This is a genomic window from Streptomyces sp. NPDC052236, assembly GCF_044548015.1.
GTDB lineage: Bacteria > Actinomycetota > Actinomycetes > Streptomycetales > Streptomycetaceae > Streptomyces.
In genome coordinates this window covers 1-114,381 of the sequence record NZ_JBIUBL010000017.1, presented here as the reverse complement: position 1 = coordinate 114,381, position 114,381 = coordinate 1, and the positions used below count along the sequence as shown (strand labels likewise).

The 114,381-nt window shown below is 70.6% G+C and carries 102 protein-coding genes and 3 pseudogenes (1 of these 105 only partly in view); 68 read left to right on the top strand and 37 right to left on the bottom strand.

Features of this window, described 5'->3' with window-relative positions:
- The 5 genes and pseudogenes from ACIHCQ_RS26600 to ACIHCQ_RS26580 all read left to right on the top strand — a co-directional run.
- On the top strand, nt 1-358 hold the 3' portion of the coding sequence (locus ACIHCQ_RS26600) for an NAD(P)-dependent oxidoreductase (protein ID WP_399667188.1). The gene continues 275 nt to the left of window position 1, outside the view; the window shows 358 of its 633 coding nt (coding positions 276-633); its start codon lies off the left edge, out of view; it ends in the stop codon at nt 356-358.
- Nucleotides 359-503: 145 nt separating this feature from the next.
- Nucleotides 504-1,715 carry a sensor histidine kinase gene (locus tag ACIHCQ_RS26595; protein ID WP_399667185.1) on the top strand — a complete coding sequence of 404 codons (1,212 nt, stop codon included), beginning with the start codon at nt 504-506 and terminating at the stop codon, nt 1,713-1,715.
- A complete protein-coding gene (locus tag ACIHCQ_RS26590; protein ID WP_399667182.1) occupies nt 1,712-2,383 on the top strand; it encodes a response regulator in 672 nt (223 codons plus the stop codon). Before ACIHCQ_RS26595 ends, ACIHCQ_RS26590 begins: the two co-directional genes overlap by 4 nt.
- A 9-nt stretch (nt 2,384-2,392) precedes the next feature.
- Nucleotides 2,393-2,788: pseudogene (locus tag ACIHCQ_RS26585) on the top strand (PaaI family thioesterase); the annotation flags it as partial.
- Between the two features lie 87 nt (nt 2,789-2,875).
- Nucleotides 2,876-4,069 (top strand): cytochrome P450, encoded by a 1,194-nt coding sequence (locus ACIHCQ_RS26580; RefSeq protein ID WP_399667394.1) that lies wholly within the window; start codon nt 2,876-2,878, stop codon nt 4,067-4,069.
- A 126-nt stretch (nt 4,070-4,195) separates the two neighbouring features.
- Here the strand turns inward: ACIHCQ_RS26580 and ACIHCQ_RS26575 are convergent, their stop codons facing one another.
- Nucleotides 4,196-5,200 carry a Gfo/Idh/MocA family oxidoreductase gene (locus tag ACIHCQ_RS26575; protein ID WP_399667180.1) on the bottom strand — a complete coding sequence of 335 codons (1,005 nt, stop codon included), beginning with the start codon at nt 5,198-5,200 and terminating at the stop codon, nt 4,196-4,198.
- Nucleotides 5,201-5,355: 155 nt separating this feature from the next.
- Here ACIHCQ_RS26575 and ACIHCQ_RS26570 point away from each other — a divergent pair, with 155 nt between their 5' ends.
- From ACIHCQ_RS26570 to ACIHCQ_RS26520, 11 genes are all read left to right on the top strand, one after another.
- Entirely contained in the window at nt 5,356-6,075 is a 720-nt protein-coding gene (locus ACIHCQ_RS26570; RefSeq protein WP_399667391.1) for a GntR family transcriptional regulator, read from the top strand.
- Nucleotides 6,076-6,223: 148 nt separating this feature from the next.
- Nucleotides 6,224-7,222 (top strand): sugar ABC transporter substrate-binding protein, encoded by a 999-nt coding sequence (locus tag ACIHCQ_RS26565; protein WP_399667177.1) that lies wholly within the window; start codon nt 6,224-6,226, stop codon nt 7,220-7,222.
- Nucleotides 7,223-7,371: 149 nt separating this feature from the next.
- Nucleotides 7,372-8,385 carry a sugar ABC transporter substrate-binding protein gene (locus ACIHCQ_RS26560; protein WP_399667174.1) on the top strand — a complete coding sequence of 338 codons (1,014 nt, stop codon included), beginning with the start codon at nt 7,372-7,374 and terminating at the stop codon, nt 8,383-8,385.
- A complete protein-coding gene (locus ACIHCQ_RS26555; RefSeq protein ID WP_399667171.1) occupies nt 8,382-9,461 on the top strand; it encodes an ABC transporter permease in 1,080 nt (359 codons plus the stop codon). The genes ACIHCQ_RS26560 and ACIHCQ_RS26555 overlap by 4 nt, the downstream gene beginning before the upstream one ends.
- Nucleotides 9,458-10,255: an ATP-binding cassette domain-containing protein gene (locus ACIHCQ_RS26550; protein WP_399667168.1), complete on the top strand. Its 798-nt coding sequence runs from the start codon at nt 9,458-9,460 to the stop codon at nt 10,253-10,255. The genes ACIHCQ_RS26555 and ACIHCQ_RS26550 overlap by 4 nt, the downstream gene beginning before the upstream one ends.
- Before the next feature lie 241 nt (nt 10,256-10,496).
- Nucleotides 10,497-11,657: an ROK family glucokinase gene (locus ACIHCQ_RS26545; RefSeq protein WP_399667165.1), complete on the top strand. Its 1,161-nt coding sequence runs from the start codon at nt 10,497-10,499 to the stop codon at nt 11,655-11,657.
- A gap of 8 nt (nt 11,658-11,665) precedes the next feature.
- Nucleotides 11,666-12,241 (top strand): hypothetical protein, encoded by a 576-nt coding sequence (locus ACIHCQ_RS26540; RefSeq protein WP_399667388.1) that lies wholly within the window; start codon nt 11,666-11,668, stop codon nt 12,239-12,241.
- Between the two features lie 49 nt (nt 12,242-12,290).
- Nucleotides 12,291-13,607 (top strand): alpha/beta fold hydrolase, encoded by a 1,317-nt coding sequence (locus ACIHCQ_RS26535; RefSeq protein WP_399667162.1) that lies wholly within the window; start codon nt 12,291-12,293, stop codon nt 13,605-13,607.
- A gap of 12 nt (nt 13,608-13,619) precedes the next feature.
- Nucleotides 13,620-14,252, top strand: a complete 633-nt coding sequence (locus ACIHCQ_RS26530) for an MBL fold metallo-hydrolase (RefSeq protein ID WP_399667159.1) — start codon at nt 13,620-13,622, stop codon at nt 14,250-14,252.
- Between the two features lie 69 nt (nt 14,253-14,321).
- Nucleotides 14,322-15,101: an exodeoxyribonuclease III gene (locus tag ACIHCQ_RS26525; protein WP_399667156.1), complete on the top strand. Its 780-nt coding sequence runs from the start codon at nt 14,322-14,324 to the stop codon at nt 15,099-15,101.
- A gap of 58 nt (nt 15,102-15,159) precedes the next feature.
- Nucleotides 15,160-15,612, top strand: a complete 453-nt coding sequence (locus ACIHCQ_RS26520; RefSeq protein WP_399667153.1) for a DUF6278 family protein — start codon at nt 15,160-15,162, stop codon at nt 15,610-15,612.
- Nucleotides 15,613-15,848: 236 nt separating this feature from the next.
- On the opposite strand, the gene ACIHCQ_RS26515 is transcribed toward ACIHCQ_RS26520, so the two are convergent.
- On the bottom strand, nt 15,849-17,048 hold the full coding sequence (locus ACIHCQ_RS26515; protein WP_399667150.1) for an Ig-like domain-containing protein: 1,200 nt from the start codon (nt 17,046-17,048) through the stop codon (nt 15,849-15,851).
- A 235-nt stretch (nt 17,049-17,283) separates the two neighbouring features.
- Between ACIHCQ_RS26515 and ACIHCQ_RS26510 the strand changes: the two genes are divergently transcribed.
- The 5 genes from ACIHCQ_RS26510 to ACIHCQ_RS26490 all read left to right on the top strand — a co-directional run bounded on the left by ACIHCQ_RS26510 (nt 17,284) and on the right by ACIHCQ_RS26490 (nt 22,820).
- Nucleotides 17,284-18,426, top strand: a complete 1,143-nt coding sequence (locus ACIHCQ_RS26510; RefSeq protein WP_399667385.1) for a lipid II:glycine glycyltransferase FemX — start codon at nt 17,284-17,286, stop codon at nt 18,424-18,426.
- Complete coding sequence (gene murJ, locus ACIHCQ_RS26505; RefSeq protein WP_399667147.1) at nt 18,423-20,102, top strand: murein biosynthesis integral membrane protein MurJ; 1,680 nt, start codon at nt 18,423-18,425, stop codon at nt 20,100-20,102. Before ACIHCQ_RS26510 ends, murJ begins: the two co-directional genes overlap by 4 nt.
- 71 nt (nt 20,103-20,173) lie before the next feature.
- Nucleotides 20,174-20,854 (top strand): response regulator, encoded by a 681-nt coding sequence (locus ACIHCQ_RS26500; RefSeq protein WP_399667144.1) that lies wholly within the window; start codon nt 20,174-20,176, stop codon nt 20,852-20,854.
- A complete protein-coding gene (locus ACIHCQ_RS26495) occupies nt 20,851-22,287 on the top strand; it encodes an ATP-binding protein (RefSeq protein WP_399667141.1) in 1,437 nt (478 codons plus the stop codon). The genes ACIHCQ_RS26500 and ACIHCQ_RS26495 overlap by 4 nt, the downstream gene beginning before the upstream one ends.
- Nucleotides 22,284-22,820, top strand: coding sequence for a hypothetical protein (locus ACIHCQ_RS26490; RefSeq protein WP_399667138.1), 537 nt, complete (start codon nt 22,284-22,286; stop codon nt 22,818-22,820). Before ACIHCQ_RS26495 ends, ACIHCQ_RS26490 begins: the two co-directional genes overlap by 4 nt.
- Before the next feature lie 22 nt (nt 22,821-22,842).
- Here the strand turns inward: ACIHCQ_RS26490 and ACIHCQ_RS26485 are convergent, their stop codons facing one another.
- Complete coding sequence (locus ACIHCQ_RS26485) at nt 22,843-23,583, bottom strand: hypothetical protein (protein ID WP_399667135.1); 741 nt, start codon at nt 23,581-23,583, stop codon at nt 22,843-22,845.
- A 131-nt stretch (nt 23,584-23,714) separates the two neighbouring features.
- Between ACIHCQ_RS26485 and ggt the strand changes: the two genes are divergently transcribed.
- Nucleotides 23,715-25,529 (top strand): gamma-glutamyltransferase, encoded by a 1,815-nt coding sequence (gene ggt, locus ACIHCQ_RS26480; protein WP_399667132.1) that lies wholly within the window; start codon nt 23,715-23,717, stop codon nt 25,527-25,529.
- Nucleotides 25,530-25,541: 12 nt separating this feature from the next.
- On the opposite strand, the gene map is transcribed toward ggt, so the two are convergent.
- Nucleotides 25,542-26,309, bottom strand: a complete 768-nt coding sequence (gene map, locus ACIHCQ_RS26475) for a type I methionyl aminopeptidase (RefSeq protein ID WP_399667129.1) — start codon at nt 26,307-26,309, stop codon at nt 25,542-25,544.
- Nucleotides 26,310-26,364: 55 nt separating this feature from the next.
- Here map and ACIHCQ_RS26470 point away from each other — a divergent pair, with 55 nt between their 5' ends.
- Nucleotides 26,365-26,619 (top strand): helix-turn-helix domain-containing protein, encoded by a 255-nt coding sequence (locus tag ACIHCQ_RS26470; protein ID WP_399667126.1) that lies wholly within the window; start codon nt 26,365-26,367, stop codon nt 26,617-26,619.
- Between the two features lie 10 nt (nt 26,620-26,629).
- Here ACIHCQ_RS26470 and ACIHCQ_RS26465 read toward each other — a convergent pair whose 3' ends face one another.
- Nucleotides 26,630-27,007 carry a VOC family protein gene (locus tag ACIHCQ_RS26465; protein ID WP_399667123.1) on the bottom strand — a complete coding sequence of 126 codons (378 nt, stop codon included), beginning with the start codon at nt 27,005-27,007 and terminating at the stop codon, nt 26,630-26,632.
- A complete protein-coding gene (locus tag ACIHCQ_RS26460; protein ID WP_399667120.1) occupies nt 27,004-27,459 on the bottom strand; it encodes an NAD(P)-dependent oxidoreductase in 456 nt (151 codons plus the stop codon). Before ACIHCQ_RS26460 ends, ACIHCQ_RS26465 begins: the two co-directional genes overlap by 4 nt.
- A gap of 83 nt (nt 27,460-27,542) precedes the next feature.
- Here ACIHCQ_RS26460 and ACIHCQ_RS26455 point away from each other — a divergent pair, with 83 nt between their 5' ends.
- From ACIHCQ_RS26455 to ACIHCQ_RS26400, 12 genes and pseudogenes are all read left to right on the top strand, one after another.
- Entirely contained in the window at nt 27,543-27,911 is a 369-nt protein-coding gene (locus tag ACIHCQ_RS26455; protein ID WP_399667117.1) for a winged helix-turn-helix transcriptional regulator, read from the top strand.
- A 103-nt stretch (nt 27,912-28,014) separates the two neighbouring features.
- On the top strand, nt 28,015-29,796 hold the full coding sequence (locus ACIHCQ_RS26450; RefSeq protein WP_399667114.1) for a hypothetical protein: 1,782 nt from the start codon (nt 28,015-28,017) through the stop codon (nt 29,794-29,796).
- Between the two features lie 182 nt (nt 29,797-29,978).
- The gene (locus tag ACIHCQ_RS26445; protein ID WP_399667112.1) at nt 29,979-30,821 is read left to right on the top strand and encodes a nitrilase-related carbon-nitrogen hydrolase; all 843 of its coding nucleotides are present in this window, start codon (nt 29,979-29,981) and stop codon (nt 30,819-30,821) included.
- Nucleotides 30,818-32,098 (top strand): aspartate aminotransferase family protein, encoded by a 1,281-nt coding sequence (locus ACIHCQ_RS26440; RefSeq protein ID WP_399667109.1) that lies wholly within the window; start codon nt 30,818-30,820, stop codon nt 32,096-32,098. Before ACIHCQ_RS26445 ends, ACIHCQ_RS26440 begins: the two co-directional genes overlap by 4 nt.
- Nucleotides 32,099-32,185: 87 nt before the next feature.
- Nucleotides 32,186-33,592 (top strand): dihydropyrimidinase, encoded by a 1,407-nt coding sequence (gene hydA, locus ACIHCQ_RS26435; RefSeq protein ID WP_399667106.1) that lies wholly within the window; start codon nt 32,186-32,188, stop codon nt 33,590-33,592.
- Nucleotides 33,593-33,639: 47 nt separating this feature from the next.
- The gene (locus ACIHCQ_RS26430; protein ID WP_399667103.1) at nt 33,640-34,641 is read left to right on the top strand and encodes a TIGR03842 family LLM class F420-dependent oxidoreductase; all 1,002 of its coding nucleotides are present in this window, start codon (nt 33,640-33,642) and stop codon (nt 34,639-34,641) included.
- A gap of 13 nt (nt 34,642-34,654) precedes the next feature.
- Nucleotides 34,655-36,181: an NCS1 family nucleobase:cation symporter-1 gene (locus tag ACIHCQ_RS26425; RefSeq protein ID WP_399667100.1), complete on the top strand. Its 1,527-nt coding sequence runs from the start codon at nt 34,655-34,657 to the stop codon at nt 36,179-36,181.
- A 286-nt stretch (nt 36,182-36,467) separates the two neighbouring features.
- Nucleotides 36,468-36,560: pseudogene (locus ACIHCQ_RS26420) on the top strand (DNA-binding response regulator); the annotation flags it as partial.
- A 207-nt stretch (nt 36,561-36,767) separates the two neighbouring features.
- Entirely contained in the window at nt 36,768-38,759 is a 1,992-nt protein-coding gene (locus ACIHCQ_RS26415) for a hypothetical protein (protein WP_399667382.1), read from the top strand.
- A gap of 7 nt (nt 38,760-38,766) precedes the next feature.
- Nucleotides 38,767-40,257: an ABC transporter substrate-binding protein gene (locus ACIHCQ_RS26410; protein ID WP_399667097.1), complete on the top strand. Its 1,491-nt coding sequence runs from the start codon at nt 38,767-38,769 to the stop codon at nt 40,255-40,257.
- A gap of 37 nt (nt 40,258-40,294) precedes the next feature.
- A complete protein-coding gene (locus tag ACIHCQ_RS26405) occupies nt 40,295-42,067 on the top strand; it encodes a gamma-glutamyltransferase family protein (protein WP_399667094.1) in 1,773 nt (590 codons plus the stop codon).
- Between the two features lie 60 nt (nt 42,068-42,127).
- Nucleotides 42,128-42,949, top strand: a complete 822-nt coding sequence (locus ACIHCQ_RS26400) for an inositol monophosphatase family protein (protein WP_399667091.1) — start codon at nt 42,128-42,130, stop codon at nt 42,947-42,949.
- Nucleotides 42,950-42,976: 27 nt separating this feature from the next.
- Here ACIHCQ_RS26400 and ACIHCQ_RS26395 read toward each other — a convergent pair whose 3' ends face one another.
- On the bottom strand, nt 42,977-45,037 hold the full coding sequence (locus ACIHCQ_RS26395; RefSeq protein WP_399667088.1) for a GDSL-type esterase/lipase family protein: 2,061 nt from the start codon (nt 45,035-45,037) through the stop codon (nt 42,977-42,979).
- Between the two features lie 222 nt (nt 45,038-45,259).
- On the opposite strand from ACIHCQ_RS26395, the gene ACIHCQ_RS26390 reads away from it, so the two are divergent.
- The 4 genes from ACIHCQ_RS26390 (at nt 45,260) to ACIHCQ_RS26375 (ending at nt 49,380) form a co-directional block, all read left to right on the top strand.
- Nucleotides 45,260-46,678: a phytoene desaturase family protein gene (locus ACIHCQ_RS26390; protein ID WP_399667085.1), complete on the top strand. Its 1,419-nt coding sequence runs from the start codon at nt 45,260-45,262 to the stop codon at nt 46,676-46,678.
- 74 nt (nt 46,679-46,752) lie between these two features.
- Complete coding sequence (locus tag ACIHCQ_RS26385; protein WP_399667082.1) at nt 46,753-47,268, top strand: O-acetyl-ADP-ribose deacetylase; 516 nt, start codon at nt 46,753-46,755, stop codon at nt 47,266-47,268.
- A gap of 87 nt (nt 47,269-47,355) precedes the next feature.
- Nucleotides 47,356-48,831 (top strand): DNA-3-methyladenine glycosylase 2 family protein, encoded by a 1,476-nt coding sequence (locus ACIHCQ_RS26380; RefSeq protein WP_399667079.1) that lies wholly within the window; start codon nt 47,356-47,358, stop codon nt 48,829-48,831.
- A gap of 21 nt (nt 48,832-48,852) precedes the next feature.
- On the top strand, nt 48,853-49,380 hold the full coding sequence (locus ACIHCQ_RS26375) for a methylated-DNA--[protein]-cysteine S-methyltransferase (RefSeq protein WP_399667379.1): 528 nt from the start codon (nt 48,853-48,855) through the stop codon (nt 49,378-49,380).
- Between the two features lie 59 nt (nt 49,381-49,439).
- Here ACIHCQ_RS26375 and ACIHCQ_RS26370 read toward each other — a convergent pair whose 3' ends face one another.
- Together ACIHCQ_RS26370 and ACIHCQ_RS26365 are read right to left on the bottom strand one after the other, a co-directional pair.
- Nucleotides 49,440-50,219 (bottom strand): SIR2 family NAD-dependent protein deacylase, encoded by a 780-nt coding sequence (locus ACIHCQ_RS26370; protein ID WP_399667076.1) that lies wholly within the window; start codon nt 50,217-50,219, stop codon nt 49,440-49,442.
- A gap of 56 nt (nt 50,220-50,275) precedes the next feature.
- Nucleotides 50,276-50,767: an NUDIX domain-containing protein gene (locus ACIHCQ_RS26365; protein WP_399667074.1), complete on the bottom strand. Its 492-nt coding sequence runs from the start codon at nt 50,765-50,767 to the stop codon at nt 50,276-50,278.
- Nucleotides 50,768-50,909: 142 nt separating this feature from the next.
- Here ACIHCQ_RS26365 and ACIHCQ_RS26360 point away from each other — a divergent pair, with 142 nt between their 5' ends.
- Nucleotides 50,910-52,082: a glycerate kinase gene (locus ACIHCQ_RS26360; protein WP_399667071.1), complete on the top strand. Its 1,173-nt coding sequence runs from the start codon at nt 50,910-50,912 to the stop codon at nt 52,080-52,082.
- 316 nt (nt 52,083-52,398) lie between these two features.
- Here ACIHCQ_RS26360 and ACIHCQ_RS26355 read toward each other — a convergent pair whose 3' ends face one another.
- The 5 genes and pseudogenes from ACIHCQ_RS26355 to ACIHCQ_RS26335 all read right to left on the bottom strand — a co-directional run bounded on the left by ACIHCQ_RS26355 (nt 52,399) and on the right by ACIHCQ_RS26335 (nt 57,487).
- Entirely contained in the window at nt 52,399-54,777 is a 2,379-nt protein-coding gene (locus ACIHCQ_RS26355) for an AbfB domain-containing protein (RefSeq protein WP_399667068.1), read from the bottom strand.
- Nucleotides 54,778-54,984: 207 nt separating this feature from the next.
- Nucleotides 54,985-56,010: a LacI family DNA-binding transcriptional regulator gene (locus ACIHCQ_RS26350; protein WP_399667065.1), complete on the bottom strand. Its 1,026-nt coding sequence runs from the start codon at nt 56,008-56,010 to the stop codon at nt 54,985-54,987.
- A 170-nt stretch (nt 56,011-56,180) separates the two neighbouring features.
- Nucleotides 56,181-56,618, bottom strand: a complete 438-nt coding sequence (locus ACIHCQ_RS26345) for an ATP-binding protein (protein WP_399667063.1) — start codon at nt 56,616-56,618, stop codon at nt 56,181-56,183.
- Nucleotides 56,619-56,620: 2 nt separating this feature from the next.
- Nucleotides 56,621-57,128 (bottom strand): annotated as a pseudogene (locus ACIHCQ_RS26340) (transposase family protein); the annotation flags it as partial.
- A gap of 68 nt (nt 57,129-57,196) precedes the next feature.
- A complete protein-coding gene (locus ACIHCQ_RS26335) occupies nt 57,197-57,487 on the bottom strand; it encodes a hypothetical protein (RefSeq protein WP_399667060.1) in 291 nt (96 codons plus the stop codon).
- Nucleotides 57,488-57,794: 307 nt separating this feature from the next.
- On the opposite strand from ACIHCQ_RS26335, the gene ACIHCQ_RS26330 reads away from it, so the two are divergent.
- Nucleotides 57,795-58,298: a hypothetical protein gene (locus ACIHCQ_RS26330; RefSeq protein WP_399667057.1), complete on the top strand. Its 504-nt coding sequence runs from the start codon at nt 57,795-57,797 to the stop codon at nt 58,296-58,298.
- A 30-nt stretch (nt 58,299-58,328) separates the two neighbouring features.
- Here ACIHCQ_RS26330 and ACIHCQ_RS26325 read toward each other — a convergent pair whose 3' ends face one another.
- The 3 genes from ACIHCQ_RS26325 to ACIHCQ_RS26315 form a co-directional block, all read right to left on the bottom strand.
- Complete coding sequence (locus ACIHCQ_RS26325) at nt 58,329-59,651, bottom strand: amylo-alpha-1,6-glucosidase (RefSeq protein ID WP_399667054.1); 1,323 nt, start codon at nt 59,649-59,651, stop codon at nt 58,329-58,331.
- 94 nt (nt 59,652-59,745) lie between these two features.
- Nucleotides 59,746-60,840: a winged helix DNA-binding domain-containing protein gene (locus ACIHCQ_RS26320; RefSeq protein WP_399667051.1), complete on the bottom strand. Its 1,095-nt coding sequence runs from the start codon at nt 60,838-60,840 to the stop codon at nt 59,746-59,748.
- A gap of 46 nt (nt 60,841-60,886) precedes the next feature.
- Nucleotides 60,887-62,086: a PucR family transcriptional regulator gene (locus ACIHCQ_RS26315; protein ID WP_399667049.1), complete on the bottom strand. Its 1,200-nt coding sequence runs from the start codon at nt 62,084-62,086 to the stop codon at nt 60,887-60,889.
- 160 nt (nt 62,087-62,246) lie between these two features.
- On the opposite strand from ACIHCQ_RS26315, the gene ACIHCQ_RS26310 reads away from it, so the two are divergent.
- Genes ACIHCQ_RS26310 through ACIHCQ_RS26290 form a run of 5 tightly spaced genes read left to right on the top strand, consistent with a single transcriptional unit; the run spans nt 62,247 to nt 67,086 of the window.
- Nucleotides 62,247-63,050, top strand: coding sequence for an ABC transporter ATP-binding protein (locus ACIHCQ_RS26310; protein ID WP_399667376.1), 804 nt, complete (start codon nt 62,247-62,249; stop codon nt 63,048-63,050).
- A complete protein-coding gene (locus ACIHCQ_RS26305) occupies nt 63,047-63,859 on the top strand; it encodes an ABC transporter ATP-binding protein (protein ID WP_399667046.1) in 813 nt (270 codons plus the stop codon). The genes ACIHCQ_RS26310 and ACIHCQ_RS26305 overlap by 4 nt, the downstream gene beginning before the upstream one ends.
- Complete coding sequence (locus tag ACIHCQ_RS26300) at nt 63,856-64,746, top strand: branched-chain amino acid ABC transporter permease (RefSeq protein WP_399667043.1); 891 nt, start codon at nt 63,856-63,858, stop codon at nt 64,744-64,746. Before ACIHCQ_RS26305 ends, ACIHCQ_RS26300 begins: the two co-directional genes overlap by 4 nt.
- Nucleotides 64,739-65,806, top strand: a complete 1,068-nt coding sequence (locus tag ACIHCQ_RS26295) for a branched-chain amino acid ABC transporter permease (RefSeq protein WP_399667040.1) — start codon at nt 64,739-64,741, stop codon at nt 65,804-65,806. Before ACIHCQ_RS26300 ends, ACIHCQ_RS26295 begins: the two co-directional genes overlap by 8 nt.
- The gene (locus ACIHCQ_RS26290; RefSeq protein WP_399667037.1) at nt 65,803-67,086 is read left to right on the top strand and encodes an ABC transporter substrate-binding protein; all 1,284 of its coding nucleotides are present in this window, start codon (nt 65,803-65,805) and stop codon (nt 67,084-67,086) included. The genes ACIHCQ_RS26295 and ACIHCQ_RS26290 overlap by 4 nt, the downstream gene beginning before the upstream one ends.
- A gap of 100 nt (nt 67,087-67,186) precedes the next feature.
- Here the strand turns inward: ACIHCQ_RS26290 and pssA are convergent, their stop codons facing one another.
- The 9 genes from pssA to ACIHCQ_RS26245 form a co-directional block, all read right to left on the bottom strand.
- The gene (pssA, locus tag ACIHCQ_RS26285; RefSeq protein WP_399667034.1) at nt 67,187-68,041 is read right to left on the bottom strand and encodes a CDP-diacylglycerol--serine O-phosphatidyltransferase; all 855 of its coding nucleotides are present in this window, start codon (nt 68,039-68,041) and stop codon (nt 67,187-67,189) included.
- Nucleotides 68,034-68,690 carry a phosphatidylserine decarboxylase gene (locus tag ACIHCQ_RS26280; protein ID WP_399667031.1) on the bottom strand — a complete coding sequence of 219 codons (657 nt, stop codon included), beginning with the start codon at nt 68,688-68,690 and terminating at the stop codon, nt 68,034-68,036. Before ACIHCQ_RS26280 ends, pssA begins: the two co-directional genes overlap by 8 nt.
- Nucleotides 68,691-68,870: 180 nt before the next feature.
- Nucleotides 68,871-70,085 (bottom strand): acyl-CoA dehydrogenase family protein, encoded by a 1,215-nt coding sequence (locus ACIHCQ_RS26275; RefSeq protein WP_399667028.1) that lies wholly within the window; start codon nt 70,083-70,085, stop codon nt 68,871-68,873.
- Nucleotides 70,082-70,615, bottom strand: a complete 534-nt coding sequence (locus tag ACIHCQ_RS26270; RefSeq protein ID WP_399667026.1) for a MaoC family dehydratase — start codon at nt 70,613-70,615, stop codon at nt 70,082-70,084. The genes ACIHCQ_RS26275 and ACIHCQ_RS26270 overlap by 4 nt, the downstream gene beginning before the upstream one ends.
- Nucleotides 70,616-70,617: 2 nt before the next feature.
- The gene (locus ACIHCQ_RS26265) at nt 70,618-71,592 is read right to left on the bottom strand and encodes an HpcH/HpaI aldolase/citrate lyase family protein (RefSeq protein ID WP_399667023.1); all 975 of its coding nucleotides are present in this window, start codon (nt 71,590-71,592) and stop codon (nt 70,618-70,620) included.
- Nucleotides 71,589-73,622: a protein meaA gene (locus tag ACIHCQ_RS26260; protein ID WP_399667020.1), complete on the bottom strand. Its 2,034-nt coding sequence runs from the start codon at nt 73,620-73,622 to the stop codon at nt 71,589-71,591. The genes ACIHCQ_RS26265 and ACIHCQ_RS26260 overlap by 4 nt, the downstream gene beginning before the upstream one ends.
- Before the next feature lie 9 nt (nt 73,623-73,631).
- Nucleotides 73,632-74,969 carry a crotonyl-CoA carboxylase/reductase gene (gene ccrA, locus ACIHCQ_RS26255; RefSeq protein ID WP_399667017.1) on the bottom strand — a complete coding sequence of 446 codons (1,338 nt, stop codon included), beginning with the start codon at nt 74,967-74,969 and terminating at the stop codon, nt 73,632-73,634.
- Between the two features lie 374 nt (nt 74,970-75,343).
- Nucleotides 75,344-76,192 carry a TetR family transcriptional regulator gene (locus ACIHCQ_RS26250; RefSeq protein WP_399667014.1) on the bottom strand — a complete coding sequence of 283 codons (849 nt, stop codon included), beginning with the start codon at nt 76,190-76,192 and terminating at the stop codon, nt 75,344-75,346.
- 178 nt (nt 76,193-76,370) lie between these two features.
- Nucleotides 76,371-78,161: a 3-hydroxyacyl-CoA dehydrogenase family protein gene (locus ACIHCQ_RS26245; protein WP_399667011.1), complete on the bottom strand. Its 1,791-nt coding sequence runs from the start codon at nt 78,159-78,161 to the stop codon at nt 76,371-76,373.
- Nucleotides 78,162-78,510: 349 nt separating this feature from the next.
- Between ACIHCQ_RS26245 and ACIHCQ_RS26240 the strand changes: the two genes are divergently transcribed.
- Complete coding sequence (locus ACIHCQ_RS26240) at nt 78,511-79,077, top strand: HEAT repeat domain-containing protein (protein ID WP_399667008.1); 567 nt, start codon at nt 78,511-78,513, stop codon at nt 79,075-79,077.
- Between the two features lie 15 nt (nt 79,078-79,092).
- On the opposite strand, the gene ACIHCQ_RS26235 is transcribed toward ACIHCQ_RS26240, so the two are convergent.
- Nucleotides 79,093-79,530, bottom strand: a complete 438-nt coding sequence (locus ACIHCQ_RS26235; RefSeq protein ID WP_399667004.1) for a RidA family protein — start codon at nt 79,528-79,530, stop codon at nt 79,093-79,095.
- Nucleotides 79,531-79,576: 46 nt separating this feature from the next.
- On the bottom strand, nt 79,577-80,638 hold the full coding sequence (locus tag ACIHCQ_RS26230; RefSeq protein WP_399667001.1) for an Rv2578c family radical SAM protein: 1,062 nt from the start codon (nt 80,636-80,638) through the stop codon (nt 79,577-79,579).
- Nucleotides 80,639-80,821: 183 nt separating this feature from the next.
- On the opposite strand from ACIHCQ_RS26230, the gene ACIHCQ_RS26225 reads away from it, so the two are divergent.
- The 12 genes from ACIHCQ_RS26225 (at nt 80,822) to ACIHCQ_RS26170 (ending at nt 97,057) form a co-directional block, all read left to right on the top strand.
- Nucleotides 80,822-81,211 (top strand): VOC family protein, encoded by a 390-nt coding sequence (locus ACIHCQ_RS26225; RefSeq protein ID WP_399666998.1) that lies wholly within the window; start codon nt 80,822-80,824, stop codon nt 81,209-81,211.
- A 104-nt stretch (nt 81,212-81,315) separates the two neighbouring features.
- A complete protein-coding gene (locus ACIHCQ_RS26220) occupies nt 81,316-81,768 on the top strand; it encodes an SRPBCC family protein (RefSeq protein ID WP_399666996.1) in 453 nt (150 codons plus the stop codon).
- A 266-nt stretch (nt 81,769-82,034) separates the two neighbouring features.
- Nucleotides 82,035-84,434 carry an MFS transporter gene (locus tag ACIHCQ_RS26215; RefSeq protein WP_399666993.1) on the top strand — a complete coding sequence of 800 codons (2,400 nt, stop codon included), beginning with the start codon at nt 82,035-82,037 and terminating at the stop codon, nt 84,432-84,434.
- Between the two features lie 123 nt (nt 84,435-84,557).
- Complete coding sequence (locus ACIHCQ_RS26210; protein ID WP_399666990.1) at nt 84,558-87,023, top strand: SpoIIE family protein phosphatase; 2,466 nt, start codon at nt 84,558-84,560, stop codon at nt 87,021-87,023.
- Between the two features lie 115 nt (nt 87,024-87,138).
- On the top strand, nt 87,139-87,858 hold the full coding sequence (locus ACIHCQ_RS26205) for a class I SAM-dependent methyltransferase (RefSeq protein WP_399666987.1): 720 nt from the start codon (nt 87,139-87,141) through the stop codon (nt 87,856-87,858).
- Nucleotides 87,859-87,960: 102 nt separating this feature from the next.
- Nucleotides 87,961-88,794, top strand: a complete 834-nt coding sequence (locus tag ACIHCQ_RS26200) for a M55 family metallopeptidase (RefSeq protein ID WP_399666984.1) — start codon at nt 87,961-87,963, stop codon at nt 88,792-88,794.
- Nucleotides 88,787-90,121 (top strand): M20/M25/M40 family metallo-hydrolase, encoded by a 1,335-nt coding sequence (locus ACIHCQ_RS26195; protein ID WP_399666981.1) that lies wholly within the window; start codon nt 88,787-88,789, stop codon nt 90,119-90,121. The genes ACIHCQ_RS26200 and ACIHCQ_RS26195 overlap by 8 nt, the downstream gene beginning before the upstream one ends.
- Before the next feature lie 12 nt (nt 90,122-90,133).
- Nucleotides 90,134-92,317, top strand: a complete 2,184-nt coding sequence (locus ACIHCQ_RS26190) for a prolyl oligopeptidase family serine peptidase (protein ID WP_399666978.1) — start codon at nt 90,134-90,136, stop codon at nt 92,315-92,317.
- Between the two features lie 5 nt (nt 92,318-92,322).
- Complete coding sequence (locus tag ACIHCQ_RS26185; RefSeq protein ID WP_399666975.1) at nt 92,323-93,294, top strand: LD-carboxypeptidase; 972 nt, start codon at nt 92,323-92,325, stop codon at nt 93,292-93,294.
- A 143-nt stretch (nt 93,295-93,437) separates the two neighbouring features.
- Complete coding sequence (locus tag ACIHCQ_RS26180; protein WP_399666972.1) at nt 93,438-94,001, top strand: GNAT family N-acetyltransferase; 564 nt, start codon at nt 93,438-93,440, stop codon at nt 93,999-94,001.
- Between the two features lie 55 nt (nt 94,002-94,056).
- Nucleotides 94,057-94,956: an arginase family protein gene (locus ACIHCQ_RS26175; protein WP_399666969.1), complete on the top strand. Its 900-nt coding sequence runs from the start codon at nt 94,057-94,059 to the stop codon at nt 94,954-94,956.
- Nucleotides 94,957-95,086: 130 nt separating this feature from the next.
- The gene (locus ACIHCQ_RS26170; protein ID WP_399666966.1) at nt 95,087-97,057 is read left to right on the top strand and encodes a DUF5107 domain-containing protein; all 1,971 of its coding nucleotides are present in this window, start codon (nt 95,087-95,089) and stop codon (nt 97,055-97,057) included.
- 42 nt (nt 97,058-97,099) lie between these two features.
- On the opposite strand, the gene ACIHCQ_RS26165 is transcribed toward ACIHCQ_RS26170, so the two are convergent.
- The 6 genes from ACIHCQ_RS26165 to ACIHCQ_RS26140 form a co-directional block, all read right to left on the bottom strand.
- On the bottom strand, nt 97,100-97,450 hold the full coding sequence (locus ACIHCQ_RS26165) for a VOC family protein (RefSeq protein ID WP_399666963.1): 351 nt from the start codon (nt 97,448-97,450) through the stop codon (nt 97,100-97,102).
- A gap of 51 nt (nt 97,451-97,501) precedes the next feature.
- Entirely contained in the window at nt 97,502-98,311 is an 810-nt protein-coding gene (locus tag ACIHCQ_RS26160; RefSeq protein ID WP_399667373.1) for a methyltransferase domain-containing protein, read from the bottom strand.
- Nucleotides 98,312-98,439: 128 nt separating this feature from the next.
- Nucleotides 98,440-98,979 (bottom strand): GNAT family N-acetyltransferase, encoded by a 540-nt coding sequence (locus ACIHCQ_RS26155; RefSeq protein WP_399667370.1) that lies wholly within the window; start codon nt 98,977-98,979, stop codon nt 98,440-98,442.
- 41 nt (nt 98,980-99,020) lie between these two features.
- Nucleotides 99,021-99,473: a GNAT family N-acetyltransferase gene (locus ACIHCQ_RS26150; protein WP_399666960.1), complete on the bottom strand. Its 453-nt coding sequence runs from the start codon at nt 99,471-99,473 to the stop codon at nt 99,021-99,023.
- 112 nt (nt 99,474-99,585) lie between these two features.
- On the bottom strand, nt 99,586-101,085 hold the full coding sequence (locus tag ACIHCQ_RS26145; protein ID WP_399666956.1) for a bifunctional phosphatase PAP2/diacylglycerol kinase family protein: 1,500 nt from the start codon (nt 101,083-101,085) through the stop codon (nt 99,586-99,588).
- A 28-nt stretch (nt 101,086-101,113) separates the two neighbouring features.
- The gene (locus tag ACIHCQ_RS26140) at nt 101,114-101,287 is read right to left on the bottom strand and encodes a hypothetical protein (protein ID WP_399666953.1); all 174 of its coding nucleotides are present in this window, start codon (nt 101,285-101,287) and stop codon (nt 101,114-101,116) included.
- A gap of 148 nt (nt 101,288-101,435) precedes the next feature.
- On the opposite strand from ACIHCQ_RS26140, the gene ACIHCQ_RS26135 reads away from it, so the two are divergent.
- Together ACIHCQ_RS26135 and ACIHCQ_RS26130 are read left to right on the top strand one after the other, a co-directional pair.
- Nucleotides 101,436-102,656 carry an aminotransferase class I/II-fold pyridoxal phosphate-dependent enzyme gene (locus ACIHCQ_RS26135; protein ID WP_399666950.1) on the top strand — a complete coding sequence of 407 codons (1,221 nt, stop codon included), beginning with the start codon at nt 101,436-101,438 and terminating at the stop codon, nt 102,654-102,656.
- 18 nt (nt 102,657-102,674) lie between these two features.
- On the top strand, nt 102,675-103,814 hold the full coding sequence (locus ACIHCQ_RS26130) for an MBL fold metallo-hydrolase (protein WP_399666946.1): 1,140 nt from the start codon (nt 102,675-102,677) through the stop codon (nt 103,812-103,814).
- Here the strand turns inward: ACIHCQ_RS26130 and ACIHCQ_RS26125 are convergent.
- Together ACIHCQ_RS26125 and ACIHCQ_RS26120 are read right to left on the bottom strand one after the other, a co-directional pair.
- Nucleotides 103,794-104,525, bottom strand: coding sequence for a DedA family protein (locus tag ACIHCQ_RS26125; RefSeq protein WP_399667367.1), 732 nt, complete (start codon nt 104,523-104,525; stop codon nt 103,794-103,796). The two genes, ACIHCQ_RS26130 and ACIHCQ_RS26125, sit on opposite strands and share 21 nt — an antisense overlap.
- Nucleotides 104,526-104,551: 26 nt before the next feature.
- Complete coding sequence (locus ACIHCQ_RS26120) at nt 104,552-105,334, bottom strand: MBL fold metallo-hydrolase (RefSeq protein ID WP_399666943.1); 783 nt, start codon at nt 105,332-105,334, stop codon at nt 104,552-104,554.
- Nucleotides 105,335-105,430: 96 nt separating this feature from the next.
- On the opposite strand from ACIHCQ_RS26120, the gene ACIHCQ_RS26115 reads away from it, so the two are divergent.
- From ACIHCQ_RS26115 to ACIHCQ_RS26085, 7 genes are all read left to right on the top strand, one after another.
- Nucleotides 105,431-105,835 (top strand): hypothetical protein, encoded by a 405-nt coding sequence (locus ACIHCQ_RS26115; RefSeq protein ID WP_399666941.1) that lies wholly within the window; start codon nt 105,431-105,433, stop codon nt 105,833-105,835.
- Nucleotides 105,836-105,918: 83 nt separating this feature from the next.
- Nucleotides 105,919-108,114 (top strand): phage holin family protein, encoded by a 2,196-nt coding sequence (locus tag ACIHCQ_RS26110; protein ID WP_399666938.1) that lies wholly within the window; start codon nt 105,919-105,921, stop codon nt 108,112-108,114.
- 37 nt (nt 108,115-108,151) lie between these two features.
- Nucleotides 108,152-109,237 carry a zinc-dependent alcohol dehydrogenase family protein gene (locus ACIHCQ_RS26105; protein ID WP_399666935.1) on the top strand — a complete coding sequence of 362 codons (1,086 nt, stop codon included), beginning with the start codon at nt 108,152-108,154 and terminating at the stop codon, nt 109,235-109,237.
- Between the two features lie 91 nt (nt 109,238-109,328).
- Nucleotides 109,329-109,709 carry a hypothetical protein gene (locus ACIHCQ_RS26100; RefSeq protein WP_399666933.1) on the top strand — a complete coding sequence of 127 codons (381 nt, stop codon included), beginning with the start codon at nt 109,329-109,331 and terminating at the stop codon, nt 109,707-109,709.
- Nucleotides 109,710-109,780: 71 nt separating this feature from the next.
- Nucleotides 109,781-109,921, top strand: coding sequence for a hypothetical protein (locus ACIHCQ_RS26095; RefSeq protein ID WP_399666930.1), 141 nt, complete (start codon nt 109,781-109,783; stop codon nt 109,919-109,921).
- Nucleotides 109,922-110,032: 111 nt separating this feature from the next.
- Nucleotides 110,033-110,500, top strand: a complete 468-nt coding sequence (locus tag ACIHCQ_RS26090; RefSeq protein WP_399666927.1) for a MarR family winged helix-turn-helix transcriptional regulator — start codon at nt 110,033-110,035, stop codon at nt 110,498-110,500.
- 2 nt (nt 110,501-110,502) lie between these two features.
- Nucleotides 110,503-110,961: a MarR family winged helix-turn-helix transcriptional regulator gene (locus ACIHCQ_RS26085; RefSeq protein ID WP_399666924.1), complete on the top strand. Its 459-nt coding sequence runs from the start codon at nt 110,503-110,505 to the stop codon at nt 110,959-110,961.
- Between the two features lie 1,268 nt (nt 110,962-112,229).
- Here the strand turns inward: ACIHCQ_RS26085 and ACIHCQ_RS26080 are convergent.
- The gene (locus tag ACIHCQ_RS26080) at nt 112,230-114,101 is read right to left on the bottom strand and encodes a protein kinase (protein ID WP_399666921.1); all 1,872 of its coding nucleotides are present in this window, start codon (nt 114,099-114,101) and stop codon (nt 112,230-112,232) included.
- Between the last annotated feature and the right edge of the window lie 280 nt (nt 114,102-114,381).

Genomic DNA, 114,381 nt, shown 5'->3' with positions numbered 1-114,381 from the left:
CATGCGGGACGCGGGCGTCGACCGACTGATCCTCCTCTCCGCCTTCGGCGTCGGCCCGACCTGTGAACACGCCTCGCTGCCGCAGCGGTTGGCCTACCGCACGGTGCTGAGGAAACTCTTCTCCGACAAGGAGCAGGCGGACCGCAAGCTTCTCGACAGCGGCCTGGATGTGACCCTCGTCTACCCGGTGACACTGACCAACCGGCCCTTCACGGGCCTCTACCGCGCCTATGGCGCCGGTGACCGGATCAACTTCAAGGGCATGCCCAGCATCAGCCGCGCCGACGTCGCCCACTTCATGCTCCGGCAACTGACCGACCCGACCTGGTCCGGCCGTATCGCCATCCTCGCCGACTGACAGACCGAAGGACGAAGGCCGAGAGACGAAGGCCGAGTGACGGAGGCCGAAGAGCGCAAGCCGAAAGTCTCGGGCCGCGCGACTTTGGTAGCTTCCGCCGTTCGCGTGGTCCCATCCGGGCCCCGGCCTGCGTAGCTTTGTCGACGTGACACGAACGGAGTACCCCTGGCTGCTTCCCTCGGCCATGTCCGCAGGCAGCAGAGGCAAGGCGGCCAGGCCGCGCCGTACCGTACGGGACTGGGCCGTCGACACCGTGACGTTCCTCTTCGCGGTCCTCCTCGGACTGACCGCCCTCGATACGAGCGAGAACGCCGGCAACTCCGATCTCGTCGTCTTCGCCGACCTGCTGATCGGCGCGGCGGCCTGCTGCGCGCTGTGGTGGCGGCGGCGCGCGCCGCTCGGGCTCGCGATCACGCTGGTCGTCGTATGCGTGGTGTCACCAGTCTCGGGCGGCACCCTGCTGGTCAGCCTGTTCAGCCTTGCCGTGCACCGCCCCTTCAAGCCCGTCGGGATCGTCGGAACCCTCGCCTTCGCGGCTGCGGCCGTGCAGTACGCCGTCCGACCCGACCCCGGTATGTCCTTCGTGACGGCGGCTGTCACCAGCGTGCTGCTGATCCTGCTGGCACTCGGCTGGGGCATGCTCGTACGCGCCCGCCGCCAGCTCGTCGTCGCGCTGCGCGAACGTGCCGTCCGGGCCGAGTCCGAGGCCGACCTGCGCGCCGAGCACGCGCAGCGCCTCGCCCGCGAGGCGATCGCCCGCGAGATGCACGATGTGCTCGCCCACCGGCTGACCCTGCTCAGCGTCCACGCGGGCGCCCTCGAATTCCGGCCGGACGCGCCCCCGGCCGAGGTCGCCAGGGCCGCCGGAGTGATCCGCGACAGTGCGCACGAGGCGCTGCAGGATCTGCGCGAGATCATCGGCGTACTGCGCACACCCGGCGACGGCGACAGTGCCGACCGGCCGCAGCCCACCCTCGCCACCCTCGACGCGCTGGTCGCCGAGTCGCGGGAGGCGGGCATGAAGGTCACCCTCGACAACCGCATCACGGACCCGGCCGGCGTCCCCGCAGCCACCGGCCGCACCGTCTACCGCATCGCCCAGGAAGCCCTGACCAACGCCCGTAAACACGCGCCGGGCACGGAGGTCACCGTCGCCGTGCGCGGCGGGCCGGGGCCGGGGCTCACCGTCGACGTCGACAACGCGGCGCCGATCGGTGAGTTCGAGAAGGTCCCCGGATCGGGCCAGGGCCTGATCGGGCTGACCGAACGCGCCACGCTCACGGGCGGCCGGCTGGAGCACGGAGCGGCGGACCACGGCGGGTTCCGCGTCCGGGCCTGGCTACCGTGGCCCTCATGACTATCCGGTTGATCGTCGTCGATGACGACCCGCTCGTACGGGCAGGACTCGCGCTCATGCTCGGCGGGGCCGAGGACCTGGAGATCGTGGGGGAGGGGACCGACGGCTCCGAGGCCGAGGCGCTGGTCGACCGGCTCTCGCCCGATGTGGTGCTGATGGACATCCGGATGCCCCACATGGACGGCCTCACCGCCACCGAGCTGCTGCGCCGCCGACCCGACGCGCCCGAGGTGCTGGTCCTCACCACCTTCCACGCCGACGAACAGGTGCTGCGGGCGCTGCGGGTGGGCGCCGCCGGGTTCGTACTGAAGGACACCCCGCCGGCCGAGATCGTCGCGGCGGTACGGCGGGTGGCGTCCGGCGACCCGGTGCTCTCCCCGGCCGTCACCCGCCAGCTGATGTCGCATGTCGCGGACCGGCGGCCCGAAACCCGAAGACGGGCGGCGGCGGAGCGGCTCGCCTCGCTCGCCGAGCGCGAACGGGAGGTGGCGGTCGCGGTCGGCCGTGGCAAATCCAACGCCGATATCGCCGCGATGCTCTATATGAGCGTGCCCACCGTCAAAACGCATGTCTCGCGCATTCTGGCGAAGCTGGACCTCAACAATCGGGTCCAGATCGCACTGTTGGCCCATGACGCGGGTCTGCTGGACGAGAAGGAGCCGTCGTAGGCTGACGCGATGACCGCACTCAGCCTGGACCTGGCCCGGAAGGCCCTCGACAGCCAGCCGTTCAGCCGACTGCTACGGGCGCGGATCACCGCGTTCGGGGACGGGCAGGCCGTGCTCGAAGTGGATATCCGCGAGGAACTGCACCAGCAGAACGGCTATCTGCACGGGGGAGTCCTCGCGTACGCCGCCGACAACGCGATCACCTTCGCCGCCGCGACGACACTCGGGCCCGCCGTGCTGACCGGCGGCATCTCCGTCCAGTACATCCGCCCGGCGACCGGGCACACGCTGGTGGCCCGCGCCGCCGTGGTGCACAGCGGGCGCCGTCAGGCTGTTGTCCGGTGCGACCTGTTGACGACGGTGAGCGGTGCGTTGTCGGACGCCGACGAGACGCTCTGTGCCGTCGCGCAGGGCACCGTACTGTCGCGCCGAAGCCCGCAGAGCAGGTCGCCCAGCAGCCCGCAGAGCCATGACCGTTCCGGAAGGATGACCATGACGACCGAAGCAGCCATCGTCGATCTCGCCGCGCTCGGCGAGGACTTCACCCGCGATCCCTATCCCGTCTACGCCGAGTTACGCGCCCGGGGCCCGGTCCACCGCGTACACATGCCCGAGGGCTACGAGGGATGGCTGGTCGTCGGATACGAGGCGGGGCGTGCCGCACTCGCCGACGCGCGGCTGTCCAAGGACTGGGACAACGTCTCACCCGACGTCGGGGCCACAAGGCTCGCCCCGGGTATCACCATGCTCAGTGCCGACGAGCCGGCGCACACCCGGCTGCGCAAGCTGGTGGCGCGGGAGTTCGCCGTGCGGCGAGTGGAGCGACTCGCCCCGCGCGTCCAGCAGATCACCGACCATCTGCTGGACCGGATGGTGCCCGCAGGGCACGCGGATCTGGTGGAGGCGCTCGCGTTCCCGCTGCCGATCGCCGTGATCGGGGAACTGCTCGGAGTGCCGTTCCTGGACCAGGGCGCCTTCCGGTCCTGGTCCAACATCGCGCTCGCCTCGACCGACCCGAAGGAGCGCGAAGCGGCGGTCGCCGAATTGACGCGCTACCTGATCCAACTGGTCGCGGACAAGCGGGAGCGGCCCGGCGACGACCTGCTGAGCGCGCTGCTCCACACGGCGGACGAGGACGGCGACCGGCTCAGTCCCGAGGAACTGGTCGGCATGGCCTGGCTGTTGCTGGTCGCCGGGCATGAGACCACGGTCAATCTGATTTCCGGGGGCGTGCTCGCTCTCCTCACCCACCCGGATCAACTGGCGGCTCTGCGCGCCGACTTCGGGCTCCTCGACGGGGCGATCGAGGAGATGCTGCGCTACGACGGGCCGGTGGAGACATCGACGTACCGCTTCACCCTGGAGCCAGTGGAGATCGGCGGCACGATCATTCCGGGCGGCGGCCAACTGGTGCTGATCGCGATGGCGGACGCCCACCGCGACCCGGCGCGCTTCCCGGACCCGGACCGCTTCGACATCCGGCGCGACACACGCGGGCACCTGGCTTTCGGGCACGGGATTCACTACTGCCTGGGCGCGCCGCTCGCCCGGCTGGAGGCGCGGATCGTGCTCCGTTCGCTGCTGGAGCGCTGCCCCGACCTGGCGCTGGACGCGCATCCGGCGTCGCTGACCTGGCGGACGGGACTGCTGCTCCGGGGCCCGGAGAGCCTCCCGGTGCGGTGGTGACCACCTGAGCCCCGAGCGTTTTAAGCCCCTCCGGCGATTGAGGAGCTGGGGGTCCCCCCACGCCCGCCAGGGCGTAGGGGGCGGGTTCGGGGGCAGCGCCCCCGACAGGTCTTCTCCCCCGCACGTTCAGTCCGCCGCGATTTCCTCCAGCCGCACCGGCCGCCGCTCCCGCCGTGACAGCTCGCACGCCTCCGCCACCCGCAGCGCCGCCAGCGCCTCCCGCCCGTCGCACGGGTTCTCCGCCTCGCCCCGCACCATCCGTACGAACGCGTCCAGCTCCGCCTCGTACGCCGGGGCGAACCGCTCCAGGAAGCCCGGCCACGGCTTGTCCGCCGGGGGTGGGCCCTTCGCCTCGGTCGAGCTGATCGGCGTACGGTCGTCCAGGCCGACCGCCACCTGGTCGAGCTCGCCCGCCAGCTCCATCCGTACGTCGTAGCCCGCGCCGTTGCAGCGGGTGGCCGTCGCGGTGGCCAGGGTGCCGTCGTCCAGGGTGAGCAGCGCCGCCGCCGTGTCGACGTCGCCCACCTCGCGGAACATCGGGTGCCCGGCGTCCGAACCGGTCGCGTACACCTCAATGACCTCGCGGCCGGTCACCCAGCGCAGGATGTCGAAGTCATGGACCAGGCAGTCCCGGTACAGACCGCCGGAGAGCGGCAGATACGCGGCGGGCGGCGGCGCCGGGTCGGAGGTCATGGCCCGTACGGTGTGCAGCCGGCCGAGGGCGCCGGAGCGTACGAGCTCGCGGGCCGTGGTGTATCCGGCGTCGAACCGGCGCATAAAGCCCAGCTGGAGCAGGGTGCCTGCCCGCTCGACCTCGTGGAGCGCGCCGAGTGTGCCCGGCAGGTCCAGCGCGATCGGCTTCTCGCAGAAGGTGGGGAGCCCGGCGCGGGCGGCGCGGGCGATGAGGTCGGCGTGGGAGGAGGTCGCGGAGGCGATCACGATGGCGTCCATGCCCCAGGCGAAGATCTCGTCCACGCTGGGCGCGGCGGTGGACCCGGTGCGCTCGGCGACCTCGGCCGCCCGCGCCGCGTCGGCGTCCGCCACGACCAGTGAACCCACCTCCCGGTGGCGGCTGAGCACGCCCGCGTGGAAAGTGCCGATACGTCCCGTTCCGATGAGTCCGATGCGCATGGCTCAAAGGTGGTGCCGGGGCTGGTGCCCTGTCAAGACTTTGTCCTGACAACCGGACTTCACGACTTCCCGTCAACATCTCCTGCGACTACGCTCGCCCCGTGCCCAAGCAGCCCAGACACGTGACGGAACAGGCCCCGATCCTCCAGCTGAGCGTGGACCGCACCAGCCCGGTCCCGCTCTACTTCCAGCTGTCGCAGCAACTGGAGTCGGCCATCGAGCGAGGGACCCTCACGCCTGGCAGTCTGCTCGGCAACGAGATAGAGCTGGCCGGCCGCCTCGGTCTGTCCCGTCCCACCGTCCGGCAGGCCATCCAGTCCCTGGTCGACAAGGGGCTGCTGGTGCGCCGCCGTGGCGTCGGAACCCAGGTCGTGCACAGCCAGATCAAGCGCCCACTGGAGCTCAGCAGCCTGTACGACGATCTGGAGGCCGCCGGTCAGCGTCCCGCCACCATCGTCCTGACCAATGCCGTCGAGCCCGCGAGTGCCGAGGTCGCGGCGGCCCTCGGCGTACCGCAGGGCAGCGAGGTCCAGCTGATCGAGCGGCTGCGGTTCGCCCACAGCGAGCCCATGGCCCGGCTGCGCAACCATCTGCCCCGTGGCCTGTTCGAGTGCGACACCGAGCGGCTGGAGGTCACCGGCCTCTACCGCATGATGCGGGCCGCCGGGATCACCCTGCACAGCGCCCGGCAGTCGATCGGCGCGCGAGCCGCCACTGAGTTGGAGGCCGAGCTGCTCACCGAGGCGACCGGCGCTCCCGTACTCACCATGGAGCGCACCACCTTCGACGACACCGGCCGCGCGGTCGAGTTCGGCTCGCACATATACCGCGCCTCGCGCTACGCCTTCGAGTTCCAGCTCCTTGTGCGGCCGTAGCCGATGCCGTAGCCGATGCCGTAGCCGGTGCCCCTCCCGCCGAAGCCCTCGTAAGAATGTTCGGACAATATCTTGACGGGGGTTGTGTGACCGCCGTAAAAACGCTCCCAACCGCAACCGGGCGGCCGGGAGACAAGGCGGATCCACCATGCGTACCACCCGCACGGCAGCAGCTCTGCTCGCAGCAGGTGCCCTGGTCGTCCTCGCCGGATGCAGCAGTTCCGGCGGCAAGGAGGCGAAGGACACCCCGTCCCAGGGCGGCGGTGGTGGCGAGCCCGCCGCCACCGCACGGCTGAAGATCGCGATGGTGACGCACTCCGGCGAGGGCGACACATTCTGGGACATCGTCCAGAGCGGCGCCAAGGTCGCCGCGCGCAAGGACAACGTCGAGTTCCTCTACGCCGCCAACAAGGAAGGCAAGGAACAGTCCCAGCTCATCCAGACCTACATCGACCAGAAGGTCGACGGCATCATCGTGACCCTCGCCAAGCCCGAAGCGGTCAAGGACGTCGTCAAGAAGGCCGTCGCCGCCGGCATACCCGTCGTCACGATCAACTCCGGCGCCGAGTTCTCCAAGGCGTTCGGCGCGCTCAGCCATATCGGCCAGGACGAGTCCGTGGCGGGCGAGGCGGTCGGCGAGGAACTCACCAAGCGCGGCAAGAAGAAGGCGCTCTGCGTCATCCACGAGCAGGGCAACGTCTCGCTCGAAGCCCGCTGCGCGGGTGTGAAGAAGACCTTCAAGGGGACGGTCGAGAACCTCAACGTCGAGGGCACCAATATGCCCGCCTCCACCTCCTCCATCGAGGCGAAGCTGCAGAGCGCCAAGGACATCGACACCGTCGTCACGCTCGGCGCGCCCTTCGCCGCCGCCTCCGTCAAGGCCAAGGAGGGCGCGGGCTCCAGCGCCGAGGTCAACACCTTCGACCTCAACCCCGAGGTGGTCAAGCAGCTCAAGGCCAAGCAGATCGGCTTCGCCGTCGACCAGCAGCCCTACCTCCAGGGCTACCTCGCCATCGACGAACTGTGGCTCAACAAGGTCAACCTCAATGTGATCGGCGGCGGCAAGCCGATCCTCACCGGCCCGGCACTCGTCACTGAGAAGGACGTGCCCACTCTGGAGAAGCTGACCGCCGACGGCACCCGATGACGTACACCGCGCACCGGAGATACCTGACGGTGTGCCCCGCGCCGACCCCCCGACCAGCCGTGACACATACTTGGGCGGCCGGATCGAGTCGACTCGACTCCCGGCCGCACCGAGAAGTGCAGCAAGAACGGCAAGAGGGGCACGGCGTCGTGGCAACGGCAAGGACAGGGGTACGCGCGCTCGGCGCCGTGCTGGCAGCGGTACTCGGAGCCTCCCTCGCGGGATGCAGCGCCACGGGCGGCAAGCGGGCGGAGGACGCCCGTAAAACACAGAACACCGCAGGCAGGGCCGCGGTCACCACCCCCCGCTGGACCGTCGCCATGGTCACGCACTCGGGCGACGGCGACACCTTCTGGGACATCGTCCAGAAGGGCGCCGAGCAGGCGGCCGTCAAGGACAACATCAACTTCCTGTACTCCCACAGCGACGAAGGGCAGCAGCAGGCCCAGCTCGTCCAGACGGCCATAGACAAGAAGGTCAACGGGCTGATCGTCTCGCTCGCCAAGCCCGACGCGATGAAGGACGTCATCGCCAAGGCCCGCAAGGCAGGCATCCCGGTGATCACCGTCAACTCGGGCTCGGAGCAGTCCAAGGCGTACGGCGCGCTCACCCACATCGGCCAGGACGAGGCCATCGCGGGCGAGGCCGTCGGCGACGAGCTCGACAAGCGCGGCAAGAAGAAGGCCCTGTGCGTACTGCACGAGCAGGGCAATGTCGGCCACGAGCAGCGCTGCGCCGGGGCGAAGAAGACCTTCGGCGGCCGGCTCCTGAACCTGTACGTGGACGGCACGAACATGCCTGACGTCAAGGCGTCTATCGAGGCGAAGCTGCAGGCCGACCCCTCCATCGACTCCGTCGTCACGCTCGGCGCGCCCTTCGCGGACGCCGCCGTGCAGGCGAAGAAGACCGCGGGGAGCGACGCCGAGGTCGACACCTTCGACCTCAACGCCAAGGTCGCCACCGCGCTGACGGCGGGCACGCTCGGCTTCGCCGTCGACCAGCAGCCCTACCTCCAGGGCTACCAGGCCGTGGATCTGCTGTGGCTGTACAAGTACAACGCCGATGTCCTCGGCGGCGGGCGGCCCGTTCTCACCGGACCGCAGATCATCACCAGTGACAACGCCGCCGAGCTTCAGGAATACACGGAGCGAGGGACCCGATGAGTGCGACCGCACCACCTGCCGGCACCCGCCAGCCCGGTCAGCCCGGTCAGCCGGCCAAGAGCGACGAACGGCTGCTGCGCGCGTCGCCGCTGCGCAAGCTGATGGGCCGCCCCGAGCTGGGGTCGGTCGTCGGCGCCGTGGCCGTCTTCCTCTTCTTCTCGGTGATCGCGGACTCCTTCCTGCAGGCGTCCAGCTTCTCCACTGTCCTGTACGCGGCCTCGACGCTGGGCATCATGGCCGTACCGGTCGCGCTGCTGATGATCGGCGGCGAGTTCGATCTGTCGGCGGGTGTCATGGTGACCAGCTCCGCGCTGATCTCCTCGATGTTCAGCTACCAGATGACGGCGAACGTGTGGGTCGGCGTGCTGGTCTCGCTGCTGGTCACGCTCGCGTTCGGGGCTTTCAACGGGTTCATGCTGACCCGTACGAAACTGCCCAGCTTCATCGTCACGCTCGGCACGTTCCTGATGCTGACCGGCCTCAATCTCGGCTTCACCAAGCTGATCAGCGGCACGGTCTCGACGAAGTCCATCAGCGACATGCAGGGCTTCGAGTCGGCCAAGAAGCTCTTCGCCTCCCAGCTCACCCTGGGCGATGTCACCCTGAAGGTGACCATCCTGTGGTGGTTCGGCCTGGTCGCCGTGGCCACCTGGATCCTGCTGCGGACCCGCTTCGGCAACTGGATCTTCGCGGTCGGCGGCGGTGCGGAGGCGGCCCGCGCGGTCGGCGTCCCGGTCAACAAGACCAAGATCGGCCTCTATATGGGCGTCGCCTTCGCCGCCTGGGTCTCCGGTCAGCACCTGCTCTTCTCGTTCGACGTCGTGCAGTCGGGCGAGGGCGTCGGCAATGAACTGACGTACATCATCGCGGCGGTCATCGGCGGCTGCCTGATCACCGGCGGCTACGGGTCGGCGATCGGCTCGGCGGTCGGCGCGTTCATCTTCGGTATGACGAGCAAGGGCATCGTGTACGCGGAGTGGAACCCGGACTGGTTCAAGTTCTTCCTCGGAGCGATGCTCCTTCTGGCCACCCTGCTCAACGCATGGGTCCGCAAGCGTGCGGAGGCAAGCAAATGACGGCGACGGCGACCGCGGCAGCGACACCCCTTGTCGAGCTCGACAGCGTCAGTAAGTACTACGGCAACATTCGTGCGCTGGAGGGCGTCTCGCTCGAAGTCCACGCGGGAGAGATCTCCTGTGTGCTCGGCGACAACGGCGCGGGCAAGTCCACCCTCATTAAGATCATCGCGGGTCTGCACCGGCATGACGCGGGCACGTTCCTGATCGAGGGGAAGCCGGCGAGCCTCGCCAACCCGCGCGAGGCGCTGGACCGGGGCATCGCCACGGTCTACCAGGACCTGGCCGTCGTACCGCTGATGCCGGTCTGGCGAAACTTCTTCCTCGGCTCCGAGCCGACGAAGGGCGCCGGGCCCTTCAGGCGCCTCGACGTCGAGAAGATGCGCGAGACGACGCGGTCCGAGCTGCTGCGGATGGGCATCGACCTGCGGGACGTCGACCAGCCGATCGGGACGCTGTCGGGCGGTGAGCGCCAGTGCGTGGCGATCGCGCGGGCCGTCTACTTCGGCGCGAAGGTCCTGGTCCTGGACGAGCCGACGGCGGCGCTCGGCGTCAAGCAGTCGGGCGTGGTCCTGAAGTATGTGGCGGCCGCACGGGACGCGGGTCTGGGTGTGGTGTTGATCACCCACAATCCGCATCACGCGTATCTGGTGGGGGACCGTTTCGTACTGCTCAAGCGCGGGCTGATGTCGGCGAGCCACACGAAGGACTCGGTGACGCTGGACGAGTTGACGCGGCAGATGGCGGGGGGCAGTGAGCTGGAGGACCTCCGCCACGAGCTGGAGCGCGCGTAGGCCGCCCTGGTCGGGGGCGCTGCCCCGAACCCCGCGCCTCAATCGCCGGCGGGGCTGGATTCTCCAGCCCCGCCGGCGATTGAGGACACCGCCCGGAGGGCGGTACGGGGTCTGGGGCGGAGCCCCAGTTACGGGTAGGGGCGGGTAGGGGACAACGCCCCGCGCAGCGGCCCTCACCCGCACCCCGCCCCCCAAGTGGCAGAATCGGCCCCCCACCCGCCCCCAACACCCCCGCAGGGACATGAGCACATACCGCGACTTCGCGAACCGAGGCTCCGCCCGCGCCACCGTCCTCAAGACCGTCGGCACCCGCGAGCGGCGCTCGCACCTCACCGCGCCCCGCGTACCCACCGTCGGTATCGACATCGGCGGTACGAAGGTGATGGCGGGCGTCGTCGACGCCGACGGGATCATCCTGGAGCAGCTGCGCACCGAGACCCCGGACAAGTCCAAGAGCCCCAAGGTCGTCGAGGACACCATCTGCGAGCTGGTCCTCGACCTCTCCGACCGCCACGACGTGCACGCCGTCGGCATCGGCGCGGCCGGCTGGGTCGACGCCGACCGTTCGACCGTGCTCTTCGCGCCCCACCTGGCCTGGCGCAACGAGCCCCTGCGCGACGCCCTCACCGCCCGCCTCGCCGTCCCCGTACTGGTCGACAACGACGCCAACACCGCCGCCTGGGCGGAGTGGCGCTTCGGCGCGGGCCGCGGCGAGGACCATCTGGTGATGATCACCCTCGGCACCGGCATCGGCGGCTCGATCCTGGAGGACGGCCGCGTCAAGCGCGGCAAGTACGGCGTCGCCGGTGAATTCGGCCATATGCAGGTCGTTCCCGGCGGCCACCGCTGCCCCTGCGGCAACCGCGGCTGCTGGGAGCAGTACAGCTCGGGCAACGCCCTCGTCCGCGAGGCCCGCGAGCTCGCCGCCGCCGACTCGCCGGTCGCGCACAGCCTCATCGAGCGCGTCGGCGGCAATATCCACGAGATCACCGGACCGGTCATCACCGAGCTCGCCCGTGAGGGCGACGCCATGTGCATCGAGCTGTTCCAGGACATCGGCCAGTGGCTCGGCGTCGGCATCGCCAATCTCGCCGCCGCCCTCGACCCCTCCTGCTTCGTCATCGGCGGTGGCGTCAGCGCCGCCGACGACCTGCTCATCGGCCCCGCCCGCGACGCCTTCCGCCGCAATCTCACCGGCCGCGGCTACCGCCCCGAGGCCCGCATCGCCAAGGCGCAGCTGGGCCCCGAGGCGGGTATGGTCGGCGCCGCGGACCTCGCGCGGCTGGTGGCTCGCCGCTTCAGACGGACCAACCGGCGGCGCGTCGAGCGCCATGAGCGGTACGAGCGCTATGCGCAGGCCATCCGTAACACCAGCACCGCCCGCCCCAGCCAGGAACCGTGACCGTGACCATGACCGTGCCCCGCCAGTCAGCGAACCCGGACGACAGTGGCCGCCCGCCCGAGGACCGGCGCCATATGATCCGCCGCCGCTGGCTGACAGCGATCATCATCGTGCTGCTCGTCGGCATCCCGGCGGGCTATCTGGTGATCTCCGCCGAGCAGAGCCGCGACAGCGGCCGGGACAAGGAGGCGGAGTCCGCGGCCACCGCCCTCAGGGACACCTGGCCGTCCCAGGCCAAGCGCCGCTTCTTCGAGGTGCCCATCCCGGGCGAGTCCACGGACGTGGCCTATTTCGAGACGAGCAACTGGAAGACCAGCCGGCTGTTCGTGCAGTTCCGCACCACGGCCGCCGGGCTCGACCGGTTCCTCAGGCACGTCGGGACGAACCGCGCCGACCTCGACGAAGGCGCGGTCACCATCAGCACCCGTGACGCCGAGACGGCCGGCTGGGGCTTCGGCCCGGACCGCGACTGGGCGGGGACCACGCACCCGCAGAAGAAGCCGCAGCCCAGCCAGGACATCACCGTCGACCTGACCGATACGTCCAGCCCCATGGTGTATGTCGTATCGACGGCGACCCCCTGACCGGAGGGCCGACCGCCACTCATTACCCGGGGGTCATTACGGTGGGTGGGTGAGTGAGACGCAGACGCCCCCGAAGACCTTGCAGTACCGGATCGACGGTCCGGACGACGCCCCCGTCCTCATCCTCGGTCCCTCCCTGGGCACCACCTGGCACATGTGGGACCGGCAGATCGCCGACCTGGCCGCCCAGTGGCGGGTGTTCCGCTACGACCTGCCGGGCCACGGCGGCGCGCCCGCCCACCCCGCCACCGCCGTCAGTGAGCTCGCCGACCGGCTGCTGGCGACCCTCGACCAGCTCGGTATCCAGCGCTTCGGATACGCGGGCTGCTCCATCGGCGGCGCGATCGGCATCGAACTGGCGCTGCGCCACCCGCACCGGATGGCCTCCCTGGCCCTGGTCGCCGCCTCGCCCCGGTTCGGCACCCCCGACGGGTTCCGCCAGCGCGGCGTGATCGTGCGTACGAACGGAATGGACCCGATGGCCCGGGCCGCGCCCGAGCGCTGGTTCACGCAGGGCTTCGCCTCCGCGCAGCCCGCGATCGTCGAATGGGCCGTCCAGATGGTCCGCACCACCGACCCCGGCTGCTACATCGCCGCCTGCGAGGCGCTGGCCGCCTTCGACGCCCGCAGTGACCTCGGCCTCATCGGCGTCCCCACGCTGGTCCTGGTCGGCTCCGAGGACCAGGTCACCGGGCCCGCCGAGGCCCGCACCCTGGTCGCGGGCATACGGGACGCCCGCCTCGCGCTGGTGCCCGGCGCGTCCCACCTCGCCCCCGTGGAGCAGCCCGCCGCCGTCACCGACCTGCTTGTACGACACTTCTCCACGGCCTGGCAGGACACGCTCCCCGCGATTCCGGCGCCGACGACCGCGCACACGGGCACGCACATGGTCGGGCCCGCGGTCTCGGCCATGGTGACGCCGGTGGCCGAGCTCGCGCCCGCCTCCCCGGAACAGCCGCAGGCGGTCGCCGCCGGCCGCCCCGACCCGTACCACGCGGGCATGAAGGCACGCCGCGAGATTCTCGGCGACGCCCATGTGGACCGGGTGACGGCCGACGCGGACGCCGACGACTTCACCGGCGACTTCCAGGAGCTGATCACCCGCTACGTCTGGGGCGAGGTCTGGACCCGCGAGAGCCTGGACAGGCGCACCCGCAGCGTGGTGACGCTGACCGCGCTGGTCGCGGGCGGACACCTGGAGGAGCTGGCCCTCCACACCCGCGCCGCCCTGCGCAACGGGCTGACCCCCGCCGAGATCAGGGAGGTCCTGATCCACGTGGCCGTGTACTGCGGCGTTCCGGCGGCCAGTTCCGCCTTCAGAGTGGCCCAGGCAGTGATCCAGGAGGAGACCACGCCCCCGGCGTAGCAGGATGGGGGCATGAGGCTCACGAAGAAGACGCATGCCTGCATCCGGCTGGAGAAGGACGGGCAGACGCTCGTCATCGACCCCGGCTCCTTCAGCGAACCCGACGCGGCTCTGGGCGCGGACGTCATCCTGGTCACGCACGAGCACCCCGACCACTTCAACGAGGACCGGCTGCGCGCCGCGCTCATCGCCGATCCGGGCGCGCAGATCTGGACCCTGCGGAGCGTCGCCGAGCAGCTCTCGGCGGGCTTCCCGGGCCGGGTCCACACCGTCGGCCACGGCGACACCTTCACCGCGGCCGGCTTCGACGTACAGGTCCACGGCGAGCTGCACGCCGTGATCCACCCGGACATTCCGCGCATCACCAATGTCGGCTATCTCGTGGACGGTTCGCTGTTCCACCCCGGCGACGCCCTCACCGTGCCCGACCACCCGGTCGAGACGCTGCTGCTGCCCGTACACGCCCCGTGGAGCAAGCTCTCCGAGGTGATCGAGTACGTACGGGAGGTGAAGCCGCAGCGCGCCATCGACGTGCACGACGCCCTGCTCACCGAGCTGGCGCGGCCCATCTACGACGGCCATATCGGCTCCCTGGGAGGCGCGGAGCACCAGCGGCTGGCCCCGGGCGAGGCGGTCGGCGTGTGACGTCCGGATCGATGTCCGGATCGACGGCCGCATCCTCGATTGTCAGACCTGGCGGATAGGCTTCTTCGCATGCGCATCGCCACCTGGAACGTCAACTCGATCACCGCCCGGCTCCCCCGGCTGCTGGCCTGGCTGGAGAGCAGCGGCACGGACGTGCTGTGCGTCCAGGAGACCAAGTGCGGCGAGGAGCAGTTCCCCGCCGCCGAGCTGCGCGAGGCCGGCTACGAATCCGCGACCAACGCCACCGGCCGGTGGAACGGCGTGGCGCTGATCTCCCGCGTCGGCCTGACGGACGTCGTCAAGGGCCTGCCCGGTGGCCCGGCGTACGAGGGCACACAGGAGCCGCGGGCGATCTCCGCCACCTGCGACGGGGTCCGCCTCTGGTCGGTCTATGTGCCCAACGGCCGAGAGGTCGCCCACGACCACTACGCCTACAAGCTGAGCTGGCTGGCGGCGCTGAAGATATCCGTGGCGGTGGACGCGGCGGGCGCGCGTCCGTTCGCGGTCCTCGGCGACTTCAACATCGCGCCGACCGACACCGATGTGTGGGATGTGGCCGCCTTTGACGGGCTGACGCATGTCACCGCGCCCGAGCGGGCGGCGCTGCAGGCGCTGCGCGAGGCCGGGCTCACCGATGTGATACCCCGCCCGCTGAAGTACGAGCACCCCTTCACCTACTGGGATTACCGCCAGCTGGGCTTCCCCAAGAACCGCGGCATGCGTATCGACCTGGTCTACGGCAATGAGACCTTCGCCAAGGCGGTCAAGGACAGCTATGTCGACCGCGAGGAGCGCAAGGGAAAGGGCGCTTCGGACCACGCGCCCGTCGTCGTCGATCTGGACATCTGATGGGGGTCGACGCGCGCCCTGTGGTGCGTGGGGCCGCGGGGATGCGAGGCTGAGCAGTATGAACATCCCTTTCTTGGACAACTGGCTCAAGCGACGCGGCGGTGTGGACGAGGAGAACGTACTTACGGCCGGTGCCGAGGACGACCCGGAGAGAGCGGCCGCCATTGCCGAGCTGCTCTCCGAGTGCGAGCTACTGCGTGTCCGAGTAGGGGAGTCCGGGCTCGAACTGGACGACACCCCTGCCTCGTTGGCCGCCCTGGACCAGCTGCCGCCGCGCTGGCGCGACGACCCGGAGGAGCTGCCCTCGCTGGGCAATGACGCGGGGCTCTACCTCGGCACCGTCATGGTCCGTACGGTGCCCGGCGCGACCTGGCACATCTGGCCGGGCGGCCATCCGGTGGTGCGGCTCGTCTCCGGCCGGGAGATCAGCGTGGTGGAGGCGGGCCTGGAGTGGGCCGTCAATGGAGCGCCCGAGCTCTCCCAGGTCTATGCGGAAGCCGCCGAAGGGTAGATAAGTACGGCTTATGCAACATTGTGCGTGTCGGTGCGAATTCCCTTGCCGGGATGAATAGTTTGCAAACTCATCGCGTCGATCTCGACTACGATTTGCCCTTCGCACCCTCCCTCCGCCCTCCGGCGGGGAAACCCGCTGGCGGCAGCCGGTGATCACTTCTCGTCCAGGGGAGAAGGTCAGCTGCGCGCCGGACGGGTGGTGTTCGGTGCACTCTCTGAACCCTCTGCACCCGCTCAGCGGAGGGCGCTCTTCGACTGCCACTCGGACCAGGACAGATTCCACTCGGCGTAGCCGTTGCCCTGCGGCGGCTCGCCCTTGGAACCCTTGCCGGTGATCTCGAAGGGGTCGCCGACCTGGAGCTTTCCGTACAGCGAGGAGGCGTTGGCGGTGCTCATGCCGATGCAGCCGTGGCTCTTGTTGGACTTGCCGAAGTAGGCGGCGTTCCAGGGGGCGGCATGGGCGTACATCCCGGACCAGGTGAGCCGTACCGAATACGCGACCATTTTGTCGTAGGCATCGCCGAGGCCGACCGTCTCGGAGTTCATCCGCACCGTGCCCTCCTTCGCGATCACCACCGAAGTGCCGCTCCAGGAGGCCTGGATACCGCCCGGGGTGCCCGCCGACACCGGGATCGACGCCGCCTCCCGGCCGTCCCGCACCAGCTTCAGCGACGAACTGCTGAGGTCGACCTTGACCACCTGGCTCCTGCCGACGGTGAAGCCGGTGTCGTAGTCGCGTACGAACCACCCGCCGTCCTGTCCTGAGTCGATGCCGTTGAGGTCGGCGTTCAGCTTCACGGTGGTGCCCGGCTTCCAGTACTCCTTCGGGCGCCAGTCGACGCGGTCCTTGCCCGAGTAGTCGGTGAGCCAGCCCCAGGAGCCCACCGTGTTGTTCGAGGTGGTGACCTTGAGCTGCTTCTCCACCGCGGCTCTGTTCTTCACCGGGTGGTCGAAGACGATCGACAGCGGCTGGGCGACGCCTACCGTGGTGTTCTTGCCGGGAGCGAGCGTGAGCTTGTTGACCTTGTCCGCGGCGGCAGTGGTGATGCCGGCGCGCAGGCTCCCGCCGTGCTCGGCCTTCGCCTCGACGGTGTAGCCGGTGCCGGGAGCGGCGTTGCGGTCGGACGTCCAGGACTTCGCGTCGGCGGATATCCGTCCCGTCAGCCTGCCGCCCCTGGTGTCGGCGACCGTGACCTCCTTCAGCTTCCCGGCGGCCAGCGTCACCCGCACCGGCTCGCCGGCCCTGGCCTGATTGCCCTTCAGGTTCACGGAAATCTTCGCCGCCACCGGCGCGGCCACGACACCGGTGGATTCCATCTCCGATTTCTTCTCGGAACCGCCGCCGGACTCATTGCCGGAACATGCGGTGAGAGCGGCGGTCAGGACCGCGGTCCCGCCGACGGCGGCAATGGCGGCGTTACGTATACGGCTCAACTGAAAACCTCCGAGGCGCTGTCTGTCCGTACGGAACGATGCGATGACAGGACCCTAGGTCGCACAACTCCCGTGAAATCCCCGGAACGCCCATGTGACGGAGACCGCAGACGAACGGTCATCGTCCGGTCACATTCACCGCGCGGACCGGTCACGGACCACTGTGAGCATCCTGTGCGTCCCCGCAGCCGACGACGGGGCGAACAGGGAGGCCACCGACGTGTGCGCACTGCTCATGACGCCCGGTCAGGACAGCGAACCAACCGTACGCACACTCGCCGCCGACCAATATCAGTGGTTTCTGGCCGCCCGCCCGGAGGCGAGCTTTCTGCAGTACCCCTCCTGGGCCGAAGTGAAGGACCAATGGCGCTCCGAACGAATTGGCTGGCAGCTGAATTCCGGTGAACTGGCGGGCGCCGCGCTCATTCTCTACCGGCAATTCCCGGGCACCCGGAAATACTTCGCCTACCTTCCCGAAGGACCCGTCGCCGACTGGGCCGACCCGGACATCGACCGGTGGCTCCAGCCGCTGATGCGCCATCTGCGCAAGGCCGGGGCATTCGCCGTACGGATCGGCCCCTCCCCGGCGTACCGCCGCTGGGACGCGGAGCGGCTCAAGAGCGCCATGGGCCCGGGCCGCAAGATCGGCGACGTCCTGGCCACGGAGGTCGACCCGCTGGGCGCCGCCGTCGCCGACCGCCTGCGGACCCGCGGCTGGCAGCGCTGCGGCGGAGACGAAACCGACGCCGACGCCCAGCCGCGGCTCGTTTTCCGGGTGCCGCTGGCCGGTCGCGACGCGGGCGATCTGTGGGCGGGCCTCAACCAGGAGTGGCGGCGCAATATTCGCAAGGCGGAGAAGGCGGGCGTCGAGACCGTGGTCGGCGGGCCCGAGGACCTGCCCGAGTTCTACCGGCTGCTGCGCATCACCGAGGAGCGGGACGGCTTCCGTCTTGGCAGGTCACTGGCGTACTACGAGAAGCAGTACGCCGCCCTCAACGCGGAACAGCCGGGCAGGATGCGGCTCTGTCTCGCCCGCCACCAGGGCGAGATCCTGGCCGCGCACACCATGATCGTGGCCGGTCGCCGCGTCTGGTACCAGACCGGCGCCTCCGCCGACCACCGCCGCGAGGTCCGCCCCAGCAACGCGCTGCAGTGGCGGATGATGTGCGATGCGCTCGCGCTCGGCGCCGACGAGTACGACATGCGCGGGGTACCCTCCACCCTCGATCCCGACGATCGGCCGTTCGGGTTGCTGCGCTGGAAGCTCGGCACCGGCGGCCAGACCGTCGAGACCCTCGGAGAGTGGGAGACATCGGTGGGCGGAACGGCCAACAGCGCACTGTACCGGGCCTTTCAGGCCTATCTGGCCCGACGGTGACGGCCGCCGCCACGGCGGAGACCGCCGCGGACTCGCCCTCCCCGGACTCGCCCTCCGCCCGGAAGCCCCGCTCGGCCCTGCGCAGCGGTATGGCGATGGCCGCCGGGTCCGTCGTCTCCCGGATCACCGGATTCGTACGGTCCGCCGTCGTCGTCGCGGCGCTCGGCACCGGACTGCTCGCCGACGGCTACACGGTCGCCAACACCGTCCCGAACATCCTCTACATCCTGCTGATCGGCGGCGCGCTCAACGCCGTCTTCGTTCCCGAACTGGTCCGCGCGGCCAAGGAGCACAAGGACGGCGGGGCCGCGTACACCGACCGGCTGCTCACCGCCTGCGCCGTCGCGCTGCTGGTCATCACGGCGGCGGCCGTGCTTGCCGCGCCCTGGATCGTGGCCGCGTACACCGACTACGCGGGCGCGCAGGCGGATCTCACGGTGGCCCTCGCCCGCTACTGCCTGCCGCAGATCTTCTTCTACGGCCTGTTCACCCTGCTCGGACAGGTACTCAACGCCCGCGATCGCTTCGGCGCGATGATGTGGACCCCGGTCCTCAACAACCTGGTCGTCATCGCGGTGTTCGGGCTGTACCTCGCCATGGCCGCCGACAGCTCCGGCACCCTCAGCCCCGCCCAGGCCCAGCTGCTCGGCTGGGGCACCACCGCGGGCATCGTCGTCCAGGCGCTCGCGCTGATCCCCTCCCTGCGCGCGGCCCACTTCCGCTGGCGTCCGCGCTTCGACTGGCGCGGCGGCGGGCTCACCCGGCCGCTGCGGTCGGCGGGCTGGCTGATGCTGCTCGTGCTGACCAACCAGTTCGCGTACTGGGTGGTGACCCGGCTGTCGACCTCCACCGGGCAGCGCGCGGCGGACGCCGGGCTCGCGGGCGGCGCCGGATACACCGCGTACAGCAACGCCTTTCTGCTGTGGGCCGTCCCCCAGGGCATCGTCACCGTCTCCCTCGTCACCGCGTTGCTGCCGCGGATGAGCCGGGCCGCGGCCGACGGCGATCTCGCGGCCGTCCGCCGAGATGTCTCCTACGCGCTGCGCTCCAGCGCTGCGGTCGTCCTTCCCGCGGCCTGTGCGCTGTTCGCGCTGGCGCCATGGGTACTGGGCAGCGTCTTCGAGTACGGCAGGACCGGGCCCGCCGACATCGCGGTGATGGCCGGAATGCTGATGGCGTTCGCGCCCGGACTGATCGCCTACTCCGGGCAGTACGTGCTCTCGCGCGGCTTCTACGCCCTCTCCGACACCCGCACGCCCTTCTGTCTCAACCTGGTGACCGCCGCGCTCAACGCCGCACTGTCCGCGACCGCCTACCTGCTGCTGCCCGCGCGCTGGGCGGTCACCGGAATGGCCGGGGCCTACTCCGTCGCGCTCTTCGCGGGCTTCGCCGTCACCGCGTACACCCTCAACCGCAGACTGGCGGCGCCCGGCCCCCGCCCCGCGCTGCTGCGCTCACCCGGACTGCGCACCCATGGACGGCTGCTGCTCGCCTCCCTGCCCGCGGGCGCGCTCGGATACGCGGCGGCCAGGTCGGCCGAGGCCCTGGGGGACTTCGCGGCGGCGGGCGCGGGCACGCTGGTGCTGGTCGCGGTCGTGGCACTGCTGGCGCGCCCACTGGGCCTCACGGAGATCACCGCCATGCTGACGGGCGCCCGCAAGCGGCTGCGCCGCTGAAGATCCCGCCTGCCGGCCCGACCCTACTGACCCGACCGTACTGACCCCATCAGCCCAAGGACACTGACGCCATGCCACGCGTACTGCTGATAGAGGACGACCCGTCCGTACGAGAAGGGGTCGAGCTGGGCCTGCGCCGCCGAGGCCACGAAGTGCGCGCTGCGGAGACCGGCGAGAGCGGACTCGACGCGCTGCGGGAGTTCCACCCCGAACTGGTCCTCCTCGACCTGATGCTGCCCGGCATGAACGGAGTGCAGGTCTGCCGCCGCATACGCGAGACCAGCCAGCTGCCGATCATCATGCTCACGGCACGCGGTGACGACTTCGACGTGGTGGTCGGTCTTGAGGCCGGAGCCGACGACTACATCGTCAAACCCGCCCGCACCGAAGTCATCGAGGCCCGCATACGCGCCGTACTGCGACGCCTCGCCGACCCCGGTGGCCGCCCCGGCGTCGAGTTCCACGGCGAGCTGGCGATCGACCGCTCCGGACTGAACGTGGCCAAGTCGGGCGAACGGCTGCCACTCGCGCCCAGCGAGCTGAAGCTGCTCCTCCATCTGTCCGCCTCGCCGGAACAGGTCTTCAGCAGACAGCAACTCCTCGAATACGTATGGGAGCACAGCTACCACGCGGACGCGCGGCTGGTCGACGCCTGCGTACGGCGGTTGCGGCACAAGGTCGAGGACCCCTCGGGCAACCCCCGCTACATCCAGACCGTGCGCGGCTTCGGCTACCGCTTCGGGCCGCTGTGAGGCTCACCGCGGGATTCGGCCTGCGCACCCGTCTCATCGCCGCCTTTCTGCTGGTCGCCGCCGTCAGCGTGGCCACCACCGCGGCCCTGACCTACCGCGAGGCGCGCACGGCGGTACTGGAGCAGAGCCAGGACGCGGCGGTCGCGCAGCTCCGGGAGGAGCTGCGCCCCCTCGCGCCGCCGCTCGCGACGGACCAGGAGGGCCTGGAGGAGCTCTGCAAGGTGCTGGCCCGCAAGGGCACCCCGCGCCCCTGGACGGTCTTCGCCGAGTACGGGAAGATCACCGCCTCCTCCACCGACCGCCCCACCTCCACGGTCATCACACCCGAACTGCGTGAAGCCGTGCGCGCCAGGCCGTACGGGGCCTTTCAGCGCGTCATCAAGGACGGGCAGCCCTGGCTCACCGTCGGCATGCCGACCGTGCTCACCACCGGAGCCACGACCCTGCCCACCGGCCTCGTCTTCTACGCCGTGATGCCGCTGGCCACGGAGGACGCCAACATCCAGGCCATGCTCACCGCGGCCCGCGACGGCGCGCTCCCGGCCCTCGCTGTCGCGCTGGTGCCCGCCCTGCTCGCCGCGCGCAGTGTGCTGCGCCCGGTACGGGACCTCAGGCGGGCGGCCCGCAACATGGGCCGGGGCAAGCTCGACACCCGTATCGAAGTCAAGGGCGCCGACGAACTCGCGGACCTCGCGTGGACCTTCAACGAGTCGGCCGAGGCGATGGAGAGCTCGGTACTCGAACTGCGGCAGGCGGAGGCCAGAGCCCGGCGCTTCGCCTCCGACGTCTCGCACGAACTGCGCACCCCGCTCGCCGGAATGCTCGCCGTGACCGAGGTGCTGGACGAGGACGCGGAGTCGCTTCCCCCGGACACGGCGGCGGCCGTACGGCTCATCAGCGCCGAGACCGGCAAGCTCGCCACGCTGGTCGAGGACCTGATGGAGATCTCCCGCTTCGACGCCAGGGCGGCGGAACTCAACCTCGACGAGGTCGACGCCGCCGAGGCCATCCGCCAGACCCTGCAACGGCGTCACTGGGAGCACCAGGTCGCCGCCGAACTCCCCGAGGGCGTACGGGCCAGACTCGACCCGCGCCGTTTCGACATCGTCATCGCCAACCTGGTCGGCAACGCGCTGCGGCACGGCGCCCGGCCCGTCGCCGTACGGCTGCGCACCGAGCAGCGCTCCTACGGAACCTGTCTGGTGACGGAAGTGTCCGACAACGGACCCGGGATCCGGCCCGAGGTGCTTCCGCATATCTTCGACCGCTTCTACAAGGCGGACGCCGCCCGCAGGCGGTCCGCGGGCAGCGGCCTCGGACTCGCCATCACGCTGGAGAACGTACGGCTCCACCACGGCACCGTCCGGGCGGCCAACGGCCTTGGCGGCGGAGCGGTCTTCACCGTGGAGATCCCCCTGGAGGTCGCGTCATGAAGCTCCGGCCCCGCATACGGCCCCGCGTACGCCATCGCGCGGCAGCCGTTCTGGCGTCCGGCGTGCTGCTGCTCACCGGCTGCGGGATACAGAGCACCGACGTCGTCGCGGCGGGCGAGCCCGCGACCATCACCACCGTGGGCGGGAGGGACAGGACACTGCTGTACTTCGTCTCCCCGGCCGGCGACCTGATGCCCGTCGTCCGTTCGCCCGGTACGGGCTCCGTGGGCAAGACGTACGCACTGCTGTTCAGCGGTCCCGACGAGACCGACTCCGCGGCCGGCCTCACCACCGAACTGCCCGCCGGCGGCAGCTGGGGCAAGGCCGGGGGCGGGGGCGGAGTGAAGGTCGGCGAACTGACCAACAGCGTGGAGTTCACTGTCGGCATGGCGGTCGGCGGGCTGTCGGCCACCGCCCGGGACCAGCTGCTGTGCACCCTCGCGTACGCCGTTGTGGCGGAGGGCGACGCCGAGGTGACCGTCACCGGCAGCGACGGGTCTTTCGGTCCTGGGCGCTGCCCGCTCGCGGCCTAGGCGCGACGCCTCAGCACGACGCCTAGGCGCGATGAGAAGTGGGCGCGGCGGCAGGCGCGGGCACCTGCGCCGTACGGGTCACATCGGCGACCAGCTCGACCACATTGGGGCCGTACGCGTGCGAGTTGATTACCTTCAGCAGCAGACAGAAGGTGCTGTCGCCGTGCTTGCGGGTGAGCTTCTCGTGGTGGCGGGCCAGATAGCGGGTGGCCGCCTGGTTGGTGATGGCGCGCTGCCCGCAGAAGAGGAAGACCGGGCGCGCGCCGTCACCGGTCGTGAGCCGCGCCAGCAGAACGTACTCGCACACGCCCCGGTCCATGCGGTAGCGCTCCGAGCCGATCTGGAAACTGGCCTGGTCGGGACCCGGCTCCGCGTCTGTGTTGATCTTCACACCGGGAAGGAGACTGTGCAGGTGAGCGGCCATCCGGCGATTGGAACCGGGCCCGCCCACGCAGAACTCCGTACGCTCGCCGAGGCCCTGCTGCGTTATGTCGTGCCAGACGATCTGGGCGTTCGCCCCGCAGTCCTTGATGAGGGCGGCGAGTTCCAGCAGCGCGAAGACGTCGAAGCGGTGCACGGAGCCGTCCCGCCCCGCCTCGCGGTTGACGACGAGAAGAGACTCGGAGTTGCCCGGCAGCCCGAAGAAGGCCTGCTTGCGGCGGAGCCTGCGCCGCCAGAGGTAGGTGCGGGCGAGCCAGCCGAGAGCGGCGCTGATGCCGGCGGCGACCACGCCGAGCACGATGTTGCGTACGTCGTCATTCATGGGCGCGCATGCTAGCCGGGTTCCGGACCATTGTTCGACGCGATGGTTTGGCACGGCAGTTCGTGGTCGTCCCCCCACGGAGGGACATCGTCCGGCTACGCTGCCCGCAACCGCGTTGACTGGAGGTAGGGATGCGTCGCTCCGCCGCCCGGAAGGTATCGGTTCTCGCCGTGGCCGCTGCCGTGCTCTCGATCGGCGCCACCGCGCCCCCGACCGACCCCCCGCCGCCCCGGACACCCGTCAAGACACCCGTGGCCGCGGGCTACGGCGGCGCGGTCGCGAGCGTCGACGCGGACGCGTCGGCCGCCGGTATCGAGGTGCTGCGGCGCGGCGGCAACGCCGTGGACGCGGCGGTGGCGACCGCCGCGGCGCTCGGCGTCACCGAGCCGTACTCGGCGGGCATCGGCGGAGGCGGCTACTTCGTCTACTACGACGCCAAGTCCCGTACCGTCCAGACCATCGACGGCCGCGAGACCGCCCCCGCCTCCGCGACCGCCTCCCTCTTCCTTGAGGACGGCAAGCCGATCCCGTTCGCGGAGGGCATGACGAGCGGCCTCGGCGTCGGCACCCCCGGCACCCCCGCGACCTGGGACACGGCCCTCGACGCCTGGGGCAGCAGGCCGCTGGCGCAACTGCTGCGGCCCGCCGAGCGGCTGGCCAAGGACGGTTTCACCGTCGACGCCACCTTCCGCTCGCAGACCGAGTCCAACCAGGCGCGCTTCGCGGACTTCCCCGACACGGCGAAGCTCTTCCTGCCCGGCGGGCAGCTGCCGGTGGTCGGCTCGGTCTTCAAGAACCCCGATCTGGCGCGTACGTACAAGGAGCTGGGACACAAGGGCGTTTCCGCGCTCTACCGGGGCCGGCTGGCCGACGACATCGTCCGTACGGTGCGGAAGCCCCCGGTGGCGGCCGGCGCGGCACGGATCGTACGCCCCGGAGATCTGACGGCGAAGGACCTGTGGGCGTACGAGACGGAGCGGCGGGCGCCGACGAAGGTGACCTACCGGGGGCTGGACGTGTACGGCATGGCCCCGTCCAGTTCGGGCGGCACAAGCGTCGGCGAGGCGCTCAACATCCTGGAGCGGACCGACCTGTCGAAGGCCACGCAGACGCAGTATCTGCACCGCTTCATCGAGGCGAGCCGGATCGCGTTCGCGGACCGGGGGCGGTGGGTCGGTGACCCGGCCTTCGAGGACGTGCCGACGAAGGAGCTGCTTTCGCAGCGGTTCGCCGACTCACGCGCCTGCCTGATCAAGGACAACGCGGTGCTCACCAGCCCGCTCGCGCCGGGAGACCCGCGCAACCCCGCGGCGTGCGGGAGTGCGGGCACGGCCGCCCCCACGACGTACGAGGGTGAGAACACCACCCATCTGACGGCCGCCGACAAGTGGGGCAATGTCGTCGCGTACACCCTGACGATCGAGTCGACCGGCGGCAGCGGCATCACCGTGCCCGGGCGCGGTTTCATTCTCAACAACGAACTGACCGACTTCTCCTTCGCCCCGGCGAACCCGGCGGTCCACGACCCGAACCTGCCGGGTCCGGGCAAGCGCCCGCGTTCGTCCATCTCGCCGACGATCGTGCTCGACCACGGCCGTCCGGTGCTGGCGGTGGGCTCCCCGGGCGGTGCGACGATCATCACCACCGTGCTCCAGACGCTGACGGGCCGTCTGGACCGCGGCCTGCCGCTGGTCGACGCGATCGCCGCGCCGCGCGCCAGCCAGCGCAACCAGCCGACGACTGAGCTCGAACCGGCGCTGTGGAACAGCCCGTTGCGCGCCGAACTGGAGGCGATCGGCCACGCCTTCCGGCAGAACCCGGAGATCGGCGCGGCGACGGGCGTACAGCGACTGCCCGACGGGCGGTGGCTGGCGGCGGCCGAGCGGGTCCGCAGGGGCGGCGGCTCGGCGATGGTCGTCCACCCGAGCGGTCCGCCGTCCGGCTGACGGCCGTCGCTGTTAGAGCGCGGTCAGGATGCGCGGGCCGCTGTCCGTGATCGCCACCGTGTGCTCCGCGTGGGAGGCGCGGCTGCCGTCGGACGTACGGATCGTCCAGCCGTCGTTCGCCGTGTAGTGGTCGTCGGTCCCGCCGCCGATCACCATCGGCTCGATGGCGATCACCATGCCGTGGCGCAGCGGCATGCCCCGGCCCGGGCGTCCCTCATTGGGCACGCCCGGGTCCTCGTGCATCGTGCGGCCGATGCCGTGGCCGCCGAAGCCGTCCGGGATGCCGTAGCCCGCCGAACGGCAGACCCGGCCGATGGCGTGCGCGATGTCGCCGATGCGGTTGCCGACGACTGCCGCCGCGATGCCCGCGTCCAGGGCGTCCTCGGCGGTACGGATCAGTCGTACGTCCTCGGCGCGGGCGCGGCCGACGGTGAAGCTGACGGCCGCGTCGCCGACCCAGCCGTCCCGGATCGCGCCGCAGTCGACGGACACCAGGTCGCCGTCGCGCAGCCGGTAGCCGTCGGGGATGCCGTGCACGATCGCGTCGTTGACGGAGGTGCAGATGACGGCGGGGAAGGGGACCGGCGCCCAGCTCGGCCGGTAGTTGAGGAAGGGCGAACCTGCCGCTGCCTCGTCGAGAACCGTGCGGGCGGCCCGGTCGAGGTCGCGGAGGCTGACGCCGACGGCAGCGGCCTCCCGGGCGGCCGTGAGCGCCTGGGCCACGATGCGGCCCGCCTCGCGCATCGCATCGATCGACGTATCTGTCTTGAGTTCCACCATGCCAATTACTATACCGGTCATGGCGGTATTCAAATACCGGCATTAGAATAACGGCATGGTGCGCAACCCTCTCACTCCCCAAGAGCGTGAACGCGGCGAACGGCTCGGCCGGCTGCTTCGGCGAGCCCGCGGCGACCGCAGCATGGTCGAGGTGGCCGCGGCGGCCGGGCTGTCCGCCGAGACGCTCCGCAAGATCGAGACGGGCCGGGCCCCGACCCCCGCCTTCTTCACGGTGGCGGCGCTCGCCGGGGTGCTCGGCCTGTCGATGGACGAGCTGGTCGTGAGCTGCGCGCTGGCGCCCGCGGCCTGAGGTAGCTCCCTCAGTGGCGGACCAGGCAGAAGGGATGGCCCGCGGGATCGGCGTAGACGCGCCAGCTCCGCTCCTCGGAGCCGCCGTCCAGCACCGTCGCACCCCGGGCCAGCACCTGCTCCTGGGCACGGTCCAGGTCCGGAGTGCCGAAGTCCAGATGAAACTGCTGGGGCCGGTCCGGGTTCGGCCACTGGGGCGGCAGATGGTCCGCGACGCGCTGGAAGGCGAGCACGAGACCGGACGGAGTGTGCAGCGTCGCCCAGTCCGCGTCGACTGCCCACCGCCGGTCCGGCTGATTGACGGTGCCGCCGAGCAGCTCCCCGTAGAACGCGGCGAGCCGCTCGGGCTCGGGGCAGTCCAGCACCACACACTGCAGTTCAGCGATCATGGACGGAGCCTAGCCATCAGGTAGTCGGCGACCGCCGGCTGGATGCGGTGGTGGCGCGGGCTCTCGATCTCGTCCAGCAGGGCGATGGCCAGATCCGCGTGCGCGATATGGCCGGAGCCGTCGATGACCCGGCCCTCGGCCGTACGGTAGCGGCCGGTACGCGGACCGGTGGCGTCCAGCTCCATCGGCGGGACCACTACCAGCCAGTCCAGCCCCGCCGCCGTGTCGCGCAGGATCTCGAACTCCGCGACGTGCCCCTGCGTGAAGACCCGGTACGGCTCCGGGAAGTCCGGCGCGTCCATGACCCGTACGCCCGGCGAGATCTCCAGTGCGGAAGCGATGCCCAGGGTCAGAAAACGGCTCACGCCCGCCTTCGTCAGGCCCGCGATCAGGGCCTTCGCCGCCCTCTGCCACGGCCGCCCGGCCGACCCGTCAGCCTGCTCCGAAAACAATGATTTCGCTCATGGGCGGGACGGTGGAACGAGGGTGCCCGGTTACTGCAAAGGTACCGAGAGATCGACGAGAGGTCGGGACGATGAGAGAGCCGTTGCGGCGCGACATGTTCGAAGACCCGGACTGTTCGAGCCAATTGCAGCCGTTCCGTTTCGGCGACAAGTGGTCGGGGAGGATGCTGCGCTGCCTGGAGGACGGCCCGCGCCGCTTCTCCGAGTTGAGGGTTCCGCTGCACCGGGTCACCCCCAAGGTCCTCACCGAAACACTGCGCGCCATGGAGCGGAACGGCTCCCTGACCAGGACCGCGTACGACGAGAACCCGCCGCGCGTCGAGTACGGGCTCACCGCGCTCGGCCGGTCGGTGCTCGGCCCGATGGACGCGGCGTGCGAGTGGGCGAGGGCTCATCTGCCGGAGCTCGCCGAGGCGAGGGACGCGTACGAACGCGGGTAGGTGCGGTGACTGTCTGAAACAGGGCGTAGCACAGCCGTAACATACCTGGGATCGAATGCCTCCGGACTGGATCAATCCGGCCGAGGGTGGAGCAGGGACGGCGATGACGGTGTATCAGCTTCCGGCAGAGGTAGGGGTGTTCGCGCGGTACTTGAGAGAGCTGACCGCACGGCTCGACCCGGGCGGCGGCTGGTACGAGATCTTCTGCCAGCGGGACCCCGACGGGATGCGGGCCTGCCTGGAGGGCACCGAGATACCGCCCTGGGATGTGGTGGAGTCGCTGCTCCAGGACCTCGCGGTGAGCAGGGGGCAGGAGTTCGAGTTCGCGGAGCCCGAATCCGTACGCGCCAGACAGCTCCACGCGGCCGCGGCGGCGACGCACGACCGGCAGCCGGGCGCGCGGGATGCGCTGGGCGAGCGGCTGGAGCTGATGCGCCGCGAGCAGGTGTACGCGTCGGGGCGGGCGGAGGAGATGGCGCGCCGCCTGTCGGCGGAACCGGAAGGCACGTCCGCGGCGGCGGAACTGGCCCACGAACTGGCGTGGACCCGGGACGACCAGGCGAGGGCGTCGGCGCGGGTCGCGGAGTTGAGGGCCAGGCTCGGGGCGCTGGACGAGGCCGCTCGGGGGCGGGCGTGGCCGACGGAGGCGCAGGAGGGCCTCATGGAACCCGAGGACTGGTCGGGTTTCGCGTCCCGCCAGTCGGGCGGACGCCCGGGGCCTGCGACGGGCGGTGCGGATGCCGGGTGGCCGGGAGGCGAAGAGACCCCGGCCGCGCGGGACGGCTCGTTCGGTGGCGGCGCGCCGCACGAGGGGACGGGCTGGTCCGGAGCCGCGGAGGTGCCTGCCGCGCGGGACGGCTCGTCGGGTCCGGGTCAGTCGCACGATGGGACCGGGTGGTCGTCCGCAGGGCGGGGGGCTTCCGCCGCGTGGGACGGCTCGTTCGGTCCGGGCCCGTCGCACGAGGGGACAGGCTGGTCCGGAGCCCAGGAGGCTTCCGCCGCGCGGGACGGGGCGTCCCGTCCCGATGCGGCCCCGGCGTACGACCCGCGGCGGCACCCGGCAGTCGGCGCGGACGCCCGGTCGCCGCAAGGCCAGGACGCTCCGGCTCCTGCCCCCACCCCTCTCCCCACGCCCGCCCCCCGACCCGCCAAGGCCAAGAAGTCGCGACGGCCCCGGGGAGCCCGGTTCGCCGGGGTCGAGGGCGGTGGGGTCGAGGCCGCCGCCGTGCCGTTGTTGCCCGTCCTCGGCGACGTACCCCGTGGGGCCCGCTACGGCGGCGCCGCGCCCGGCCACGACAACCAGGCCGGCCCCGAGGCGTCGCCCGCACCCACCGCCGCCACCGCTGAGGACGAGCGCGCCGAGCGCGCCGCCCGCGAAACCGTCGGCGCGCTCGGGCGGCTCCGTGCCGAGGGTCGGAGCGGTGAGGCGCACGCCGTGCTCTGTGAGGCCGCCGCCCGGCCCGCGCCCTGGCTGCCCGTACTCGCCGCCGAGCTCCACCGCGCCGGTCTCGACGCCGACTGGGTCACCCTGCTCTGGGAAGCCGCCTCCCAGCCCGCGCTGAAGCTCGCCGCCGCCGCCGGAGCACTCGCCGCCGCGGGCCGTACCGAGGACAGCCGCCAGCTGCTGCGCCAGGGCGTCACACGCCCCGCCGACGACATCGCCGCCGCCGTCCTCGCGCTGGAGGACGAGCACCGTAGCCCCGAGGCACGCGCGCTGCTCGACGCCTTCGTACAGGTGCACGCGCCCGAGGACGCGGCCAGAATCGCCGAACGCGACCCACGCCGCCTGGTGCCGCAACTGCTTGCCGCCGCCCGCGGTGTCTCCGCGCACCATGAGCGCGATCTTGTGCACGCGCTGCGCGTAGCGGGCCATCTCCACGGCTGAAGCCCTGGAGAAGGCGCGTGTCGAAGCCGTCCGGTATGGACCGCGCGGGTGCGAAACATGATCGACTCTGCCGGTTAACGGCGATGGTCTTGCCCCCGTGTGGGACGGGGCTTACGTTCTCCTCCTACGCACCGCATCTACGTGCGTAGAAGCTCTCTCACGCACCCCCGAAGGAGCACCTCATGGCCAATGTCGTACGTGCCGCACTTGTCCAGGCCACCTGGACCGGCGACACCGAATCCATGATTGCCAAACATGAGGAACACGCCCGCGAGGCGGCCCGGCAGGGTGCCAAGATCATCGGTTTCCAAGAGGTATTCAACGCGCCGTACTTCTGCCAGGTCCAGGAGCCGGAGCACTACCGCTGGGCCGAGCCCGTCCCGGACGGCCCCACGGTCCGCCGGATGCAGGATCTCGCCCGCGAGACCGGCATGGTCATCGTGGTCCCCGTCTTCGAGATCGAGGGCGCGGGCTTCTACTACAACACCGCCGCCGTCATCGACGCCGACGGCTCCTACCTCGGCAAATACCGCAAGCACCACATCCCGCAGGTCAAGGGATTCTGGGAGAAGTACTACTTCAAGCCGGGCAACCTTGGCTGGCCCGTCTTCGAAACCGCCGTCGGCAAGATCGGCGTATACATCTGCTACGACCGGCACTTCCCGGAGGGCTGGCGTCAACTCGGCCTCAACGGAGCCCAGTTGGTTTACAACCCGTCCGCCACCTCGCGCGGGCTCTCCGGCTACCTCTGGCAGCTGGAGCAGCCCGCGTCCGCCGTCGCCAACGAGTACTTCATCGCGGCCATCAACCGCGTCGGCCAGGAGGAGTACGGCGAGAACGACTTCTACGGCACGAGCTACTTCGTCGACCCGCGCGGCCAGTTCGTCGGCGATGTGGCCAGCGACAAGGAGGAGGAACTGCTGGTGCGGGACCTCGACTTCGACCTGATCGATGTCGTACGACAGCAGTGGGCGTTCTACCGGGACCGCCGCCCCGACGCGTACGAAGGACTGGTGCAGCCGTGACTCACCTGTACGACCGCCACAAGGCCGTCATCCCCGACTGGATCGCGCTCTACTACAAGCAGCCGATCGAGCTCACCCACGGCGAAGGCCGCCACGTCTGGGACGCGGACGGCAACCGCTATCTCGACTTCTTCGGCGGCATTCTCACCACTATGACCGTGCACGCCCTTCCCGAGGTCACCAAGGCGGTGAGCGAGCAGGCCGGGCGGATGATCCACTCCTCCACGCTCTACCTTAACCGCCCGATGGTCGAGCTCGCCGAGCGGGTCGCGACGCTCTCCGGCATCCCCGACGCGCGGGTCTTCTTCACCACCTCGGGCACCGAGGCCAATGACACCGCGCTGCTGCTCGCGACCGGGTACCGCAGCTCCAACCAGATCCTGGCGATGCGCAACAGCTACCACGGCCGGTCCTTCTCCGCCGTTTCCATCACCGGCAACCGAGGCTGGTCGACCACCAGCCTCTCGCCGCTCCAGACGCTGTATGTGCACGGCGGCGTCCGCACCCGCGGCCCCTACGCCCAGCTGTCCGACGCGCAGTTCATCGAGGCGTGCGTCGCCGACCTTGAAGACCTGCTGGGGCAGACGCGCGGTGTCGCCGCGCTGATCGCCGAACCCGTCCAGGGAGTCGGGGGCTTCACCTCCCCGCCCGACGGGCTGTACGCCGCGTTCCGCGAAGTGCTCGACCGGCACGGGATCCTGTGGATCTCGGACGAGGTGCAGACCGGCTGGGGCCGCACCGGCGACCACTTCTGGGGCTGGCAGGCGCATGCCGAGAACGGTCCGCCGGACATCGTCACCTTCGCCAAGGGCATCGGCAACGGCATGTCCATCGGCGGTGTCGTCGCCCGCTCGGAGATCATGAACAGCCTGGACGCCAACTCCATTTCGACGTTCGGCGGCTCCCCGATCACCATGGCGGCAGGTGTCGCCAACCTCTCGTATCTGCTGGAGCACGACCTCCAGGGCAACGCCCGCCGGGTCGGCGGTCTGCTGCTCGAGCGGCTGCGGGCCATCGGCGCGAGCGTTCCCGCGGTACGTGAGGTCCGCGGCCGGGGCCTGATGGCGGGCATCGAACTGGTCAGGCCCGGCACGGACGAGGCGAACCCGGACGCGGCCGCGGCGGTGCTGGAGGCCGCGCGCGAGGGCGGGCTGCTGCTCGGCAAGGGCGGCGGGCACAACACGAGCGTCCTGCGCATCGCCCCGCCGCTGTCGCTCACCGTCGCCGAGGCGGAAGAGGGCGCGGCGATCCTCGAACGTGCCCTGCAGGCCATTTAGTTCAGCGTACGAATTCTCAGCGTACGAATTCTCAGCGTACGAATTCTCAGCGTACGAATTCTCAGCGTACGAGAGGGAGCGCACAGCATGAGCACCACCCGCACCCTGATCCGTGGCGGTCTGGTCATCACCGCCGCGGACGAGATCCACGCCGACGTCCTGATAGAGGACGGCAGGATCGCCGCGCTCGCTGCCCACGGCTCGGCCGCGGCCGAGGCCTGGACCGCGGACCGCACCATCGACGCGACGAACAAATACGTCATCCCGGGCGGCGTTGACGCCCACACCCACATGGAACTGCCCTTCGGCGGCACGTCCGCCTCCGACTCCTTCGAGACGGGGACCCGGGCCGCCGCCTGGGGCGGCACCACCACCATCATCGACTTCGCCGTGCAGTCGGTGGGGCGCGGCCTGCGCGAAGGCCTGGACACCTGGTACGCCAAGGCCGACGGCAACTGCGCCATCGACTACGCCTTCCACATGATCCTCTCCGACGTCAACCAGTCGTCGCTGAAAGAGATGGACCTGCTGGTGGAGGAGGGCATCACCTCCTTCAAGCTCTTCATGGCCTATCCCGGCGTCTTCTACAGCGACGACGGCCAGATCCTGCGGGCCATGCAGCGCTCCGCCGCCAACGGCGGGCTGATCATGATGCACGCCGAGAACGGCATCGCGATCGATGTGCTGGTGGAGCAGGCGCTGGCGGAGGGCCGCACCGATCCGCGCTACCACGGCGAGGTACGCAAGGCACTCCTCGAAGCCGAGGCCACCCACCGCGCCATCCAGCTCGCACGAGTCGCCGGGGCCCCGCTGTACGTCGTCCACGTATCGGCCGAGGAAGCGGTCGCCGAGCTCGCCGCGGCCCGCGACAAGGGGCTCAATGTCTTCGGGGAGACCTGCCCGCAGTACCTCTTCCTCTCCACCGACAACCTCGCAGAGCCGGACTTCGAGGGCGCGAAGTATGTGTGCTCGACCCCGCTGCGGCCCAAGGAGCATCAGGCCGCGCTCTGGCGCGGACTGCGGACCAACGACCTCCAGGTCGTCTCCACCGACCACTGCCCGTTCTGTTTCGTCGGTCAGAAGGAGCTCGGCCGCGGCGACTTCTCCAAGATCCCCAACGGGCTGCCGGGCGTGGAGAACCGGATGGACCTCCTCCACCAGGCGGTCGTCGACGGGCACCTCACCCGCCGCCGCTGGATCGAGATCGCCTGCGCGACCCCGGCCCGGATGTTCGGCCTCTATCCGAAGAAGGGCACCATCGCGCCGGGTGCGGACGCCGATGTCGTCATCTACGACCCGCAGGCCGAGCAGACCCTTTCCGTCGAGACGCACCACATGAACGTCGACTACTCGGCGTACGAGGGCAAGCGGATCACCGGGCAGGTGGAGACCGTGCTGTCGCGCGGCGAAATGGTCATCGACCGGCGGGAGTTCACCGGCCGGGCGGGACACGGCGTCTACACCCCCCGCTCCACCTGCCAGTACCTCAGCTAGAGACCCAGAGCCAACCTTCAGGAACCACAGCTAGGAGCGGCCAGGCCATGGACTTCGGACTCGTCCTCCAGACCGACCCCCCGGCCTCGGCCGTCGTCGGCCTGATGCGGCGCGCGGAACGCAACGGCTTCCGCTACGGATGGACCTTCGACTCGGCGGTGCTCTGGCAGGAGCCCTTCGTTATCTACAGCCGCATCCTCGAACACACCCAGAAGATGATCGTCGGCCCCATGGTGACCAACCCCGGCACCCGTACCTGGGAGGTCACCGCCTCCACCTTCGCCACCCTGAACGACATGTACGGCAACCGCACCGTCTGCGGCATCGGGCGCGGCGACTCCGCGATGCGTGTCGCCGGCCGTAAACCCAACACCCTGGCCAGGCTCGGCGAGGCGATCGGCGTCATCCGCGACCTCGCCGAGGGCAGGGAGGCCGAAGTCGACGGGCAGCCGCTGCGGCTCCCGTGGGTACGCGACGGCAAGCTGCCCGTATGGATGGCGGCGTACGGGCCCAAGGCGCTGGCTCTCGCGGGGCAGAAGGCCGACGGGTTCATCCTCCAGCTCGCCGACCTCTATCTGACCGAGTCGATGGTCACGGCGGTCCGCACCGCCGCATCGGACGCCGGGCGCGACCCGTACTCCATCACCATCTGCGTCGCCGCGCCCGCATACGTCAGTGACGACATCGAGCACGCCCGCGATCAGTGCCGCTGGTTCGGCGGGATGGTCGGCAACCACGTCGCCGACCTGGTGAACCGCTACGGCGCCGACTCCGGTCTGGTGCCCGCCGCCCTCACCTCGTACATCAAGGCGCGCAAGGGCTACGACTACAGCCACCACGGCCGCGCGGGGAACCCGTCCACGGACTTCGTCCCGGACGAGATCGTCGACCGTTTCTGCCTGCTGGGTCCCGCCGAGGCGCACATAGAGAAACTGAAGGCGCTGCGCGAGCTGGGAGTCGACCAGTTCGCGCTCTACAACATGCACGACGCGAAGGAAGCGACCATCGACGCGTACGGCTCCGAGATCATCCCGGTACTCACTCGCTGAAGGAGCCAGCCCCATGACCGCGACCGTACCGCCCGCCCCGCCCGAGGGGCCGATAGCCGACGTAGCGGGCCGCGTCGAGTTCGCGCCCGGCGCGACCCCCGCCGACAGCCGCTTCGTCAACGACGATCTGCTGCCCGTCCCGGTCGCGCAGCGCCGCTGGACGACGTACAACTTCGCCGCCCTGTGGGTCGGCATGGCCCACAACATTCCCTCCTGGCTGCTCGCTTCGGGCCTGGTCGCGCTCGGCATGGACTGGAAACAGGCGGTGTTCACCATCGCCTTGGCCAATCTGATCGTGCTCGCGCCGATGCTGCTCACCGGGCACGCCGGCCCGAAATACGGCATTCCCTTCCCGGTGCTGGCCCGCGCCTCCTTCGGGCTGCGCGGCGCCAATCTGCCCGCCCTGATCCGGGCGGGGGTGGCCTGCGCCTGGTTCGGCATCCAGACCTGGATCGGCGGCCAGGGCATCTTCGTCCTGCTCGGCAAGATCTTCGGCGGCTGGGCCGAGGCGTCGAAGGTCGGCGGGCAACCCTGGACGCTGTGGGTGTGCTTCGTGCTCTTCTGGGCGCTCGAACTCGCCATCATCTACCGGGGGATGGAGGCGCTGCGGAGGTTCGAGAACTGGGCCGCGCCGTTCGTGATCGTCGGCGCGCTGGTGCTGCTGGCGTGGATCACCATGAAGGCGGGCGGTCTCGGCCCGCTGCTCGACCAGCCCTCGAAGCTCGGCTGGGGTGCGGATTTCTGGCCCGTCTTCTTCCCCTCCCTGATGGGCATGATCGCCTTCTGGTCGACGCTGTCACTGAACATCCCGGACTTCACCCGCTTCGGAGCCGGTCAGCGCGCCCAGATCTGGGGCCAGACGCTGGGCCTGCCGACGACGATGACGCTGTTCGCGCTGCTGTCGGTCTTCGTCACCTCCGGTTCGCAGGCGGTGTACGGGGTGGCCGTCTGGGACCCGGTCCAGCTCGCCGCGAAGACCGACAATGTCTTCGGTCTGCTCTTCGGTCTGGTGACCGTGCTGATCGCGACGATCTCGGTGAACATCGCGGCGAACGTCGTCTCACCGGCCTACGACCTGGCGAATCTCGCCCCCAAGCTGATCAACTTCCGCAGGGGCGCGCTGATCACCGGCGTCGTCGGGGTCCTGATCATGCCGTGGAAACTGACCGAGACACCCGAGCTCTATATCTTCACCTGGCTGGGCCTGGTCGGCGGACTGCTCGGTACGGTCGCGGGCATCCTGATCGCCGACTACTGGATCATCCGCCGTACGGTCCTGGACCTGGCTGGTCTGTATACGCCCGGGGGCCGCTACTGGTACACGGGCGGCTGGAATCTGCGCGCGGTCGTGTCGTTCGTGGTCGGCGGGTTGCTGGCGGTGGGCGGCTCCCATTCGGCGGAGGGCAAGGGCCCATTCCCGGAGGACGGCCTGATCCCCTTCCTGAAGCCGCTCGCGGACTACGGGTGGGCGGTGGGGCTGGCGGCGGCGCTGGTGCTGTATGTGGTACTGATGCTGCCGACGCGCGCCAGGACGGCCTAGGCATAGCGTCCTGGCGTGGCGGCCCGGCGGGGTCAGCCAGCCAGGGCGCCGGGCGGTGGCCGGCCACACCCCGGCGCTCAGCGCGACTCCCCGCTTCGTGGCCCGCTTCTCCCCGGACCCGGTGCGTGCTCCGACTTGCCGGATACCCGAGACCGTGGGTGCGGTGCCGGACCCCTCCGGCACCGCCCGTATCCGGCCGGGCTCCGACAGCGCAGCCATCGCCGACGCCAAGTCGCCCGCGACGGGCTCGGCAACAGGCAGCGGCGGCTGCCCGCCCGATATTGACGCGATGACGAAGCTGGCGGCGCGCGACAGGGCCCAACTCGTGGTATTCGCATACGAGTCGGGGCTGGTGGCGGCGCGGGAACGGCAGTCCTGACGCTTTCCCGGCCGACCCCGATCGACCCCGGGCGACCGACCCGGCTGAGTGACAGTGGCTTTCCCCCGCGATCTCCTGCGCGGACCCGTCAAAGTCGGCCGGATTTGGCATACAACAGCGCCAGTCGTGGCATCCTCATCCCACCGAGTCCGGACTGATCGCCGAGTCGCGGAACACGGGGGAGAGCGGGGGAGGCCGGCGTACGTGATGCAGCCCGGAATCGGCATGGGCCTTCGGGGCCGTAGTGGGATCATCCGCCTTGTCGAGGCATGTCTGAAACAGCCTCCCGCGGCCGAACGCCCCGTCGTCATGCTGCTCGGCCCGCGCGGCAGCGGCGCCAGCGAGGCGCACAGCGCCCTGATGGAGAACTTCGGCCCCGAATACCCCTTCGCGTACGTCAACCTCGGCGGCACCCAGACACTGCTGCCCCGCTACGCGCTGGCCCTGCTCGCCCGCCAGCTCGAACGCAAACTGCCGCGCTACGGCCGCTCCCAGTTCCCGCTCCTCACCCTCGGGCTGCTCGCCTCCGACCAGGAGCTGCGGATGAGCAGCCTGGCCGAGGGACGGCGCGCCATCCAGCGCCAGCTGGACCGTTTCCAGGAGCACAACGAGGAACGGCACGGCGACTACCTCGCCGCCTTCCTCGATGTGGCCGCAGGCGCCGTCGGCGCGCCCGACGGCTTCTCGAATGTCGCGCTCACGCTGCTCCAGGACGCCCTGCGGCGCGGACGCCGCAGACTGCCGGGCCGCAGGTTCGGCGGCAAGTACAGCGCCGGCGCCGCATGGTACGGAGCCCACCCCCTCATCCGGAGCCACGACCAGTGGGAAGCCCTGGTGCAGCTCAACCTCTGGCGGCACGAGGGCGACGAGCAGCAGCAGGACCGGCTGAACCGGGTGCTGTTCTCGGCCTTTCTGGAGGACCTGCGCCGTAACTCGGGCCGCTCGTTCATGCCCCGCTCGTATCTGCTGCTGCTCGACAACTCCCACACGGAGTACGGCCGCCGGTTCCTCGACCTTCTGATCCGCGCCCGGCACGAAGACGCCGTGGTCGCGGGCGCCGACTGCGACCCGCTGACCGTCGTCGCCAGCTCCAACCGCTGGCTGCCCCGCTGGGGCCCGGCCACCGGCGACGCCTGGCCCTGGCAGCTGCGCGGCCCCGACCGAGCCTCCCTCCAGGACTGGCACGAGCACCGGCCCACCCGCGACAGCGACGACACCTGGTGGTACCCGCTGCGGCTGCGCGACCTCAACCTGGACGAGGTCCGCATCCGCATCGACCTGCAGTTCGGCCCCCACCCCGAGCTCGCGCCGTTCACCCGCCTCACTCCCTTCGTACACCGGCTGACCGGCGGACTGCCGCGCGCGGTGCACCAGGTTCTGGACGTACTGCGGCAGTCCACGGCCCCGGCGGAGGACGGGCCGGGACAGGACCAGTGGCTGCGCACCCTGCCCGACCGGACGGTGCGCGTCGGTGAAGAGACCCCCACGCTCGTGGACGCCGCCCTCAGTGATCTGCTGCGAGGCTTCGGCCCCATCGAGCGACGCGCCCTCGCCGAGTGCGCGGCCCTGCGCGACCTGTCCGCCGGCATCCGGGTCCTGAGCCCCGGGGACTCGCTGTTCGGCGAGGTCCGTTCGCGCTGGCTGCTGCTCAGCCCGGGGACGGTGACACCGACCCTCCACCCGTGGCTGCGCAGGCTGCTGCTGTGGGAGCTCGCCCGTGAACCCGGCGACTGGGACACGGCGAACGAGCTGCTCGCCGACCACTTCAGGGCCGAGCGTCACCCCGTCCAGGAGATGTACCACCAGCTCGCGCTCGGGCGCATCGACGAGGTCACCGACCAGCTGCTGCTGCGCTTCCCTTCGGTGCCCGCGGATCAGTGGATCAGCGAGTTCAACACGGTCACGAGCGCGCCCAACAGGCTCCCGGCCCGCGGCGGCCCGCTCGAACTGCTCGCCGGTCTCGCGCCGCCCCAGCCGGACCGGACTGTCGACACCGCCTCGGTGATACGCGGCCTGGTCACGGCGCGCTGGGTGTGGAGCGACCCGCTCGCCGACCCCGGGATGCGGCTGAACGACATGGTCGCCGACGGCTTCACCCAACTGTCCCAATTGCGGAGGAACGACATCGTGGCCCTGTTCAACGAGGCGGAGCGCTACCGCCACTGGCGTCACCCGCAGACCATAGTGAGTGGGGGGTGAGCGGGGGATGAACGCCCTTCCCAGAATCGAGTGGCCGCTGCACATCGTGCGCCGGGTCGCCATCGGCCTGGTCGTCGTCGCCGCGCTCGCGGTGGCCGTGCCGTACGGGGTGAGCTGGGTCGGAGACTGGCGGGCGCGGTGCGACGACGGCGTGGTGGAACGGGGCGAGACGGACGAATGCGTGGGCGTCACCGACGGCGCGCACCCCTTCGCGGACCATCTTGAAGAGGTTGAGAAAAAGATCAAGAAAGAGAACGACGCGGTCAAGAAGAGTAAGGAGAAGTACGTCAGCATTGCTTATCTGACCCCCTTCACCCTCACCGAGGACGACAGCAACTCCGAAGAGTCGGTACGTCATGAGCTCCAGGGCGCCTATCTCGCGCAGCAGCGGCACAACAACGGAGACCTCGCCGCGTCACCCAAGATCCAGCTGCTGATCGCCAACACCGGCAGCAAATCCAAGCAGTGGCGACACACCGTCGATGAGCTGATCAAGCGCAAGAACACCAAGGACCACTTGGTCGCGGTCGTCGGTATGGGCCCCAGCAACACCGAGAACGTCAAGGCGATCAATAGGCTCTCCAAGCATGGCATCGCCATGGTCGGCGCCACCATGTCGGCCACCAACATCCGGAACATAAAGGGTTTCGTACGGGTCGCGCCGACCAACGAGGACGAGGCACGCGCGGCCGCCGCGTATCTGAGGACGAAAAACGCCCGTACGGCGGTCGTCGTCCAGGACCAGGCTGAGGACAACCTCTACGCCAAAACTCTCGGCGCCGCCTTCAAGAAGGCCTTCCCGGACCCGGACGGGAAAACCCGCAAGCTGGTCTCGGAGGAGCCCATGACGTTCGACTCCTCCGTGCCGAGCGCCTGGAAGAACGAACTGCTCTATATGCGGGGTCAGTTGTGCGTTCAGAAGCCGGAGTACATCTACTTCGCGGGTCGTGGGCAGCATCTCACCCACTTCCTGTCCGCCATCGCCAACCGGTCGTGCCAGGACACCAAGTTCACCGTCATCACCGGCGACGACACGACCAACCTCACCGCGCATGAGATCACGAGCGCCGCCGACTCGGGGGTGGAGGTGTTCTACACGGGCCTGGCCCATCCCAGGATGTGGGAGGAAGCGCCTGAAGCGGTCTCCGTCCTCTCCGCGCGGTATTTCAGGGATGACGGTGATCTGCACGAGTGGTTCCCGAATGACCAGCGCAATGACGGCCAGGCCATGATGGCTCACGACGCCGTCATCACCGCCGCTCAGGGCATCCAGATGGCGGCCCGCTGGCAGGGGAAGGTGACCGGCGACGCGGTGGCCCGGATGTTCCACCAGATGAAGGCCGGCCAGCAGGTCGCGGGCGCGAGCGGGTTCATCTCGTTCCACGAAAACGGCAACCCGGTCAACAAGGTGGTGCCGATCCTGACACTCAACGAGAAGGGGCAGGCGGAGTTCGTGGAGCCGTCGTTCGCCAACGGCAAACCACCTCAGGCGGACTAGTCCGCAGCCGAAGTCCCGGTCGAAGAGAGGCACGTCCGTGTTCACCACCCGGCCCACCCTCCAGGGCACCTTCGGCATGGTCTCCACCACCCACTGGCTCGCCTCCCAGTCCGCGATGGCCGTCCTGGAGGACGGCGGCAACGCCTTCGACGCCGCCGTCGCCGCGGGCTTCGTCCTGCATGTCGTCGAGCCGCACCTGTGCGGCCCCGCGGGCGAAGTGCCGGTCATCATCGCGCCGGCGGGCGGCGAGGTCCGCGTGATCTGCGGGCAGGGGCCCGCGCCCGCCGGAGCGAGCGTCGGCCACTACCGCTCCCTGGGCCTCGACCTCGTACCCGGGACCGGACCGCTGGCCGCCGCCGTGCCCGGGGCGTTCGACGCCTGGATGCTGCTGCTGCGCGACCACGGCACCAAGTCCCTCGCCGACGTGCTGCGCTACGCGATCGGATACGCACAGGACGGCCACCCTCCCGTCGAGCGGATCGGCGAGACCGTGGAGAGCGTCCGCGAGCTGTTCGAGACGGAGTGGACCTCGTCCGCCGAGGTCTATCTGCCGGGCGGCAGGGCCCCGGTGCCCGGCGAGCCGCTGCGCAACCCGGCGCTCGCCGCCACCTGGCGGCAGCTGCTCGCCGAATCGTCCGGCGGCGGCCGCGTGGCCGGGATCGAGGCCGCGCGGAAGGTCTGGAGCGAGGGCTTCATCGCCGAAGCGCTTGTACGGCAGGCCGCCCGCCCCACCCTGGACACCAGCGGCGAACACCACTCCGGCACACTGACCGCGGCCGATCTTGCGGGCTGGTCCGCCTCGTACGAACCCCCGGCGACGTACGACTGGAACGGCTGGACCGTGTGCAAGGCGGGCGGCTGGAGCCAGGGCCCGGCGCTTCTCCAGCAGCTGGCGCTGCTGCCCGGCGAACTGCCGCCGTACGGTTCGGCCGCGTACGTCCACCTGCTGATCGAGGGCTGCAAGCTGGCGATGGCGGACCGGGAGGCCTGGTACGGAGACGCGGCCGACGTGCCGCTCGACGCGCTGCTGTCGGGGCCGTACAACACCGCCCGCCGCGCGCTCATCGGCGACAAGGCGTCGTACGAGCTGCGGCCGGGGAGCCCCGGCGGCCGTACGCCCGTGCTGAGCGCGCACGCCGGGACCAGCCCCAGTGCGACTGGCCGTTGGGGCGTCGGCGAGCCGACCGTCGCCAAAGACGGCGCGACCCGCGGCGACACCTGCCACCTCGACATCGTCGACCGCTGGGGCAACATGGTCGCGGCCACGCCCAGCGGCGGCTGGCTCCAGTCCAACCCCGTCGTGCCGGAGCTGGGCTTTCCGCTGTCCACCCGCCTCCAGATGGCCTGGCTGGACCCGGGCCTGCCCAACACGCTCACCCCGGGCCGCCGGCCGCGCACCACGCTCACCCCTTCCCTCGCGCTGCGCGACGGGGTGCCCGTGATGGCCTTCGGCACGCCCGGCGGCGACCAGCAGGATCAGTGGCAGCTCCACTTCTTCCTGGCCGTCGCGCTGCGCCCCTCGGTACGCGGCGGCCTCGACCTCCAGGGCGCGATCGACGCGCCGGGCTGGCACAACGACAGCTTCCCCGGCTCGTTCTATCCGCGGTCCATGCGGCCGGGCAGCGTGACCGTCGAATCCCGGATGGACCCGGATGTGATCGCGGAGCTCCGGGAGCGCGGCCATGACGTCACGGTCGGCGACGCCTGGTCGGAGGGCAGGCTCTGCGCGGTCGCCAGGGACCCGCGTACGGGCGTGCTCTCCGCCGCGGCGAACCCGAGAGGAATGCAGGGTTACGCCGTGGGGCGCTGAGCGCGCAGGGCATCACCGGGCCGGCGACGCGATGTCAGAGGGCCGTGCTTAGCTGGACGCATGATCGATGACTTTCTGAACGGCGACCTGACGTGCGTAGAAGAGGCGGTCCGCAAGGCCGCCGCCACCGAGATCATGCCGCGGTTCCGGCAGCTCGCCGCGCACGAGATCATCGAAAAGAGCGGTCCGCACGACCTGGTGACCACCGCGGACCGCCTCGCCGAGGAGCACCTGACCGCGTCCCTGACCGGCCTGCTCCCCGGTTCCATAGTGGTCGGCGAGGAGGCCGTGCACGCGGACCCGTCCATCGTCGGGGCGCTGCACGGCGACGTGCCGGTGTGGATCGTCGACCCGGTCGACGGCACCCGGCAGTTCGTCGGCGGCGAGCCCCGCTTCTGCACGCTCGTCGCCCTCGCCCACCAGGGGGAAGTACTCGCCTCCTGGACGTACGCACCGGTGCTGGAGGAGATGGCGATCGCCGTACGGGGCCGTGGCGCGCGGCTCAACGGCACGCCGATACAGGCGGGTTCGCCCGCGCCCGGTGCGGTGCTGGAGGTGGCGACGTCCCACCCGGACTACACGACCCCGGAGCAGAAGCGGGCGCTGCTGGCCCTGGCGGTGGACGGGATACACGCCCGGCCCTGCGGTTCGGCGGGCCTGGAATACCTCCGCGTCGCCCGGGGCGAGCTGGACGCGGTCGCCTTCTCCTGGGAGTACGCGTGGGACCACGCGGCCGGCCTCCTGCTGGTCAAGGAGGCCGGCGGCGCGGATCTCACCCTCACGGGGGAGCCGTTCCGTATATGCGGCGGGAACGCGCTCCCGTTCACGGCGGCGCGGGACGCGGCGACGGCGCGACGGGTTCACGCACTGCTTGCGGGCTGACTCAGCGGCTGCCGCCGAGCCGGCGGCTCAGCCCCCCAGCTTCGCGGCGATGACGGGCGCGAGCCGGTCGGCGATGGCCCGGTGGCCCTTGTCGTTGGGATGCACGGAGTCCGAGAGACCGTCCGACGGCAGCCAGCCCGTCGTGTCGACGAACGAGACCCGCGAGTCCCCGCCGGCGACCGCCGCCCTGACGGCTGCCTCGGTCTCCGGGACGAACCTTCCGCGGAAGGTCTCCAGTGCGAATATCCACGACTGCGGGTATGCCGCGCGGGCCTGACGCAGAAGGCTGGTGTACGCCGTCTGGAACTGCGCCTTGGTCACACCGTGGCCGATGTCGTTGGTGCCCAGGTTGATGACGACCGCGCCCGCCTGGTACCGAGCGAAGTCCCAGGCGGGTGTCGCGGCGTTCGGGTTCAGCTTGCTGAACTGCCGCTCCAGGCTGACGCATCCGTCCGCCGCCGCGAACAGACAGGCGCCGCCCTGGGCGACCTGGGTGTGGTCGGCGCCGAGCAGTTCCCCGGTGAGCCAGCCGTACGCGGTACGGGCGTTCTGCGACGACGTCGTTCCCACGGTGATCGAGTCCCCGACGAACTCGATCAGAGTGCGTGCGGCCGGTGGCGCGAAGGTGGTGGCGCCGGAGTCGAGGGTCAGCCCCTGAAAGACGGCGTCACCGCGGTACGAACCGGCCACCACCTGGTAGTTGACCTGCAAGGTGTGGTTTCCCGGAGACAGCTTCGCCGGGGTCAGGTCGACCGTTCCGCGCACATCGTCGTAGAACTTCACAGGACCGCCGTCGATCCTGGCCCACAGATCGATGGCGTTGCGCTGCTTCAGCTTGACGGTGGTCCCGGTGAATCCGGTCCGGTAGTACGCGCCCGCCCAGTACGGCGTGTACGCGGTGCTGGAGCTCCGGGTGTCCCAGCGGCCGGTGAACTTGATGTTGGGGTCTCCGGGCTGTCCCGGGGCGGCTGCCGCCGCCTCGGCCTCCGGTGCGGTGGTCCGCAGCTTCGAGCTGATGACGGGGGCGAGCCGGTTCGCGAAGGTGGTGTGACCCAGCTCGTTCGGGTGGCCGTTGCCGTCCTCGTAGTGGGTTCCGTCGGTCAGCCAGCCCGTCGTGTCGACGTAGTACGCCTTCGCGTCGCCACCGCTGTTGCGGGAGGCGACGGCCGCCCGCGTCTCGGGCACGTAGCGCTTCTTGAGCGTCTGCACCGCGAAGATGGCGGCCTGCGGGTACTTGGCGCGGATGTCGCGGAGGAAGGTGGTGTAGGCCGACTGGAACGCGGCGCCCGTGACACCGTGGCCGATGTCGTTGGTGCCGAGGTTGATGACGACCGCGCCGGCCTGGTAGCGGCCGAAGTCCCAGTTCTGGGTACCCGTGGAGGCTGTCTTGAAGAACTGACCGGCCTGTCCCACGCATCCGGACTGCGCCACCAGGCAGTAGCCCGAGCGGGCGATCTGCGTATGCCGCATCCCGAGCCGCTCGCCGGTCTTCCACGCGTACGAGTCGATCGCGAGCCGTTCGGTGAGGGCGCCCGCGGTGATGGAGTCCCCGACGAACTCGACGAGCCCGGACGGCACCTGCGGGCTGAGGGTGCGCGCGCCCGCGTCCAGCACCAGTCCCTGGAAGACGGTGTCGCCGGAGCGGTAGGACACGCGGAGCGTGTGGTTTCCGGCGGCGAGGGGCCGCGGCGTCAGGTTCACCGTGCCCCGAACGCCGGCGTGGAAGACATCGGCGCCGCCGTCGATGCTGACGTAGAGGTTCACCGCGTCCCTGGCCTTGACCTTCACCGTGGTCCCGGTGAAGGCGGTCTGGAGGTACCCGCCGGTCCAGTTGGGCACGGCGGCGGTGGTGGAACTGGTGTCCCACCGCCCGACATAGGCGATGTTCGGGTCGGAGACGGAGCCGTCCCCGGGCGCGGCGTGGGTGGGCGAGTTGCCCGCCCAGGAGAGCAGGGACGCGGCGAGTACGGCGACGAGCAGGGCCCGGACGAAGGCCCGGACCAGGGCGGGGAGGGCGGGGCGGGCAGGGAGGGCGGGAAGGGTGCGGATGGGGAGCTCCGCGAGGGGGGTGTGGGGGGTGAGCGGCATGTGGCCTCTTTCCACGAGGTTTCCACGAGCGCCGTGGGAGCGCTCCCGGAATTCTTGACATGAGCGAAACAATGAAACGGTTCAATGTCAATATCCCGGCCAGGATGGGCAAGGTGGCTTTGTGTTGGCCTTGTGTGGCCTTGTGGCGGGCCCGGTCCACGCGCCGCGCGGCGCGGGAATATCCTGAAGACCTTGGCCACTGGCTGACAAAGGAGTCCAAAGGTGCCGTCGATGCTCGATGCCGTCGTCGTGGGAGCGGGACCCAACGGACTGACCGCCGCCGTCGAACTGGCCCGCCGCGGCTTCGCGGTGGCCGTATACGAAGCCAGTGACACCATCGGCGGGGGAGCGAAGACCGAGGAGCTCACCCTCCCCGGGTTCCGCCACGACCCCTGCTCCGCGGTCCACCCGCTCGCGATCGGCTCGCCCGCGTTCAACCGGATGCCCCTGGCGAGGCACGGCCTTGAGTGGCTGCACCCCCAACTGCCGCTGGCCCACCCCTTCCCCGACGGCACCGCCGCCGTGCTGAGCCGCTCGGTCGGTGAGACCGCCATGTCGCTGGGCCCCGCCGACGCCGGGGCGTACCGCCGTCTGCTCGCCCCCTTCGCCGGCCGCTGGGACACCCTCGCCGCCGACTTCCTGCGTACCCCCTGGGACGGCCTGCCCCGCGACCCGTACCGTCTCGCCCGCTTCGGAGTGGCCGCGCTGCAGCCCGTCAGCTGGCTCTCGCGCCGCTTCCGGGACGAGCGGGCGCGCGGCCTGCTCGCCGGGCTCGCCGCCCACGCCATCGCCCCCACCAGCGGTTTCGCCACCAGCGGCATCGCCCTGTGCTTCGCGCTCGCCGCCCACGACGTGGGCTGGCCGGTGCCGCGCGGCGGTTCGCAGGCGATCTCCGACGCCCTCGCCTCGTATCTGCGCGAGCAGGGCGGCGTCATCCACACGGGCACGGAGGTGAAGCGGTTGGACGAGCTGCCCCCGGCCCGCGCGTATATCTTCGACACCTCGCCGACCGCGCTCGCGCGGATCGCCGACCTCGGCCAGGCGTACCGGCACTACCGGTACGGCGCGGCCGCGTTCAAGATCGACTACGCGCTGTCGGGGCCCGTGCCGTGGACCGCGAAGGAGGCCCGCGCGGCCGGGACCGTGCACATCGGCCCCACCGCCGGTGAGATCAATGCGGCTCTGACCGCTGCCACCACCGGCCGCGACCCCGAGGTCCCCTTCCTCATCACCGCCCAGCCGAGCGTGATCGACCCGACCAGGGCGCCGGCGGGCAAGCACGTTCTGTGGGTGTACGGCCATGTCCCGGCAGGCTGGGAGGGCGATGCCACCGACGTCATCGAACGGCAGCTGGAGCGCTTCGCCCCCGGCTTCCGCGATCTCGTACTGGCCCGGGCCATCGCGGGCCCGCCCCAACTCGCCCGGCGCAACGCCAATTACGTCGGCGGGGACATCGCCTGCGGGGCCTACGCGGGGCTCCAGACCCTGATCCGCCCCAAGCTCGCCCGCGTCCCGTACGCGACGGCGCACCCCGCTGTCTTCCTCTGTTCCTCCGCGACGCCGCCGGGCCCGGGGGTGCACGGCATGTCGGGCCACCATGCGGCCAAGGCGGTCTGGCGCCGCCTCCGCGCGTCCCCGTGAGCCCGCGTCGCCGTGAGCCATCGAGTACGAGCCCTTGCGGCAGCCCTACCGCAGCCCTACGGCAGAAGGACGCCATGACCGCCCGTATCACCCTCGTACGCGGAGACATCACCGAGCAGCACGTCGACGCGATCGTCAACGCCGCCAACTCCTCGCTTCTCGGCGGCGGTGGCGTCGACGGCGCGATCCACCGCAAGGGCGGCCCGGAGATCCTCGCCGACTGCCGCGCGCTGCGCGCCTCGCACTACGGCAAGGGCCTGTCCACCGGAAAAGCCGTCGCCACCACAGCCGGCCGCCTCGACGCTCTCCATGTGATCCATACGGTCGGTCCCGTCTTCTCCAAGGAGGAGGACCGCTCGGACCTCCTGGCCTCCTGTTATCGCGAATCGCTGCGCGTGGCGCGCGAGCTGGGTGCCGAGAGCGTCGCGTTCCCCGCCATCTCGACCGGCATCTACGGCTGGCCCATGGAGGACGGGGCGCGGATCGCGATCCGTACGGTCCGAGAGGCGGCGATCGCGCCGATCGCCGAGGTGCGCTTCGTGCTCTTCGACGAGCGTGCGTACCAGGCCTTCGCCGAGCAGCTGGGCTAGCGGTCCAGAGCTTTGGCGCAGGCAGCGCGAGGATGATGTCGTTTTCTCGCTAGCCTCACTGCCTGGGCCTGCCCGATGCTGGGAGCCATGCACACCGACACAGAGCGCTGCGTACGCGCCGTCCAGTCGAAGGACGCCCGATTCGACGGCTGGTTCTTCACGGCCGTGCTGACCACCCGGATCTACTGCCGCCCCAGCTGTCCCGTGGTGCCGCCGAAGGTCGCCAACATGACCTTCTACCCGAGCGCCGCCGCCTGCCAGCAGGCCGGTTTCCGGGCCTGCAAGCGCTGCCGCCCCGATACGAGCCCCGGCTCGCCGGAGTGGAACGCGCGCGCCGACACCGTCGCCCGCGCCATGCGGCTCATCCAGGACGGGGTCGTGGACCGCGAAGGCGTACCGGGCCTGGCCGCCCGCCTCGGCTACTCCACCCGCCAGATCGAGCGCCAGCTGCTCGCGGAACTGGGCGCGGGCCCGCTCGCCCTGGCCCGTGCCCAGCGCGCGCAGACAGCGCGCCTGCTCCTGGAAACCACCGCGCTGCCCATGGCGGAGGTCGCCTTCGCGGCCGGTTTCGCCTCCATCCGCGCCTTCAACGACACCGTCCGCGAGGTCTTCGCGCTCGCGCCCGGCGAACTGCGCACCCGCGCCGCGCGCGGCACGTCCGCACCGCTGAAGACCCCCGGCGTGATCGCCCTGCGCCTCCCGTACCGCGCGCCGCTCAATCCCAGCAACCTCTTCGGGCACCTCGCCGCGACGGGGGTCCCCGGCGTCGAGGAGTGGCGGGCCGGAGCGTACCGGCGGACGCTGAACCTCCCGTACGGACACGGCATCGTCGCCCTCACCCCGCTCGCCGACCACATCGCCTGCCGGCTCTCCCTCACCGACCCGCGCGACCTCACCATCGCGATCAGCAGCTGCCGCCGGCTGCTCGACCTGGACGCCGACCCGGTGGCCGTGGACGGCCAACTGCGTACGGATCCGCTGCTCGCCCCGCTGGTCGACAAAGCGCCGGGCCGGCGGGTGCCGCGCACCGTCGACGCCGCGGAGTTCGCGGTACGGGCGGTGCTCGGCCAGCAGGTCTCGACGGCCGCCGCCCGCACCCACGCGGCCCGTCTGGTCGTCGCGCACGGCCAGGAGATCGACGACCCCGAGGGTGGCCTCACCCATCTCTTCCCGACGTCCGAGGCGCTGGCCACGCTGGACCCGGAGGCGCTGGCGCTGCCCCGCACCCGCCGTACCACCCTGACGACTCTGGTCGGCGTGCTGGCCGACGGATCGCTGCGGCTCGGCCCCGACAGCGACTGGGAGCGGGCCAGGTCCCAGCTGTCGGCGCTGCCGGGCTTCGGCCCCTGGACGGTCGAGGTGATCGCGATGCGCGCCCTCGGTGACCCGGACGCGTTCCTGCCGGGCGACCTCGGGATGCGGCGCGCGGCGACGGGACTGGGGCTGCCCGGGACTCCGGCCGCGCTGACGGAGAGCGCCGCGGTGTGGCGGCCGTGGCGGGCGTATGCCGTGCAGTACCTCTGGGCCACCGAGGACCATCCCATCAACTACCTCCCCGCGTAAGGAAGTTCGCCCATGCCACTCATGACCAGGCAGCACACGGTCGTCGGCAGCCCGTACGGCCCACTGACCCTCGTGGCCACCGACGGGGTGCTGAGCGGCCTCTACATGGTCCAGCAGCGCCACCGCCCCGCCGAGGAAACCTTCGGCGAACCCGAACCCGAACCTGACCCCGACGCCGAGCCCTTCGGCGAGACGATCCGCCAGCTCGACGCGTACTTCGCCCGCGAGCTGGAGGAGTTCGACCTGCCGATGCGGCTCGACGGCACGGCGTTCCAGCGGAGCGTCTGGGAGCAGCTGCGGAAGATCCCGTACGGCGAGACGCGTACGTACGGCGAACTGGCCGAGGCACTCGGCAACCCCGCCGCCTCCCGCGCGGTGGGCCTCGCCAACGGCAAGAACCCGATCGGGATCATCGTCCCGTGCCATCGGGTCATCGGCTCGACGGGCAGCCTGGTCGGCTACGGCGGCGGGGTGGACCGCAAGCGGCGGCTGCTGGCGCATGAGCGGGGAGCGTACGAGCCGGGCGCGTCGGAGGGGGCGCTCTTCTAGTCGGGACGCAGCAGGTCACCTGCGGTTGGTGGCGGCGGCCGGATCGGCAGCCACCTGGCTCACTGCTCGGACCTCGGCCCAGCGCTCGCCTCATTGGCGGCCCCTGCCTCTGCTGTCTCTGCCCTCAGCCGCTTCAGGAGCGCGGGCAGCGCGGTGCCGATCGGCTCCCGGACGACCTCTTCCGCCTGTCCGTCGTACGGCGTCGGCTCGGCGTTCACCACGATCAGCCGCGCCCCGTGCTCCGCCGCGATGCCCGCGAGCGAGGCGGCGGGATGCACCTGCAGGCTTGTGCCGACCGCGATGAAGACCTCGCCGGCCTTCGCGATCGCCAGCGCCTGGCCCAGCACCACCGGGTCGAGCCGCTGGCCGAACATGACCGTCGCCGACTTCAGGATCCCGCCGCACACCTGGCACGGCGGGTCTTCCTCGCCCGCTTCCACCCGTGCCAGCGCCTCCTCCATCGAGGAGCGGGCGTGGCACCGGGTGCAGGTCACCGACCGTGCGGTGCCGTGGAGTTCGAGGACCTTGCGGCCCGGCATGCCCGCCAGCTGGTGCAGCCCGTCGACGTTCTGCGTGATCACGCGGACCGCGAACCCGGGCTGTCGGTCCAGCTCGGCGATGGCGCGGTGCGCGGCGTTCGGCTCGGCGCGCCACGTGGTGGAGTCGCGCCGCATCCGCCAGGAGCGGCGGCGGATCTCCGGATCGGCCATGTAGTAGTCGTACGTGACGAGCTTCGCGGCCTCGGGATCGCGCCGCCACAGTCCTTGCGGCCCACGGTAGTCGGGGATGCCGGAGTCCGTGGAGATGCCGGCGCCGCTGAGGATCGCGACGAGAGTCATGCGGCGAGGGTACGCAGCGGTCCCGCGCCGCGGCGAGCGGATATCGTTGTGGCCGCTCAGGCGGGCGGGAGGCCGTTCTCCAGCTCCGCGGTTCCGGTCCCCGCCTCCAGTACGTCGAGGGCGGCCAGCACCCGGTGCCCCAGCGACCCCAGCAGATATTCGTGGAGCTCGTCGCGGGGCACCAGCCGCCAGGAGACCAGCTCCTCCTCCTGCAGCTGGATCGCCTTGAACAGCTCCTCGGCCAGCACCCCGCCGTCGTACACATACGCGGCGATCGGCGGGCGTGCCTCGCCCACCACCCAGTCGACCGCGAGCAGTCTGCCGGGCTCCAGGTCGAGACCGATCTCTTCGAGGGTCTCGCGGCGCGCGGCCTGCCGCGGGGTCTCGCCCTGGTCCGACTCGATGGTCCCGCCTGGCAGCGCCCAGCCCTTGCGGTAGTTGGGCTCGACGAGCAGCACCCGCCCCTCGGCGTCACGGAAGAGCGCGGCGGCCCCGGCAAGGATGCGGGGGAGGGAGGCGATGTACGCGGCGTAGTCAGAGGTCGTCACCCCAGGCAGGGTAGGACATCGGCCGTACGCAAGGCACGCAGTAGGACGGAATGTCAGGACATGAGGGGCTGGTAAGCCGTCTGTACGGGCGGATAGGGTCGGAGCGGCGCGACTGCCTGTTCGAAAGCAAGGGATCAGCAAGGTGGCGAACGGAGCAGTGACTCAGCCCGTTACTCGGCCCGCGCGTGCGCGTGTGCTCGTGGCGGCTGACAAGTTCAAGGGCTCGCTCACGGCCGTACAGGTCGCGGAGCGGGTGACGGCGGGGCTCCAGCGGATCGTACCCGGCCTGGCGGTTGACGCCCTGCCCGTCGCGGACGGCGGCGACGGCACGGTCGCGGCGGCGGTGGCGGCCGGGTTCGAGCAGCGCGAGGTCCCGGTGACCGGGCCGCTCGGCGAGCCCCTGACCGCGGCGTACGCGCTGCGGGACGGTACCGCGGTGGTGGAGATGGCGGAGGCCTCGGGCCTTCAGCACCTTCCGGCGGGCGTGTTCGCGCCGCTGACGGCGACGACGTACGGCTCCGGCGAGCTGCTGCGCGCCGCGCTCGACGCGGGCGCGCGGACGATCGTCTTCGGCGTCGGCGGCAGCGCGACGACGGACGGCGGCGCGGGAATGCTGACGGCGCTCGGCGCGCGCTTCCTGGACGCGCAGGGCGAACCGGTCGGACCGGGCGGCGGAGGTCTGCGCGACCTGGCCACGGCGGATCTGTCGGGTCTCGACCCGCGCTTCAAGGACGTGGAACTGGTCCTCGCGAGCGACGTGGACAACCCGCTCACGGGTCCCAAGGGCGCGTCCGCGGTGTACGGCCCGCAGAAGGGGGCGACCCCCGAGGACGTCGCCACGCTGGACGCGGCGCTGGCCCGCTATGTGTCCGTCCTGGAGACCGCGGTCGGTCCCGGGGCCGGGGAGCACGCGCTGTCCCCGGGCGCGGGCGCCGCGGGCGGCATCGGCTACGGCGCGCTGGTCGGTCTCGGCGCGAGTTTCCGGTCCGGCATCGAGGTGATGCTCGACGTGCTCGGCTTCGCCTCCGCGCTGGAGCGGGCGACCCTGGTCATCACCGGCGAGGGTTCACTTGACGAGCAGACCCTGCACGGCAAGGCACCGGCGGGCGTCGCGGCGGCGGCCCGCGCCCAGTACATCGAGGTCGTGGCGGTCTGCGGCCGGCTGGCCCTGCGGCCGGAGGCACTGGGCCGTGCGGGCATCCGCCGCGCGTACGCGCTGACGGACCTGGAACCGGACCCGGCGCGCTGCATGGCGGAGGCGGGGCCGCTGCTGGAGCGGGTGGCGGAGGACATCGCGCGGGACTTCTTGACGTAGAGCACCGCTGCCCGCGGCGCGAGGGTCCCGGTTCCGGGGGAGCGTTTCGCAGCTGCCCTTTCAGGCGGACCGGGCGGACTGGGCGGACCGGGCGGACTGGGCGCACGCCCGCCGGGCCGCGGGACGCGGTCTGCGGAACAGGATGCGCAACCGGCGCAGCGCCTGCTGGTCACCGGATGCCGGGACGGCTTCGTTCTCGATGGCGTCGGCGAGGCTCAGCCGGCCCTCGGTGAGTTCGGCGAACGCCTCGTCGTGGCTGCGGGCCTGACCCCGCCGGCCGCACCACTGCGGTGCGGCCGGCGGGGTCAGGCGCGGGTCAGGCGACCCAGGGGGCCTCGACGGACCACGTCGTGTCCGGCGTGAAACTGACTGGGTTGTCCCAGGCGTGCGTGCCGCCGGGAGTCGCCAGCCACACCTCGGAATCGATGTGGCGGAGGTACTGGCCGGGGAAATTCCAGGCCGACAGTCGTACGCCGCCACTGCGCTGCACGGCGCAGAAGGTGGCGTCGGCTTTGAAGACCGCCGAGTCACCGGCCTCCTTGTAGACCCGGAAGTCCCGGTGCCGCAGGTACTGGCCGGGGTAGTTGCGTGATTCGAACGAGTAGCAGCCGGTACCGGCCAGGCCGGGGACGATCTTCCAGGTAGCGTCGTTCTTCAGCAGGCTGCCGCTGTTCGCGTCGACGATCGCGGTGAATGCCTGACCGTCCTGATGACGCAGATATTTGTCGGTGTGGCCCGGGGTGGTGACGCGCAGGGACTTGTTCTGGCCGACGGGCAGGGTGACGGGCGGCGGGGGGTTGCGCGAGGCGTTGATCAGGGCGAGGTTGGCGGCCTTGACCCGGGCGGCGTCGACCTTGACGACCTGACGGTCGTAGGTGAGCAGGCCGTTGACCTCGTTCTCCACGTCGGTGATCTCGGTGTAGACGGACGCCGAGAGACCGAGAGGCATCGGCTGCTCCCGGAGAGCGTCCAGCAGCCCGACGAACCGGTTGTTCAACGCGGTGGCACTGGGCTGATCCTCATAGCTGAACCCACCGCCGGGATACCACTCGTGCCCCGGGACGCGCAGGCCGAGACCACCGAACTCACCCAGTACGGCGGCACGGGCAGCGGTCGGTGTGGTGACGCCGGGGCCCACATAGATGTGGTTGTCGACGACATCGCCGTTGCCGCCGTCGACGGAGCCGCAGCAGTTGACACCGCTCATGTTGTTCACCAGCCGGGAGGGGTCGTACGCCTTGACCTCGTCAGCGATTCGCGCCTGGTCGTACTGGCCCCAGCCCTCGTTCTGGTTCACCCACATCACCACGGAGGGCGAGCTGCGGTGCTGGTCGATGATGCGGTCGTACTCGGCCTCCCACTGCACGCGCGCGGCACTGTCGGAGGGGGTGTTGTCCATGGACGGCATGTCCTGCCACACCAGCAGGCCGAGCTTGTCCGCCCAGTAGAACCAGCGCTGCGGCTCCACCTTGATGTGCTTGCGCACCATATTGAAGCCGAGGTCCTTGTGCGCCTGCAGGTCGTATTTGAGGGCCGCGTCGGTCGGCGCGGTGTAGATGCCGTCCGGCCAGTAGCCCTGGTCGAGAGTGCCGGTCTGGAAGACGAACCTGCCGTTGAGCAGGGTGCGCTGGACGCCGTTGACCTTGCCGACGGAGACGGAGCGCATGCCGGTGTAGCTGCCGGCCGAATCGACCGTGGCGGTGCCCGAGAGCAGATCGGCCTTCACGTCGTACAGGAATGGGTCCTCAGGAGACCACAGGCGGGGGTTGGGGATGGACACGGAGAACCGGCTGCCGACCGGTCCGGTCGCGGTGGCCACGGGCTTGCCGCCGGAGGACACTGTCACTCTGGCGGTATGGCTTCCGGTCCCGGTCCCGGTCCCGGTCCCGGAGCCGCGCACGGTGACTTTCAGCGTGCTGTCGGAGAGGCTGGGGACCATGTCCAGGCGGCTGATGTGGGCCGCGGCCGTGGGCTCCAGCCACACGGTCTGCCAGATGCCGGACGCGGCGGTGTAGAAGATGCCGCCGCCGGGATGCGGGGCGACATCGCGGATCCGCTGCTTGCCGACGGCCTGGCTGCCCGTCTCGGTGGGGTCGTACACAGAGACCACGACGGTGTTCGTGCCACCGTTCAGCAGCGGGGTGATGTCGTAGCGGAAGGAGTCGAAACCGCCGCTGTGGACGGCACCGGCCTGCTGCCCGTTGACCCACACCGTCGTACGCCAGTCACTGGCGCCGAAGTTGAGCTGGACGCGGCGGCCCTTCCAGCCGGACGGGACGGTGAACGTGCGCTTGTACCAGAGCTTGTCGTTCTGGGTGATCTTCCGCTGGATGCCCGAGAGCGCCGATTCGGCGACGAAGGGGACGCGGATCTGGTCGGGGAAGGCGGCCGGCTGCCCGGCGTCGGCCCCGGTCACCGCGAAGTCCCAGATCCCGTTGAGATTGGTCCAGTCGGGGCGGGTCAGCTGCGGGCGCGGGTACTCGGGCAGCGGGTTGTCGACAGGGACCTGGTTGGTCCACGGAGTGGTCATGGGGGCCGGCTTGGGGGCCCAGGCGGCGGGCGCGGCCTGCACCGCCTGCGCGGTGCCGCCTGTGGCCGCGGCCAGCAGGCCGGCGCACAACAGGGCGAGCGTGCTCAGCCAGGCTGTCGCGCGGGTCCTCCATAATCTGCGGTGCGGCGATGACGGACGGTGCATCGGGGCTCCTCCGTGGGGTGAGGGAGTCGGACGCGTGCCCGGGGCGCGAACACGGAGCCACGGTGCGCGGCGGTGCGGGCGCTGCGCCGGACCCGGCTTCCAACGTTAGAAAGTTAGTGCCATGCGGAATGACAGCACGCTCCAACCGGACTGTCCATGACTCGCGCACGAATCCCTGATGCGCGCCTGCAGTTTGCCCCTGCGTCTTCAATCGCCTGACGGGCGCGGGGCGCGGCCCCGGGTGCTCTCCCGCTCGATCAACGAGTGCTCCACCGTCACCCGCCGTGGCACAGGTTCGTCACCGCTCAAGCACGCCAGAACGGACGCGACTGCCAGCTGGGCGATGGCCTTCTTGTCGGGCGAGACCGAGGTGAGGGTCACCGCGCCGAATCGCCCCTCGGCGACGTCGTCGAAGCCCACTACGGCCACGTCCTCGGGCACACGCAGCCCGCGCTCCGACAGTACGCGCATGGCACCTATGGCGATCGGGTCGTTGTACGCGAAAACCGCGTCGGGTCGCCTGCCCGAATCGAGCAACCAGGCCATGGCATGCGCACCGTCGGCATGGCCCCAGCCGTCGGTCGTGGCCACGAGCCCCTCGTCAACCGCGAGGCCGGCCTCGGTGAGCTCCTCCCGCCAGCCCTGTACCCGCAGCTGGGCCGGCTGGTTGCGGTCCCGGCGGGCGCCGAGAAATGCCACGTCGGTGCGGCCCAGGTCGATCAAGTGCCGGACCGCGCCCCTGGCCGCCGCGACGTTGTCTATGGCGATGTGGTCGTAGGGGAGGTCGTAATGCCCTTCGCCCAGGAGCACCAGCGGTACCTGCTCCGTACGTCTGCGCAGATCCTCTGTTTCGAGCTCGATCGGGCTGAGGATCAGGCCGTCGATGACCCTGGCCCGGAAGCCCTGACTCACCAGGACCTCCTGCTCGCGCTTGCCGCCCGTGTGATCCAGCAGCACGATGTAGTCGTGTGCGGCGGCGGCGTCGATCACCGCTGCGGCGAGTTCGGCGAAGTACGGGTTGCCCAGCTCGGGCAGGGCCAGCGCGATGATCCCGGTCCTTCCCTTTCGCAAGTGCCGGGCGGTCAGATTGGGGCGATAGCCCAACTCGTCGATGGCCTGCTGCACACGGGCTCGCATGGCGGGCGCGACGTGCTGGTAGTTGTTCACAACGTTCGAAACCGTCTTGATCGAGACGCCCGCGCGCAACGCGACATCCTTCAGACTGACCCGCACGATGTTTCCTCCGGTCATTGCCTGTGGCCCGGCTGGGGTGTTCACAGACGGCGCCGGGGTCCGGTGCCTGCGGGCAAGAGTGCCGCAACGGTCCCTGCCCGCGGGAGGCAACAAGCGTTTTCCGCCGGGCAGCGACGAGCGGGCCCAGCGCCCCGAGGGATCACCTGCGGCTACCTGGCGGCCGGGTTCGCAGGCCGGTCGCGCTGGGGCTGCCGCTCTTGAGGTCGGCCCGTGCCGGTGGTCGGTGCCGGGGCCGATGTCGACGGTTGTTCGGCTATCTGGGCGTTGGGGCACTGCCGTTGTACGTACGGCACCAGCCGATCGTCGTGGCGGTCGCGTACGGCGTGGTCGTCCTTGCCCAGTGGGGTGCGCACGATGCCGAACCCGTCCGCCATGGTCTGGAGGAGAGCGAGCCCTCGTCCGTCTTCGCTGAGCAGGTCGGCGGGCTTGAGCACCGGAAGCCGCGGATCGAGATCGCTCACGGTGACGCAGACGCTGTCCGCTGTCGCCTGCACGAGGATGCGAGCTTCCTTCACCTTGGCGTGCTGGAGAACGTTGGTCAGCAGTTCGGTGAGGCCGAGCAGTGTCACGTTGCTGACCTGACCCACTTGGTGTTCTGCCGCATCTTGCCCGACACGAAAGCGCGCCGGCCGGGCCTGTTCGCCTTCGGGCGGCGCACCCGGACCTCGGTACCGTCCAGCCGCAGCTCGACTCCCTGGGCCGCCGCGTAGGCGAAGACGTCCTCCAGCGTGCGAAGCCGCAGGCCGGGGCGACCTGGCACAGCGAAGCCACGGGCCGCCGGCAACGGGCGGATCTCGTGGACGGCCCGAGTGATCGTGGAGCGGTTCCACCCCGTAGAGCACGGCCAGGGCCGCGTGCGGGAGCTGGAACCGCATGACGACCAACGTGGCGATGACCCGGTCAGTGAACACCAACTGGTGGCTCGGTCCCGCCCCGGCCGCCCGCAGACGGTCATGACCTCGACGGTCGTACAGTCGCCCTTCTTCGGCGGCCAGCCACACCTGAGCCAACTCGCCGATCAGCGTGCCGAGTCGACGGTGTCGAAGGCCGGTGAAGATACGATGGGCCAACGCCGTGCGGCCAAGGTATTGCGTCACAACAACACCCAACCGGCACGGCCCTCTTCACGTCACGTCGCGTTCAACGACCGTGGCGCAGTGGGACATCAACTCGCCCGCCGCCTCTTACGATTGGGGCGACGTGGGCGGACGAAGGTGTCGAGCGCGCCCACGGCCGCACGGATATGGGCTGGGCCGCGACGCAACCGCTCTCCCGCGCACCACCAGGACAGCTGCCCGTCCGCATCCCGCGGATGCATGCCCAGGCCATGCTCGGCGCACAGAGGCCACACCTGCCACAGACACTCGGTGACGGTCTCCTGCGCGGCATCGGCGACGATCGCCAGCGCAGAGGCAGGGTCGTCCGCCGAGTCCGGGTACAGATCGCAGTCCTTCACCAGCGGACTCGAAGTGGAGCAGGAGACCAGCGTCGCGTCGAGGTCCAGGAGCAGACCCCGGGCAATATGCGTCCGCCGGCGGGTCGACTCACATCGCCGTCGAGGGCGGTTTTCGGCCCAATGTCGTACGGAGTACGCCACTCACGGCGATACGTGTCTCCCGCCGGGGCGGGCGTTGCTTTCATGGCACGTCAGGTCCGTACACACCCGTGATGGGGGGTGCGCGATGGCATCGCCGTCCCCTCTGCCCGCTCCCGGCAGTTCGAACGGTCGGCCACTCCGCCCGGTGCTCGGGCCTAGCGACGGAGTGGCTCTGCTGATCGCCGAGTATGGGAGCCTGCGCGCCGAAATCCTCAAACTCATCGAGCTTCAGTCGCAACTGCAGACCCTGGCCATCATCGCCTTCGGCACCACCTTGTCAGTCGGGTTTCAGACTGAATCCGCCGTCGTCATGCTGATCCAGCCGGCCCTTTCCCTCCTCCTCGGGGCATCGTGGCTGAACCACGCCCACGCGATTCATCGCATCGCCGCCTACCTGTCCGGGGTCGTCGAGCGGCGCGTCGGGCCGGAACATCTGGCCTGGGAGACCTATGTCCGGGCGCATCCCCTGTCCTTCGGGCGACCTGGGTACTGGGCGACCCGCTCGGTGTTCATCGTCAGCTCCGCGCTATCGGTGGTGGTCGGGAGCCTGATCGCCGATTACGATGCCGTCGAGATCGCCGTCTTGGCCCTTTCCGCCACAGCCGCACTCGCGACTTCGCTCATGTTCTTCTTCTGGCAGGAAGCGCCAATTCCGCTGGACAGCGACTGAGGCAACCAGCCTTCTCCTCAAGGCTCGTCCTCACCATTTTTCCTCTTCACCGAAGAAAGGGCACCGGCCCTCCTCGACCGACGCTCCGGCATAGAGGAACATTCCGGCTGACCAGCTCTGGGACGAGTTGCCCATGGGTTTGCCGCTGAGTCCGTGGAACCATTCGTTGAACTCCCACTCGCCCTCGTGCCGGGCCATGCGATTCATCTCGGCGAGGCGCTCCAGCTGCCGATGCGCCTCTCTGCTCCGGCCCGCCCGGACAAGAGCGGCCACGTAGAATCCGCCGATGAACGGCCACGCTCCGCCGTTGTGATATTGATGAGGGATATTGAGGTTGTACTGGCGGTAGTATTCTCTCCAGTCCTCATCCCCGGGCATCACCGGAGGCCAGAAGGCCTTTACCGGCCACGGATGATTCACTCCCGCTTCTTCGATGTAACCCATGATTCGATCGCTCTGTCGGGCGTCAGCCACTCCGAAGATGACCGCGAGCAGATTGCCAAGGGTGTCGAATCGGTCGCCGTATGCCCGAAAGGCCATGTAGGGGAGGTAATAAGGCCGCTCCACCAGCAGCGTGTCGACCAGCCGCGCCGGAGTCTCCCATTCACTGCGGTGCTTCTTTATCCAGTCATATTGCCGCTCGATCTCGGGGCCGACCCACAGCAGCTGGTTGATCTTGAAGCGGATGTCCTCGGCTCGCTCGCGATAGGAATCCGCAGCGCGGCCGAGCCTGTTCGCCATGCGAGCCATGGACCGATTGGCGGCGAACCACAGGACGTTGGGAAGCAGTGAGTTGTACCTGTTGGCGTAGAGGTCGGCCCAGTCCATCGACTCGTGCACTTCGAGCAGACCGCACTCGTTCACATCCTGGTATTCAAGCCATCTGTAGGCGTTCGCGATGCTGTCCCAGCGGTCGGCCAGATATCGGCTGTCGGGCAGCTTCAGAGACAGCACGTCATGGCCCACGATGTACCACAGGCTGGCGTCGACGGCTCCGGCGAAGACGGTGTCCGCTTGCAAGCCCGTCTCCGGGTTCGCAGTGAAGACGTGGTTGGGGATGCGGCCGAGCTGACTCTGGCATGCCGCCAGGCTGTCCAATGAGCCCTTGAGGAGACCTGTCCCCTGGTCGGTTTGGTGGCTCAGCAGCCCGAGGCCGGTGATGACGGCATCTCGGGCCCACACCTGCGGATAGGCGGACCCGGCCGCTCGCAGACCATCGCCGCCGCCGTTGCCGATGACCACACGCACGGCCTCTTCGGTCGCGCGGAAGATGGCGTCCGTCCGCGCAAACTCGCTGCCGTCGTCCGGTGGCTGAGAACCAGTCACGCGCTCACCCTCGTAGAGTTCACTCAAGCCCGGGAACGTACCGAGCAGGCTAGCGCAGGGTCCCTATTCCAACCCGTACGGGCGCCCCTGTGACGCCCGAACCCGACAAAGAGCTACTGGACTACTGGGCGAAGTGCAGCCGGGCCTCGGAAGCGCCGCGCGTCGTCGCCACCGTCGTGGCCTCCGCCTCCAGTTCCCCCCGTACCGCGGACGACAACGGTCCGAACGGCGTGACCGTCAGGTCGAGTTTCCGCCCGGCCGCCTTCGCGCGCCACGTACCCGCGAGCTCCGAGCCGACCAGCAGCGCGCCCGGCCCGCCGATCGCGCGCCAGAGTTCCTTCTGGCTGCTCCTGTCCGGCAGGACCAGTTCCCGGTCGCGCGCCTGCAGGAACGGATCGCCCGGCGGAAGCAGCCGTACGAGTCCCTCGCTCTTCGCCGACAGCAGCGCGTCCAGTTCGGAGGCGGGCAGCCAGGTCTTCCTGCCGTTCAGCCACACCTCCGCAAGGTCGTCCGGCCCCGGCCACACCGTCTTCACCGCCGTCGGCCTGGTGCCGAGGTACTTCGCCACCTCGGCGGGCGTGGCCGGCCCCAGGAAGCGCAGGTAGGCGCGGACCAGCTCCGTGGTCCCCGATGCCGCGTCCGGTACAGGAAACCCGACGTCCAGCGGGGCCAGCACCGTCCTGCCGCCCTCCGGGCGCACCCCGACCGCCCCGAAGATTCCGGCCTGCTGGAAAAGCAGCCCGGAGATGTGCCGCGCCCCGCACGTCCCGCACCAGTACGTCAGCGACTTCGGTACGGCCGCGCTCACCGCCCCGCTCACCTCGCCCTTGGGCATCGGCGCGGTCACCACCTCGCGGAACGCCTCGGCGGTGACCCGGAAGGCCTCGATGCCCAGTCGTGCCCCCTCCTTGATCACCGCCGTGCTGATCCGCGCCGTCGCGTCGGCGTCGTCCACCGGCCACAGCGCGGCGGCGAGCGCAGGCAGGTCCGTGCGACGGTGCAGATGAGGCGCGCCGCGGAACGACCAGACGAGCTGAAGGCCCTCAAGGGACGCGCCCCGCGCGGCCAGTGCCAGCTTGGCCGATCCGTACGGCGTGTCCTGCGCCCCCATGACCAGTACGTCCGGTACGGGCGAGGAGCGGTCGAATCCGTGGGACGCCACCCGGTAGGCCAGTACCTGTTCCCGGCTCACTTCGATCCGCTGTGCGCTGCTCACGACCGCACCGTACACACAGGCACACACAGGCACACACAGGCGCCGATCAACCCGGCGTCAGCCGGAACGCGTCCAGCGCCAATGTCATCTCGATCAAGTCCCTCGGGCGCGACAGCGACCGCGACGTCAGCTGTTCCAGGCGGCGCAGGCGGTTGAAGACCGTGTTCCGGTGGCAGTACAGCCGGGTCGCCGCCCGCCCCGCCGACCCCTCGCACTCCAGCCACGCGTCCAGCGTCTCCAGCAGCACCGCCCGGTCCGCCGGATCCAGTTCCAGCAGCGGGCCGAATACGTCCGCGATCAGGCGGGCCGCCAGTTCCGGCTGGCTCACCACCAGCGCCGTGGGGAGCCGCTCGTCCAGGCGTACGATCCGCTGCGCCTCCGGGCCGCATGTGCGCAGCGCCGTCTCCGCCAGGCGGCGTGCCAGGCCAAGGTCCGCCAGGCGCGGTACGACCGGGCTGATCCCGCCCGGCCCCGGGCAGCGCCGGTGCAGCACCTCCGCCAGCTCCGCCAGGCCCGCCTCCGGCCCCAACGCGACGACCGCGATCTCGTAGTCCGTACGCATCCGCCAGAAGAACCGCAGCCCCTCCGCCGCCGCGACCCGGTGGAACGGCTCACGCCCCGCCGCCCGCTCCACCCGGACCACCACCACCGCGTACCGCCCCTGCTCCGGCAGATCCAGGCCCGCCGCCGCGCCCGCCACCAGGCCCGGTGTTGACTTCCCCTCCAGCAGCGCGTCCAGCAGCGCCTGCACGCGCTCGTCGCTGCGGCGCTGCATGTCCTGTTCCGTGGAGCGGTACGCGTCCGCGACCGCCGACGCCTGACCGTCCACTCCCGCCCACATGTACGACGCCAGCTGCACCAGCACCCGCAGCGCGGCCGGGTCCTTCTCGGAGACGATTTCCAGGAGCTCCTCCCAGATCAGATAGCCCGCGTGCCGGTACGCGTACAGCAGCAGATCCAGCGGAAGCCCCTGCTCCGCCCGCCGCCTGCCCAGCCGTTCCGCGTACTGGAGGTCCCGCCGCGGCGCCGACCGATTCGCGGCCAGCGCCTCGATGCCGTACCGCATCGCCTCGTTGGTCTGCTGCCAGTGCTCGTCCCGGGGCACCGCGAGATCGAACTGCGGCGAATGCACCCGTAGTTCCTCGATGAGCTGGTCCGTCAGCCGTGGCACGCGCTCCATCAGTACCTCGGAGGCGCTCACAAGGACGGACCACTCACGCTCGGTGCGCGGTCTCTGGCCTCCCATGGCTGGTGAGGATGCCAGCCCTTGTGCCCGTGCACAATGCGCGCGCTCCACCGCTGGTCATCGGCAGCGATTCGGCCGTACGGCGTGGACGGGTACGTCCGAGCGGTGCTGATGTGTGCCCCCACAGCTCAAGCCCGTCGAGCTGGAGATGGGAGACCGTATGGCCGCCTCGCTCGAAGTGCGTGCGCTGTCCGTCGACTACGGGCCGGTACGCGCACTGCGCGAAGTCACCGTCGATGTACCCGAGGGCGCGATCGTCACCGTCCTCGGCGGCAACGGCGCGGGCAAGTCAACCCTCTTGCGCGCCATTTCGCGCACCCTCGCCTACTGCCGCGGCCATGCCACCGGAGGCTCCATCCGCTTCGACGGCCGCCCGCTCGACGGGCTCAGCCCCGCCCGGGTCGTGGCCGCCGGGGTCGTTCAGGTGCCCGAGGGGCGGCAGGTGTTCGCGCGCATGACGGTGGCCGACAATCTGCGGGCGGGCGCACTGGGAGCACGCGGCGGCAGGCGGGAGACCGCCGCCGCGCTCGCCCGCGTACACGAACTGTTCCCGGTCCTCGCGGACCGCGCCCACCAGCGCGCCGGGCTGCTCTCGGGCGGCGAGCAGCAGATGCTCGCGCTGGGCCGCGGCCTGATGTCCGGGCCGCGGCTGCTGCTCCTGGACGAGCCGTCGCTGGGCCTCGCCCCGCTGATGGCCACGCGGATCGCCGAGACGATCCAGGAGATCAACGCCCGCGGCACCTCCGTGCTCCTGGTCGAGCAGAACGCCGCGATCGCGCTCCGGCTGGCCTCGACGGCGTACGTACTCGACGTGGGCGAGGTCGCCCTCGCGGGCCCCGCGGACGAGCTGGCCGCCTCCGACGAGGTGCGCCGCCGCTACCTGGGTGTGGTGGACGAGGACGCGGCAGCCGACGCCGTACAGGCGGAAGTGTCGGCTCCGACCCTGAGGAGGTGGACACCATGACACCCGAAATGACACCCGAAGCTGCGCCTGTACTCGCTGTGCCTGTACTCGACGTCAGCGAGGTCACCGTCCGCTTCGCCGGGCTCACCGCCCTCGACGCCGTCTCCTTCACCGTCGAACCCGGCAGCGTCCACGCCCTCATCGGCCCCAACGGCGCGGGCAAGTCCACCTGCTTCAACGTCCTGTCCGGCGTCTACCGCGCCACCTCGGGCTCCGTACGCTTCGGCGCCGCCGAACTCACCGGCCTTCCCCCGCACCGTATCGCCGCCCTCTCCATCGCCCGCACCTTCCAGAACCTGGCGCTGCCGCCCCACGCCACCGTCGCCGACAGCCTCCTCCTCGGCCGCCACCGGCTCACCCGCGCCGGGTTCATCGCCACCGGGCTGCGGCTGCCCTCCGCCGCCCGCGAGGCGCGGCTCCATCTCGACCGGGTACGGGAGATCGCCGATTTCGTCGGGCTCGGCGACGAGCTGGGGAAACCCGCCGGAGCTCTCCCGTACGGCAAACAGAAGCTTGTCGAGCTCGGCCGCGCCCTGTGCATGGAGCCGCAGCTGCTGCTCCTGGACGAGCCTGTCGCGGGCATGACGGCCGACGAGCGGCGGCAGACCGCCGCCGTCATCGCGGGCGTACGCGACAGCCTCGGCATATCCATCGTGCTGGTCGAACACGACATGGGGGTGGTGATGCGGCTCGCGGACGCCGTGACAGTACTCGACTTCGGACGGCGGATCGCGGGCGGCACACCCGCCCAGGTACAGAACGATCCGGCCGTCGTCCAGGCCTACCTCGGAACGGAGGCGCAGGCATGACCACCTTCATCGAACTACTCCTCGGCGGGCTCTCCATCGGCTCCGTCTACGCCCTGATCGCCCTCGGCTTCGTCGTCATCTTCAAGGCCACCGAGGTCGTCAACTTCGCTCACGCCTCCCTCCTCCTCGCCGGCGGCTATGTCACCGCGGTCCTCCACGACGACATCGGCTTCTGGGCGGCTCTCGCCGTCGGCATCGCGGGCGCTGCGGTCGTCGGCTCGGCCGTCGAGTTCCTGGTCATGCGCCGCTACCGGGGCTCCGACCACAGCGTCCTCGCCATCGTCACCATCGGCGTCGACATCCTGCTGACCACCGAACTCACCCGCCGTATCGGCACGGACGTACTCTCGCTCGGCGACCCCTGGGCCGACCGCGTCGTCACCATCGGCGACATCACCCTCGCGCAGACCCGGATCGCCGCCTTCGTCGCCGCGGCGCTGCTCATCACCGCCTTCCTGCTGGCGTTCCGGTTCACCTCCTGGGGCGTGGCGATGCGCGCCGCCGCGGAGAATCCGCAGACCGCGGCGCTGATGGGGGTACGGCTCGGCCGCGTCTCGCTGTCCGCATGGGCCGTCGCGGGCGCGCTCGCCGCCGTCGCCGCGCTCTTCCTCACGGTCTTCCCGACCCCCGGACTGGAACGCTCCACCTCCCTCGCCGCGCTCAAGGCCTTCCCCGCCGCGATTCTCGGCGGGCTCGACTCCACCACCGGAGCCCTGGCCGGCGGTCTGATCGTCGGCGTCACCGAGTCCTTCGCCACCGGCTACCAGAGCGACCTGTCCTTCCTGGGCAGAGGAATCGGCGATCTCGCGCCGTATCTGGTGATGCTTCTCGTCCTCCTGATCAGGCCCGCCGGGCTCTTCGGCACGAAGGAGCCCGCCCGTGTCTGAACGTCTCGCCCATCTCAAGAAGCCGAAGCCGTACGCCTGGATCGGTGTTGGCGTTCTTCTCCTTGTCCTGCCCTTCTACCTGGACCGCTTCTGGCTCCAGGCCGGGCTGTTCGCCATGGCCGCCGCGATCGGCGCCATCGGCATCAACCTCCTCACCGGCGCCACCGGCCAGCTCTCCATGGGGCACGCCTTCTTCCTCGCCGTCGGCGCGTACGGCTACTGCGTCCTGGCGGGCGGCAACGAGGTCGAGAACGGCCACCGCCTCACCGGCCTGGGACTGCCGACCTGGCTCGCCGCCATCCTGGCCGTGCTGCTCGCGGGCGCGGCCGGCGGCCTGTTCAGCCCCATCGCGGGCCGCCTGCGCGGCGCGTATCTCGGCATCGCCACCCTCGCGCTGATCTTCATCGGCCAGCATGTGCTGTTCAACGCCCGCGATCTGACCGGCGGTTTCAACGGCCGGACCGTCCCGCCGCTCTCCCTCTTCGGCTTCGACTTCGACGACACGGAGGTGGTCGTCGCCGCCGTACCCTTCGAATCCGCGGAGAAGCTCTGGTACCTGGCGCTGGCCGCCCTCCTCGCCGGCGGGCTCTTCGCCCGCGGAGTGCTGCGCGGACGCCCGGGACGCGCCATGAACGCGCTGCGCGACCACCGCATCGCCGCGGGCGTCATGGGTGTGCCGGTCGCCCGCTACCGGGCCGCCGTCTTCGTCCTCTCCTCGATGTACGCGGGACTCGCCGGTGTTCTGCTCGCCCTGGTCTTCCAGCGCACGGTCCCCGAGTACTTCGGCGTGATCCTGTCCCTCGAATTTCTCGCCATGATCGTGATCGGCGGCCTGGGCACGGTGGCGGGCGCGGTCGTCGGCGCGGCCTTCGTCTCCCTGATGCCGCAAGTTCTCACCCACTACAGCGACAGCCTCCCGCTGGTCTCCGCCCCCGGTACGGGCGGGGTCTCGCCGGGGGAGGCGTCGCGCTATCTGTACGGCGCCGCGGTCGTCGCGGTGGTGCTGTTCCTGCCCGGCGGACTCACCCGCCCGACAGTGTCCCGACGGGAGAAGACATGAAGAAGCCCAAGCTGCCGAGGTTGCCGAAGCAGTCGAAGACGTACGTGGCCGTGCTGGCCGTACTGGCGCTCACCGCCGTCGGATGCAGCGAGAAGGCCACCAAGGGCGACGGCGACACCAAGGACGCCGGGGGAGTGAAGACGGGCGAAGGCGTCACCGCCAAGGCCATCACCCTCGGCGCGCTCACCGACATGACCGGTGTCTACGCCTCGCTCGGCAAGAGCGTCACCCAGGCCCAGCAGCTGTGGGCCAAGCAGACCAACGCGGCCGGCGGCATCTGTGGCCGGAACATCACGCTGACCGTCCGCGACCACGGCTACGACCCGCAGAAGGCGGTCGCCGCGTACACCGAGCTCGAACCGAAGGTGCTCGGCTTCGCGCAGTTCATCGGCTCGCCCTTCGTCGCCGCCGTCAAGCAGCGCATCGACGGGCAGGACAAGGGGCTCGTCCTGCCCCAGGCCTGGTCGGCCAGCCTGCTGGGCAGCCCGTACGTACGCGTCGTGGGCGCGACGTACGACATCGAGACCATCAACGCCATCGACTTCCTCCTCACCGGCAAGCGCATCGCCAAGGGCGACAAGATCGGCCATGTGTACTTCGAGGGTGACTACGGCGAGAACGCCCTCACCGGGTCCAAGTACGCCGCCGCACAGGCCGGTCTCACCGTCGTCGAGCAGAAGATCAAGCCGACCGACAACGACATGACGGCGCAGGTCGCCGCGCTCAAGCAGGCAGGCGTCAAGGCGGTCGTGATCAGTGCGGGACCGCGTCAGGCGGCCTCGCTGGTCGGCGTCGCGGCGGCCGGCGGCTTCAACGTCCCGATCGTCGGCAACAACTCCGCCTTCGCCCCGCAGCTGCTGGCGACGCCGGCGGGCCCCGCGCTGATGAAGGACTACTACATCGCCGCCTCCACCCTCCCCATCGGCGCCACGGAGGCGGGCCCGGCCCAGCTTGCCAAGGAGTACACGGCGGCCTACCCCAAGGACGGCCTCGACAACGGAGTGGTCGCCGGGTACACCGCCGGGAAGGTCTTCGGCGAGGCGCTGAAGAAGGCCTGCGCCGACAAGGACCTGACCAGGGCGGGCATCGACAAGGCGCTGCTGACCCTCTCCGCGTACGACACCGGCTTCGGCATCACGCAGAACTTCTCCGACCCCGCCGCGCCCTCGACCCGGGAGAGCGTGATCATGAAGCCGGACAACAAGGTTCCGGGCGGTCTGAAGGTGGTGCGGCCGGCGGCGGTGTCGAAGGCGGCGGAGTCGTTCAAGACCGGCGGCTGAGCGGCTTCACGCGCGCACGTAGGAGGTACGAGGTACGACGAGGGCCCGGGTGCGGATCGCACCCGGGCCCTCGTCACCTACCGATACGTATGGGGCGACTCTAGGGTTGAGCAGCCCTCGCCTCGCGGCGGTTGTCCCGGAAGGTGTTCACCCGCCGCGCCGTCGCGAACAGCGGGATCACCGCGCCCAGCACCACCTGGAGCGCACAGCCCATCTGGAGCAGCATCTGCCCGCCCGGCGCCTCGAACGCCCACGCCGCCAGCAGCCCCATCGCGCCCACGATCCAGGCGAGCATCGCCACCGCGAGCACACCGCGCGGCTTGGGGTACTCCACCCGGCTCACCATCAGCCATGCCGTACCGATGATCGCGAGGAGCGTCGGGATGAACGGCAGCTCAAGCAGCACGATCGAGACGACCGTGAGCGCGCCGAAGGGGCTCGGCATGCCCTGGAACATGCCGTCCTTCATGGTCACGCACGAGAATCTCGCAAGCCGCAGCACCACGGCCAACAGCACCACGATCGCGGCCACGGCCGAGACCTTCTGGTGGGCGTCGTCCGCGACCATTCCGTACACCAGTACGAAGTAGGCGGGGGCGAGCCCGAAGCTGATCAGGTCGGAGAGGTTGTCCAGCTCCGCGCCCATCGGCGACGAGCGCAGCTTGCGCGCCACGAGCCCGTCGCAGAGGTCGAAGATCGCCGCGAGGAGCATCAGGATCACGGCGGTCGCGGCGCTGTGCCGCGCCATGCCGGTCTCCTGGCTGCCCTGGAGATGCGGAATGAGGATCCCGGTGGTGGTGAAGTACACCGCCATGAATCCGCAGGTGGCATTGCCGAGCGTGAGGGTGTCGGCTATTGACAGCCGCAGCGACAGCGGCATGTCCGCCGCGTCGTCGATGGCATCCTCGTCGTCGGTGTCGGTGAACAGGCCGGCCTGTGTATCAGGATCAATCACGGTCAATTCGAGTCACCCCCGCAGTCGTGGTCTGACCGACCTCGACAGCGACGTCGACACCTTCCGGAAGGTAGATGTCAACGCGCGATCCGAAGCGGATCAGACCAATGCGCTCGCCCTGCTCGACCTTGGTGCCCTGCGGCAGGTACGGCACGATGCGCCGGGCGACGGCGCCGGCGATCTGCACCAGCTCGATGTCGCCGAGCTCGGTGTCGAAGTGCCAGACAACGCGCTCGTTGTTCTCGCTCTCCTTGTTGAACGCCGGAACGAAACCGCCGGGGATGTGCTCGACGGACGTCACGGTGCCCGCGAGGGGAGCGCGGTTGACGTGCACATTCAGCGGGCTCATGAAGATCGCGACGCGTGTGCGTCCGTCCTTCCACGGCATGATGGACTGCACCACACCGTCGGCGGGCGAGATGACCCGGCCCTCCGTGATCTCCCGCTCCGGGTCACGGAAGAACCAGAGCATGCCCACCGCGAGCGCGGTGGCGGGCACGGCGATCACCGCGGCGCTCCGGGAGCTGCGTGAGCGGGCCAGGCTGAGTGCGGCAGTGGCGACGGTCGGCAGAAGCCACGGCGATGCTCCGCGAGCAAGGCGTCCCTTGAGGAAGCCGTCGCGTGGTGCAGAGGTTTGGCTGTGGGGCATGGATGACCTTCGTAGCGGATGATGCCGCGCAGGCAACGGGGGACGGCGGCTTTCCGCCGATGTTAACGGGTGCGGGCCGCAACTGGGAAAGCCAGCAGCCCAGTCAGGCGGCCGGAAGGCGGCACGACACGAGGGCAAGAGGGGATGTTCTTCGTGGTCGAACCAAACCAAAAACGACAATCACCCCTGGAATCGGTACTCCTCAAGCAGCCGACGACCAATGATCATTTTCTGGATTTCGGCGGTACCCTCACCGATCAGCAGCATCGGAGCCTCGCGGTAGAGGCGCTCGATCTCGTACTCCTTGGAGAAGCCGTAACCACCGTGGATACGGAAGGCGTCCTCGACGACTTCCTTGCAGTACTCGGAGGCGAGGTACTTCGCCATCCCTGCCTCAAGGTCGTTTCGCTCCCCTGAGTCCTTTTTGCGTGCCGCGTTTACCATCATCGCATGGGCGGCCTCGACCTTGGTGGCCATCTCGGCCAGTTTGAACTGAATGGCCTGGTGGTGCGCGATCGGCTTGCCGAAAGTATGGCGCTGCTGGGCATATGAGACACCCAGCTCAAACGCACGATGAGCGACGCCGCAGCCACGCGCGGCGACATTGACACGGCCGACTTCGACGCCGTCCATCATTTGGTAAAACCCTCGGCCGGTGGTCCCGCCGAGCACCCGATTGGCCGGAATGCGCAGTTCATCCATGATGAGCTCGGTCGTGTCCACCCCCTTGTAACCCATCTTGTCGATCTTCCCGGGGATGGTGAGTCCGGGGCGGACCTCTCCGAAGCCGGGCTCCTTCTCGATGAGGAACGTCGTCATCGACCGATGGGGCGCGGCGGCCGTCTCCTCGGGGCTATGTCCTTCGTCACTCCGGCACAGAACCGCGACCAGATGGGACGTTCCGCCGTTCGTGAGCCACATCTTCTGGCCGGTGAGTACGTACTCGTCGCCGTCCCTGACGCCCTTGGACGTAATCGCCGCCACGTCAGAGCCCAGCGCCGGCTCGGACATCGAGAACGCGCCACGCGTCTCGCCCAGCGCCATCCGCGGCAGGAAAGTCTCCTTCTGCTCTTGCGTGCCGTGCTGCTTGAGCATGTAGGCCACGATGAAGTGCGTGTTGACGATGCCCGAGACGGACATCCAGCCACGGGCGATCTCCTCGACGCACAGCGCGTACGTGAGCAGGGACTCGCCCAGACCGCCGTACTCCTCCGGGATCATCAGCCCGAACAGGCCGAGTTCCTTGAGGCCTTCGACGATCCGCGTCGGGTACTCGTCGCGGTGTTCCAGCTCGGTGGCGACAGGGATGATCTCCTTGTCCACGAAGTCCCGGACGGTCGCCAGGATTTCCTGCTGAACATCGGTCAGACCGTGCGTCTGGGCGAGTCGGCTCATGGCTGCTTCTCCTGCTCACGCTGTGAGGTGTCCAGCAGTTCCGGGCGGCCGGGCTGCTCGCCGCCGCGCGCCTTGATGTACGTCTCGGTGGGCACCATCACCTTGCGCCGGAACACACAGACGAGGGTGCCGTCCTGCTTGTAGCCCTTGGTCTCGACGGACACGATCCCGCGGTCGCTCTTCGACCTCGACGGGGTCTTGTCGAGCACGGTCGTCTCGCCGTAGAGGGTGTCGCCGTGGAAGGTCGGCGCGACATGCCTGAGCGACTCGACCTCCAGGTTGGCGATGGCCTTGCCCGAGACATCCGGCACGGACATGCCAAGGAGAAGTGAGTAGACGTAGTTGCCGACGACGACGTTCCTGCCGAAGTCCGTCGTCTGTTCGGCGTAATGGGCGTCCAGGTGGAGCGGGTGGTGGTTCATGGTGAGCAGACAGAAGAGGTGGTCGTCGTACTCCGTGATCGTCTTCCCTGGCCAGTGCTTGTACACATCGCCGACGGTGAACTCTTCGTAGGTGCGGCCGAACTGCATGGTTACGCCTCCGGGGCTTCGAACTTGGAGGTGCGGGTCAGACCGGCCGCGCGGCCCTTGCCCGCGACCACCAGGGCCATCTTGCGGCTGGCCTCGTCGATCATCTCGTCGCCGAGCATCGCCGAGCCCTTCCTGCCGCCCTCCTCCGAAGTGCACCACTCGTACGCGTCGAGGATCAGCTCCGCATGGTCGTAGTCCTCCTGGGAGGGCGAGAAGACCTCGTTGGCGGCGTCGACCTGACCGGGGTGCAGCACCCACTTGCCGTCGAACCCCAGCGCCGCCGCACGGCCCGCCACCTCGCGGTACGCGTCCACATCCCGGATCTGGAGGAAGGGACCGTCGATCGCCTGGAGGTCGTGCGTACGGGCCGCCATCAGGATCCGCATCAGGATGTAGTGGTAGGCGTCCGCGCCATAACCGGGCGGCTGCTGGCCCACGACCAGGGTCTTCATATTGATGGACGCCATGAAGTCGGCCGGGCCGAAGACGACGGTCTCCATACGCGGCGAGGCGGCGGCGATCTCGTCCACGTTCACCAGGCCCTTGGCGTTCTCGATCTGCGCCTCGATGCCGATCCGGCCGACCTCGAACCCCATCGTCTTCTCGATCTGGGTCAGCAGCAGGTCCAGCGCCTTGATCTGGGTGGCGTCCTGGACCTTCGGCAGCATGATGCAGTCGAGGTTGGGGCCCGCGCCCTCGACCACCGTGACCACGTCGCGGTACGTCCAGTGGGTGGTCCAGTCGTTGACCCGTACGACCCGGGTCTTGCCCGTCCAGTCGCCCTCGTTGAGCGCGTCGACGATGGTGTGCCGTGCGCCCTCCTTGGCGAGCGGCGCGCACGCGTCCTCCAGGTCCAGGAACACCTGGTCGGCGGGGAGGCCCTGGGCCTTCTCCAGGAAGCGCGGGTTGCTGCCGGGGACCGCCAGGCAGGAACGACGCGGGCGAAGGCGGTTCACAGGGGTGACGGGCGTTGTCATGCGGGGACCTCCAGAGGGTCGAGGGGGTCGAGCTTGTTCGCTGTCCGGATCTCGTCGACGATACGGCCGATGATCTCCGTGATACCGAAGTCCTTCGGGGTGAAGACGGCGGCCACACCCGCCGCCTTCAGTTCGGCGGCGTCGGCGTTCGGGATGATCCCGCCGACGATCACCGGAATGTCGGCCGCGCCTGCTTCGCGCAGCCGGTTCAGTACATCCGGCACCAGCTCGGCGTGCGAACCGGACAGGATCGACAGGCCCACACAGTGCACGTCCTCCGCGAGCGCGGCGCTCACGATCTGCTCGGGCGTGAGCCGTATGCCCTGGTAGACGACCTCGAAGCCGGCGTCCCTGGCGCGTACGGCGATCTGCTCGGCGCCGTTGGAGTGCCCGTCCAGACCGGGCTTGCCCACCAGCAGCCGCAGCCGCCCGGAGCCCAGTTCGTCCGCCGTACGGGACACCTTCTCCCGTACGGCCGCGAGCGGCGTGCCCCGCTCGGCGCTCACCGCGACCGGCGCGCCGGACACGCCCGTCGGCGCGCGGAACTCGCCGAACACATCGCGCAGCGCCCACGACCACTCGCCGGTGGTGACGCCCGCGCGGGCGCACTCGACGGTCGCGGCCATCAGATTGGCGGAGCCCGCCGCGGCCTTCTTCAGGGCGGCCAGCGAATCGGTCGCGCGGCCCTCCTCCCGGTTCTCGCGCCACTCGTGGAGCTTCGCGACGACACGCGCCTCGTTCGCCGGGTCGACCGTCATGATGGCCGCGTCGAGATCCGCGGTCAGCGGGTTCGGCTCGGTGGTCTCGTAAATATTGACGCCGACGACCTTCTCCTCGCCGCTCTCGATCCGGGCCCGGCGCTCGGCGTGCGAGGAGACCAGCTGCGACTTGAGATAGCCCGACTCAACGGCCGCCATCGCGCCGCCCATCCGCTCGATGCGGTCCATCTCGGCGAGGGACTCGGCGACCAGCTCCTCGACCTTGGCCTCGATGACATGCGAGCCCGCGAAGATGTCCGCGTACTCCAGCAGGTCCGACTCGTGCGCCAGTACCTGCTGGATACGGAGCGACCACTGCTGGTCCCAGGGGCGCGGCAGCCCCAGCGCCTCGTTCCACGCCGGGAGCTGTACGGCGCGGGCGCGCGCGTCCTTGGAGAGGGTGACGGCCAGCATTTCGAGGACGATGCGCTGGACGTTGTTCTCCGGCTGGGCCTCGGTCAGCCCGAGGGAGTTGACCTGCACGCCGTACCGGAAGCGGCGCTGCCTGGCGTCCTCGATGCCGTACCGCTCCCGCGTGACCTGGTCCCAGATGCGGCCGAAGGCGCGCATCTTGCACATCTCCTCGATGAAGCGGACGCCCGCGTTCACAAAGAACGAGATACGGCCGACCACCTCGCCCCTGCGCTCCTCGGGCACCTGACCCGAGGCGAACACCGCGTCCAGCACGGCGATCGCGGTGGACATCGCGTACGAGATCTCCTGGACCGGGGTGGCCCCCGCCTCCTGCAGGTGGTAGCTGCAGATGTTGATCGGGTTCCACTTCGGGATGTGGTTGACCGTGTACGTGATCATGTCGGTCGTCAGCCGGAGGCTCGGCCCCGGCGGGAAGACATGCGTACCGCGCGACAGGTACTCCTTGACGATGTCGTTCTGGGTGGTGCCCTGGAGCTGGGCGAGGTCGGCCCCCTGCTCCTCGGCGACCACCTGATAGAGCGCCAGCAGCCACATCGCGGTGGCGTTGATGGTCATCGAGGTGTTGGTCCGCTCCAGCGGGATGTCCTGGAACAGCCGGCGCATGTCACCGAGATGGGAGACCGGGACCCCGACCCGGCCGACCTCGCCGCGGGCGAGGATGTGGTCGGGGTCGTAGCCGGTCTGTGTCGGCAGGTCGAAGGCGACCGACAGGCCGGTCTGGCCCTTGGCGAGGTTGCGCCGGTAGAGCTCGTTGGACGCTTCGGCGGTCGAGTGACCCGCGTAGGTCCGCATGAGCCAGGGCCGGTCCTTCTGGCGCTCAGGCATCCGTTCGCTCATGTATGGGCCTCACACATTCCTGAAGCGGTTGATGGCGTCGAGGTGCGTGGCGCGCAGTTCCGCGTCGCTCACGCCCATACCCTCGCGCGGGGCCAGTGCGAGCACGCCCACCTTTCCCTGGTGGAGGTTGCGGTGGACGTCGAACGCGGCCTGGCCGGTGTCGTCCAGCGAGTAGACCTTCGACAGGGTCGGGTGGATTTTGCCCTTGGCGACCAGGCGGTTGGCCTCCCACGCCTCGCGGTAGTTGGCGAAGTGGGAGCCCACGATCTTCTTCAGCGACATCCACAGATAGCGGTTGTCGTACTCGTGGTTGTAGCCCGACGTCGAGGCGCAGGTGACGATGGTGCCGCCCTTGCGCGTGACGTACACACTGGCGCCGAACGTCTCGCGGCCCGGGTGCTCGAAGACGATGTCCACGTCCTCGCCGCCGGTCAGCTCGCGGATGCGCTTGCCGAAGCGCTTCCACTCGCGCGGGTCCTGGTGGTGCTCGTCCTTCCAGAACCGGTAGTCCTCGGCGCTGCGGTCGATGATCGCCTCCGCGCCCATCGAACGGCAGAGGTCCGCCTTCTGCGGGCTGGACACCACACAGATCGGGTTGGCGCCGCCGGCCAGCGCGAACTGGGTGGCGTACGAGCCGAGTCCGCCGCTCGCGCCCCAGATCAGCACATTGTCGCCCTGCTTCATGCCGGCGCCGTTGCGCGAGACGAGCTGGCGGTACGCGGTGGAGTTGACCAGGCCGGGCGCCGCGGCCTCCTCCCAGCTCAGGTGGCCGGGCTTGGGCATCAGCTGGTTGGACTTCACGAGCGCGAGCTCGGCCAGACCGCCGAAGTTCGTCTCGAAGCCCCAGATGCGCTGCTCGGGGTCGAGCATCGTGTCGTTGTGTCCGTCCGAACTCTCCAGTTCGACCGAGAGACAGTGCGCCACGACCTCGTCGCCGGGCCGCCAGGCGTTCACGCCGGGGCCGGTGCGCAGCACGACGCCCGACAGGTCGGAGCCGATGACGTGGTACGGCAGGTCGTGGCGCCTGGCGAGGTCGGAGAGCTTTCCGTACCGCTCCAGGAAGCCGAAGGTGGGCATCGGCTCGAAGATCGAGGTCCAGACGGAGTTGTAGTTCACCGAGCTGGCCATGACCGCGACCAGGGCCTCGCCAGGGCCGAGCTCGGGCACTGGCACGTCCTCGATGTGGAGGGACTTGCGGGGGTCCTTCTCGCGGGTTTCGAGGCCGGCGAACATGTCGACCTCGTCCTTGTGCACGGTCACCGCGCGGTAGGACTCGGGGATGGGCAGTGCGGAGAAGTCGGCGGTCCTGCTGTCCGGCGACTGGATCGCGTCCAGGATTTCCTTCACGGTGTGCCTCCGGCAGAGCGCGTGCTGGGAAGGGGCTGTGGAGGTGTGCCGTCGGTCTGGCGGTGGGGCTGCTGGCAGCGCTGGTGAGCGCGGAAAAGAATGCCTGTGACGCAGGCGTCCGGGCGCACAAACCGATGGTTTGCGGGGACAGCCGGCGTGCGAGGGATCTCTGCACGCCGGCCACCCGGACACCTTCAAGGTATGGCACCGCGTGCCAGCTCGCAAGACACTGCGTGCCAACAGTTTGAAACAGGAAACAACTCTCAGCTGTCATCCGGGGGATACACACGCAGCGACGGCCCCACGTGTGTGCGTGAGGCCGTCGCTGCGTATGTGCGTTTGTGTGCGGTCGGTCCGTAGTCGGTCCCTCCCGGTCAGCCCTGGCCGTCCGCGAGGGCCCTGCGGATCGTACGCATGACCTCGTCCAGCGGGGCGTCGGTACGGGCCACCGTCACCAGGACTTCGCCGTGGCCGGTGGCGGACGGAGCCGCGGTGGCGGACCGGCCATGGGGTGAGCGGCCCGCCCCGATGCCCCTGCCGAAGGTGTCGCGGACGATCGCGAACGCGTGGTCCAGCTGAGTTTCCACATCGCCCTGGCCGCCCGCCCGCAGCCAGCGGCGCAGCACGTGGTTGTGCGCGGTGACGACCGCGGACGCGGCCACCTCCGCCAGCAGCGGGTCGTCGTTGCCGTCGTGGTGGTCACGCTCGTCGAAGTGGCCCAGCAGATAGCGGGTGAACAGCCGTTCATAGCGGGCCACCGAGGCGATTTCCCGCTCCCGCAGCGTGGGCACCTCGCGGGTCAGCCGGTAGCGCTCGACGGAGACCGCGGGGGAGGCCGCGTACATCCGCATGACCTCCTTGATGCCCCGGCACACCGTGTCGAGCGGATGCTCGTGGGCCGGGGCCGCGTTCAGGACCGCCTCGGCGCGCACGAGCGTCTCGTCGTGGTCCGGGAAGATCGCCTCTTCCTTGGAGCGGAAGTGCCGGAAGAACGTCCGGCGGGCGATCCCGGCCGCCGCGGCGATCTCGTCGACGGTCGTCGCCTCGTATCCCTTGGTGGCGAACAGTTCCATCGCCGCGGCCGCGAGCTCGTGGCGCATCTTGAGGCGCTGCGCGGCGGCGCGGCTGCCCGCGGCGCTTTCCGGAGGGTCGGACGCGGCTCTGGCGCGGCTCGGTCGGCGGCTGGGGTCAGAGGGCTGGGACATGCCCTGAACGTACTGCATTCGTGCAGGAGGGCGCGCCTGCGGGCCGCTCGGGCCGCTCGACCCGCTCGACCCGCTTGGGCTGTTCGACCCGCTTGGGCTGTTCGACCCGCTCGGGCCGCTTGGGCTGTTCGACCCGCTCGGGCCGCCGGGAGGCCCGAGCAGCCCGCCCCACCCGGCGCCCGCGTCCGAGTTGCGATCAGCGCCGGGCATATTCGCGGAAGCCACGCCCCGTCTTGCGGCCCAGGCAGCCCGCCGCCACCAGATGCTCAAGCAGCGGCGCCGGAGCCAGCCCGGGGTCGCGGAACTCGCGGTGCAGCACCTTCTCGATGGCGAGCGAAACATCGAGCCCGACCACGTCGAGAAGCTCGAAGGGGCCCATCGGATAGCCGCCGCCCAGCTTCATCGCGGCGTCGATGTCGTCGAGGGTCGCGTAGTGCTCCTGGACCATTTTGATCGCGTTGTTGAGGTACGGGAAGAGCAGGGCGTTGACGATGAACCCGGCCCGGTCGCCGCAGTCCACCGGGTGCTTCTTGATCTCCCTGGTCACCCTGCGGACGGTGGTGTGGACCTCGTCGGAGGTCAGGACCGTACGGACCACCTCGACCAGTTTCATCGCCGGGGCCGGGTTGAAGAAGTGCATGCCGATGACGTCCTGCGGGCGCGAGGTGGCGCGGGCGCAGGCGACGACCGGCAGCGAGGAGGTGGTGGTGGCGAGGATCGCGCCCTCCTTGCAGACCTTGTCGAGGGTGGCGAAGAGCTGCTGCTTGATCTCCAGGTCCTCGGCCACCGCCTCCACCGCGAGATCGACCTCGGCGAAGGCGTCGAGCGAACCGGCCGGGGTGATCCTGGCCAGGGCCGCCTCGCGGACCTCGGCCGTCATCCGGCCTTTGTCGACGGAGCGGGCGAGGGACTTGGCCGCCCGGACCTTCGCCGCCTCCGCCTTCTCCAGGCTGCGGGCGGCGAGCACGACCTCGTAACCGGCCTTGGCGAAGACCTCCGCGATACCGCTCGCCATGGTGCCGGAGCCCGCCACGCCGACGGACCTGACCTCGCGGCCGACCCGCTCGTCCTCCGCCGGCCGCGGGGTGAGCGCGTCCGGGACCACGACGGCGGCGGCGGGAGCGGCGGGCGCCGCGTACGCGTAGAAGCCGCGGCCGGTCTTGCGGCCGGTCAGCCCCGCCTCGCTGAGCTGCTTGAGGATGGGCGCGGGCGCGTGCAGCCGGTCGTGGGAGGCGGCGTACATCGCCTCCAGCACCGTACGGGCGGTGTCGATGCCGATCAGGTCGAGCAGAGCGAGCGGCCCCATCGGCAGCCCGCAGCCGAGCTTCATCGCGGCGTCGATGTCCTCGCGGGAGGCGTACTTGGCCTCGTACATCGCGGCGGCCTGGTTGAGGTAGCCGAAGAGCAGCCCGTCCGCGACAAACCCGGGCCGGTCGCCGACCGCGACGGGCTCCTTGCCGAGGTCGCGGGCGAGCGCGGTGACCGCGTCGACGGCGTACGGCGCGGTCAGCACCGAGGAGACCACCTCGACCAGCTTCATCGCCGGGGCCGGGTTGAAGAAGTGCAGGCCGAGCACGCGCTCGGGGTGCTCGGAGTCGGCGGCCAGCCGGGTCACCGACAGCGCGTTGGTGCCAGTCGCGAGGATCGTGCCCGGACGGACGATGGCGTCCAGCGCGCGGAAGACCTGGTGCTTGGTCTCGTACGACTCCGGCACGACCTCGATGACCAGCTCGGCGTCGGCCGCGGCGTGCAGATCGGAGAAGGTACGGAAGCGGGCGAGGATGTTCCTGCGGTCCTCCTCGGTGATCCGCTCGCGCTCCACGGCACGGGCGGTGGAGGACTCAAGCGCGGTGACCGCCTGACGGGCGGCGGCAGGGCTGACGTCGATGCCGATGACCTCACGGCCGGCGCGGGCGAGGACTTCGGCAATGCCGGTGCCCATGGTGCCGAGGCCGACGACGGCAATGGTGTGCAGAGGGATGTCCATCGGGGGACTCCAGGGATGAGTGACGACTGATGAGGGACGCGCGCGGGCGGGCGAAGACGCCGAAGGGCGCACGGCGAGTGCGTGTCATGAGCGTTCGTACTGGCGTACAGGTCGTACTGAAGGGCCGACGGACTCTGTCCCGGAGTCGCGTCGTCCCTGTGTCTTCTGTCTTCTGTACTTGCTTCTGTACTTGCCTGACCGACGGCACTCGCGGTGGCTGCGTCACCAGGCCACCGTGAGCTGTGCGGGGGTAATCCGCTCACTTGAGCTTAACCGGCGAGTAACGAGCGCGCCAGCCCCTCGGTACGTGCCGTCTGAATTGTGGCCCATCGCCGATACCCTGGCCGTCATGGACGTGGAGTTACTGGCGCTGGCGCAACGGCTGCGGAGCGAGTCGGGTGGTTCAGCGGCGTACGAACGGCTTATGGCGACTGCGGACCGGGAGGAACTCGCCGCAGCCCTCACCGAACAGGAGTGCCCCCTGTGGGCACGGGAGCTCGCGGCCTTCCGGCTCGGCTGCGCGGGGGACCGGCGGGCCTTCGAGGCGCTCGTGCTGCTCCTCAACCACCGGGACCCGGCGCGCTGCGTCTCCGCCGCGCACGCCCTGACCAGGCTGAACGACCCCCGCACACCCCGCGCGGCGGCGGCGCTCGCGACCAATGAGCTGCGGGTCTCCTACGCGCTGCTCCCGGTTCGGCTGCTCACGCGCCTGCGCGCACCGGAATCCGTGCCGACGCTGATGACGGTCCTGCGGCGCAGGCTGGTTCCGGGTGACCCGTACTGGAGGGTGGCGCTGGCGTGCGTCGAGGGCCTGGGCGCCCTGGGCGACAAGAGAGCGGCGGACATCCTGCGAACGGCGCGCACGCACCCCCGGCTGACGGCGGCGGCGGAGGCGGCGCTGGCGCGCCTGAACTGACGGACGTACGACGTCCTAGTTCTCCTCGCCCTGGCTCACCTCGCGCTGGCTCTCCTCCCCGATGAGCGCGAACGCCTCTATCTCGACGAGCAGCTCGGGCCGGAACAGCGCCGCCACCTGGACCGCGGAGCTCGCCGGCATGCGCTCGGGGTCGAGCACCTCGTCGCGTGCGGCGCGGACCGCCGGAAGGTGCGCGACGTCGGTGACGAAGTAAGTCAGCTTGACCACGTCCTCGAAGGACGCGCCCGCCGCGGCCAGACAGCGGCGGAGGTTCTCGAAGACCTGCCGCGCCTGCGCCGCCGGATCTGCCTCGCCCACCACCTTGCCGTCCGCGTCGAAGGCGCACTGCCCCGATATCGCGACGAACCGGCCGGTACCCCAGACGACATGGCTGTAACCGGTGCCGGGAGCGACGCCTTCGGGGGCTTGTACATGGGTGAGTCGGCTAGTCATGCGCTCATCCTCGCGCACGCCACTGACAATCCGGCCGCCCGCACCCTCACAGCAGGGTCAGCTGCTCCGGCTCCGTCTGCGGCTCGGTCTGCGGCTCCGACCCGGCTTCCGGAGGGGGTGGGATCCGGCGTGGCGCGGCCCGGTCCGTGGGGCCTATGCCGAACTCCGTGGCCAGTTCGTGGACCTGGCGCGTGATCCGGCGCTGATACCACTTCGGCGCGTAGGCCCCCTCCGCGTACAGCCGCTCGTAGCGCCGCACCAGATGCGGATGGTGTTGCCCCAGCCACTGCATGAACCACTCGCGCGCCCCGGACCGCAGATGGAGCACGAGCGGCGTCACCGACGTCGCCCCGGACGCGGCGATCGCCCGTACGGTCGCCCGCAGTTGGTCCGGGTGGTCGCCGAGGAACGGGATGACCGGCGCCATCAGCACCCCGCAGCCGATGCCGTGGTCGGTGAGGGTGCGTACGACGTCGAGGCGGCGCTCCGGCGAGGGCGTGCCCGGCTCCACCGTGCGCCACAGCTCGCGGTCGGTGAAGCCGACCGAGACGGAGATCCCGACCTCGGTCACCTCCGCCGCCTGCCGCAGCAGATCCAGATCGCGCAGGATCAGCGTGCCCTTGGTGAGGATGGAGAAGGGGTTCGCGCGGTCGCGCAGGGCCGTGATGATGCCCGGCATCAGCTGGTAGCGCCCCTCCGCCCGCTGGTAGCAGTCGACGTTCGTGCCCATGGCGATGTGCGCGCCCTGCCACCGCGGGGACGCCAGTTGCCGGCGCAGCAGCTCGGGGGCGTTGATCTTCACCACGATCTGGGTGTCGAAACCGAGCCCCGTGTCGAGGTCCAGATAGCTGTGGGTCTTGCGGGCGAAGCAGTACACGCAGGCGTGCGTACAGCCGCGGTAGGGGTTCACCGTCCACTCGAACGGCATCCGTGAAGCACCGGGCACGCGGTTCAGAATCGAACGGGCGCGGATCTCGTGGAAGGTGATGCCCCGGAATTCGGGTGTGTCGAAGGTCCTCGTGGTCACCGCGGACGTGGAGAAAAGCGCGGTGTCCCCGGCCGTGGCGGGGTTCTCGACTGGGCTCTCGGCCAGATTGTCCCAGCGCATGGGGCGCCTCCTCAGTAGCACTGACCACAGAATAGAACATATGTTCCCTTGATCGCCGCTGGAGGGAGTCAAACTTTCCGGCAGGGGTTGAGTTGAGGGCTCAAGTGTGGGCGCGGCTGCGTCGAACACTGCGGTTGGCGTGTGGCCTTTGGTGGACCCGCTACTTGGCTGGGAGGTCCTGACATGACCAGTAAGTTCACCGAGCTTGCGATCGACTGTGCCGATCCCAACGGTCTCGCCCGGTTCTGGTGCTCGGTCCTTGACTACGAGGTGCAAGAAGAAGGCGACGGAATTGTCACCATTGGCTCCCCGGCGGTGCCTGAAGGCAAGAACCGCCTTGGCCCAGTGCCACCGACGTTGACATTCGCGCACGTGCCCGAGGGCAAGACCGTCAAGAACAGGCTCCACATCGACGTCAACCCAACCGACAGGGAGCAAGACGAAGAGGTCCGTCGCCTGCTCGACCTAGGTGCTCGACACGCCGACGTCGGCCAAACCGGCGATGAGAGCTGGGTCACACTTGCCGACCCGGAGGGGAACGAGTTCTGCGTCCTTGCGGGCCGCCGCCCCTGATCGGAGGCCGCACACCCGCGCCAGACCTCCCGGATTTGGGCGGCCGGTCCCAAGGTGATTGGCTAGCCCGCACCCCGAAGAACCGAGTGCTGGAGGAAACGCGAATGGCGCAGGTCGAAGCCACCACGGAACGGATCATCTCGGCGGACGCGGAGACGGTGTTCGACGCGCTGGCCGACTACGAGAACACCCGCGCGAAGCTTCTGCCCGAGCACTTCAGCGAGTACGAGGTCCGGGAGGGCGGCGACGGCGAGGGCACCCTCGTCCACTGGAAGCTTCAGGCGACGAGCAAGCGCGTCCGCGACTGCTTGCTTGAGGTGACCGAGCCGACCGACGGTCAGCTGATCGAGAAAGACCGCAACTCCTCCATGGTCACCACCTGGACGGTCACCCCGGCGAGCGAGGGCGGGACGCCGCGGGCGCGGGTCGTCGTCAGCTCGGTCTGGACCGGCGCGGGCGGCATCGGCGGTTTCTTCGAGAGGACCTTCGCGCCCAAGGGGCTCGGCCGTATCTACGACGAACTGCTCGACAAGCTCGCGGCGGAGGTCGCGAAGTAGTCGCCACGCAGAGGGGTCCGCTGGCCCCGTAAGGCTCGGAGTTCACCGTTTCGAGTGGTTTCCCCGCGGTACCGTGACGCACCTTCCCGTGCCACAGTGCCGCGGGAAAGCCCTGATGAGCGCCCGAAGTGCACCCTGCCAAGGGTCTTTTGCACCCGATTACCCGCCCCCGCTCGGACAGCGCCCGCTTGCTCCCCCTTCATGCCGAATGCGAAGAATTACGCCGCGCAGGCAGGCATGGCGAAGGGCAGAAGGGGAGCAGATCCGTGGGCGGCAGCACTCTGGTCCCCGGCGAGCAGTCCGCACCGGCCACGGCCGGTCGTTCGGGCGCCGGTCGTTCGGACGCCGGTCCTTCGGGCGCCGCGCCCGGCACGCCGCTCAGCCCCCGCCGCGTACGACTCGTCTTCGCCGTCCTCGTCCCCGCGCTGCTGTTCGCCGCGCTGGAGCAGACGATTGTCGCCACCGCCCTCCCTGACGCTGTCGGCGACCTGAGGGACCCGGACCGGATGGCCTGGGCGGTCACCGCCTACCTCCTCACCGCCGCCATCGCGCTGCCCGTCCACGGCAAACTCGGCGACATCTTCGGCCGCAAGGGCGTCTTCCAGTTCGCCATCGCCGTCTTCGTCATCGGCTCCGCGCTGGCCGGCTGGTCGCGCACGATGGACCAGCTCATCGCCTTCCGGGCCGTCCAGGGCCTGGGCGCGGGCGGTGTCCTGACCGGCGTGCAGGCGATCACCGCGGACCTCGTCCCGCCCCGCCGACGCGGCCGTTTCATGGGCCTCATCGGCGCCGTATTCGGACTCGCCTCCCTCGCCGGACCGCTCGCCGGCGGCCTTCTCACCGACCAGCTCTCCTGGCGCTGGTGCTTCTACGTCAGCGCCCCCTGCGGTCTGGTCACCCTGCTTGTCGTCACCGTGGCGCTGCCCCGTCCGAAGCGCGCCAAGGCCGCCAAGGCCGCCAAGGCCGCCAGAGCGCGACTCGACGTGCTCGGCACGCTCTTCTTCGCCGCCGCCACCACCTGTGTTGTGCTGCTGACCAGTTTGGGTGGCAGGCAGTTCGCGTGGGACTCGCGCGTCATCCTGGGTCTGGCGGCGGGCGCGGCGGGAACAGCCCTGCTCTTCGTGGTCGTCGAGTACTTGGTGTCCCGACCGCTCATCCCGCCCCGGCTGTTCCGCGCCCCGGGTTTCACCGTCACCAGCCTCGTCGGCACGGTCATCGGCGTCGCGCTCTTCGGCGTGGCGGGCTATCTGCCGTCCTGCCTCCAGTTGCTGTACGGAGTCGACGCCACCGAGTCCGGACTGCTGATGCTCCCGATGGCGGGCGGTATCGCCGTCGCCTCGATCATCTCCGGGCCGCTCGTCAGCCGCACCGGGCGCTACCGGATCCCTTCCGTCCTCGGCTGCGCGGTCTCGGCGGCCGGCACATGGCTGCTGTCGCGCCTGGACGCCGACACGACCCGGCTCGACCTCGGCGTCCGGCAGGCGGTGCTCGGCGTCGGCATCGGACTGGTGCTGCCCGTGCTGATCCTCGCCGCGCAGAACGCCGCACCGCCCGCCGACGTCGGCGCGGCCACCGGGGCGCACACCTGCTTCCGGCAGCTGGGCGGGGGCGTCGGCGCCGTCCTGGGCACGCTCCTCGCCGACCGGGCGTACGCGGACGCGGACGCGATGCCGCGGATTTTCCTCCCCCTCGTGCCGGTGCTCGCGCTCGGCCTCCTCATCGCCTTCTTCCTCAAGGAGAAACCGCTGGTGTCCTACAACGCCCCGTCCGCTCCGACCACCCCGTCCGCCCCGGCTGCCGAGCCCACCGAGCACACGCCGCACACCCCGTACACCCCGTACACCAAGCCCACCGTGCCCTGGGCACGCAGCGCCCGCCACGATCGCGCCGCCGCCCCCTCGTACGGCTCCGGCGTTCCCGTCTGCGGCACCGTCCAGCACCATGACGGCAGCACCGTCCCGCTCGCCGCCCTGACCCTCATCGACGTACAGGGGCAACAGATCGGACGCGGCGCGAGCGGTGAGGACGGGCGGTACGCGCTGAGCGTGCCGGGCTCCGGCTCGTACGTCATGATCGCGGCGGCGGGCGGGCATCAGCCGCAGGCCGTCACCGTCGTCGTCGGCGAGCGGCCCGTCGAACTCGATGTGGTGCTCGGCGGGGCGGGCCGTCTCGCCGGGGTTGTGGTCACCGCGGACGGCACGCCCGTACGGGACGCAGCGGTCACCCTCACCGACGTACGCGGTGAGGTCGTCGCCACCACCCGCAGTGGCCGCGAAGGGGGCTATGTGATCAGCGAACTGGTGGCGGGGGAGTACACGCTCGCCGCGAGCGCCCCCGTCTTCCGTCCCGCCGCGCTCCCCGTGAGCGTGCAGGCGTCCCGTGAGACCCGCCAGGACATCGAGCTGGCGGGGGGCGCGATGCTGCGCGGGACGGTGCGCGCCGGTGACGGGCGCCCCGTCGAGGACGCGCGCGTCACGCTGCTCGACGCGGCGGGAAATGTGGTGGACACCCTCACCACGGGCCCCGACGGCACCTTCCGGTTCGTCGACCTCTCAACCGGCGAGTACACGGTGATCGCGGCGGGTTATCCGCCGGTGGCGACGGTGCTGCAGGTCGCGGGCGGGGGGCGCACCGAGCGCGATCTCCAACTGGGGCACGCGGACTGACCCGCCGTCCGTTTCGCGCGGGCGCACCACCTATTCCGCCGTTGCCCCGCGGACCGCGGCGCGGGGCCGTACCGTGGTGGACAGGGCCGCGCATTCTGGCGGCGGGGAAGGAGCCTCGCACCCATGGACAGTGGTGTTCCGCCGACGCCGCCACGGCAGCCGTACGCCGTGGCCGGACGGATTCCGCTAGCTGTGATCGTCGTGGACGGCGACGGCCTGGTGACGCACTGGTCGACCGGAGCGCGCCGGCTCTTCGGACCCACCAGGGAGCAGGCGGTGGGACAGTCCGCCGTCGACCTGCTCCCTGTCTCGGGCGCGCTGGCCGCCGAGGGTGAGTACGAGGAGTACGGCGCCTACGGCGGTCTGGGCCCCGGTCTCGACCGCTCGCTCAACGGCATCACCTCCTATCCGTCGGCAGGCCGGGCCCGCCTCTCCGAGCCGGGGCGCGACCGCGTCGATGTGCTGTGGTGGGCCTACCCCATGGTCGGACCGGGCCACGAGCGGCTGCTCGTACTGGCCGCGGACGCCACGCAGTTCACCTCCGAGAGTGAGGGCGGCCAGAGCGGCGAGAGAGGCGAGAGCGTTGAGCGCATCGCGCCCGGATTCGCCCTGCATACCGAGTTCACGGGGTTTCCCGGTTTCGACGAGCTCGCCCGCCGGCTCCCCGAGATCCTGCCGAGCATGAGCGTCCAGCAGTCGACGCGGATCGTCTCCCAGGTACTGGACCTCGGCTATCCGGTGCTCGAATTCAGCCATCTCGACCGGGTTCCCGTCACCCCCGACTGGGGCGTGCCCCGGCGCGCCGAGCGCCAGCAGCGGCAGCGCGCCGCGTTACAGGCCGCGGCGGCCGGGCAGCCGGTCGACACGGCCGACCTGGAGCAGGATCTCGAATACGCCGCGGTGCGCGAGCGGCTCGAATTCCTCAACGAGGTCAGCGGACGCATCGGTACGTCGCTCGATCTGGCCCGCACCATCCGCGAGGTCACCAGCGCCGCCGTACCCCGCTTCGCGGACTTCGCCGGTACGCATCTGCGCGCGGCCGTGCTGGCGGGCGAGGGCTTCCCGGACGGCCCGCCGGACGTGACGACCGTCTGGCACCGCGTATGGGTCGAGCACAACGACGAACCGCACCGCTGGGACGACACCGTTCCGGTCGGCGAGGCCATCGCCTTCCCCGAACAGACGCCGTTCTTCCGGTGCATGGTCACCGGAGAGCCGGTGCTCATCCCGCTCATCAGCGAGGAAATGGGGAACCGGATCTCCGGACAGTTCGAGAAGCGGGACCTGCGGCCCCTCATCAACCACCGCTCGATGCTGATCGTGCCGCTCAAGGCACGCGATGTCGTCCTCGGCTTCATGGTGCTCATGCGCCGTCCGGGGCGCGAGGCGTTCAACGACATGGACCGCACCACCGGCGCCGAACTCGCCGCGCGCGCCGGTCTCGTCCTCGACAACGCCCGTATGTACACCTACCAGGAGAACGTCGCCGAGACGCTCCAGGACAGCATGTTGCCGCAGGTAGCTCCGCGCATGGCGGGCTGCGACGCGGCCACCCGCTATCTGCCCGGCGCCAGCCTCGGCCGGGTCGGCGGTGACTGGTTCGACACGATCAAGCTGCCCGGCTCGCGTACCGCGTTCGTCGTCGGCGACGTCATGGGCCACGGCCTCAACTCGGCCGCGATGATGGGACAGCTGCGTACCGCCGTACAGACCATGGCCACCATGGAGCTGCCGCCCGCGCAGCTGCTCCGCAGCCTGGACGACCTGGCGCGGCGGCTCGGCGAGCAGTATCTGGCGACCTGTCTGTACGCCGTCTACGACCCGATCGGCTCCGAGCTGCAGATCTCCAACGCGGGCCATATCCCGCCCGTGCTGGTCCGGGCCGCGGACGGCCGCAGCGAGCTGCTCGAACTGCCCACCGGCGCGCCCATCGGCGTCGGCGGGGTCCCCTTCGAGACGGCCCGGTTCCCGGTGGAGCCCGGCGACCGGCTGGTGATGTGCACCGACGGTCTGGTCGAGGTGCGCGGCGAGGACATCGGGGTGGGCCTGGCCACACTCTGCGAGTACGCCGCGCACCCCGCGGCTTCCATGGACGATGCCTGCGACACCATCATCCGCGCGCTCAACACACGCGGCGGACGCAAGGACGACGTGGCCCTGCTGATGGCGCGCCTCAACGGCATCGCCGCCGAGGACGTCGCCGACTGGCCGCTGTCGGCCGAGCCGCGCGAGGTGGGGCGGGCCCGGCGGCTGGTCCGCGGACAGCTCGCCGTCTGGGGCCTGGCGGAACTGTCGGGGAACGTCGAGCTCATGGTGAGCGAGCTGGTGACCAATGCCGTACGGCATGGGCACGGCGGCCAGGTGAATCTGCGCCTGACCCGCTCCGGCTCCGACACCCTGCTGTGCGAGGTCTCCGACGACGATCACTCCCTGCCGACCCTGCTCAACGCCGGTCCTGAGAGCGAGTTCGGGCGCGGGCTGCGGGTGGTGAGCCGCCTGGCGAGGGAGTGGGGCAGCAGCCGCACCGAAGTCGGCAAGGCCGTGTGGTTCGAGCAGACGCTCCCGCGTGTGCCGCGCCCCGGACGCTGAGGCTCTCGGCACATTGTTCGCTTATTTGTTCGTACTTCGTGCGAGGCTCCATGTCGCCCCCTACGTTGTCATCCGTACGTTGTCGTCATCCGTGCCGGACCTGGGGAGTGCACGCATGAATGTGTCAGAGGACTACCGGAACGCGTGGGAAAGCTACTGGCGTGAGACGACCGACGCGCCGGGCGAGGCCATTTGGGACGCCGAACCCGCGCTGACCGCCGAGCCGCACACCGAGCTGCTGCTGCCCTACGCGCGCGTCGCGCTGCCCATAGTGGATCTCGGCTGCGGAAACGGCACGCAGACCCGCTATCTCGCCGGCCGGTTCACCAAGGCGGTAGGCGTGGACCTCTCGCATGCGGCGATCGAGCACGCGCGCCACGCCGACGCCGCCGGGATCGCCGAGTTCGAGCAGCTCAATCTGGTGGACGGGAAGGCGGTCAGAGGGCTGCACGAACGCCTGGGAGACTGCCACGTCTATATGCGGGCGGTGATCCATCAGAGCAGACCGCAGGACCGGGCGGCAGTTGCGCGCGCGGTCGCCGAACTCGTGGGCGTACAGGGCCGCGCCTTTGTCGTGGAGCTGGTCTCGGCGTCCAGGGACGTACTGCGCCGGGCGGCCTCGGAACCCGACGGGCCGCCCCCCAAACTCCGCAGGGTCTTCGCGCACGGCCTGAAACCGGCGGACGCTTCGGACGAGGAGGTGCCCGCGCTGCTGGCGGAGGCGGGCCTGCACATCTTCGCGAGCGGTGACACGGCGCTCGCGCAGACGGAGTATCTGGCGGACGGCACCCGGATCGAGCTGCCCGCCCGGTGGTTCGTGGTCGGGCGGGCCTGAGGGCCAGCTGTTCGGGCCGCCGGCCCGGCCGCGAGTCCGGCCGTTTCCGTGAGTTATCCACAGGCCTGGTGGGGGTGGGTGGCGCCGCGTAACGTTCCGGGCATGAAGATCCTCATCTCAGCGGACATGGAGGGCGCCACCGGGGTGACCTGGCCGGCTGATGTGCTGCCAGGCACTCCCCAGTGGGAGCGCTGCCGTTCTCTTTTCACTTCCGATGTGAACGCCGCGGCCCTCGGCTTCTTCGACGGCGGCGCCGACGAGGTGCTCATCAACGAAGCGCACTGGTCCATGCGCAATCTCCTGCTGGAGCGGCTGGACGAGCGGGCCCAGATGCTCACCGGCAAGCACAAATCCCTCTCCATGGTCGAAGGCGTACAGCACGGCGACGTGGACGGCATCGCCTTCGTCGGCTACCACACCGGAGCGGGCACGGAAGGGGTGCTCGCCCACACCTACCTCGCCAACTCCATCACCGGCGTCTGGCTGAACGGCGCGCGGGCGAGCGAGGGCCTGCTCAACGCCCATGTCGTCGCGGAGTACGGGGTTCCGGTGGTGCTGGTCACCGGTGATGATCTGACCTGTGCGGACGCGGGCGGCTATGCGCCCGACGCCCGCACGGTCGCGGTGAAGGATCATGTCTCGCGGTACGCGGCGGTGTGCCGCACCCCGGCGCGGACCGCATCGGACATCCGCGCCGCGGCAAAGGAAGCGGCGGCCCTCGCCGTGCGCCATGAACCGGTGCGGGGTGGTCCGTTCACCGTGGAGCTTGAGTTCGACGCGGACCATCTGGCCGCGGCCGCCACCGTCGTCCCGGGGGTTTCGGTCGGCGGTGAGCGGCGTGTCGAGTACACAAGCGAGACGATGTATGAGGCCATTCGTACCTTCAAAGCCGTTACGACGATCGTCTCGGCAGCAGTGGAGGAGCAGTATGGCTGAGATGTCAACGCCGATAGACGGTCAGGCGCTGGAAGAGGCGGTGACCTTCACCTCCGAGCTGATCCGCATCGACACCACCAACCACGGCGGCGGCGACTGCCAGGAGCGGCCCGCCGCGGAATATGTGGCCGAGCGGCTGGCGGGCGCCGGGATCGAACCGACCATGCTGGAGCGCACCCGTGGGCGTACCAATGTCGTCGCCCGCATCGAGGGCACCGACCCGTCCGCCGAAGCCCTGCTGGTCCACGGCCATCTGGACGTGGTGCCGGCCGAGCCCGCCGACTGGTCCGTGCACCCCTTCTCCGGGGAGATCCGTGACGGAGTGGTCTGGGGCCGCGGCGCGGTCGACATGAAGAACATGGACGCGATGGTCCTGGCCGTCGTCCGGGGGTGGGCCCGCCAGGGCATCAGGCCCCGGCGGGACATTGTCATCGCGTACACCGCCGACGAGGAGGCCAGCGCGATCGACGGCTCGGGCTACCTCGCCGACCACCACCCCGGCCTCTTCGAGGGGTGTACGGAAGGGATCAGCGAGTCGGGGGCGTTCAGCTTCCACGCCGGACCCGGAATGACGCTCTACCCGATCGCGGCGGGCGAGCGGGGCACCGCCTGGCTCAAGCTCACCGCTCATGGCAGGGCCGGTCATGGCTCCAAGGTCAACAGTGCCAACGCGGTCACCCGGCTGGCCATGGCCATCACCCGGATCGGCGAGCACGAGTGGCCGGTGCGGCTCACCGCCACCGTGCGGGCGGCGCTGGCCGAGCTCGCCGCGCTGCACGGCATCAACGTCGATGTGGACGCGCCCGACTTCGATCCGGACGTGCTGATGGCGAAGCTCGGCCCGGCCGCCGCGCTGGTCGAATCGACCGTGCGCAACAGCGCCAACCCGACCATGCTGGACGCCGGTTACAAGGTCAATGTCATCCCGGGGCACGCCACCGCGTATGTCGACGGGCGCATGCTGACCGGCGGTGAGGCCGAGTTCCACGACACCATGGACCGGCTGACGGGGCCGGACGTGGACTGGGAGTTCCACCACCGGGAGGTGGCGCTCGAAGCGCCCGTCGACTCACCGACGTACGCCAAGCTGCGCGCGGCCGTCGAGCGCTTCGATCCGGACGGCCATGTCGTGCCGTACTGCAGCCCGGGTGGCACGGACGCCAAGCAGTTCTCCCGGCTCGGCATCACCGGCTATGGCTTCTCGCCGCTGAAGCTGCCGCCCGGCTTCGACTACGCGGCACTGTTCCACGGAGTCGACGAGCGAGTCCCGGTCGAAGCGCTGCACTTCGGAGTGAAGGTGCTCGACCACTATCTGCGGTCCGCATAGGGGGAATTGGCAATGGTAGCCACGGGAGCCTACGGAACCTGGCCGTCACCGATCGACGCGGCGCTCGCCGCCTCGCACGCGGGCCGCCCCGAATACCTCGGCATCGTCGGCGACGAGGTGTGGTGGACCGCGCCGCGCCCCGCCGAGGGGGGCAGACGCGCCCTGATGCGCAGACGGGCCGACGGCGCCGAGGAATCGGTGCTCCCGTCCCCGTGGAACGTGCGCAGCAGGGTCATCGAGTACGGCGGCCAACCCTGGGCCGGAACCTGGCGCGCCGACGGCGGCCCACTCGTCGTCTTCGTCCACTTCCCCGACCAGCGGCTGTACGTGTACGAGCCGGACGCGCCCGAGGCCGCGCCGCGTCCGCTGACCCCGGTGTCGGAGCTGGGCGGCGGGCTGCGCTGGGTGGATCCGCGGCTGCGCCTGGACTACGGCCGGGGTGGCGGTGGCGAAGTCTGGTGCGTGCTGGAGGAGTTCACCGGACCGGCGCCCACGGACGTACGCCGGGTGATCGCGGCCGTGCCGCTGGACGGCTCGGCGGCCGAGGACCGCGGGGCGGTGCGGGAGCTCTCCGGCGACCGGCACCGCTTCGTCACCGGGCCGCGGCTCTCGCCGGACGGGCGCCACGCCGCCTGGATCGCCTGGGACCACCCGCAGATGCCGTGGGACGGCTCGGTGGTGATGCTCGGCGAGGTGGTCGAGGACGGCCCGTTCGCGGCGGTGCGGCCGGTCGTCGGGGGCACGGACGAGTCGGTCTGCCAGGTCGACTGGGCCCCGGACGGCTCGCTGCTCTTCGTCTCCGACCTGGGCAACTGGTGGGAGCTCCAGCGCATCCGCCCGGAGGCGCTAGGTCCTGTCCGGGCGATCTTCGAGGATCAGCCCGCGGCGTCAGATGCGGTGCATCGCAAGGCGGAGGGTCGCCCTCGTACTGGACGTACTTGGGCGACTCCGACAACACAGCGAGGTGCCGTAGCTGTCGTCGCGGGCCCGACAAGATCGCCCGGACAGGTCCTAGTGGCCGGTGCCATACAGAGCGTCCCCCTCTGCCCCGGCCGGCGCGAGGAGTTCGGCGGGCCACTGTGGAAGATCGGCCTCAGCTGGTTCCACCCCCTGGAGAACGGGCTGATCGCCGTCATCCACGGCAAGGGCACCACCGCGCTGGGGATCCTCGACCCGGAGACCGGTGAACTCGTCGACGCCGCCGGGCCCTGGACCGAATGGGCGGCCACCCTCGCCGTGCACGGCGACCGGGTGATCGGTGTCGCCGCCAGCCCGCGCAGCGCGTACGAGGTGGTCGAGCTCGACACCAGGACCGGGCGCACCCGGGTCATCGGCTCGGCGCACGACGACCCGGTGGACCCGGTGTACTACCCGGAGCCACAGATCCGCACGTTCACCGGCCCCGGCCACCGCGAGATCCACGCCCATATCTATCCGCCGCACAGCCCGGACCGGATCGCGCCCGACGATGAACTGCCGCCGTTCGTTGTGTGGGCACACGGCGGCCCGACAGGCCATGCGCCTCTCGTCCTCGACCTGGAGATCGCCTACTTCACCTCCCGGGGCATCGGCGTCGCCGAGGTCAACTACGGCGGCTCCACCGGCTATGGCCGCGCATACCGGCAGAGGCTGCGCGAACAGTGGGGCGTGGTCGACGTCGAGGACTGCGCGGCCGTCGCCGAGGCGCTGGCCGCCGAGGGCACGGCGGACCCGGCACGGCTCGCCATCCGCGGCGGCAGCGCGGGCGGCTGGACCGCCGCCGCCTCCCTCACCACCACCGACCTCTACGCCTGCGGCACCATCATCTATCCCGTCCTCGACCTGACGGACTGGGCCGCCGACGGGACCCACGACTTCGAATCGCAGTACCTGGAGTCGCTGATCGGCCCGCTCTCCGAAGTCCCCGGGCGCTACCGCGAGCGCTCGCCGCTCCACCACACCGACCGGATTGCCGCACCGTTCCTGCTGCTCCAGGGGCTCGACGACGTGATCTGCCCGCCCGTGCAGTGCGAGCGGTTCCTGACCCGGATGGCGGGGCGCGGCATTCCCCACGCGTACATCGCCTTCGAGGGCGAGGGCCACGGCTTCCGCCGGGCCGACACCTTGATACGCGCGCTGGAGGCCGAGCTCTCCCTTTACGCCCAGGTCTTCTCCGTCACCCGCCCCGACGTGCCCCTCCTGGAGCTCAGGAAGTGACCCCCATGCCGTCCACCTCTTCACCGTCTTCTTCACCGTCTTCACCTCCCTTGCTGTCCTTGACACGGCCCGCGCGACTGCGGCCGGGTGCCAAGGTCGCCGTGGTGGCGCCCAGCGGACCGGTCCCGGAGGAACGGCTGGAAGCGGGCCTCGACATCCTGCGCGGCTGGGATCTGGAGCCCGTCGTCATGCCCCATGTCCGCGATCAGCACCGGGATTTCTGGTATCTGGCGGGGACGGACGCGGCCCGCGCCCGTGAGCTGACTCAGGCCTGGTGCGACCCGTCGGTCTCCGCGGTGCTCTGCGCCCGCGGCGGCTACGGCGCACAGCGCATGGTGGATCTCCTCGACTGGACAGCGATCCGCGCGGCCGGGCCCAAGGTCTTCGTCGGGTACAGCGACATAACGGCCCTGCATGAGGCGTTCGCCGTGCGGATGGGCCTGGCGACCCTGCACGGCCCGATGATCGGCGCGCTCGCCTTCCTCAAGGACGGCCGCACCCAGGAGTCGCTGCGCGCCACGCTCTTCGAGCCCGAATCGGTGCGGACGCTCGGCCTGGAGAGCGCCCGCACCATGGTCCCCGGCCGCGCCCGGGGCGTCACGCTCGGTGGCTGCGTGAGCCTGCTCGCCGCGGACCTGGGCACCGCGTACGCCCGCCCCTCCGCCCGGGGCGGTCTGCTGCTCATCGAGGACGTGGGGGAGGAGGACTACCGCCTCGACCGGATCCTCACCCAACTGCTGCGCTCGGGCTGGCTGGATGGTGTGGCCGGGGTCGCCCTCGGCTCCTGGTCGGAGTGCGGACCGTACGAGCAGGTGCGCGCGGTGCTGTGCGACCGGCTGGGCGGGCTGGGCGTACCGGTGGTTGAGGAGCTGGGGTTCGGGCACGGGGAGACCGCGCTGACGATGCCGTTCGGCGCGGCGGCGGTGCTGGACGCGGAGGCGTGCACGCTGACGCTGGACGACCCCGCGCTGAGCTGAGCTACCCGGAACCAACGGGCGGTCACGGTGCTCCCTCGCTGGTCATGGCCTGGTCATGGCCTGAACACGGTCTGAACACGGTTTGGTCATGGCCGGTGAGGTGGCCGACCCTGAATCTCCCGCGTCCTCGCTAGGCTGGCGCGATGTCCGATTTCTCCGCGGCCGCCCCCTACCTTGCCACCGGCCCCCGCGTCGGCGTACGCCACTACACGTACGACGACAGCGACGAATTCACCACGCGAACGAGGCAGAGCGCCGAGCACCACCGGCCCTGGCTCTTCCCGCCCGACACGGCCGGGGCGTACACCACCTACGCCAAGCGGCTGATCGAGGACCCGACCCGGGCCGGTTTCCTCGTCTGCGCGCGCGACTCCGGCGCGATCGCGGGCTTCATCAACATCAACAACATCGTCGCGGGCGGCTTCCTGAGCGGGACGCTCGGCTACGGCGCGTTCGTGCACGCCGCCGGCCGGGGCCTGATGAGCGAAGGCCTCCGCCTCGTCGTGCGCCATGCCTTCGGACCGATGGGCCTCCACCGTCTTGAGGCCAACATCCAGCCGAACAACGCGGCTTCCCTCGGACTCGTACGCAGCGCGGGTTTCCGGCTCGAAGGCTTCTCGCCCGACTTCCTCTTCATCGACGGGGCGTGGCGCGACCACGAGCGCTGGGCGATCACGACGGAGATGCTCGCCCGCCGACCCTGCTGATCCCCTTGAGGCGATGCCTTGAAGAAGCGGGACTACGGCCGTGAGGATGGTCCGCATGCGGAACATCGTGGTCATCGACGCCCCCTCCAACCTGGGCCTGCGGCCCCCGGCCCCGGGCACCGTCCCCGGCTGCTACAAACTCGCCGGCGCCCTGCGCGAGCAGCGCATCGTGCAGCGCCTCGGGGCATTCGAAGGCGGGGTCGTCGTACCGCCCCGCTACGACCTGGGCGGCTGGCAGGAGGGTGACGGAGTCTTCAACGCCGCCGCGATCGCCTCGTACACCCGCCGTCTCGCCGACCGCGTCGAGCGCCACGTATGGAACGGGGACTTCCCCCTGGTCCTCGGCGGGGACTGCTCGATCCAGCTCGGCGCTTCGCTGGCCCTGCGCCGAATCGGCCGGTACGGAATGGCCGCGATCGACGCGTCCGCCGACTTCCGGCACCCCGGCAACTCCGACCGGGTCGGGGCGGCTGCCGGCGAGGAGCTGGCCCTCGCAACCGGGCGCGGCCAGGCGGACCTGACGGATCTGGAGGGGCTGAGGCCGTATCTGCGCGACGAGGACGTGCGGCTGTTCGGGATCCGGGACTACTTCGAGGCGGACCGGGCCGAGCTCGCGCAGCTGAAGATCCCGACCGTGACGGTCGGGGAACTGCGCGAGTGGGGCCCGGCGGATCTGGCAGGCGTGGTGGCGATCGGCTTCGAAGCGCCCGCGCTCGACGGATTCTGGGTGCATCTGGACGCGGACGTGCTCGATCCGAGTGTAATGCCCGCCGTCGACAGCCCCGATCCGGACGGGCTGCTGCCGTCCGAAGTCACCGCGCTGCTCAAGGCGCTGGTGCGCTCGGAGCGCTGCGTGGGGCTGAATGTGACCGTCTACGACCCCGATCTCGACCCGGAGGGCAGTGCGGGCGCGCTGCTCGCGGATCTGCTGGTGGCCGCGTTGGCCGAAGACTGAAGACTGAAGACTGACAACTGAAGACTGACTCACGGCACCCTGGTAAGTACGGAGTGCACCGTGTTCCATGGTCGTCGGGGCGCCGACCCAGAGGGGTGGAGGCAGCCCGCGCGAGCGAATTGAGGTTGCCTTGGCCACCACCGTGCGGCGTACCGTACTGACCCTGCCCGCGGCCCCTGTGGGACCGGCGAACCCGTTGCCCGCCCTGCGCCCCCTGGACGAAACGCACGCCATCGACGAGCACACCAAGCGGGAACTGCCCCGCGAGATGGCACGGCAGATCGGTTACGAGCCGCTGCGCACCCTGCTGCCCGTGCGCGTGCTCGACGGCTACGGGCGTGAGCGCACGCCGACCGGACTCGACGCGATCGTGATCGAGAACGAGCGGCTGAAGGTCACCGTGCTGCCCGGCCTCGGCGGGCGTATCCACTCCCTGCACCACAAGCCGACCGGACGCGAACTCCTCTACCGCAACCCGGTGTTCCAGCCCGCCGACTTCGCGCTCAACGGCGCGTGGTTCTCCGGCGGCATCGAGTGGAACATCGGCGCGACCGGCCACACCACCCTCTCCTGTGCCCCGCTGCACGCCGCCCTCGTCCCCGCCCCCGACGGCGGCACGATGGTCAGGCTCTGGGAGTGGGAGCGGCTGCGCGACCTGCCGTTCCAGGTCGATCTGTGGCTGCCCGCCGACTCCGATTTCCTCCACGTCGGCGTACGGATCCGCAACCCTCACGAGCGGCCCGCGCCCGTGTACTGGTGGTCCAACATCGCTGTCGACGAACACGAGACGACACGCGTACTCGCGCCCGCCGACGAAGCCTGGCACTTCGGATACGAGCGCAGCCTGCGCCGCGTGCCGGTGCCGGAGTGGGAGGGCGCGGACCGTACGTATCCGCTGCGCGGCGAGTACCCCGCGGACTACTTCTACGAGGTCCCGGCCGAGTCCCGTAAATGGATCGCCGCACTGGACGCGTCCGGGCAGGGCCTCGTACAGACCTCGACCGATGTGCTGCGCGGCCGAAAGCTCTTCGTCTGGGGCGCGGGGCGCGGCGGACGCCGCTGGCAGCGGTGGCTGACCGAACCGGGCACGGCCGGTTACGCCGAGATCCAGGCCGGTCTCGCCCGCACCCAGCTGGAGCACGTACCGCTGGAAGCGGGTGCGGAGTTCAGCTGGCTGGAGTCGTACGGACCGCTCGCCGCCGACCCCGGAACGGTGCACGGCGACGACTGGGGCGCGGCACGCGCGGAGGTCGAGACCCGGCTTGCCGAGGTGCTGCCCCGGGCCGAGGTGGCCGCCGCGTACGCGGCATGGCGGCCGTACGCGGACGCCGAACCGGTCGAGTCGCTCGCCACCGGGTCCGGCTGGGGCGCGCTCGAAGTGCTCCGCGCGGGCCACAAACTGCCCGGCACGCCCTTCGGCGAGTCGACGCTCGGCGAGGAGCAGGCGCCCTGGCGGGAGTTGCTCAGGACCGGCGTCTTCCCCGAGCCGCGCAGGGTCACCCCGCCCGGGCCCTCGCTCGTAGCGCCGCACTGGCGGGACATGCTGGAGACCGCGCCCGCCGAGCCGCTGGCCGAGTACCACCTCGGCGTCACCCAGTGGCACGCGGGCGATCTCGCCCAGGCCGTACGCAGCTGGGAACGGGGCCTGGCCCTGGCCCCGTCCCGCTGGCCGCTGCTGCGCTGCCTGGCCGTCGCCGACCAGGAGGGCGGCAACGCCGTGCGCGCCGCCGAGCGCTATGCCGAGGCTTTTGACGACCTGTGCCAGGAGCGCCGTGACGACGGCGATTCGTGGACGGCGGCGACGGCGGCCCTCGGCCGGGAGGCCATCGCGGCACTGCTCGCGGCGGCGAGAGCCGCGGAGGCCCGCGCCGTCTGGGACCGGCTGAGTCCGGCAGTGCGGCAGCGCGGGCGCTTCCGGCTGATCGAGGCCCAATTGCTGCTCGCCGAGGGACGTACGGATCAGGCGCGCGCCGTCTTCGACGCGGGCTTCGAGGTCGCTGACCTGCGCGAGGGAGCCGAGATCCTGGAAGAGGTGTGGTCGGCCCTCACCGACGAACCGCTGCCCGAGGCGTACGACTACCGGATGCGCCCCCAAAACTAGGGCGGCGCGACGTCACCACGCCGACGTCGTTACGCCGACGCGTCACGCCGACTTCCGGTCCACGTACTCGAAGACCGAACCGTCGGGGTGGACGGCGATCAGATTGCGGCCCACCGGCGTCCCCACCGGACCCACGATGACCCGCGCGCCGCCCTCCGTGAGCGTGGCGCACGCGTCGTCCACGTCCTTCACGGCGATCGTCGCCGCCACCCTGCGCAACACCTCCAACTCCGACTCCGGCCCGCTCATCAGCAGGAAGCAGCCGACCGCGGCGACCGAGACGCCCCCGCGCTCGAAGCGCAGCGGCTTGGCGCCGGTGAGACGCTCGTAGAAGGCCACCGAGGTTTCCAGGTCATCGACGCATACGCGCAGCGTGGTTCCGAGGATCTCCATACGGGCGAGCCTAGTTGGCGGTGGCGGGTGGCGACATCGGTTGCCGGATTGTCAGACCCGGCAGAGCACTTCCCCGTGCGGCACCATGAACCACGCGTCGTCGTGGTCACCCCACTCCCGCCAGCCGTCAGCCGCCGCGGTCAGCTCCTGCGGGGTGGCGTGGCCGCCGTCGACCGCGAGTTTCGCGTACACCGACGCGGTCGTACGTTCCGCCCACAGCCCGCTCCACCAGGCGCGGTCGCCGGGCGTGGCGAAACACCAGGCGGAGGCGGTGGCGGCGATGTCGGTGAAGCCGGCGGCCCGGGCCCAGGACAGCAGTCTGCGCCCGGCGTCCGGTTCGCCGCCGTTCGCGCGGGCCACTCGCCGGTAGAGGCTGAGCCACTCGTCCAGGGCCGGGATCGCGGGAAACCAGGTGAAGGCGCCGTAGTCGCTGTCGCGCGCCGCGACGACTCCGCCGGGGCGGCAGACCCGTCGCATCTCGCGCAGCGCCCGCACCGGATCGCCGACGTGCTGCAGCACCTGATGGGCGTGGACGACGTCGAACGAGTCGTCGGGGAAGTCCAGTGCGTGGACGTCGGCAACCGCGAAGTGGACATTGTCCAGGCCGCGTCCGGCGGCGGTCTCGCGCGCCTGACGCAGTACGTCCTCGGCGGCGTCGACCGCGGTCACCCGCCCGGGCGCGACCAGGCCGGCCAGATCTGCGGTTATGGTGCCGGGCCCGCAGCCCACGTCCAGTACGTCCAGACCTGGGCGGAGTTCGGCGAGGAGATACGCGGCGGAGTTGGCGGCGGTCCTCCAGCGGTGGGAGCGCAGCACCGAGTCATGGTGCCCATGGGTGTAGACGGCGGTCTCCTTCGGCATCCTCGCCGTCCTCGCCGTCCTCGGCATCTTCGACATGGCCGGACTCCTTCTGCCGCGTTCCGCTGAAGCTCTCCTCAGCGGTACGCCGACGGTACGCCGTTGTTTCGTATCCCGAGACCCGTGTCTTGCTATCTGGACGCTGTTCCTACGAGGTCCGCCTCCCACCGCACCTCGCCGTCCTGCATCCGGTCGGTGGGCGCGAGCCCCGCCGCCGCGGCGACCGCCGCCGAGGCGAGGTGGTCCGGGTGCACATGCGCGACGGCGGTACGCACCGACTGCCGCGCGAGCCACGCGACGAGCCCACGCGCCGCCTCGGTGGCGATGCCCCGCCCCTGCCACTCGGTGCCGACCACCCACGCGAGCTCGGCGGTCCGGCCGCGGTCGCGCTCCGAAGGGCCGATCGTCGCCTGGACAGTGCCCGTGAGGCAGGACTCGGCACGCAGGCCGATCACCCAGTTGCACCAGGACACGGCCGGGTCGGGCGAGCCAGCCAGCATGCGGGCGTAACGGGTGCGCAGGCCCTCGGGGGTGTCGGGCGAGCCGCCGATGAAGGTGTGCAGCGCGGGGTCGGAGAGGACCGTGGCCATCTCCTCCGTGTGCTCGACGGCGAGCGGCTGGAGCAGGAGCCGGTCGGTCCGGATCGGCCGGGCGGTGACGGCGCCGAGCAGCGGGAGCTGATAGCGCAGCTTGGTCAGCGGGCGACCGCCGGTCACCTCCACCTCGATCGCGCCGTCGGGGCGCCAGCCGGCGGACTCGTAGAAGCTGCGGGCCCGTTGATTGCCCTCCAGCACCCACAGGACCGCCCGGGTGGGCCGGTGGCGGTGAGTTCCTGGATGACGGCCGTCAGCAGGCGTGTGCCGACTCCGGTGCCCCAGACCTCGGGAAGCGAGTGGAGCCTGCCGATCTCCGCGATGCCCGTGTGCGCGGCTGGAGCGTAACTGGCGAAGGCGACGATGCCGTCCGCGGTTTCGGCGACCAGTACCCCCGCATCCGCCTGCCGCGGCCCGGTGAGCCGGCCCGTCCAGAGCAGCGCTTCCCGTACGGGATCGAGCGCGTCGAGATGGTGCTGCGGTACGAGACCGGGGAACGCCGCCTGCCAGGACCGTACCTGGACCGCGGCGATCCCGGCCGCGTCATGGCTCTGCGCGCGGCGGATCTGCATGGGCCCATGGTGCGGGAAACCGCTGCCAGCAGTCGATCAAATTTTCGACCGACTCCACCGACTCCACCGACTCCACCGGCTCGACGGGCTACGACAGGCAGAGCTGGGCCCGCTAAGTCTGCGGACGGTAGACCGTGAGCGCCCCGACCGCCTTGTCCAGCACCAACTCCTGCGGTGCTTCGGCCACTTCACCGTCGTACGCCACCGGCGTCCCGGGCGCGAGCCCGGCGATCCGCAGCCGCCGCAGCCGGCGCGCCGCATGCACCGGCGAACGGCTCAGCGGACCGGCCAGCGCCGCGGCCAGCAGCCGCAGCCCCGGCCTGCGGCCTCCGTGCACCACGCGTACGTCCAGCAGACCGTCCGCCAGATCGTGGCGGCCGCCGGGGCTCGGCCCCATCCGCCGATAGGTGCCGTTTCCGGCGAACAGCAACCACATGGGGCGGAGCCTGCCGTGGATCTCGCCCTCCAGCGGCTCCGCGCCGCGCAGCACCAGCGCCGCCGCCAGCACCCCGGCGGGCCAGTCGCCGATCCGGGGTGACCAGCGCTCGCGGATACGCAGCAGCTCCGGATAGACGCCCAGGCTGAAGGTGTTGAGGAAGAAACCCGCCCGTGCGCCGTCCGGGCCCGGCGTGAAGCGCCCCACGTCGACCTGGACGGCCTCGCCGGTCGCGAGCGCCCGGCAGGTGTCGTGCATGGACTCGATGCCGAGGTCGTACGCGAAGTGGTTGAGCGTGCCGCCGGGGAAGACCGCCAGCGGGAGGCCGTGCGCCGTGGCGACGACCGCCGCCCGGTTGACCGTTCCGTCGCCGCCGAGTACGCCGAGCGCCCGGCCGCGGCCCGCCGCGTTCTCCAGTTCGGCCGACAGTTCGCCGGGCTCGCAGTCCACGACCTCCGCGAGCGGCAGCGCGGCGCGCACCAGATCGGAGGAGTCCGCCGAGCCCGCCTGCCGATTGACGACGACCACCAGGCCCTGGCCGCCGGGGAGGGCGGGCGCCTCGACCCAGGGCCGGCCCGGCGGCAGCTGCGACCTCGTCGGCACGGCCCCGCGCACCGCGAACGCGGCGCCCACCCCCAGCCCCGCGCCCACCAGTACATCGCTCGGGTAGTGGGCGCCCGTATAGACGCGGGAGAGGGCGACCGACGCGGCCACCGGCGCCAGGGCCGCGCCCCAGCCCTTCGACTCCAGGGCGACGCCCGTCGCGAAGGCGGCGGCCGATGCCGAATGCCCGGACGGGAAGGACGTGGTGAAGGGCTGCCGCTTCAGCTGCCGTATCAGCGGCACCGCGTCGAGCACCGGCCGTGCTCTGCGCACCGAACGCTTGGCGACGGTGTTGATCGCGACCGAGGCGACCGCGAGGGACACCACACCCCGCACGGCGGCGCGGCGCGAGCGGGTCCCGCGGCCCAGGACGGCCATGCCGGTTGCCGCGCCGAACCACAGCAGCCCGTGGTTGGCGCTGTGGCTCAGCCGGGGCAGCACAGGCTCGGCGCCGGGCCAGTGCCGGGAGGCGACGGCGTGGAAGAGCCGGCGGTCCCAGCGGCTGAGCAGCACGGCGGCCCGCGTGTGGGCCCGCGGGTTTGATGATGTGTAAGCCGAGTAGGCGTCGGACATGCGTCGCGCATACCCGGCTATGCCGCTGTCACTCGGCGCTGCCACGAGAGTCCGGGCCCGACTCGTGAACGGCGAGCACGGTCGACGCGGCGAGCACGGTCGACGCGGTGAGCTCCACCAGCCGGCGGTCGCCCGTGCCGGTGCCACGGCGTCCGCGATGTCCCAGCCGTGGACGAACGACTCCTGGGAACTCGTGCGGCAAGCTCGCGCAAACCTCCGTATAACTCCGTATAAAGGGCTCGTGAGCCGGGCAGACGCCCCCGGAGCGGACATCCCAGAGCGGACATCCCGGGGTGGACATCCCGGGGGCGTCCATCCCGGGACGCAAGCCAGGCGGCGGAGGTGACGGAATGCAGCGCACGGCGGCTCCGGAAGGCCGTGGCCCGGTCCGTTACGGTCCGCACGCGCCCGCGCAGGGACTGCCCGTGCTGCCCGAACTCGCCGCCGTGCTCGCCGCCGCCGCGGGCCGCGCGGAGACCGAGCCGCCCGGCGGCAGCCCTGAGCTGCGCGAGGCGGCCTGCGGCTACTGGCGGCGGCGCGGGCTGCGCAGCCGCCCCGACCACGTGGCCGCGGCGTGCGGTGCGCAGCCGCTGCTGTCCGCGCTGATCGGCGCGCACGGCGGGGATGTGCTGATGCCCCGGCCCTGCCCCGCGCCGTGGACCCCGCAGGCCCGGCTGCTGGGGTGGCCCGCTTTCCATGTGCCGACCCCGGCTGAGTGCGGCGGCGTGCCCGATCCGTACGCGCTGCTGGAGACCGTACGCAGAGTCCGCGCCGAAGGCGGTGACCCCCGGCTCCTCCTGCTGTCCGTCGTGGACGACCCCACCGCGACCGTCGCCCCGCCCGAGACGGTGCGCGAGGCCTGCGAGGCGGCGGTCGGCGAGGGACTGCACATCATCAGCGACGAGACGTGGCGGGACACGCTGCACCGGCCGCACGACACGATGCTGCTCAGCCCCGCCGAGATGGCCCCCGACGACGTAACCGTCCTGACCGATCTGGCGGGCGCGCTCACCCCGGCCGCCTGGCCCGTCGCCGTCGCCCGCTTCCCGGACACCGAGCAGGGCGAAGCCCGCCGCGCCCGGACCCTCGACATCCTCGCCGCCCTCGGGGCCGTGGTGGCGACCCCGGTCGCGTACGCCGCCGCCCACGCCCTCGGCGAACCGGGGCCGGTCGTGGAGCGGATGCGGCGGGCCGCCGCGGTGCACGCGCGCGTGGCGGCAGCGGCGCACCACGAGGTGCTCATCTCCGGCGCGCTGGCCCGCCCGCCGCAGGCGGGCCGCCATCTGTACGCGGACCTCGGGCCCTTGCGCGCACGCCTCGCCGAGCGGGATGTGAGCGATTCCATGGAGCTTGAGGAGTATCTGACCGGCCGGCTGGGGGTACCCGTGCCGGGTGGGCACCGGTTCGGCGATGAGCTGGGCGCACTGCGCGTACGGCTGGCGACCGCGCCGTTGCTGGGAACGACTCCCGAGCAGCAGCTGGAAACACTCAACTCTCCCGCACCTCTGGAATTGCCCCATGTGGCCGGGGCATTGAGGATTCTTGGATCGGCCTTCGGCGAACTGCGTTGAGTTGAACGGAGCCCCGAAATGACGGAACAGCGGGAACAGACGGAGGAGTCCGGAGAGAGAGGGGCGACAGGACCGGCCGACGGGAAGCGCGCCGGAGCCGCGAGCCCCGCGACGGGCACTGCCGAAGGCGTACAACCCCAAGACGCACAGCCGCAAGGCGTACGACCCGACTCCCGCACCCTCACCCCCGCACCCTCCCGCACCCGCCGCCTCGGCGAGATCCGCCGCTGGCCGCCGTCCTTCGCCGACCGGCTCACCGCCCCCCTCCCCGGCGTACGGGCCATGGCACGCCTCGCCCGGGAGGGTGCCGTACGCCCCGGCGCGGCCGGACTCCTGGATATCCCGCTCCTCCCCTTCGAGCCCGGCCCGCTGCCCGCCGTGGACGCCACGACCGTCGCCGTCACCTGGGTGGGACACGCCAGTTGGGTGGTGCGCGTCGGCGGGCTCACCGTTCTCACCGACCCCGTGTGGTCGCGCCGGATCTTCGGCACTCCGGTACGGATCACCCCCGTCGGGGTGCGCTGGGAGGACCTGCCGCCCATCGACGCCGTGGTCATCAGCCACAACCACTTCGACCATCTCGACGCGCCCACCCTGAAGAGGCTTCCCCGGCGGACCCCGCTCTTCGTCCCCGCGGCCCTCGGCGGGTGGTTCCGGCGCCGCCGCTTCACCCGGGTGACGGAACTGGACTGGTGGGAGGGCGCGCAGTTCAAGGGCGTCCGCTTCGACTTCGTACCGGCCCACCACTGGTCCAAGCGGACCCTCCTCGACACCTGCCGCTCGCTGTGGGGCGGCTGGGTGCTGACCGACCGGCTGGGCCAGTCGGTGTATTTCGCCGGGGACACCGGCTACGGCCACTGGTTCACGGAGATCGGCCGCCGCCACCCCGGCCTGGATCTGGCGCTGCTGCCGATCGGCGCGTACAACCCGCGCTGGTGGCTCAGCGACGTACACACCGACCCGGAGGAGGCGGTACGCGCCGCGGAGGATCTCGGCGCGCGGAACATGGCCCCGATGCACTGGGCGACGTTCGTGCTCTCCGCGGAGCCGGTGCTGGAACCGCTCACGCGGGTACGGGCCGCCTGGGAGCGCACCGGCAGGCCGCGCGGGCAGCTGTGGGACCTGCCGATCGGCGGCTCACGCGTGCTGACCGGATGAGCCGGATGAGCCAGGTGAGCCGGGTGAGCGGGGTGAGCCATCCGTGGTGGAACCGGGCACATCAGGGCACTCGACGGCACCGGAGCGCCGGTTCCGGACCCCCCGCCGCGCCCTGCGCCAGAGCGCCGGCGCCCCGCTGATCACCACCGTCAGCGCCACCGCGACGGCCACGCCCTTCCACGGCTCGTCGAAGAGCGAGCCGCCCAGTATCCCGATCAGCTGATACGTAGCCGCCCACGCCAGGCACGCGGGCACGTCCCCGCGTATGAACCGCCGCAGCGGCATCCGCCCGAGCAGACAGGCCAGCATCACCGGAATCCGCCCGGCGGGCACCAGCCGGGACAGCACAAGCACCGTCACCCCGTGGACCTCCAGCCTGCGCTGCGCCTGCTCCAGCCGGTCGGGCGCGGCCCGGTCGCGCAGCGCCGCCAGCCAGCGCGAGCCGTTCTTGGAACGGATCCCGCGCTGCCCGAGCCCGTACAGGCCGACATCCCCGAGGAACGCGGCGAAAGACGCCACCAGAAAAACCATCAGCAGCGGCAGCGGAGCCGTCTGATGCAGAGCCACCACCGCAGCCGAGCTCACCACCGCCCCCGTCGGCACCACCGGCACCAACGCACCCACCACCACCAGCAGAAACAGCGACGGGTAGCCGACGGCCTGCTGGGTCGACTCCGGCGGCAGCTGCCGCCCCACCGCCTCCGACACCAGCCCCAGGGTCTGCGTCAGCTCTCCGCTCACCGGGCGGCCTCCGGCGTTATCCGCTCGCCGTGCGCCAGCAGATGCACGGCCACCCGCGGAGCGTGCCGCGCCGCCTTGCGTACGAACTCCACGCCCGGGGTGTAGAACTCGTGCGGGCGGACCCCGTCCATCCCGATCGGCCAGTACGTGCCGTAGTGCACCGGCACGGCAGCGCGCGGCGCGAGCGCGGCGAGCGCCTGCGCCGCCCGGCCCGCGTCCAGATGCCCGTGCCCCAGATACGGCCCCCAGCCGCCGACCGGCAGGAGCGCCACATCCACCGGCCCGACCTCCTCGGCCATCGAGTCGAAGAGCCCGGTGTCCCCGGCGAAGTACGTACGCGCCTTCCCGCTGATCACATAGCCCAGCGCGGGCGACCGGCGCGGCCCGAACGGCAGCCGCCGCCCGTCGTGCAGCGCGGGCACGGCCCGCACCCGCACCTCACCGAGCTCCACCTCGTCGCCCGGCATCACCTCCGTGACCCGGAGCCCGGCCACGCCCGCCAGCCGCCTCAGGCCGGGCACGGCGCGCGCCGCGCCGCGCGGCAGCAGCAGCTGCGTACCGGCGGCGAGCCGGGCGAGCGAGGGCAGATGCAGATGGTCGGAGTGCAGATGGGAGACGAGGACCGCATCGGCGACCGTGGCCTCGGCGGGCGGCAGCTCACCGCGCCGTCTGCGCAGATGGGCGAGCCGGCGCGCGAACAGCGGGTCGGTCAGCACCCGGACCCCGGAGTCCTCGATCGTGCAGGTGGCATGACCCCACCAGGTGATCTCTACCGGCACGCGGCGCCTCCTCGCTCCCGCTGTGCCCGCAGGGTAACCGAGTAGGGTCGGCGGCGACACGCGAGCAATGCCGGCGGAGCGCAGGGGGACAAGGCCATGGACGGCGTACGAGTCGCGGCGATCGCCAGCCTGACCCCCCTTGAGGAACTGGACCGCGACCCCTTCCTCGTGGACACCCGCAGCCAGCACGCCATGTGCGACCGCTGGGCCGCCGACCAGGGCTATGTCGTGACCCGCCGGCTACTCTTCTACGGTCTGCGGCCCGACGACCGCGGTCTGTGGTCCGATGTCGACGCGGGCCATGTCGACCTGTTCGTCGCCCCCAACGAACGCGTCCTTGCGCGCGCGCTGACCTCGCTGCCCGTCTTCCTCGCCGAGTGTGAGCGCCGAGGTGTACGGCTGGAGACCGCGGACCTGGCCGAGCCCGCCTACGACACCGGGACGAAGGCCAATGTCCACCGCAGGCTCTCGATGCCGACGGCCGGCTACGACGGCTGCTGACCCGGCCGCCGAGCTCCCGCCCGCCCCTGTGCCAGGCTGGAGCTCTGCTCCACAGACGGGGAGGTCCACAGACGGGAGGACGAGTGGTCGCAAGGCGATGGCGTACGGCAGGCAGGGCCCTGCTGCGCGTGATCGCGGTGTGGGCGGTGTCCACGCTCACGCTGCTGGTGCTCGCCGGGGCGCTGCCCGACTTCCAGCTCCAGTCCGACGACGGGGACAGCGTCACCAGGACCGCGGTCACCGCCGCCTGGGGCGCGGGGGCGTTCGGGCTGCTGAGCGCGCTGGTCTGGCCGGTCCTCGTGCGCGCGCTGCTGCTCGTGTCCGCCCTGGTGCTCGGCCTGTTGGTGTTCTTCCTGAACGGTTCGCTCCTGCTGATCGCCCTCTGGATGATCCCTGACGGACGCGGCGCGGCCGACCCGGAGACCGCCGTGGTCGTCGCCGCCGTGATGTCCGCCGTCGCCTCCGCGACCTCCACCGCGCTCGCCGTCCGCGACGACGACGCCTACCGGCGCAGGCTCTACCGGCTCGCCGACCGCCGCCGTCGCAGACGCGGCGAGGACGGCGGCGGTCCGGTTCCGCCCGGCATGGTCTTCCTGCAGCTCGACGGCGTCGGCCACGAGGTCCTGCGGCGCGCGGCCAAGGACGGTGTGATGCCGACCGTCGCCGCCTGGCTGGCGACGACCCACCGGCTCACGCTCTGGCGCACCGACTGGTCCAGCCAGACCGGCGCCAGCCAGCTCGGCATCCTGCACGGCACCAACCACGACGTGCCCGCCTTCCGCTGGTACGAGAAGGACAGCGGCCGGATCATGGTCACCAACCGGCCCGCGAGCGCAGCGGAGCTCCAGCGCCGCGCGATCCGGCGCACCGGCGACGACGGGCTGCTGGCCGTCGACGGCGCCAGCCGCGGCAACCTTTTCAGCGGCGGCGCCGAACAACTCGCCCTGGTCCTGTCCGTGGCGGCGAGACGCGGCAGGGCCAACCGCTCCCGGGCGGGCTACTTCGCGTACTTCTCCGACCCCGCCAACGCCGTCCGCACCGCGCTGTCGTTCACCGCCGAAGCCGCCCGCGAGGTCGGCCAGTCGACGCGGGCGCGGCTGCGTAACGACCGGCCGCGGGTCAAGCGCGGCGGGCTCTATCCGTTCATCCGGGCGTTCGCGACCGTCGTCGAGCGCGATGTGGTGGTCGCCGCGGTGATAGGGGACATGCTGGCCGGACGCAGCGCCGTCTACGCCGACCTCGTGGCGTACGACGAAGTGGCGCACCACTCCGGGCCGCACAGCCGGGACGCCCTGCTGGTGCTGCGGCGCCTCGACCGTTCGCTCGCGCTGCTCGCCGGCGTCGCCGAACACGCCCCGCGCGCCTACCGGATCGTGCTGCTGTCCGACCACGGCCAGAGCCCTGGCGAGACCTTCGAGGGCGCGTACGGACTCACGCTCAAGGACCTCGTACGGGCGGGGTGCGGGTTGCCGGTCTCGCGCCGCGCCGAACGTTCCAAGAGCGGCGCCGAGGCACGCGACGCCGCCGGCGACGCCCTGCGCGTCGCGCTCCACCGCCCGGTGGCACAGGGCGCGGACGAGCAGCCCGCGCCCGCGCCGGGAGCCGATCCGAAGGACCCGATGGTGCTCGCCTCGGGGAACCTCGCGCTGATCTCCTTCCCCGACGCGCCGGAGCGCCTCAGCCGCGAGCAGATCGACCGGCGCCACCCGGCGCTGCTCGGGACGCTCGCCAACCATCCCGGCATCGGCTTCCTGCTGGTACGCAGCGAGGAGCACGGCTCGGTGGTGCTCGGCCGGGGCGGTGCGGAGGTGCCGGTCGCGGAGCTGGCGGACGGGAATCGGGACGACAGCCCTCTGGGGGTGTTCGGACCCGGCGCGGCCGAGGCCGTACGGCGTACCGACTCCTTCCCGCATGTCGCCGACATCATGGTCAACTCGATGTACGACCCGGAGACGGGCGCGGTGCACGCTTTCGAGGAGCAGATCGGCTCGCACGGCGGGCTCGGCGGCGAACAGTCGCAGCCTTTCCTGCTGTCGCCGCTGGAGCTGTCCGCTCCTGTCGATGAGGGCACCGAGGGCGATGAGGGCGCGGAGGGCGCGGAACTGATCGGGGCGGAGCGGGTGCACCGGGTGCTGAAGCGCTGGCTGCGGGAGTGCGGGGCGCCGTGGGAGCCGCCGACCGGGCCCGTGGAGCCCGCCCGGCGGGACGACGCGGTACGGGACTGCGCGGTGCCGGACGACGCGGTGCCGGACGACGCGGTGCCGGACACGAGCGTGTGACAAGATCCGCCGGAAACGAGAGCCAGGGAGTGTGCCCGTGCGTGCTGTAGTGTTCGAAGATTTCGGGAAGCCGCTCCGCATACGGGACGTGCCCGAACCCGTACCGGCCCACGACGGCGCGTTCATACGGGTCGAGGCCACGGGACTGTGCCGCAGCGACTGGCACGGCTGGATGGGCCACGTACCGGACATCGCCCTCCCGCACGTCCCCGGACATGAACTGTCCGGCGTGGTCGAGTCGGTGGGCGCGGGCGTCGCCAACTGGCGGCCCGGCGACCGGATCACCGTGCCCTTCATCTGCGCCTGCGGCCGGTGCGGCGCGTGCGTGCGCGGCGCGCAGCAGGTGTGTGAGCGACAGGAGCAGCCGGGTTTCACCCACTGGGGATCCTTCGCCGAGTACGTTGCCGTGCGCCACGCCGACGTGAACCTGGTGGCGCTGCCCGACTCGATGCCGTTCGCGACGGCCGCGAGCCTGGGCTGCCGGTTCGCGACCGCGTTCCGTGCCGTGGTGGGGCAGGGCAGGGTGCGGCCGGGGGAGTGGGTCGCGGTGCACGGCTGCGGCGGGGTGGGCCTGTCCGCCGTGATGATCGCGGTGGCGTGCGGGGCCAGGGTCGTCGCCGTCGACGTCTCACCCGGCGCGCTGGAACTGGCCGGAAGGCTCGGAGCCACGGTGTGCGTGGACGCTTCCGCGCCCACGGTGAGCGGCGGCGTCGCCGAGGCGGTCCGCGAGGCGACCGGTGGCGGCGCGCATCTCTCGCTCGATGCCCTGGGCGCGCAGGCGACCTGCGCGAACTCCGTCGCGAGCCTGCGCCGCCAGGGCAGGCATGTGCAGGTGGGCCTGGTGCCCGCCGGCGTACGGCTGCCGATGGACCGGGTCGTCGCGCTGGAGCTGGAGATCCTCGGCAGCCATGGCATGCCCGCGCACGCCTACCCGGAGATGATGGCGTTGGTCGCCTCCGGTGTACTGCGGCCGGAGCTGCTGGTGACGACGGAGCTCGGTCTCGACGACGTACCGGCGGCGCTCGCCGCCCTGGGGAGCGCGTCCGGGACGGGCGTCACGGGCGTCACGGGACCTACGGGCGTCACGGTGATCCGCCCACACGATCGGGTGAATTCGGCGTAATGGCCGTACTCCAGTAGAGCGAACCTCGGGCCGGCGAGGACAGAAGCGGGCGCTTCCTGGGCAATGTGGGATGTTGCAGGAGGTCGTGCCCATGAACCAGCCCATGCCCATAGCCACGGCGGCTCGCCGCGCGGCTCTGCTGCTGGTGCTGCTGGCCCTCCTGGGCATACTGCACTCCACCGTGGCCGCCGCCTGCGCCGCTTCGACGGGGCCGGCCACGCCCCCGGCTCCCGTGCAGGGCCCGGTGCCCGCCGATCCGGCGGGCGAGGGCCCCTCCGAGGAGTCCAGCCCCGAACAGTCGGCGCAGCCGGCGCCGGGCCGGTTCCGCCGCCCCGCGCCGACTGCCGGGCCCGAAGCCCGAATTCGGCCGATCGGCGAGAGGGCCGCCACCCCAGCCCCGTACCGCTTCAGCACTCCACGCCCGGAGACTCTGCCGCTGCGCGCCGTGCGCTGTGTGGTCCTGCGCTGCTGACGGGCCCTGCTCACCGAGCTCACCGAGCCCCCGTCACATCAGCCACTTCACCCCCCACGAGGTGCACAGTCATGCCCATCGACCCCTTCGCAGTCCTCAACGCCATGCTCCGCGCCGAAGCCGCCCGCTCCACGGAGCCGGAGGACCGGCACCGCGCGGGCGAGCCCGACGATGACACCCGCGAGACCGCGCCCGACGACGGCCCGGCCTGACACTTCCCGACACTTCCGCGGAAGGCCCACTAGAAGGCCCAGCAGAGGGTCCGGCAGAGGGTCCAGCAGAAATAGCAGCCATAGACATAGTATCTATGTACTGTATCTCTCATGAGTGCTGCATCCGAGGGCGCGACGCCCGGCTTCCTGGTCTGGCGTCTGTCGATGAAATGGCGGGTCGCCGTCGACCGGGCCGTCGCGCCGCTGGGCCTGACCCACGCGCAGTACGCACTGGTCGCGTCGCTGCTCGGCATGCAGCGGTCCGGGCTGCGGCCCAGCCAGCGCCAACTCGCCGACCACACGGGCCTCGAACCGCTCTACGTCTCCAAACTGGCGCGCACCCTTGAGAGCGCGGGCCTGGTCGAGCGCACCCCGGACCCGGCCGACACGCGCGCGGTCCAGCTGTCTCTCACCCCGCACGGCCGCGAGGTGACCAGTCGCGCGGTCACCATCGTCCGGCGGCTCATGGACCAGCTCCTGGAGCCTCTGGGCGGGCTGAACGGCACGCGCACCGAAGTGTTCGCGCGCGAGCTGACGATCCTGCTCGACACACCACTCGACTTCCCGACCGAGGAGTAGCCATGACCACCACCACTCCCACCACTCCAGCCGCTCCCGCCCTCAACGGCCCGGTCATAGCCCAGGCCCACTACGCGACCCGTGCCGTGATGGAGAGCTGGCTCGCCCGTGCGGGCGTCACCTTCCATCAGGCGCTGGCGCTCAACGCCATCGTGGCCAACGGCGCGGCCATCGAACAGGACCGCCTCGTCGCCCGGCTCACCAGCACTGCGAGGATCGACGAGTCCTTCGTGCTGCGCACCATCGCCGACATGACCGCCGCGGGCCTGCTGGAGCCCCAGCCCGGCGACGAACTCCGCCTCGACCTCACGGACGCGGGCCGCTCCCTGCAGGAGCGGATCGCCAAGGACATCGCGGATGCCGCCGGGCGGCTGTACGTGGGCTTCTCGGACGACGAACTGGCGACCGCGAGCCGCGTACTGACCCTCGTAACGGCCCGGGCCAACGCCGAACTGGGCTGAACGGAGCGAAGATTCAGGAAATGACGTCGTCCCACCACCAGGCGATGGAGGGCAGGGGCGGCGGCTCTTCGCCGGTGTTCGCCGGGCGGTCGGCCCACGGAATGTGCGCGGGCGGCCGTGGAGTCGTTCCGCCGCGGCCAGGGACGCGGCCGCCAGGCGCTGTTCACCGGAAGCGGCCTGGGCGAGCGCGAGTTGGGACAGCAAATACACCCGTACGTACGCGGGGGCCTCGGCCGGAGCCGTCCGCTCGGCTGCCTCGGACAGGCGCCGGGCCGCCCGGCAGTGCCCGAGGTCGAGAGTGTGGCTGCTCATCCCGCGCAGCACCACGGCGTACGCCGTGCGGTCGCCGGCCTCGGCACCAGATGCAGAGCCTCACGGAAATACCGCTGAGCCGCACCGTTCTCCGCGTTGTCGACGTACATGCGGGCGGGCACATGGACCAAGTGAGCGGCCTCGCCAAGCACTGGCCGGTCCCCGTCCCCGTCGCCGTTGGCTTTGGCGTGTGCGTGCAGCCCGCGCGGTTGAGAACTCCACCGCCGACCGCAGACCCTCGACCTCCCTCACACATCCCTGGTCGTTACCGGCTCGCCGCTCCTTCGACGGGGAACGGCCGAGAAGGTTCTGCCACGGGGGCGTATCGAGCCCTGTGGCGCTGTAGACGGACTGCCTCAGGAGGATCCGGCGTGCCGGATCGGCGTCCATCGCGCACAGGGTGGCCAGGGATGCCACCGCGTCCGGCTCTCGGCCGGGCACCGCCCCGCCGTCCAGGCCAAGGGCGAGGCCGGTCGGGGTCGCGGGAGCACAGTCCTGCATGTCCAGATCCGCGGGAGACACCGGGCGGCGCAGTCTTCGGCTGAACGCCTCGGCGATCAGTAGCCTCGTCCGTGGGCGAGGAACCGATCTTGCCAGCCAGTGGGCCACCGAGCTGCGGTCGTAGCGCAGACGTACGCCGTTCTCGGCGCCGAGCGCGTTGACCGCGCGCGCCAGGGCCTCATAGGTCCAGCCGGTTGTGGACAGCAGCATTCGCAGGGACTCGTTTTCCACCCGGCGACCGGCCATCTCTCTCCCTGGCAGGCCGTGACTCAGGGTTCTGAATCCGGCCGCTGTTGGGCGTTTTCGCACACAACAACTGCGTCAAAAGAGTCGACATCATGCCGCGTCTACCCCCTAAGGGGAACAAAGTCCGCCAAGTGACACAACAGGTGACACAACAGATGACACGTGGGCGCGTCAGCGTCGAAGGTCCTGGTGGACCGCCGAAGCGGCGTTCAGCGAGTCAGTTTCCACTGCTGCTCCGGGGCCACCCAGTCGGTGATACACGTCGACTGGATGGCCTGAGCGCCACTGGCCGTGCTGCCGCCGCCTTCGATCGACAGGCACCGGTCGCTCTTGCCGTTCTCGAACTGGCCACCCGCGACATGGGACCAGTGCTGCTCCGGCGCCACCCAGTCGGTGATACAGGTCGACTGGATGGCCTGGGCGCCGTTGGCCGTGCTGCCGCCGCCCGTGATGGACAGGCACTTTCCCGTCTTGACGTTCTTGAGCATGTTGGACGACGCCCCGGCCCAGTACCAGCGCTGCTCGTCGCCGCCGTTGCAGGTCCACTGGACGGCGTGTGTGCCGTTCGCCGCGCTGCCGCCGTTGTCGAGGGACAGGCACTTCCCGCTCTTCACGTTGACGACCTGGTATGTCGTCCTCGTCGCCTCGGAGGCCGAAGGCGCCGGAGCGGCCTTCGTGGCGCCGGCGGAGACAGAGTTCCCCGGCGAGGGCTGCGGGCTTTCCGCGGAGTCTCCCACCTCCTCGCCCTGATCCCCCGCCTTCTTGCCTTTGCCGCCCGTCCCTCCGGACTGGCTCGCAGTGGGGCTGCTGGGAGGCTGCTGGGACGGTGCCTTGTCGTCCCCCTGCGACGGTGTGCGTACGGCCGAGCCTGCGGCCGGCTCCTTGCCGTCGTCTTCGGTGCCGACGGTCAGGTAGGTGGTGACGCCGGCGCCGACGAGGAGCACGGCGACTACGGACGCGGCGATTGTCGGCAGGCGCCTGCGGCGCGACTGGGGCAGCCCGGTGGTGGACCGTTCAACGGTATCGGCCGCCCGGGACTGTTCCTGGACCTGTACGGCATCCTGGTTCAGGTCGGTCGGCGGCGGGCCGAACTCTCCTGCCGGTACGGGACGGGGGTCCCGATCGGGCGTCCCCCGGGTCCCGGGTGTCCCAGGTGTCCCGGGTGTCTCGGGCGCCGAAGGGTTGGAGCGGCTGAGGCGCAGAGTGTCGGGTGACGAGGGAAGGGGCCGGTCCATGGCGATCGCGGTGAGGATGCGCATCCCCTCCGCCGCGTCCGGGCGGGACGCGGGGTCCTTGGCCAGCAGCGCGTGCAGGGCCGGGGTGAGCGGCCCGGCACGGCGCGGCTCGGGCAGCGGTTCGGTGACGATCGCGTTGATGGTGGACCAGGTGGAGGTGCGGCGGAAGGGCGTGCTGCTCTCTACGGCGGCGTAGAGGGTGGCACCCAACGACCAGATGTCCGAAGGAGGTCCCGGCTGCTCTCCGCAGGCCCGTTCGGGCGCGAGGTAGTCCAGGGAGCCGACGAGTTCACCGCTGCGTGTGAGGTGGGTGTCGGCGTCGTCACCGGGATCCTCGATGGCCGCGATGCCGAAGTCCGTCAGCACCACCCGCCCGCCGTGTTCGAGCAGGATGTTGCCGGGTTTGACATCGCGGTGCAGCACGCCGGCACGGTGGGCGGCGGCCAGAGCGTCGAGGACCTTGGCGCCGATCTCGGCTGCGCGCCGGGGATCGAGGGCGCCTTGCCGGCGCACCACGTCTTCCAGCGAGGAACCCTCGATCAGTTCCATGACGATGACAGGGCGGCCCTCGTGCTCGGTGACGTCGTGCACGGCCACCACGCCGGGGTGACGGATACGGGCGGCAGCGCGGGCCTCGCGCTGCATACGCAGCCTCAGCCCGGCCAGTCCCTCTCCGTCGGCGTCGGCGAGGGCAGCACGGAGCTCCTTCACCGCGACCTCCCGGCCGAGGGTTTCGTCGACGGCCCGCCACACGATGCCCATGCCACCGCGGCCCAGCGGCTCCACCGTCCGGTAGCGACCGGCGAGCAGCCTGCCCTCCCCATCCACCTGACTTCCGCCCACCACTGCCGCTGCCGCCTTGAGGTTGGTTTCTCTGTGCGAAGAGCAGCCTAACCGGCGAGCTACGGGCATGGGTTGACGGGTTGGGTGGTGCAACAGGGTGCGGTGTGTGCCGCACCCCGCGGGGGTTGTGGATTGCTGCCGAAGTAATGAGCGGTGGTGACTTCTGGTGAGCGTGAGTGAGTGCTGGGTCGGGTTTGGGTCTGGCCGTTCGAGCCGGTCTTCTTCTGTGTGCGGTGTGCTCCGGGCCCCGTCACGGGAGGGGAACGCGGGTTCTCGGGTCGAA

Bases quoted from the DNA above. Each gene is read 5' to 3' on its own strand.
- ACIHCQ_RS26590 (WP_399667182.1), top strand. From the start codon at position 1,712: ATGACTATCCGGTTGATCGTCGTCGATGACGACCCGCTCGTACGGGCA.
- ACIHCQ_RS26580 (WP_399667394.1), top strand. From the start codon at position 2,876: ATGACGACCGAAGCAGCCATCGTCGATCTCGCCGCGCTCGGCGAGGAC.
- ACIHCQ_RS26575 (WP_399667180.1), bottom strand. From the start codon at position 5,200: ATGCGCATCGGACTCATCGGAACGGGACGTATCGGCACTTTCCACGCG.
- ACIHCQ_RS26565 (WP_399667177.1), top strand. From the start codon at position 6,224: ATGCGTACCACCCGCACGGCAGCAGCTCTGCTCGCAGCAGGTGCCCTG.
- ACIHCQ_RS26555 (WP_399667171.1), top strand. From the start codon at position 8,382: ATGAGTGCGACCGCACCACCTGCCGGCACCCGCCAGCCCGGTCAGCCC.
- ACIHCQ_RS26550 (WP_399667168.1), top strand. From the start codon at position 9,458: ATGACGGCGACGGCGACCGCGGCAGCGACACCCCTTGTCGAGCTCGAC.
- ACIHCQ_RS26545 (WP_399667165.1), top strand. From the start codon at position 10,497: ATGAGCACATACCGCGACTTCGCGAACCGAGGCTCCGCCCGCGCCACC.
- ACIHCQ_RS26540 (WP_399667388.1), top strand. From the start codon at position 11,666: ATGACCGTGCCCCGCCAGTCAGCGAACCCGGACGACAGTGGCCGCCCG.
- ACIHCQ_RS26530 (WP_399667159.1), top strand. From the start codon at position 13,620: ATGAGGCTCACGAAGAAGACGCATGCCTGCATCCGGCTGGAGAAGGAC.
- ACIHCQ_RS26525 (WP_399667156.1), top strand. From the start codon at position 14,322: ATGCGCATCGCCACCTGGAACGTCAACTCGATCACCGCCCGGCTCCCC.
- ACIHCQ_RS26520 (WP_399667153.1), top strand. From the start codon at position 15,160: ATGAACATCCCTTTCTTGGACAACTGGCTCAAGCGACGCGGCGGTGTG.
- ACIHCQ_RS26510 (WP_399667385.1), top strand. From the start codon at position 17,284: ATGACGCCCGGTCAGGACAGCGAACCAACCGTACGCACACTCGCCGCC.
- ACIHCQ_RS26500 (WP_399667144.1), top strand. From the start codon at position 20,174: ATGCCACGCGTACTGCTGATAGAGGACGACCCGTCCGTACGAGAAGGG.
- ACIHCQ_RS26490 (WP_399667138.1), top strand. From the start codon at position 22,284: ATGAAGCTCCGGCCCCGCATACGGCCCCGCGTACGCCATCGCGCGGCA.
- ACIHCQ_RS26485 (WP_399667135.1), bottom strand. From the start codon at position 23,583: ATGAATGACGACGTACGCAACATCGTGCTCGGCGTGGTCGCCGCCGGC.
- ggt (WP_399667132.1), top strand. From the start codon at position 23,715: ATGCGTCGCTCCGCCGCCCGGAAGGTATCGGTTCTCGCCGTGGCCGCT.
- map (WP_399667129.1), bottom strand. From the start codon at position 26,309: ATGGTGGAACTCAAGACAGATACGTCGATCGATGCGATGCGCGAGGCG.
- ACIHCQ_RS26470 (WP_399667126.1), top strand. From the start codon at position 26,365: ATGGTGCGCAACCCTCTCACTCCCCAAGAGCGTGAACGCGGCGAACGG.
- ACIHCQ_RS26465 (WP_399667123.1), bottom strand. From the start codon at position 27,007: ATGATCGCTGAACTGCAGTGTGTGGTGCTGGACTGCCCCGAGCCCGAG.
- ACIHCQ_RS26455 (WP_399667117.1), top strand. From the start codon at position 27,543: ATGAGAGAGCCGTTGCGGCGCGACATGTTCGAAGACCCGGACTGTTCG.
- ACIHCQ_RS26450 (WP_399667114.1), top strand. From the start codon at position 28,015: ATGACGGTGTATCAGCTTCCGGCAGAGGTAGGGGTGTTCGCGCGGTAC.
- ACIHCQ_RS26445 (WP_399667112.1), top strand. From the start codon at position 29,979: ATGGCCAATGTCGTACGTGCCGCACTTGTCCAGGCCACCTGGACCGGC.
- hydA (WP_399667106.1), top strand. From the start codon at position 32,186: ATGAGCACCACCCGCACCCTGATCCGTGGCGGTCTGGTCATCACCGCC.
- ACIHCQ_RS26430 (WP_399667103.1), top strand. From the start codon at position 33,640: ATGGACTTCGGACTCGTCCTCCAGACCGACCCCCCGGCCTCGGCCGTC.
- ACIHCQ_RS26425 (WP_399667100.1), top strand. From the start codon at position 34,655: ATGACCGCGACCGTACCGCCCGCCCCGCCCGAGGGGCCGATAGCCGAC.
- ACIHCQ_RS26415 (WP_399667382.1), top strand. From the start codon at position 36,768: ATGCAGCCCGGAATCGGCATGGGCCTTCGGGGCCGTAGTGGGATCATC.
- ACIHCQ_RS26410 (WP_399667097.1), top strand. From the start codon at position 38,767: ATGAACGCCCTTCCCAGAATCGAGTGGCCGCTGCACATCGTGCGCCGG.
- ACIHCQ_RS26400 (WP_399667091.1), top strand. From the start codon at position 42,128: ATGATCGATGACTTTCTGAACGGCGACCTGACGTGCGTAGAAGAGGCG.
- ACIHCQ_RS26395 (WP_399667088.1), bottom strand. From the start codon at position 45,037: ATGCCGCTCACCCCCCACACCCCCCTCGCGGAGCTCCCCATCCGCACC.
- ACIHCQ_RS26385 (WP_399667082.1), top strand. From the start codon at position 46,753: ATGACCGCCCGTATCACCCTCGTACGCGGAGACATCACCGAGCAGCAC.
- ACIHCQ_RS26380 (WP_399667079.1), top strand. From the start codon at position 47,356: ATGCACACCGACACAGAGCGCTGCGTACGCGCCGTCCAGTCGAAGGAC.
- ACIHCQ_RS26375 (WP_399667379.1), top strand. From the start codon at position 48,853: ATGACCAGGCAGCACACGGTCGTCGGCAGCCCGTACGGCCCACTGACC.
- ACIHCQ_RS26370 (WP_399667076.1), bottom strand. From the start codon at position 50,219: ATGACTCTCGTCGCGATCCTCAGCGGCGCCGGCATCTCCACGGACTCC.
- ACIHCQ_RS26355 (WP_399667068.1), bottom strand. From the start codon at position 54,777: ATGCACCGTCCGTCATCGCCGCACCGCAGATTATGGAGGACCCGCGCG.
- ACIHCQ_RS26315 (WP_399667049.1), bottom strand. From the start codon at position 62,086: ATGGGAGGCCAGAGACCGCGCACCGAGCGTGAGTGGTCCGTCCTTGTG.
- ACIHCQ_RS26310 (WP_399667376.1), top strand. From the start codon at position 62,247: ATGGCCGCCTCGCTCGAAGTGCGTGCGCTGTCCGTCGACTACGGGCCG.
- ACIHCQ_RS26305 (WP_399667046.1), top strand. From the start codon at position 63,047: ATGACACCCGAAATGACACCCGAAGCTGCGCCTGTACTCGCTGTGCCT.
- ACIHCQ_RS26300 (WP_399667043.1), top strand. From the start codon at position 63,856: ATGACCACCTTCATCGAACTACTCCTCGGCGGGCTCTCCATCGGCTCC.
- ACIHCQ_RS26290 (WP_399667037.1), top strand. From the start codon at position 65,803: ATGAAGAAGCCCAAGCTGCCGAGGTTGCCGAAGCAGTCGAAGACGTAC.
- ACIHCQ_RS26280 (WP_399667031.1), bottom strand. From the start codon at position 68,690: ATGCCCCACAGCCAAACCTCTGCACCACGCGACGGCTTCCTCAAGGGA.
- ACIHCQ_RS26275 (WP_399667028.1), bottom strand. From the start codon at position 70,085: ATGAGCCGACTCGCCCAGACGCACGGTCTGACCGATGTTCAGCAGGAA.
- ACIHCQ_RS26270 (WP_399667026.1), bottom strand. From the start codon at position 70,615: ATGCAGTTCGGCCGCACCTACGAAGAGTTCACCGTCGGCGATGTGTAC.
- ACIHCQ_RS26265 (WP_399667023.1), bottom strand. From the start codon at position 71,592: ATGACAACGCCCGTCACCCCTGTGAACCGCCTTCGCCCGCGTCGTTCC.
- ACIHCQ_RS26260 (WP_399667020.1), bottom strand. From the start codon at position 73,622: ATGAGCGAACGGATGCCTGAGCGCCAGAAGGACCGGCCCTGGCTCATG.
- ACIHCQ_RS26250 (WP_399667014.1), bottom strand. From the start codon at position 76,192: ATGCAGTACGTTCAGGGCATGTCCCAGCCCTCTGACCCCAGCCGCCGA.
- ACIHCQ_RS26245 (WP_399667011.1), bottom strand. From the start codon at position 78,161: ATGGACATCCCTCTGCACACCATTGCCGTCGTCGGCCTCGGCACCATG.
- ACIHCQ_RS26240 (WP_399667008.1), top strand. From the start codon at position 78,511: ATGGACGTGGAGTTACTGGCGCTGGCGCAACGGCTGCGGAGCGAGTCG.
- ACIHCQ_RS26235 (WP_399667004.1), bottom strand. From the start codon at position 79,530: ATGACTAGCCGACTCACCCATGTACAAGCCCCCGAAGGCGTCGCTCCC.
- ACIHCQ_RS26230 (WP_399667001.1), bottom strand. From the start codon at position 80,638: ATGCGCTGGGACAATCTGGCCGAGAGCCCAGTCGAGAACCCCGCCACG.
- ACIHCQ_RS26225 (WP_399666998.1), top strand. From the start codon at position 80,822: ATGACCAGTAAGTTCACCGAGCTTGCGATCGACTGTGCCGATCCCAAC.
- ACIHCQ_RS26220 (WP_399666996.1), top strand. From the start codon at position 81,316: ATGGCGCAGGTCGAAGCCACCACGGAACGGATCATCTCGGCGGACGCG.
- ACIHCQ_RS26210 (WP_399666990.1), top strand. From the start codon at position 84,558: ATGGACAGTGGTGTTCCGCCGACGCCGCCACGGCAGCCGTACGCCGTG.
- ACIHCQ_RS26205 (WP_399666987.1), top strand. From the start codon at position 87,139: ATGAATGTGTCAGAGGACTACCGGAACGCGTGGGAAAGCTACTGGCGT.
- ACIHCQ_RS26200 (WP_399666984.1), top strand. From the start codon at position 87,961: ATGAAGATCCTCATCTCAGCGGACATGGAGGGCGCCACCGGGGTGACC.
- ACIHCQ_RS26195 (WP_399666981.1), top strand. From the start codon at position 88,787: ATGGCTGAGATGTCAACGCCGATAGACGGTCAGGCGCTGGAAGAGGCG.
- ACIHCQ_RS26190 (WP_399666978.1), top strand. From the start codon at position 90,134: ATGGTAGCCACGGGAGCCTACGGAACCTGGCCGTCACCGATCGACGCG.
- ACIHCQ_RS26185 (WP_399666975.1), top strand. From the start codon at position 92,323: ATGCCGTCCACCTCTTCACCGTCTTCTTCACCGTCTTCACCTCCCTTG.
- ACIHCQ_RS26180 (WP_399666972.1), top strand. From the start codon at position 93,438: ATGTCCGATTTCTCCGCGGCCGCCCCCTACCTTGCCACCGGCCCCCGC.
- ACIHCQ_RS26175 (WP_399666969.1), top strand. From the start codon at position 94,057: ATGCGGAACATCGTGGTCATCGACGCCCCCTCCAACCTGGGCCTGCGG.
- ACIHCQ_RS26165 (WP_399666963.1), bottom strand. From the start codon at position 97,450: ATGGAGATCCTCGGAACCACGCTGCGCGTATGCGTCGATGACCTGGAA.
- ACIHCQ_RS26160 (WP_399667373.1), bottom strand. From the start codon at position 98,311: ATGCCGAAGGAGACCGCCGTCTACACCCATGGGCACCATGACTCGGTG.
- ACIHCQ_RS26150 (WP_399666960.1), bottom strand. From the start codon at position 99,473: ATGCAGATCCGCCGCGCGCAGAGCCATGACGCGGCCGGGATCGCCGCG.
- ACIHCQ_RS26145 (WP_399666956.1), bottom strand. From the start codon at position 101,085: ATGTCCGACGCCTACTCGGCTTACACATCATCAAACCCGCGGGCCCAC.
- ACIHCQ_RS26135 (WP_399666950.1), top strand. From the start codon at position 101,436: ATGCAGCGCACGGCGGCTCCGGAAGGCCGTGGCCCGGTCCGTTACGGT.
- ACIHCQ_RS26130 (WP_399666946.1), top strand. From the start codon at position 102,675: ATGACGGAACAGCGGGAACAGACGGAGGAGTCCGGAGAGAGAGGGGCG.
- ACIHCQ_RS26115 (WP_399666941.1), top strand. From the start codon at position 105,431: ATGGACGGCGTACGAGTCGCGGCGATCGCCAGCCTGACCCCCCTTGAG.
- ACIHCQ_RS26100 (WP_399666933.1), top strand. From the start codon at position 109,329: ATGAACCAGCCCATGCCCATAGCCACGGCGGCTCGCCGCGCGGCTCTG.
- ACIHCQ_RS26095 (WP_399666930.1), top strand. From the start codon at position 109,781: ATGCCCATCGACCCCTTCGCAGTCCTCAACGCCATGCTCCGCGCCGAA.
- ACIHCQ_RS26090 (WP_399666927.1), top strand. From the start codon at position 110,033: ATGAGTGCTGCATCCGAGGGCGCGACGCCCGGCTTCCTGGTCTGGCGT.
- ACIHCQ_RS26085 (WP_399666924.1), top strand. From the start codon at position 110,503: ATGACCACCACCACTCCCACCACTCCAGCCGCTCCCGCCCTCAACGGC.